The sequence below is a fragment of the Micromonospora sp. DT31 genome (genome assembly GCF_049841795.1).
In the GTDB taxonomy this organism is placed as follows: Bacteria; Actinomycetota; Actinomycetes; order Mycobacteriales; family Micromonosporaceae; genus Micromonospora.
In genome coordinates, this window is record NZ_JBNCKZ010000017.1 from 1 (window position 1) to 98,770 (window position 98,770).

Below are 98,770 nucleotides of genomic sequence, written 5' to 3' on the forward strand. Positions count from 1 at the left end.
GGATCGCCACCCGCGGCTACAGCACCAGCTGAGCCCCACCACGACAAGGCCCGACCCCACACCGGGGGTCGGGCCTTGTCGGTGTGTCGGCGCACCGGCCGCTGCCGGTGACCGGCAGCTCGACCTGGCCACTCGTCGGCCTCCGCGCGGCGATCACCGCCCTACCCGGGTGGCAGGGAAACCTGGAGGTAGGTGGTGCCGCGCAGGTCCAGCCAGGCCCGCCGGGGCGCGCGGACCAGGCGCACCATCACCCCGGAGCAGGCCGGGCACCGCCCGACCAGACCGGGGGCGTGCGGGTAGACGTGCAGGCCGGCCATCAGGCCGGTCATGCCGCAGGTGTCGCAACGCCCGGTGGTGGCGCTGAGATCGACGGCGAGCAGCTCACGCAGCGGCCCGTCGAGCATGTTGCCGTCCAGGTACGACACGTCGGTCATGCGCCCTCCTCGGGTGCTCAGCCGGTCGGCCCGAACCGTTCGGTCCGCACCCGGCGACTCGGGTGGCCCAGCCCCACCAGCAGGTCGGCCACGGTCTCCACGAAGCCGGTGGGGCCGCACACGTAGCAGAGCGGCTGCACCTGCGGCGGCCACCCGTGGCGGCCCAGGTCGGCCAGGCCCAGCCGGTGCGGCTCACCGGGCCACCCCTGCGGCGCGCGCCGGGTGTAGACGTACGCGACATCCAGGCCCCGGTCGTCGCGGGCCCGACGGCGCAGTTCGTCGGCGTAGATCGCGTCGTCCGGGGTGCGCACCGAGTAGACGAGCCGGAACGGCGTCCGGCTGCCCTCGGCCCGGCGCGCCCGGACCATCGCCATCAGCGGCACCACCCCGGAGCCGCCAGCCACCAGGAGCACCGGCGCGGTCTCGTCGGTGCGCCAGACGAACCAGCCGCCGACCGGCCCGCGCACCTCCACCGGGTCACCCTCGGCGTACGTGTCGATCAGGTACGGCGACACCTCACCGTCGGTCACCCGCTGCACGGTCACCTCGATCCGGTCGCCGTCGGCCGGGCCGGCCAGGGAGTACGAGCGGGCGGCCTGGTAGCCGTCGGCGGCGGTCAGCCGCAGGTCGAGGTGCTGCCCGGGCAGGTGCCCCGGCCAGCCGGGGGCGTCGAGCACCAGCGTCTGCGCGGTCTGTGTCTCCACGCGCCGCCGCGCCAGCCGGGCCACCCGCCAGGTAAGCGGCGCGACCCGGCGCCCGGCGGTCGGGGCGGGCACCTCAGTCGCCCTGGTAGCGCTGTTCGCGCCACGGGTCGCCGTAGTCGTGGTAGCCGGCGGTCTCCCAGAAACCCGGCTGGTCGTCGACGAGCAGCCGGATGCCGCGTACCCACTTCGCCGACTTCCACAGGTAGAGATGCGGCACGAGCAGCCGGGCCGGGCCGCCGTGCTCGGCCGGCAGCGGCCTGCCGTCGTACGTGTGCGCCACCCACGCCCGGCCGCCGCGCAGGTCGTCCAGGGGCAGGTTGGTGGTGTAGCCGCCGTAGGAGTGGGCCAGGGCGTACCGGGCGTCGGTGTCGACGGAGTCGAGCAGGGTGTCCAGGGACACGCCCCGCCAGGTGGTGCCGAGTTTGGACCAGCGGGTGACGCAGTGCAGGTCCACCGTCGGCGTGTCCTGCGGCAGGGCCATCAGCTCGTCCCACGACCAGCGGTGTTCGGCGCCGGTCTCGGTGGTGAGCACGAACTCCCAGGTGTCCGGCGGCACCCGTGGGGTCGGGCCGGCGGAGAGCACCGGGAAGTCCTCGGTGCGGTACTGCCCGGGCGGCAGGTCCGGCGCGGACGTACGGGGTCGGCCCTGGAAGCCGGGCGAGACGATTCCCACCCGTCAGTCGTACCACCGTCGCCCGGACCGGGCGGCGGGTTCGCTCCGAGTGGGGCGGGGGCCGCGCGTGACAGCGTCGCTGTCACGCGCGGACCCCGCGCGCACCGGGGGCGTCAGGAGTGACCGCCGCCCTGCGTCTCGTGCACGACGGTGCGGTTGCCGTCACCGCTGTCCCGGGTGGCCCGCAGGCTGGTGAGGGTGACGATCACCAGGACGCCGATGATGACGCCAAGCGACGCCAGCGTGGGGATCTCCGGTACGCCCGGCCAGATGCCGTGCGCCCAGTGCAGGCCGAGCTTCAGGCCGATGAACGCCAGGATGACGGCCAGGCCGTAGCTGAGGTGCACGAGCCGGCTCAGCGCGGCGTGCAGCACGAAGTAGAGCGCCCGCAGGCCCAGCAGCGCGAAGGCGTTGGTGGCGAAGACGAGGTACGGGTCCTCGGTGATGCCGTAGACGGCGGGCACCGAGTCGACCGCGAACACGATGTCGGTGGCCAGGACCGCGACCACGACGAGTGCGAACGGGGTGAGCGCGCGCCGCCCGCCCTGCCGGATCGTCATCCGGGTGCCGTGGTACTCGTCGACCACCGGCATGATCTTGCGGAGCAGGCGTACCGATCGCATCTTGTTGATGTCGACCTCCTGCTGGTGCCCGGAGAGGGCGTCGCGCAGCAGCTTCGCCGCGGTGGCGATGAGGATGAGCGCGAAGATCAGGAAGGCGAAGTCGAGCGTCTGGAGCGCCGCGGCGCCGAGCGCGATGAACACGGCGCGCAGCACGAGGGCGCCGGCGATGCCGTAGAGCAGCACCCGCTGCGCCAGGACGGCGGGCACCGCGAACGCCGCGAGCAGCAGCATGAAGACGAACAGGTTGTCGACCGAGAGGGACTTCTCGACCAGGTAGCCGGTGAGGTATTCGACGCCCTGCTGGGTGCCGTAGCGCCACCACACCCATCCGCCGAACGCCAGCGGCAGCGCGATGTAGAACGCCGACCAGCCCAGCGCCTCGCGCATGGACACCTCGTGCGGCTTGCGGGTGACCAGGAAGTCCAGCACCAGCAGAGCGAGCACACCACCGATCGTCACCGCCCAGAGGGTGGGCGTGCCGACCGACGACAGCTCGGTCGCGGCCAGGAGTGACAGTTCGGGCATGGAACCTCCTCGAACACCGTGTCATGTTCGAGGTCTCCTTCACCCACGTTTCCGTGGGCAACCACCCGGGGCTCGCCTCGGCGGCTGGCCGTACTGACCGGAATGATTCGTTGGGAAGTACTCCCCTCGCCTGGCCAAGGCTAGGCCAACCCCGGCCGGACGCCAACTCGGGGCCCGATGCTTGCCCTGGTCAACCGCTGCGTAGGAACGCCTACCGTAGCGTCGCCGGCCCCCGGCACCTAGGGTGACGCGGGTGACGAACCAGGGACCGCTGACCGGCGTACGGGTGATCGAACTGGCCGGCATCGGCCCAGGGCCCTTCGCCGCGATGATGTTGGCCGATCTCGGCGCGGACGTGGTGCGGGTCGACCGGGCCGGCGGCGGCGGGTTCGGCTCCTTCCCCGGCGACCTGCTCAACCGCAACCGCCGCTCGATCGCGGTGGACCTGAAGCAGGCGGCGGGACGGGACCTGGTGCTGGCGCTGGTCACCGACGCGGACGCCCTGGTGGAGGGCTTCCGGCCGGGCGTGACCGAGCGGCTCGGCCTCGGCCCCGACGACTGCCTCGCGGCGAACCGTCGGCTGGTGTACGGGCGGATGACCGGCTGGGGGCAGGACGGCCCGCTGGCGCAGCGCGCCGGCCACGACATCGACTACCTGGCGTTGACCGGCGCGTTGCACGGGGTGGGCCGGGCCGGCGAGCGGCCGGTACCACCGATGAACCTGCTCGGCGACTTCGGCGGCGGCGCGATGATGCTCGCGCTCGGCGTGGTCTCGGCCCTGTACGCGGTGCGCGCCGGCGCGTCCGGCCAGGTGGTCGACGCGGCGATCGTGGACGGCGTGTCGCTGCTGGCGACCCAGATCCACGCGCTGCGCGGCGTGGGTCTGTGGCAGGACCGGCGCGGGGTGAACCTGCTCGACGGCGGCGCGCCGTTCTACGACACGTACGAGTGCGCCGACGGCCGGTACGTGGCCGTCGGCGCGCTGGAGCCGCAGTTCTACGCCGAACTGGTCCGCCGCACCGGCTTCCGACCCGACCCCGACGGCGCCACGGACCAGGACGACATGGACCGGAACGATCCGGCGAACTGGCCGGCGTTGCGGGCCGCCTGGGCGCGGCTGTTCCGCACCCACACCCGCGACGAGTGGACTGAGCTGCTGGCCGACACGGACGCCTGCGTGGCGCCGGTCCTCGACTGGGCGGAGGCGCCGGAGCACCCGCACCTGCGGGCCCGGGAGGTCTTCGTCGCGCCGGACGGCGTGCGGCAGCCGGCGCCCGCGCCGCGCTTCTCAGCCACGCCGACCGCGGTCCGCCGTCCCCCGCCGGGGCCGGGCGAGCACACCGACGAGGTACTCGCCGAGGCCGGCGTGGACGCCGACCGGATCGCCGCGCTGCGGGACGCCGGCGTGATCGGCTGATCCCGGTCGGGAGCACGGTCGGTGAGTTCAGCGCCGGTGGGTGGCCGACGGTGCGAGGGCCGGCTCCACCATGTCCCGGTAGTCACGCGGCCACTGGACCACCACGTCCTGGAACTCACCGCCCCGGACCGCCTCGCGCAACGTGATGAACACCGCGCGTACGGCGTCGCGGGCGGTGTTCTCGTCGCAGTCCGCCCGGCGGGCGACGCGGGCGACGAACTCGGCCGCGCCGAACCGCTCGGCGGCCTCGTCCCGCGGGTACGGGTTGAGCAGCCCCTGCAACGGTTTCGGCAGCTGCGCGGCGACGTCCAGCACCTCGCCGCCGGTCAGCCGTTCCGCGAACGTCTCCAGCGTGGCCCGGGTGAGCGCGGCGGCCCGGTCCTCGCTGGTACGGGTGAGCCGGGCGACCCGGCCCAGGAAGGTGAGGTAGTGCATCGGTGGTACCCCCTTCGGTGCGCCACCGCGGCTACCCGCCCAGGGCGGGGAGAAACAGCCGTGGGTTCTCCGCGACGGGAGGGCGTGGGCGGCGGCGCGGCGGGTAACCGCGGCCGGGTCAACGACCGACTACCGCCGCGAGGAGGCCGACCCATGGCTGGTTACTCGGATGTCCTGGAGTACCTGTCCGCGCTTGACTATCCAGCCGGCAAGGACGACATCCTCCGCGAGGCGCAACGGGAGGGCGCGCCGCCGGAGGTGTTGCGGGCGTTGCGCGCGTTGCCCCCGGTCGACTACGCCAACGGAGCCGAGGTGGCCCGGTCGGCCGGCATCGACGCGGCCCCGGAGGTGGGCCGGTCGCAGCAGGCGGCGCAGGCCCGGAACAACCGTCCCCGCGTCTCGCAGCACCTGCGCGGCATCTGACCAGCACCGTGAACAGGCGAGCGCCCCGGGTCGCGAACCGCGACCTGGGGCGCCACGCAGCACCTGACCCTGGCGGTTCACGCCCGAACCGGGTCGCGACCGCCAGGTGGTGGATGTTCGCCCGAACCGGGCGGGCATCGCTGCCACGATCATCATACGATGCGGCATCCGCCGAACGGGTGAGAATCCCAGAAGTGTGGCGGGGCGCACGTGCGGCTCAGGTGGCCGCCCCGGCGCGTGGCGCCGGTCGGCAGGCCGTCGACCACCCCGGCGGCGGTGCGGTCAGCCGCGCAGGCCGCCGTCGCGGTCGCGGGCCTTGAGCCGGGTGGTGGGCAGCGCGGGCGCAGGTAGCGGCGGCACCGGGTCGTCGGTGACGGTGCCGAAGCGGCGGCCCGCCATCCAGTCCTCCCGCGCGGCGGCGACCTCCTCGTGGGAGCGGCCGACGAAGTTCCACCACATCACCAGCGGCTCGTCGAACGGGGTGCCGCCGAGCAGCAGCAGCCGGGTGTCCGGCTCGGCGCGCAGGGTCAGCGCGGTCCGACCGGTGCCCAGGTGCAGCAGCGCACCGGGGGCGAACGTGACGCCGTCGCACTCGGCGGCGCCGGAGAGGGCCAGCAGCGCGTACTCGAAGTCGGGGCGCAGCGGCAGCGTGGCCGGCGCCGGCCCGCGGACCTCCAGCTGCGCGCCGAGCAGCGGGGTGTGCGCGCTGGCCGGCGAGCGGTGGCCGGCGAGGTCGCCGACGAGCAGCGTGACGTCCACGTCGCCGTGTCGCCACCGGGGCAGGTCGGCGTGGTGGGCGAAGTCCGGGTCGCCGGCGCGGGCCGGGTCGGGCAGCGCCACCCACAGCTGCACCCCGTGCATCAGCGGCGGGTGGACCAGCGGGGAGCGCTCCGAGTGGGCGATGCCGCGCCCGGCGGTCATCACGTTGAGCTGGCCGGGGCGGATCGGTTGCACGTTGCCGAGACTGTCTCGGTGCAGGATCTCCCCGTCCAGCAGCCAGGTGACCGTCTGCAGGCCGGTGTGCGGGTGCGGCGGGACCTCCATGCCGGGCCGCTGCGCGACGTCGTCTGGGCCGAAGTGGTCGACGAAGCACCACGCGCCGACCATCCGCCGCCGCCGCTGCGGCAGCAGCCGGCGCACCGTCGTGTAGCGGCCGAGGGGGACGTCGTGGCCGGGCAGCAGCACGCTGCCCGGGTCGGCGGGGCCGGCCCCCGGCGGCAGTGTCTGCGCGGGCAGGGATTCGGTGCGGTCCACCGCCCCGACTGTACGCTCACCGCCCGGTGACGCTCACCGCGTTCGCGCCGCCCACCAGGTCCGGGTAGAGCCGGTCGGCCGCCCGGTCCCAGCCCGGCGAGCTGACCACGTCCCCGGCCGCGACCCCGCCGCGCGACACGTCGTACACGCTCAGCGAGCCGGCGCCGGCGGCCACCCGGGCCGGCGGCCCGCCGGGCACGACGACGGTGAGGTCGGCGACCCCCGCCGGTCATCCGCACGACGAGCCCGCCGTCGAGCGCGGGCAACCACAGGTCGGTACGCGCCGAGCCGCCGATCAGGTCGATCCCGGCGAGCCGGGCCGCGCCCAGGTCGAGGCGCTGCTCGTGGACACCGCCGACCAGCCGCAGCCGCCAGGTCACCCGGGAGTTGAGCAGTACCTCCACGGCGACCGGGCCGCCGCGGCCGTTGTCGACGACGCGCAGCCGGACCCGGTTCCCGGGCAGGTCCGGTCGGGGTGTCACGCCCGCGTCGTCCGGCGCGCCGATGCCAGTCCCTCGTGCAGGTCCAGCGTGCCACCCGGCGGACGGGAGTCCGGGGCCGGACCGCGTTCGAGCACGTCGACGGGGTGGCCGTGGCGGTGCAGGACCCGGGCGAAGGTGAGCCCGCCGAACCCTCCCGCGCCGCTCGACCGGGAGCGGATCGTCACCGCCGCCATCGCGCTCGCCGACGCGGGCGGACTGGAGGCGGTGTCGGTGCGCAAGGTCGCCCCCGGCTGAACGTCGGCCCGATGCGGCTGTACGGATTCGTTGCCACCGACCGGCCTGGACTGGGTCCTCGACGCGGTGGCCGCCAAACTCACCCGCCCTCCGGTCGGGCGCGGGCGTCCCGCGCCGTAGTCCAGATGGTGGCGTCCCCGGCGACCGGTGGGCCGACCCCGCAGACCGCTCCTATCCTGGGGCGACGCTTGCCGCAGGGCCCGCGTTCGAGGCGAGAGGAGGTGCCCGTGATGCCGGAGACAGTCGAGTCGGTGTTCGCCGGCGTGGTCGCCCGGAACCCGGGAGAGCCCGAGTTCCATCAGGCGGTCCGCGAGGTGCTGGAGAGCATCGGTCCGGCCCTGGCCCGGCATCCGGAGTACGCCGAGGTGGTCGAGCGGGTCTGCGAACCGGAACGGCAGGTCATCTTCCGGGTGCCGTGGGAGGACGACCGCGGCCGGGTGCGGGTGAACCGGGGCTTCCGGGTGGAGTTCAACAGCGCGCTCGGCCCGTTCAAGGGCGGCCTGCGCTTCCACCCGTCGGTCTACCTGGGCATCGTGAAGTTCCTCGGGTTCGAGCAGATCTTCAAGAACGCGCTGACCGGGCTGGCGATCGGCGGCGGCAAGGGTGGCGCCGACTTCGACCCGAAGGGCCGCTCCGACCGGGAGGTGATGCGGTTCTGCCAGAGCTTCATGACCGAGCTGTACCGGCACATCGGCCCGCAGACCGACGTGCCGGCCGGTGACATCGGGGTGGGCGGCCGGGAGATCGGCTACCTGTTCGGCCAGTACAAGCGCATCACCAACAGGTACGACGCGGGCGTGCTCACCGGCAAGGGCCTGGCCTACGGGGGCGCGCAGGCACGGCGGGAGGCGACCGGGTACGGGGCGGTGTTCTTCGCCGAGGAGATGCTGCGGCAGTCCGGTGACAGCCTGGAGGGCAAGCGGGTGGTGGTGTCCGGCTCCGGCAACGTGGCCATCTACGCCATCGAGAAGGTGCACCAGCTCGGCGGCACGGTGGTCGCGTGCTCGGACTCCGGCGGCTACGTGGTCGACGACAAGGGCATCGACCTGGCGCTGCTGCGCGAGCTGAAGGAGGAGCGGCGGGGCCGCCTGGACGAGTACACGACGCACGCGCGCAACGCGGTGGCGGTCGACGGCCGCAACGTGTGGGAGGTGCCCTGCGACCTGGCGCTGCCCTGCGCCACGCAGAACGAGATCGGCGGCGCGGAGGCCGCCGCGCTGGTGGCCGGCGGCTGCGTCGCGGTGGTGGAGGGGGCGAACATGCCCACCACCCCGGAGGCGGTGCGGATCCTCAGCCGGGCCGGGGTGCGGTTCGCCCCGGGCAAGGCGGCCAACGCCGGCGGGGTCGCGGTCAGCGGCCTGGAGATGCAGCAGAACGCCAGCCGCGACACGTGGACCTTCGACGAGTCGGAGCAGCGACTGCGCGAGATCATGCGGGACGTGCACGACCGCTGCTGGGCGACCGCCGAGGAGTACGGCCTGCCCGGCGACTACGTGGCCGGCGCGAACATCCAGGGGTTCCGCCGGGTGGCCGAGGCGATGCTGGCACACGGCCTGGTGTGACCCGGCCGGGCGGCCGGTGAGCGATTGACAGCCCTCGACGCCCGGCCTAGGTTCAGTGCGCTACCGGTCGGTAGGCACCGGTCCCGCGCGTCGTCCCCGTCCCGGGGCGGCACCGTCCCCCGGGGAGCAGCATGCAGCCCTCATCCACCCTGCGCCGCCGGCTGCTCGCCGCCGGCACCGCGCTCACGCTGGCGCTCGGCCTGGCCGGTGCGGCACCTGCCGCCGCCGCAACCGGTCGCGCCGACGGCAGCGGTCCGCTGCCCGGCTACACCATCGTCAACCCGCCGCTCGCGCCGCTGGTCGTCGGCGGGGCCGCCACCACCGTCCGGCAGGGTGTGCACGCGCACGCCGGCTTCATCATCGAGGTCCCCGCCCGCTGGAACGGCGAACTGGTGATGTGGGCGCACGGCTACCGTGGCCAGGGCACCGAGCTGTCCCCCGAACCGCCCGGCTTCGACCTGCGGCAGCGCCTGCTGACCCAGGGCTACGCGTGGGCGTCGTCCTCCTACGACCGCAACGGCTACGACGTGCGCTCCGGCGTACAGGGCACCCGGGCGCTGGCCGACCTGTTCGCCCGTACCGTCCGGCGACCCCACCGGGTCCTCATCGCGGGCGTCTCCATGGGCGGTCACGTCATCGGCCGTTCCCTGGAGCAGTACCCGGGCTTCTACGCCGGGGCGCTGCCCATGTGCGGCGTGCTCGGCGACCAGGAGCTGTTCGACTTCTTCCTCGACTACAACGTGGTCGCCCAGGCCCTCGCCGGGGTGCGCGCCTACCCGCCGCCGGCCGACTACCTCACCAACGCGGTGCCCCGCATCCAGGTGACCCTCGGCCTGGCCGGCCTGACGCCCACCGGTCCGGACACCACGAACGAGCTCGGCCGGCAACTGCGCGCGGTCACCACGGCACGCTCCGGTGGCCCGCGCCCGGGCGCCGACGCCGCGTTCGCGGTGTGGAAGGACTTCCTGTTCGGCATCGCCGTCAGCGACGGCGACGGCACCTCCCCCGCCCGACGCCCCGGTCAGCTCGCCACGAACGTGTTCACCAGGTACACCCCGAACCAGCCGGTGAACCTGAACGCCACGGTGCAGCGGGTGTTCCCGGAGAACCTGGGACAGCGGCTGGCCCCCGGGCTGACCGAGGTGCCCCGGATCGCCGGCCGACCCACCGCGCCGGTGCTGAGCCTGCACGGCCTCGGCGACCTGTTCGTGCCGCTGCGGATGGAGCAGGCGTACGCCCGGGACGTGGCCGCGCACGGCCGGTCCCGGCTGCTGGTGCAGCGGGCGGTGCGGACCACCCAGCACTGCGAGTTCAGCCCGGCGGAGGCCGGCGCCGCCTGGGACGACCTGGTCCGCTGGGTACGCACCGGCAAGCGCCCGGCCGGCGACGCGGTCACCGACCCCCGGTCGGTGGCATCGCCGGACTTCGGGTGCCGGTTCAGCGACCGGGCCGCCTGGACGGCCGGCAGCGGCACCCGTCGCCTCTACCCGGCCTGCTGACTCAGTCCTCGTCCGGGGCGTACCAACCGCCGCGGTAGACGGTGCCCTCCTGGGCCGGCGGTTCCTCCGGTGTCGTCGCCACGACCCGGCGGGACCGCCGCACCCGGCTCACCACGAACCAGCAGACGCCGGCCACCACCGCCAGGATGACCAGTTTCTGCAGCGTGCCGGCGTACGCCTCGACCACGTGCCACTGCTCGCCCAGCAGATAGCCGGCGAGCACGAACACCGTGTTCCAGATCAGACTGCCCAGGGCGGTGAACAGCAGGAACGTCGGCACCGGCATCCGTTCCACGCCCGCCGGGATGGAGATCAGACTGCGGAAGATCGGGATCATCCGGCCGAAGAACACCGCCTTGACGCCGTGGCGGAGGAACCACGCCTCGGTGCGGTCCACATCGTCCAGCTTGATCAGCGGCAGCCGCGCGGCCAGCGCCCGCATCCGGTCCCGCCCGAGGGCCGCACCGATGTAGTAGAGCGCCAGCGCCCCCACCACCGAACCGAGCGTGGTCCACGCGATCGCGCCGAACAGGCTCATCCGGCCCTGGCTGGCGGTGAAGCCGGCCAGCGGCAGGATCACCTCGCTGGGAATGGGTGGGAACAGGTTCTCCAGGGCCACCGCGAGCCCTGCGCCCGGGCCGCCGAGTCGTTCCACCAGGCCGGTGACCCACCCGACAGGTCCGTCGCCGGCCGGTTCCGCGGCCCGCGCGGCGCTCACCCGGGGGCCGGCGAGCAGCTGTGCGTTTCCGATCATCCCGTTCACGTTACGGGGCGACCGCTCGGACGGCCACGGCTACCCTGTCGGCGTGCGCACACCGCTGCGGGTCGCCGTCGCCCAACCCCTCGTCCGCTCCCACGACGTGGCGGGCAACGCCGAGCGGCACGCCGACGTGGTACGCGCCGCCGGGGCGCGGGTGGTGGTCTTCCCCGAGATGTCCCTGACCGGGTACGAGTTGACGGCCGCACCGCTGGACCCGGCCGATCCGAGGCTCGCGACGCTGCGGGCGGCGTGCGCCGACACCGGGACGCTGGCGTTGGCCGGGGCGCCGGTGGCCGGCCCGCACATCGGGGTGCTCGCGGTCGACGCCGAGGGCGTCCGGGTCGCGTACCGGAAGATGTTCGTCGGTGGCGCGGAGCCCCGGCATGTCCGGCCGGGCCGGGAGCCGGCGGTGCTGGAGGTGGACGGCTGGCGGCTGGGGCTGGCGGTGTGCAGGGACACCGGGGTGCCGGAGCACGCGGCGGCGACCGTGGCCCGGGGCGCGGACGCCTACCTGGCCGGGGTGTTGGAGTCGGCGCGCGACGCGGCGGTGCCGGCGGAGCGTGCCCGCCGCATCGCCGCCGCGCACGGCGTGTGGGTGGCGGTGGCGAGCTTCGCCGGGTCGACCGGCGGCGGGTACGCGGACGCGGCCGGTGGTTCGGGCATCTGGTCGCCGGCCGGGGTGGCGGTGGCGCACGCGGGCACCGGGGTCGGCGAGCTGGCCGGCGCGTCGCTGCGCTGACGCGTCACCGGCGGTCCGGCGATCGGCGGCGGCGTCAGCCGGGAGGCGTTCAGCCCTGGCCGGGGCCGCGCAGCCGGTCGTAGGCGTCGAGCAACTTGCCCAACGCGGCACCGGTGGCCCGGTCGAGCTCGTCGTCGTCGACCGCGTCCTCGATGCGCTCCCGCAGGTCAACCACCCGATCGGCCCGGTCCTTCGCCTTGCCCCGCTCCAGCTCGGCGGCCTTCTTGCGCAGGTCGTCGGCGGTCTTACGGTCGATCAGCCGGGTCGCCTCGGCCCGGTCCACCAGGTCGGCGAACCGGTCGGTGAGCTGGCGCAGGCTGACCGGTTCGGTCTGCGGCGCCGCCGTCGACGCGACGGTCGGCTTCGGTTTCGGGGCGGGCGGCGCGGCACTCGTCCCCGGCGGCGGCGCGGCGGTGGGCGGCGTGCCCGCCCCGCCGTCGAGCAGCAACGCGCCGACCACGGCGAGCAGCAGCACCACCGCGCCCGCGACAAGCACCCCGGTGAGCCGGTTCGACGAGACCGTGGGCCGACCTGTCGGTACGGTCCGGGTCGGCCGCTCGATCAGCGTGGGCGGGTGCCCGACCGGCGGCACGGCACCCGGACGGGCCGCCGCGGGCACGGTGGGCGGGATCGCGGTCGGTGGATCGGTCGGACGGGCCGCGCCGAGGCGGGCGGCGAGATCGGCCGCGGTGGGCCGCCGGGCCGGGTCGACGGCCAGGCAGGCCAGGACCAGGTCGGCGATGTCGGCGGGCAGCCCGGGCACCCGCACCGGCGGCACCGGTGGGCGGTGCCGCCGCACCTCCAGCAGGTCGTCCCAGGTGCGTACCGGCAGCGGGGGTCGGCCGGTGAGACTGCGGTACAGCAGCACGCCGAGCGCGTACACGTCGCCGGCCGGGTTCGCCGGGCCGGGGTCGAGCCGCTCGGGGGCGAAGTAGGCCGGGGTGCCCATCAGCAGTTCCCCGGTCTGCCCGGTCGCGGGATGCGGGCCGGCGGGCGCGGCGATGCCGAAGTCGAGCACCTTCGCGCCGGTCTCGGTGAGCATCACGTTCGCCGGTTTGACGTCCCGGTGCACCACGCCGAGCCGGTGCGCGGCGGCCAACGCGGCGGCGACCTGCCGAGCCATCCGCACCGCGTCCGGCCAGGCCAGCGGCCCGACGGCCAGCCGGTCGGCCAGGGTCTGCCCGGCCACCAGTTCCATCACCAGGTACGGCACCACAGTGCCGTCGGGCAGGTCGGCCTCGCCGTAGTCGTACACCTGGGTCACGTGCGGGTGGGTGAGGCGGGCCGCCGCGCGGGCCTCGCGTTGCAGGACCGCGCGCAGGTTCGGGTCGGCGGCGGGACGGCCGGCGAGGGCCTTCACCGCGACCGGCCGGTGCAGCACCTCGTCGTGGGCGCGCCACACCTCGGACATCCCGCCGTGACCGATCCGCTCGTGCAGGACGTACCGGTCGTGCAGGCGCAGAGCTGGCGTGAACGGCGACATGATGCCCCAGTGTGCCCGCTCGGCCCCGCACCCCGTCAACCCCGGCGGCCGGCGCGACGCCGGTCAGGGCTTGCGGGCGACCCCGCCGTACATGCTGACGTCGACCACCGACGGGCGCGGCTCCGGCTCACCTTCGGCCCGCCACTCGGCCACCGAGCAGACCCCCGGCTCGACCAGGTCCAGCCCGTCGAAGAAGCGCACGAACTCCGCCTGGCTGCGCAGGTTGATCACACCGTGCGGGCCGCCGCCCCGGGCCGCGGCCTTCGCCTCGGCGGCCACCGAGGCCGGCAGGTAGTCGTGGGTGGCGTGCGAGGCGGCCAGGTAGCTGCCGGCGGGCAGCGCGTCCAGCAGCCGGGTGACGATCGCGTACGGGTCCTCGCCGTCGGGCACGAAGTGCAGCACCGCCAGCAGCATCAGCCCCACCGGTCGGGACAGGTCGAGGGTGCGGCGCAGGTCGGGGTGGGCGAGGATCCGCTCCGGGTCGCGCAGGTCCGCGTCGAGGTAGGCGGTCGCGCCCTCGGCGGAGCTGGTGAGCAGCGCCCGGGCGTGGGCCAGCACGATCGGGTCGTTGTCGACGTAGACCACCCGGGTGCTCGGGGCGACGGACTGCGCCACCTCGTGGGTGTTGTCGGCGCTGGGGATGCCGGTGCCGATGTCGAGGAACTGCCGGATGCCCGCCTCGCCGGCCAGGTGGTGGACCGCGCGGCGCAGGAAGCGCCGGTTCTCCAGCGCGCTGATCCGGATGGTCGGGAAGCGGGCGGCCATCGCGTCGCCGGAGTCGCGGTCGGCCTGGAAGTTGTCCTTGCCGCCGAGCCAGTAGTTGTATCGCCGGGCGGGATGCGCCACCGACGTGTCGATCCGGTGCCCGGCGTGGCCCGACTCGGTCGCCGCTTCGAAGTTCTCGCTGGTCAAGACCGCCTCCACGACTCACTCGCCACCACCGGGGCGGACCGTGTCCGTCCACTGTCGCCGGTCATGCTACTGCCCGACGCCACGCCGGTCAGGCCGGGTACAGCTCGTCGCGCAGGCCGGTCAGCATCTGCGCGGTGCGCTCCGGCGGCGCGGCCTCGACGCACAGCCGTTCCATCGCCTCGGCGTAGAAGTCGAGGTCGTCGCGCTTGTCCAGGTAGATCGCGCTCGTCAACTGTTCGATGTAGACGATGTCGGGCAGGTCGGCGTCGCCGAAGCGCAGGATGCTGAACGCGCCGCTGGCCGCGGCGTGCCCACCGGCGGCGAACGGCACGATCTGCAACCGCACGTTCGGCGCGGCGGTCGCCGCGATCAGCGCGTCGATCTGCTCGCGCATCACCGCCGGGCCGCCGATCGGGCGGCGCAGCACCGCCTCGTCGAGCACCGCCCACAACTGCGGCGGCTTGGGGCGGCGCAGCAACTCCTTGCGCTGCATCCGCAGTTCGACGCGCCGGTCCAGCTCCGCCGGGGCCGCACCGCGATGGCCCAGCAGGATCACCTCCCGGGCGTACGCCGCGGTCTGCAGCAGCCCGGGCACGAACTGCACCTCGTACGTGCGGATCAGCGCGGTGGCGGCCTCCAGCCCCAGATAGGACTGGAACCAGCCGGGGAGCACGTCGCCGTAGCGGTGCCACCAGCCCGGACTGTTCGCGTCCCGGGCCAGCTTGAGCAGGGCGGTGCGGTCCTCCGGCGCGGTGACCCCGTAGAGCGTCAGCAGGTCGGCCACGTCGCGTTCCTTGAAGCCGACCCGGCCCAGCTCCATCCGGCTGATCTTGGATTCGGAGGAGCGGATCTCCCAGCCGGCGGTCTCCCGGCTGACCCCGGCGTCTTCCCGCAGGCGCCGCAGCTGTGCTCCGAGCAGCATGCGCAGCACTGTGGGACCGCTGGTCGGACCGCCCTCGACGGGCACCGTCGTCACCTGACCGCCCTCGCATCCCGACTGCCCCGACCGGGTGCCCTCCCGGCCGACGAGTAAGCATGCCATGAACCGACAGTGAGGTGAACTCCTCCGGACGGAGGAGACTCAGTCCCGTGTGCGCGGCGGCGGGATGAGGTGGTCGAAGTCGCCGTCCCGGGCGCCGAGCACGAACGCGGCGATCTCGTCCACCGTGTAGATGAGCGCCGGGCCCTCCGGGTGCCGGGAGTTGCGTACGGCGATGCCGGTGCCGCCGGGCAGCTCGGCCAGTTCCACGCAGTTGCCGCTGGGGTTGCTGCGACGGCTCTTCAGCCAGCGCACGGGGGGCAACTCGGTAACGGGCACGCCGTTCGGGGGCTGCTGCATGAGCGTCCTTCGGGATGAGCCAGCCGAGGCCGCGGGAGGAGCGGTGGGTGGCGACGTCTGTCGACTGAGGAGTCAGATGCACGTGCATTTGCTATTGCATCTGCAATGGACGGAGAGCATGATAACCGAAATGAGGTGTGCCGGTCCGCTCACGTTCGGTGACCCGAGCCCGGCCCCAGGTTGCCGCCGCGAGCGGCTTCGGGACTGCGGTGAGGAGGACGCGTTGCCGGATCCAATGGCCATCGCCTCCGGCATCTCCGCGGTCGGCGCGCTGGCCTCCGCGTTGCAGCTACGCCGTCGGGCGATACGCGCCGAGGCCGAGATCGAGCTGCTCCAAGCCGAGCTGGCCGCCGAGCGGCACGCCGCCAGCCACGACCCGCTGACCGGCCTGCCCAACCGCCGCGCCTTCTTCCGGCTCGCCGCCACCCTGCTCACCGACTCCGCCGGCCAGCCCCTGGTCGCCGTGGTGCTCGACCTCGACGACTTCAAACAGGTCAACGACCGCTACGGGCACGCCGCCGGGGACCAGGTGCTGGTCAGCGTGGCGCAACGACTCGCCACGTTCGCCGGCGACAACCTGGTGGCCCGCCTCGGCGGCGACGAGTTCGCCGGCCTGCTGGCCCCGCCGACGCCGGACCGGCGGTGGATCGAGACCGCCACCCGCCGGCTCTGCGACGCGCTCGCCCCACCGATCCCGCTCGGCGCACGCAGCATCCAGGTCACCGCCTCGGTGGGGCTCGCGCCGGTGCACTGCCCCACCCAGCTCACCGACGCGCTGTGCCGCGCCGACGCCGCCATGTACGAGGCGAAGACCCTCGGGTCCGCCCGGCCGCCACGCCAGCTCCTCGCCGAGTGCTGACCGCCGGCTCCGCCCGGCCGGCCGTCGCGCCCGGACTGCCGGTTCCCGCCCGTCGTACCGTCAGTCGGGCCAGCGGTCGAGCGCCCGCAACGCGTCCCCGGCCAGGCTGACCAGCCCCGTTCCCGACGCGGTCACCGCCAGCCGTAGCCCGCCCGCAACGCCTGCCCGACCCGGTCGAACCGGGGCCGGTCCAGCACCGCCCCCTCGCGCCGGATGGCGTCCTCGCGCATGGTGAGCACCCGGTCCAGGCGCACCCAGCTGGGCCGGTTGTCCCGGTCCCACTCCCCCGGCCCCAGCGCCAGCCAGTGCCGCTGCCCGTCCCGGTCGCTCTGGCTGGACAGCATCAGGCCGAACAGGGTGCGGCTGTGCCGACCCACCACGAGCACCGGGCGGTCCTTGCCCTGACGCGGGTCGTCCTCGTAGGGCACCCACGTCCAGACGATCTCCCCCGGGTCGGCCTGCCCGTCCGGCTCCGGGGCGTACGACAACTCCCGGCGCTGCAACGCGCTGACCTGGCGGCGGCGCGCCACCTGCGCCGGAATCGGCCGGCCGGTGCGGGTGGGCGCGGCAGCGCCCCCGGTGATCCGGCCGAGCCGGGACGCCACATTCCTCAACAGACCTGCCACGGCGGGCAGCCTATCGGTCGGGGTACGCCGACCCCGGAATCGGGTCGCCGGGCCGGTGACGGGGTGGCACCATGCCCCCGTGACAGTGCCCCGCCAGCAGATCCGCGCCACGTTCACCGACACCACCGTCGTCGTCTACCAGGCGTACCCGCCGGAGATCGCCGACGCGGCCCTGCGCGCGGGCCGGTTCGTGCCGCCCTTCAAACGGGAGCGGATGACCTGGATCAAGCCCTCGTTCCGCTGATGATGTACCGCTGCGGCTGGGCGCTCAAGCCGGGCCAGGAACGGGTTCTGGCGGTCGACATCAGCCGGGCCGGCTTCGAGTGGGCCCTACGGCACGCCTGCCTCAGCAGCTACGACCCCCGCCTGCACCCGGACCGGGACGCCTGGCGGCGCAGCCTGCGGGTCAGCCCGGTGCGGGTGCAGTGGGACCCGGAACGCTCGCTGCGGCTGGCCGCGCTGCCGTACCGCTCGCTGCAGGTGGGGCTGACCGGCGAGGCGGTACGCCGGTACGTCGACGAATGGGTGGTCGGGGTCACCGACGTCACCGGGCTGGCCCGGTCGGTGCACGACCGTCTCACCGACGGCGACGAGTCCGGGGCGTCGGCGCTGCTGCCGGCGGAGCGGCCGTACCCGCTGCCGGCCGAGGTCGCCCGCGTCGTCGACGCCGGCTGAGCGGGTCCGGCGCGGTGCTGGCGCGGTGTTAACAGGGGGCCCTTCTCCTACCGGAGGCGTTAATAAGGGGCCCTTCCTTATCCTCGGAGCGTGGAGTTGCCCGACGATCTGCCGCTGTTCGAGCGGAGCGCCGTGCGGCTGGTGGTGCTCGACGCCGCCGACCGCCTGCTGCTGTTCCACACCCGCGACCCGGACCATCCGGACCTGGGCGTGTGGTGGGAGCTGCCCGGCGGCGGGCTCGATCCCGGCGAGACGTACCGGGAGGCGGCGGTGCGGGAACTGCGCGAGGAGACCGGCATCGTCGTCGCGCCGGGCGAGATCGGCGCGCCGACCTGGCGGCGGCGGGCCAGCTTCCGGCACCGGCAGCGCCGCCACCTCCAGGACGAGGTGGTGGTGCGGGTACGCCTGGCCGGGCCGGGGCCGGACGTCGACGAGGCGTCGCGCCTGGACTACGAGGTGGAGGACTACTTCGACTTCCGCTGGTGGCCGCTGGCCGAGGTGCTCGCCGACCGGCCGCGCTGCTATCCGGGTCGGCTGCCCGAGCTGCTGCCGGCGTTCCTGGCCGGGGAGGAGATCGACGAGCCGTTCGAGCTGTGGTCCTGACCGGGGCTGCCGGCGGGCGCGGCAACCGGCAGAGTGGGGCGGGTGAACCCTCTACACGCACCCCTGGCCCGTTACGCCGAGCGGCTGCATCGCGCCGCCGGTGACACCCACCACGTCGCCTCGCCGCTGGGTGCCTGGCTGCTGCTGGCGCTGATCGGCCCGGCCGCCACCGGGGCGGACCGGGCCGCGCTGACCGAGGCGCTCGGACTGGACCCGGACGACGCCGCGGCGGCGGCGGCGGCGCTGCTGGCCACGCCGCACCCGATGGTCGCCGCCGCCACCGCGTTGTGGGAACGGACGCCGTTCCCCGAGCTGGGCCGGTGGCGCGCGGGCCTGCCCGAGCGCACCGAGCGCGGCCCGCTGCCGGACCGGGCGGCGCTTGACGCGTGGGCCCGCGAGCGCACCGCCGGGTTGATCGACGAGTTCCCGGTCGACGTCGGGCCGGAGACGCTGCTCGTGATGGCCAGCGCGTTGGCGACCCGGGTGTCGTGGGCGGACCCGTTCGACGTGGCGCCGGCCACGGCGCTGGGCGCGGACAGCCCGTGGGTCGGCCGGCTGCGGCAGGTGCTGGCCACCCCGTCGTTCGGGCACCGCTGCTGGGTGGCAGGCACCGACCGGGCCGGCGACGTGGCGGTGCACGCCGTGCCCGCCGGCACCGGTGACGACGGCACCGGGATGCTCGTGGTGTCGGTGATCGCCGAGCCGCGAGTGCCGGCCGACGACGTGCTGGCCGCCGCGCGGGAACTGGCCGTCGCGGCCTCGTTCGCGCCGGACGGGCCACCGCCGGGACGCCGGTCGTTGTTCGACCTGCCGCTGGGCGAGACTCCGCTGTGGACGCTGCGCGAGGAGCCGACCCGCACGTTCGCGGCCGACGGGCGGGAGGAACGCGCCACGGCGGTGCTGCCGTGCTGGTCCGCGCAGAGCCGGCACGACCTGACGCCGCCCGGGTTCGGCTTCGACGCGGCGGCCTCGGCGCTGGGCGGGCTGCTCGGGGTGGCCGAACCGCCGTTCGATGCGGTCCAGTCGGCGGTGGCCCGGTTCGGTCGCTACGGCTTCGAGGCGGCCGCGGTGACCGCGTTCGCCATGCTGGCCGGCCTGCCGCCCGCGGGGGTCGCCCGCGTCGCGGAGCTGCGCTTCGGCCACCCGTACGCCGTGGTGGCGGTGACCACCGACCCGGCCGGCGGCCCCTGGCACGCGCTGCCCGTCTACTCCGCCTGGGTGGCCGACCCGCAGGAGCTGCCCGCCGGCGAGGCCGGATAGCTCGTCGACGTCCTACTCACCGGCCTCGACCACCGCCGCACGCTGGCCGGTCCCCGAGATGCCCCGCCCGGGGCCGGTGCCGATCACCGCGCTCACCGAGCCGTCGCCTCGCGCACCGAGCGGGGACGCATGTCGGTCCAGACCTCGTCCACGTGGGCCAGGCACTCCTCGCGGCTGCCGGCGAAGCCGGTGTCGTGCCAGCCGGCGGGTAGCTCCCGGTCGGCCGCCCAGATCGAGTACTGCTCCTCGTCGTTGCGGACGACCAGGAAACGGGTTTCGGCCATGTCAGTTCGCTCCTACGTTTTCGGGGGTGTACGGCTCCGCCATCGCCACGGCGATCCTGCGCGGACCGGTGAACGGTTCCCTGAAGACCTCCTGCCAACGGGTGCCGAAGTCGCCGTGGAAGTTGCGCACCAGCATCCAGCGGCGGCGCGCGAACTCCTCCCGGACGGCCGGGTCGATCAGCTCGTACACCCGGCGGACGTCGGCCAGCGGGGTGGCGCCCCGGGTCTGCGGCGGCGTGACGCAGTAGAAGAACAGCGTCAACGGCCACCGCGCCTGGTAGGAGTTCTCGTTGTGCAGGACGATCTCCTCGTCCGGCGGGTAGTCGGTCGAGGTGTAGACCCGGCCCTTGATGGAGTGCCGGGGCGAGGAGCGCTCGGTGTAGGTGAGCGGTTCCCCGGCCAGGGCCCGTACGGCCTGGTCGAAGCCGTCCACGCCGCCGACGTCGAACCCGCGGAACAGCAGCCCTCCGCTGGCGACCAGGGTGTCCCGCAGTTCGGCGCGCCGGGCCGCGACGAGGTCGGTCAGCGAACGGCCGTCCGGCTCGACGACGACCGGCAACGTCGCGGTTGTCTCACTCATGGTGCGGTGTCTCCTTGTGCCCTGGGGGTGTCAGCCGCGGGGCAGTCGCGGGATGGACGGGATTGTCGCCGGTGCGGCCGGCTGGTCGGCGGGCGCCTCGGCACGCAACTCCTCGATCCGGGCGGCCAGGCCGCCCACCGTCGGGGTCTCGAAGAGGCTGCGCATCGGCAGCCGCACGCCCGTCGCCTTGCGCATGGAGGCGATCAGCTGCACGGCGACAAGCGAGTTGCCGCCGAGGGCGAAGAAGTCGTCGTCCACGCCGACGTCGGTGACGCCGAGGCCGTCGCGCCACACCTGGGCGATCGTCTTCTCCAACTCGGTGCTCGGCGCCGCCGAACCGCCCCCGGTGGCGACCGGGGCGGCCGGGGTGTCGGTCTCCTCGGCGAGGCTGTCGGTGGTCACCCGGCCGGCCCGACGCCGAATGTCGGCGACGGTGCGGGTGGCGATGACCACCTGCGCGCCGAGACCCGCGGCGAGGCTGCGGCGGAACGCCTCCGCCCCGTCGACCGGGCGGATGTCCTCGGTGACCGCCGCCGGGGTGTCCACATCGTCCGCCGGGGCCCCGGCGAGGGTGCCGGTGACCGCGCCCTGGTCGACCCGGCGCAGCACGAAGTCGCCAATCGCGACCAGTTCCCGACCGTCCGGGTCGCGCAGCGACAGGTCGGCGACGACCACCTCGTCGGTGGTGCCCGGCCGGTGCCGCAGGTGGCTGTGGAACACCGCCGGCAGCGTCCCGCGCACCACGATCCGGCCGTACGACAGCGGCAGGTAGGTGCCGGAGCCCTGACCCCGACCGAACGCGGTGGCCACGTCCAGCAACGCCGGGTGCAGGCCCCACGAGGGCAGGTCGGCGAGCGCGGCGGCGGGTGCCTCGACCCGGGCCACCTCCTCCCCGTCGGCGAGGTGGTGCTCGGCCAGCGCCGCCCAGCGCGGACCGAACGTCAGCATGCTGGTGCGGCCCCTGCCGAACGAGGCGTCGTCGTCGACCCGCCGGCCGGTGACCGTCGGCACGGCGGCCGGCGGGGCGGCGTCGGTGGTCCAACCGGCCGCGCCGCGGACGTGGACGCGCGCCTGGCCGGCGGCGAGGCTGGCGACGGCGAAGACCATCCCGTCCTCGGCCGGGGTCAGCTCCACCCGGTACTGGGCCACGGCGCCGTCCGGCACCGAGAACGGCTCCAGGAACACCACGTCGCGCAGTTCCACCGCGGCGTCCGGTCCCGGCGCGGGCAGCGCGGCGGCCACCGCGGCCCGCACCGACTCCAGGTGGGCGGTACCCGGCACCACAGGCACCCCGCCGATCCGGTGCTCGTCGAGCAGCCAGTGGGTGTCGGACGCGACCAGGCCGTGCAGCACCGTGCCGTCCGGGCCGGCGACCATGGTGGTCAGCACCGGGTGGCTGACCGCCGTCGTCACGGTGTCCCGGCCGGCGGCCCGGAAGGCGGCCGGCGCGGCGGTCTCCACCGCCATGCCGACCTCGGCCCAGCCGCCCCAGTTCTGCGACAACACCGGGGCGCGGAACCCGGCGCCGGACCGCGCCACCGCGTCCAGGAAGTTGTTCGCCGCGCAGTAGTCCACCTGACCGAAGCCGCCGATCACCGCGGTGATCGACGAGCAGAGCACGACGAAGTCCAGCGGCAGGTCGCCGAAGACCTGGGCCAGCGCGAGCGTGCCGGCGAGCTTCGGTGCGAGCACCCGTTGCGCCTCGTCCCGCTCCTTCACCTCGGCCATGCCGCCGCCGGGCAGGCCGGCGGCGTGCACGATGCCGTCCAGCCCACCGAACCGGCGTTCCGCCTCGGCACGGACCCGGCGCAGGTCGGCCGGGTCGGTGACGTCGGCGGCGAGCACCAGCACCTCCGCGCCGGCGGCCTCCATCCGGCGGATCGCCGCGATGGCCCGGCCCGCGCGGTCGGCGCCGCCGTGCACCGCCAGGTGCGCGTCCCACTCGTCGCGCGCGGGCAGCCCGGAGCGGGCCAGCAGCACCAGCTTGGCGCGGGCCCGCCGGGCGAAGTCCTCGGCCAGGGTGACCCCGATGCCACCCAGACCACCGGTGATCAGGTATCGGCCCTCCTCCCGCAGCACGCCCGGCTCCTCCTCGGCGGTCACGGTCACCTGCTCGTAGCCGGCCACCCAGCGGCGCTGCCCGCGCAGCGCCACCTCCGTGTGTTCCGCGTCGAGAGGGGTACGCAGCTCGGCCACCAGCGCGGCGACGCCCCGCCCGGCCGGATCGCTGTCGAGCAGCCGCACGGCCAGACCGGGCAGCTCCGCCGGGAGCACCCGGGCCAGGCCGGTCAGGGTGGCGTGCTCGGGCCGGACCAGGTCGTCGCCGCGCACGTCGCCGATGCCGGCGGTGACCAGGTCCAGCCGCATCCCCGCCTCGTCGGCGGTGTGCCCGGCACCGGCGAGCGCCTGCACCAGGTGCAGGGCGCCGAAGAAGCCACGCTCCTGGGCCGCCCAGGCGGCGTCCAGGTCGGTGCCGGCCGGCTCCCCGTCGAGGGCGAACGCGTGCACGATCCGCCGGGGCAGGCCGGCGCCGAGCGCGTCGACGAGCGCCTCGGCGTCGGCGCGTACGCCGGGGCGCACCCGGAAGCCGGTCGGGGTGACCGTGAACGCCGCACCGGCGCGCACCTCGACCGGGTCGTCGCCGGCGGCGCGCAACGCGGCCAGCAGCGCCTCCCCGCGCGGGCCGTCGGCCAGCACCAGGCAGCGGCCCAGCGGCTCGACGGTGCGGGTCGGTGCGGCCTGCCGCCACACCGGCACGGCGAACCACTCGGGCAGCGGGCGCGGGCCGGTCTCGGCGGGCGCCTCGGCGGCCTGCTGCTCCGGGTCCGGGTCGACCCAGTAGCGGCGACGCTCGAACGGGTAGGTGGGCAGCGGCACCCGCCGCGCCCGCGGGTCGGCCGCGAGGCGCACCGGCACCCCGACGCACCAGAGCGTGGCGGCGGTGCCGAGCAGCGCGGCCAGGTCACCGGTCTGCTCCCCCGGCCCGGGCAGGCTGCCCAGCGGGGTGAGCGCCCGCTGCGCCTCACCGGCCTTGGCGACCTGCATCCGGGCCAGGTTGGCCAGCTGCCGGCCGGGGCCGCACTCGACGAGCGCCCAGGTGCCCTCGGCGAGCAGGGTGGCCACGCACGCGCCGAAGCGGACCGGGCGGCGCAGGTGCGCGGCCCAGTACGCCGGGTCGGTGGCCTGCGCCTCGGTGATCCAGGTGCCGGTCACGTTGGACACGAACGGCGCGGTCGGCGGGCGCAGCGTCACCGAGGCCATCAACGCGGTGAACTCGTCCAGGAGCGGGTCCATCATCGGCGAGTGGAAGGCGTGCGAGGTGCGCAGCAGCTTCGACTTGTTCTTGCCGCCCAGGCTCGCGGCGAACTGCTCCACAAGCGCGGTCTCGCCGGCCACCACGCAGGTGCCGGGGCCGTTCACGGTGGCTACCGACAGGCCCTCGGGCAGCCGGTCGGCGACCGCCGACTCGTCGAGTGTCACGGCGAGCATCGAACCGGCCGGCAGAGCGTGCATGAGCCGGCCCCGGGCGGCGACCACCTTCAGCGCGTCGGGGAGGCTGAGCACCCCGGCGAGGGTCGCGGCCACGTACTCGCCGATGGAGTGGCCGATCATCGCCGCGGGCCTGACGCCGGCCGCCCGCCAGGCGACGGCGAGCGCGTACTCGACGGTGAACAGCGCCGGCTGGGTCCACCGGGTCTCGGTGAGCCGCTGCGCCGCCTCCGGGTCGCGGCCGAGGATCAGGTCCCGGATGTCCAGGCCCAGCTCGGGGCGCAGCAGTTCGGCGCACTCGTCCACGGCGGCGGCGTACGCCGGGTCCTGCTCGTACAGTTCGGCACCCATGCCGGCGTACTGGGCGCCCTGACCGCTGAACAGGAACGCCACCCGGGGCGCCGGCCCCTCGGCGACACCCCGGTGTCCCTTGCGCCGCTCCCGCAGCGCGGCGGCGGCGGACTGCGCGTCGGCGGCCACCACGGCGGCGCGGTGGGCGTACGTCTGCCGCCCGACCCGCAGCGTGTGCGCCACGTCGGCCAGCGGCGCGTCCACGCCACCCTCCAGGTGCTCGGCGAGTCGCCGCACGGCGCTGTCCAGCGCGGTGGGGGTCTTCGCCGACACCTGGAGCAGGTGCGCCGGGCGCTCCGGCCGGTCGGGCCGGCGCACGGCCGGCGCCTCCTGGAGCACCACGTGGGCGTTGGTGCCGCCGATGCCGAAGGAGCTGACCCCGGCCCGGCGCGGGCCGCCGTCGGTGTCCCATTTGGTGAGGGTGTTGGTCACGTAGAACGGGGTGTCGGCGAAGTCGATCGCCGGGTTGGGTGCCTCGAAGTTGATCGTCGGCGGGATCAGCCCGTGCTCCATGGCCAGCACCGTCTTGATCACGCTGACGATGCCGGAGGGCTGGCTGAGGTGGCCGATGTTCGACTTCACCGAGCCGATGCCGCACCAGCCCCGCTCGTCGGTGTCCTTGGTGTAGACGGCGGACAGCGCCGCGATCTCGATCGGGTCGCCGAGCGCGGTGCCGGTGCCGTGCGCCTCGACGTAGCTGATGCTGCGCGGGTCGATACCGGCCAGCGCGACGGCCTGGGCCACCGCCTCCGTCTGACCGTCGATGCTGGGGGCGCTGAAGCCCACCTTGCCGGCGCCGTCGTTGTTGATCGCGTTGCCGAGCACCACCGCGCGGATGGTGTCGCCGTCGGCGACGGCGTCGGCGAGTCGCTTGAGCAGCGTCACTCCGACGCCGCTGCCCCAGACGGTGCCGTTGGCGCCGGAGTCGAACGGGCGACACCGCCCGTCCGGGGAGGTGAAGCCGTCCATGCCGAGGTAACCCACGTGCGGCAGTTCGATGTTCACGCCACCGGCCAGAGCCATGTCGCACTCGCCGTTGCGCAGCGCCTCGCAGGCGAGGTGGAACGCGACGAGCGAGGTGGAGCAGGCGGTGTGCACGGTCAGGCTGGGGCCGCGCAGGTCCAGCCGGTAGGAGACGTTCGTGGCCACGTAGTTCGGCGAGTTGCCGGTGGCCAGCGACACAATGTTGTGCGGGTTACCACCGACCCGCTTGTTACGCATCACGTTGCGGTGCAGGTACATGTTGCCGCCGGTGCCCGCGTACACACCGACGGCGCCGTCGTAGCGGCCCGGGTCGTACCCGGCGTCCTGCAGAGCCGCGTAGCAGCTCTCCAGGAACAGCCGGTGCTGCGGGTCGGTGACCTCGGCCTCGCGGGCGGTCATCCCGAACAGGCCGGCGTCGAACTCGTCGTAGCCGTCGATCAGCGGGGCATGGTTCACCCACCCCGGGTCGTCGACCTCCTCCGGGCGGGCGCCCCGGGCCAACTGCTCCTCGCGGGTCAACTCGGTCGTCGACTCCACACCGTCGACCAGGTTGCGCCAGAACTCGTTGACGTCGGCGGCGCCGGGCAACCGGGCGGCGAGTCCGACGATCGCGATCGCTTCGATGCCGTCGTCGTTGACGGGAATGTCGTTCTGCATGGGAATTCCTTCATTCACAGAGGATTGCGGCATCACGGCTGGAGAGGTCGGCGGGGCGGCGGGGTACGGCGGGCCCGGCCCCGCCGGGCGGCGGCACGCATCGCCGCCCGGGCCAGCTCCGGCCGGTCGGCCGCACCGTCGAGGCTGGCGGCGAGTGCCCGCACGGTCGGATGGCGGAACAGGTCGAGCATGGTCACCGACCGGCCGGTGGCCTCGGTGAGCCGGGCGTGCACCGCGGCGAGCGCCATCGAGTGGCCACCGATGTCGAAGAAGTTGTCGGTGACGCCGACCGTGTCCCGGCCGAGCACGTCACGCCAGATACCGGCGATCAGCTCCTCGGTCGCGGTCAGCGCGTCCGGGCCGGTGGGCAGCGGCGCGCGGGCCACCTCGGCGGTGGCCACGGTCATCGCGCCCTGCGCCGCCACCCGCACCGCCGGGCGGGGCAGCTCGGTCGCCACCTCGTCGGTCGGGGTGTCCGGCTCGGCGGCGAGCGCGCCGACCAGGGCGGCCAGGTCGGCCAGGAGCGCCTCGATGCGGTCGCCCTCGAACAGGTCCGGGTTGTACACCACCTCGACGCCGGTGCGGCCGTCTCGTTGCGCCACGTAGACGGTGAGGTCGAACGGCGAGCCGGGTTTCGGCACCGGCACCGGCTCGGCGGTCAGACCGGTCAACGCCAACCGCGGCGGGGCGAAGTTGAGCACGTTGAACAGCACCTGCACCAGCGGGGCGCGGGAGGTGTCCCGGCCCACGCCGAGCGCCTCGACGACGCGTTCCAGCGGCGCGCCCGGATGCGCGGTGACCGCGTGCAGCTCGGCGGCGCACCTGTCGACCTGCTCGGCGAAGCCGGCCCCGCCGGCGCGCACCCGCACCGGCACGGTGTCGATGAAGAAGCCGATCACCTCGTCGAACGCGGCCAGCCGCCGGTCGGCGACGATCGCGCCGAGGACGTGGTCGTCGCCGCCAGTGAGCCGCCGCAGCAGCTCGCCGAACGCGGCGAGCAGCACCGCCGCGACCGTGGTGCCGCGCCGGGCGGCCAGCTCACCTACCGCCCGGTCGGTCGCCTCGTCCAACCGCACCGCGGCCTCCGCCCCGGCGTACGTCTGCACGACCGGGCGGGGACGGTCGCGGGGCAGGTCCAGCACGGTCGGCGCCCCGGCCAGGTGGGTGGTCCACCAGGCCAGGTCGGCCTCGCCCCGGCGTCGGTCCCGGTCGGCACGCCACACCGCGTAGTCGGCGTAGGTGGCCGGCAGCGGTGGGCGGCCCGGGACCGACCGGCCCAGGGCGCGGGCGTACGCGGTGGCCAGCTCGTCGTAGAGCAGCGCCTCGGACCAGCCGTCGAACACCGCGTGGTGCACGGTCACCGCGAGCACGTGCTCCTCGGCGGCGAGCCGGTACACGGTCACCTGCCAGGGTGCCCCGGTGGCCAGGTCGAACGCGTGCCCCGCGCCGGCCGCGAGCATGGTGGCCAGGTCGGTGTCCGGGTCGGCGGCGGTGGTCAGGTCCACCACCGGCACCGCCACGTCGGTGGGTTCCTCGCGCACCGCGTACGGCACGCCGCCCTGCTGCGGGATGCGCCAGCGCAGCACGTCGTGCCGCTCGGCCACGGCACGCAGCGCGACGCCGAGCGCGGCGACGTCGAGCGGCCCGCCCAGCCGGTGCGCGACCGAGATGTTGTAGGGGGCGCTGGACGGGGCGAGCTGGTCCATGAACCACAGCCGCCGCTGCGGCGGGGACACCGTCGGCGGGTTGCCGACGGTCAGCCCGTCGGTGTCGGCGGCGTCGGCGGCGCGGACCCGGTCGACGAGCGCGGCGAACGTGCGGTCGGTGAACAGCACCCGGGTGTCCACCTGCCGGCCCAGCTCGGCGCGGAGCGCGGCGACCAGGCGCATGGCGGCGATGGAGTTGCCGCCGACGGCGAGGAAGTCGCTGCCCGGGGCGGGTGCGGCGCCGAGCAGCCGGGTCCAGATCCGCCGGACCGCCGTCTCCACCGGATCCCCGCTGTCGGGCACGTCGTCGGCCGGCGCGGCGACCGTCGCCAGGTCCCGCAGGGCCGGCCGGTTCACCTTGCCGGTGGTCGGGCTGACCGGGAACGCGGCCAGCCGCACCGTCCGGGTCGGCATCATCGCGGCGGTCAGCCGGGTTGCCGCGTACGCCCGCAGCACGTCGTCGTCGGGCGCGTCGGCGGGGGTGAGGAACGCGACCACCTCGGCGCCGGTCGGGCCGGGCACGACCTCCACGGCAACCCCGTCGACGCCGGGGTGGTCGGCCAGCACCGCCTCGATCTCGCCCGGCTCGATGCGCTGCCCGCGCACCTTGACCTGCCGGTCGGCGCGGCCGAGGAAGACGAGCCGGCCGTCCGGCGCCTGGCGGACCAGGTCGCCGGTGCGGTAGAGCCGTTCGCCTGGCACGTCACCGAACGGGTCCGGCAGGAACCGTTCCGCGGTCAGGCCGGGCCGGTTGAGGTAGCCGTCGGCCAGGCCCGGCCCGCCGATCAGCAGCTCGCCGGTCTGCCCCGGCGGCACCGGACGCAGGTCGGCGTCGACCACGTACGCGCGGTGGTTCGGCAGCGGCAGGCCGATCGGCACCGGGTCGGCTTCGGTGCCCGTGAGATCACTGGTGACCACCACCACCGTGGTCTCGGTCGGGCCGTAGGCGTTGATGAACCGCCGCCCCGGCGCCCACCGGGCCACGATTTCGGTCGGAACGGCCTCCCCGCCGCATATCAGCACCCGCCACGACGGCAGCCGCGCCGGGTCGAGCAGGGCCAGCACGGTGGGGGTGATGTTCCCCCAGTTCACCTCGTGCTCGGCGACGAACCGGGTCAGCCGCACCGGGTCGGCCCGGTCGTCGGCGCCGAGCAACTGCACCGCGCCGCCGACCGTCAGCGGCACGAACAGGTCGACGGTGACCGCGTCGAAGCTGATCGAGGCCATGCCGAGGCTGCGCACCGAGGCGTCGGCGCCGGTCAGCGCGGCCATCCCGGTGACGAACGCGACGATGTTGCGGTGGGTGGTCAGCACGCCCTTGGGGCCGCCGGTGGAGCCGGAGGTGAACAGCACGTGCGCCGGGTCGCCGGGGCGGGCCGGGCAGGGCGCGAGCGGGGCCGGGCCGGGCAGCGCAAGCGTCGCCACGTCCGGCTCGTCACCGAACTCGGCAGCCGCCGCGTCCCCGACCGCCACACGCAGACCCGCATCCCGGACGATCCCGCGCAGCCGGGTACGCGGACCGCCCGGCTCCAGCGGCACGTACGCGGCACCGGCAAGCAGCACGCCGACGACGGCGACCACCAGGTCCGGGGTGCGGGTGCCGCAGACGCCGACCCGGTCGCCCCGGCCGATGCCCCGGTCGCGCAGCGCGGCGGCCACCCCGGCGGCCCGCTCGACGAGTTCCCGGTACGTGAGCCGGGTGTCCCACTGTCGCACCGCCACCGCGTCGGGGCAGCGGGCGGCCTGGTCGACGATCAGGTCGGCCAGGGTGACGTCCGGCCAGGACAGGTCCTCGCCGTGGACGGCGCCGGCGGTCAGGGTGTGGGTCATGTCAGTGCTCCAACATGTCGGCCGGGTCGGTGATCTGGAGGCGGAGTTCGCTGACGTAACCGTGGCCGTGGATGTCGGGCACCCATGCCTCGTCGAGGTCGGGAAGCAGTTCGGAGACCACCACCGGCACGTCGGGGCCGGTGCGCAGCGCGGCGTCGACCATGGCGCACAGCGACTGCGCGTACAGCGGGCCGGTCAGGTCCACATAGCAGGGCTTGACCTCGGTGCCGATCTTCACGAAGACCCGCTCGGGCAGTCCCGTCTCCGCCCGCCAGCGGCGTACCGCCAGGTAGCGGGCGGGTTCACCGGTGAGCCCGCCCAGCCCGCACGCCCCGGCCGTGGTGCGCCAGGTGCGCCGCGCCACCACCAGCCGGTCGATGGTGATCCGGGGTGTGTACGCGGCCGCGTCGAGCAGCTTGAACGCGTCCAGCAGCAGCGAGCCGAGCAGCGTGGCGAAGATCTCCATCAGCGGCCAGCGGGAGCCGTCGGGGAAGACCGCGGTGAACTGGTCGCCGGTCCGCTCGACCACGACCGCGGTGGCCGCGACCAGGCGGTCCACGTCGGCGCCCTGGGCGGTGTCGATGCCGAGCTGCCGGTCCGCCGGACCGGTCAACCCGTACGTGGTGCGGGTGGCCCGCCTGGGGAAGTTGTCGGGCCAGAGCACCCGCAGCCGGGCCGGACCGAGGTCGGCGTCGAGGTGGGCGCGCAGCGTCGCCGGGTCGGGGTGGAACGCGCTGAGCACCGCGCTGTCGAAGGCGGTCCAGGCCGGGTGCAGCTCACCGAGCACGAGCCGGAAGTCGCCCCGCTCGACCGCCTCGGCGGACGCGGCACCGAGCTGGATGTCCGGGTTGTGCAGCCGGGCCGACGGCCAGCCGGGTCGTGCCGCCGGGAACAGCTCCTCGACCCGCCCGGCCAGGTCGACGGCGCGCAGCCGCACCTCCGGCTGCCCGTCGGGCAGGTCGGCGAGGCCGAACAGCCGTGCCCAGCGTTCGGTGAGCGCCGCGCCGGCCCGGCCGATCGGGCCGTCCGGGGCGGCGAGCGTCCCCTGCGCCAGCAGCCAGAGGTCGGCCAGGCGCACCGGCTCGCCACCGGCGGCCAGTTCCTCGTGGAGTTCGCCGAAGAGCTGACCACAGCGTTCGGCGACCTCGCCGGTGAACCAGCGGGCGGTGCGCAGCACCACGGCCAGCGGTTCGGCGAGGGCGTCGGTGACCGCCGAGCCGATCCGGAACCTCAGGTCCCGGGCCGTGTCCTCATAGCAGACGGTGCGCCCGGCGTACATCTGTCCGCCGCGTCGGGTGGCCGGCCGGCCGGTGACGGCGGTGAACTCGGTGTTGAGCGCGGCCAGTGCGGCGCCGAGCCGGTCCGGGTCGCCGGCCGCGGCGGCCACCTCGTCGCGGGCGGCCCGGAGCCGGTCGAACTCGGCCCGGGTGCGGGCCCGGACCGGCTCGTCACCGATCGCGGCGATCCGCTCGGTGAGCACCCGCTCGGCGTCCGGGCTGACCGGCAGGTTCGCGCCCCAGGTGAGCTGTCCGCGCTCCACCCACCGGTCGAGCATCAGGTAGACGTCGGAGGGGGCGTGCACCGCGCCCTCCGCGTGCAGCCGCTCGGCCAGGTCGATGGCCGGGGTACGCCCGTCGGCGGCGGCGAGCAGCCGGGCCTCCACCGGGGTCAGCGAGATCGGCGGGTGCAGCGGCCTGCGCAGTTCCCGCCCGACCACGCTCAGGTGCGGTTGTCGGGCGGGCGCCCACCAGCGGCGGACCGCCAGGTCGTCGGCGAGCCGGTCGACGTACGCGATCAACGCCCACGCTTCGAAGACGACCTCGCGCCGGGACACCAGGTCGGCGCCGGCGACGGTGTGCACGCCGGGGTGGGAGCTGTCGAACGTGCCCCAGCAGACCGGGCCGAAGAAGCCGATGGTCTCGGCCTTGCCGCAGTAGCGCTGCCAGTAGCGCAGCAGGCTCTGCTCGCGCGTGCGCCGGCGGAAGTTGCGCACCAGCGGGTCGGTGCGCAACAGCCCGTCCAGCGCCACCAGCATGCCCGGGTTCTGCCAGGTGACGGCCTCGCGCACCAGCGGGTCGGCGGCGATCTCGTCGGCCGCCGCGGAGGACTCGGCCAACGCCGCCCGCAGCTTGTCGTCGAACAGTTCGGCGGCGGCGTCGCCGGCCAGCAGCGCGTCGGCGACGGCGGCGCAGTCGGGCGCGGCGAACCGGTCCAGCCCGGCGGCCGGGAACCCGGCGGTACGCAGGACGACGTCGCGCCACACCGACCAGCCGGTGTCGCCCAGTGGCAGCAGGTGACTCATCGCAGGCCCTTCCGCCGGGTGTCGGTTATGTGCAGCCGCAGCTCACTGAAGTAGCGCCGGCCGGCGGCGTCGGGGACCCACGCCTGGTCCGGGCCGGGCAGCATCTCGCTGACCGTCAGCGAGACGTCGTCACCGCCGTCGACCCGGGCGGCCCGCACCATCGCGCAGAGCATGGCCGCGAACCCGGGCGAGGCCAGGTCGACGAAACAGGGCTTGGTCTCGGTGCCGAGCTTGACGTAGACCTGCTCGGGCAGGCCGAGGCCGCGACGCCAGTCCCGGACCGCCAGGAACCGGTCCTGCTCGCTGGTGACCAGGGACAGGCCGCTCTCGCCGACCGTGGTCCGCCACGTCTGCCGCGCCACCACCAGCCGGTCGACGGTGATCCGGGGCGTGTACGGCGCGGCGGCGACCAGCTTGAAACCGTCGACGGCGTGCATGCTGAGCGGTTGGGCGAAGACCTCGGTGAGCGGCCAGCGTTGCCCGTCGGAGGCGGTGGCGACCAGCTCGCCGTCCACCTCCTCGACAGTGACGTCGACGGTGGGCAGCACCCGGGCCGGGTCGGCGCCCGGCGCGTCGAGGAAGGCCAGGTGCCGGTCGGTCGGACCGGTCAGCGACTCGGCGGTACGGCTGGTCCGTCGCGGCCAGTCGGCGGGGAACAGCAGCCGGACCCGCCGCCCGCCCAGATCGGCGGCCAACGCCTCGCGCAGCCGCTCCGGCTCCGGGTGCGCCGGGGTGAACACCGCGCAGTCGAACGAGGCCCAGGCGGCGTGCAGCTCACCGAGCACCACTGTGTACTCGCCGCGCCGCAACGCCTCCGCCGAGGCGGCGCAGATCTGCAGGTCGGGGCTGTGGATGGCGGCGTTGGACCAGTCCGGGCCGGCGTCGGGGAAGACCCCGTCGATCCGCTCGGCCAGGTCGGCCGCGCGCACCCGCACGTCGGTGGTGCCGGCGGGCAGCGCGTCGAGGCCGAACAGCCCCGCCCAGCGGGCGGCGAAGTCCGCCGCGACCGCGTCCACCGGGCGCGGTCCGTCGCCCCAGAACAGGCCCTGGGAGAGGAACCACAGGTCGGCCAGCGCGACCGGGGCGTCGGACTCGGCGCGCAGCTCCTCGTAGAGGCCGCGCAGCACGTCCAGGTAGGCGTGGGCCAGCGCGTTGGCCAGCCAGCGGGCGGCCCGCAGCAGCACGTCCAGCGGTGCGGCGAGTTCGGCCAGCAGCGGCGCGCCGAAGACCACGTCGAGGTCCCGGACGCTGTCCTCGTAGCAGAGCGTGCGACCGGCGTACATCTGGCCGGCGCGGCGTGCCGCGGGCATGCCGGTCAGCTCCGTGAACGTGGCGTCGAGGGCGTCCAGGGCGGTCCGCAGCCGGTCCGGGGCACCGGCGGCGGCGGCCACCTCGTCGCGGGCGGCGCGTAGCCGGTCGAAACCGGCGCGGGCGACGGCACGGGCCGGTTCGTCGCCGATCGCGTCGATCCGCTCGGCGAGCACCCGCTCGGCGTCCGGGCTCACCGGCAGCGCCGCGTCCCAGGTGATCAGTTCCCGCTCCACCAGTCGGTCCAGCAGCGCGTAGCCGTCCTCCGGCCGGCGCAGCCCGATGCCGGGGTCGGCGACCAGGTCGACCGCGCACCGCCGGCTGTCGGCGGCGCGCACCAGCGCGGCCTCCACCGGGGTCAGGGTCAGCGGGGGTCGACCGGGGCGCAACACGGTCCGGTCCCGGATCGCCAGGTGCGGACGCAGCGCCGGCGGCCACCACCGGCGCACCGCCAGGTCCGCGCCGAGCCGTTCGGCGTACGCGGCCAGCGCCCAGGACTCGAACCCCACCCAGCGCCGCCGGGTCAGCCCGTCGCCGGGGTTGACCCGGGCAACTTCCGGCTGGTCGGGGTCGATGGTGACCCAGCAACTCGGCCCGAAGAAGCCGACCGTCTCGTTCTTGCCGCAGTAGCGCTGCCAGTACCTCAGTATCGCCCGTTCCCGGTCGCGGCGGCGTACGTTGCGGGCCGCGTCGGCGCCGCCGCGCAGCAACCCGTCCAGGGCCACCAGCGCGCCCCGGTTCTGCCAGGTGATCGCCTCGCGCAGCAGTGGATCGGCGGCCAGCGCGCTGATCCGTTCCGCGCCGACCCGCAGCGCCTCGCCGAGTTCCTTGGCGAGGCGGTCCGCACCGGCGCCGGTGGCCAGCAGTTCGTCGGCCGCCGCCGCGGCCCCGGGGGCGGTGAGCGCGGTCAGGCCGTCGGCCGGGAACCCGGTGGTCCGCAGCACCGCGTCGCGCCACACCGCCCAGTCGGTGTCGCCGAGCGGGACCCGGTGCTCGTTCCCGGCGGTCCCGCGGCCGGCGGCGCGCACCGGGCCGGGACCCGCGGATGGCGTGTCGGCGGGGGCGGTGGGCGCATCGATCAGGTCGGCTCGGATCAGCGCGGCCATCTCGGGGAGGCGGTCGTGCAGGAAGAAGTGCCCGCCGTCCAGCTCGTGCAGGGTGAACCCGGCGGCGGTGTGCTCGGCCCACGCCGCGTGCTGCTCCCGGGTGACCGCCCGGTCGGCACGGCCGGCGAACGCGACGATCGGCACCGGCAGCGGCTCACCCGGCACGTACCGGTAGTCGTCGACCCGGCCGAAGTCGGCCCGCAGCAGCGGCAGCAGCAGTTCCACCAGCTCCGGGTGGTCGAGCATCTCGGCCGGGAGGCCACCGCCCTGGCCGAGGCGGCGCAGCAGCTCGGCGTCGTCGGCGCGGGACAGTCCGTCGAAAATGCCGGGCGTCGCCACGTGCGGGGCGCGGGCGCCGCCGACGTAGAGGCGCAGCGGCAGCGGTCGGCCGGTCTGGCGCAGCTCACGGACCACGTCGAAGGCGAGCCGGCCGCCCATCGAGTGGCCGTAGATCGCGTACGGGCGGTCGGCCCGGGAGACGATCGCCTCGGCGACGTCGGCGACGCTGAACCGCGGGTCCTCGGTGATCCGGTTCTCCCGGCCGGGCAGTTGCACCGGCAGCACCTCCACGCCCGGGCCGAACGCGGCCGGCCAACGGCGGAACGCGCTGGCGCCCGCCCCGGCGTAGGGCAGGCAGAACAACCGCACCGGGGCCTCGGGTCGGCTTCCGGCGGAGACGAACCAGTTCACCGCGAACCTTTCTGCACAGGGTCGATCCAGTGCCGGCGGCGCTGGAACGGGTAGGTGGGCAGCCCGGTGCGCCGGACTGTGCCCTCGGGGTGCAGGGCGGCCCAGTCGACGTCGCCCCCGGCGACCCAGTGGGCCGCCGTGTCACGTAGCGGCCCGCCGTCGCCGGCGATCCGGGCGTCGCCGTCCAGCAGCACGTCCAGCGCGGACAGTGCGGCGGGCAGGTCGGCGGCGACCGCTACGGCCCGGTGGGCGAAGGCCCGCCGGCCGAGCGCCAGGGTGGCGGCCACCTCGGGCAGCGCCGGGGTGGCCCCGGCGAGGTGGGCGCGCAGCCGGGCCAAGGCGGCGCGCAGCGCCGCCGGCGTGCGCGCGGACACCGGCAGCAGCCACGGCCCCGCACCGGACGGGTCGACCGGGTCGACCGGCGGGGGCTGTTCCACCACCACGTGCGCGTTGGTGCCGCCCAGGCCGAACGCGCTCACCCCGGCCACCCGGCGTGCCCCCTCCGGCCAGTCCCGTGGCTTGGTCGGCACGCAGAACGGGCCGGCGGCCAGGTCGATCTCCGGGTGCGGGCGGGTGAAGTGCAGGTTCGGCGGGATCAGCCCGTGCCGCACGGCGAGCACCGTCTTGATCAGACCGGCGATGCCGGCGGCGGCGTCGAGGTGGCCGATGTTCGTCTTCACCGAGCCCAGCGCGGTGGACTCGGCGGGCGCGGCGCCCGCGTACACCTCGTGCAGCGCCGCCACCTCGATGGCGTCGCCGAGCGGGGTGCCGCTGCCGTGGCCCTCGACGAAGCGCACCTCCCCGGGGGCCACCTCGGCGGTGGCCAGCGCGGTGGCCACGGCGGCGGCCTGTCCGGCCGGTCCGGGGACGGCGAAGCCGGCGCGGTCCGGGCCGTCGTTGGTGACCGCCCAACCGGGCAGGATCGCATAGATCCGGTCGCCGTCGGCCTGCGCGTCGGCGAGCCGGCGCAGCGCCACCACGCCCGCCCCGGAGCCGAAGCCGGAACCGGCGGCGGCCTCGTCGAAGGCGCGGCACCGGCCGTCGGGCGAGGCCAGGCCGCCCGGAGTGGCCCGGTGCCGGGGCCAGGTCACCGAGGCTCCGCCGACCAGCGCCAGGTCGCACTGGTAGTCGACGAGGCTCTGCGCGGCCACGCAGACCGCGACCAGCGAGCTGGAGCAGGCGCACTGTACGGCCATGGCCGGGCCGGTCAACCCGAGCCGGTAGGCGACCTGCCCGGGCAGGTGGTCGGTGAACTGCCGCCCGACCAGGCGGGCCTCCCAGTCGTCCGGGTCGACGTCGCCGACCACGGCCGGGTTGTCCATCAGGTGGAACATGAAGTAGCGGTTGGCGGAGGTCGCCGTGTAGACCCCGACCAGCCCCGGGAAGCGGGCCGGGTCGTGGCCGGCGTCCTCCAGCGCCTCCCACGCGGTCTCCAGGAACAGCCGGTGCTGCGGGTCGGTACGCGCGGCCTCGTCGGGGCCGAAGGAGAAGAACTCGGCGTCGAAGTCGGCCACCCCGTCGAGCCGGCCGGTGGCCCGCACGTGCCGGGGGTCGGCGCGCAGCCGCGGCCCGACGCCGAGCGCGGTCAACTCCTCGTCGGTGTGGTCGTGCACCGAGTCGACCCCGGCGCACAGGTTCCACCAGAACGTCGCCACGTCGGGCGCGCCCGGGAACCGGCCGGCGACGCCGACGACGGCGATCTCGTCGCCGGTGTACTCCCGGGCGGCGCTTGTCGGCGCGGCGGGCGCGGGCAGCACCGGGGCGCGGACCGCCTCCGGCGGGGCGTCGAGCAGCGCCGCCTGCGCGGCGACCGTCGGATGGTCGAACAGGCGCAGCATCGGCAGGCGTACGCCGAACCGCTGGGCGATGTCCTGCTGCACCCGGCCCAGCAGCAGCGACTGCCCGCCCACGTCGAAGAAGCTGTCGGTGCGGCCGACCGCGGGGCGGCCCAGCACCGCGCACCAGATGTCGCGCACGGCACGTTCGGTGTCGGTGGCGGGGGCCTCGTCGGCGGGTACCTCGGTCACCGGGTCGGGCAGCGCCCGCTCGTCGACCTTGCCGGTGACGGTGAGCGGGAACTCGTCGACGACGAGCACCGCGCGGGGCACCGCGTAGTCGGGCAGGGCGGCGGCCAGCGCCGCGCGCAGTCCGGCCGGGTCGGGGCGCGGGGCGGCCGGGTCGGGGCGCGGGGCGGCCGGGCGGGCGTAGGCGAGCAACTCGCCGTCGCGGACGATCACGCGTACCCCGGCCACGCCGGGCTGGGCGGCCAGCACCGCCTCGATCTCGGTCAGCTCGACCCGGTGCCCGCGCACCTTGACCTGCCGGTCGAGTCGGCCGAGGCAGACCATCTCCCCGCCGGGCAGCAGCCGGCCGAGGTCGCCGGTGCGGTAGGTGGGCACCCCGTCGGCGTCGGTGCCGAAGCGGTCGCTGTCCTGGTTGAGGTAGCCGGGGGCGAGATGTCGGCTGCGGACCACGATCTCGCCGGTGTCCGGGGCGAGGTCGAGCCGGTAGCCGGGGAACGCGACGCCGATCGGCAGTGGCCCGCGGGCGTCCGGGTCCACCTCGGACAGCGGGAGCGGGTGCCGGGCGGCGAATGTCATCTCGGTGGCGCCGTACCCGTTGACCAGCACGCAGTCGGCGGCGAACCGGTGGCGGCCGCGGGCCGCGTCGGCCCAGGTGGACTGTTCGCCGCCGAGCAGCACGGTCCGGACCGAGGCCAGTCGGCGCGTGCCGAGGGTGTCGAGCAGGAACCGGTAGACGGTGGGCGTGCAGTGCAGCACCGTGGCCCCGTGCCGGTCGAGCTGTTCGACGGCGTGGGCCAGCCCGTGCCGGCGCAGGTCGACCGGGATCACGGCGGCGCCAGTGAGCAGCGCCGGGTACAGGTCGGGGATGGCGGCGTCGAAGCTGAACGAGGCCAACAGGCTGAGCCGGTCGGCCGGGCCGACGGCCAGCGCGGCGATCTGGTTGTCCACGACGTGGGCCAGGTTGCGGTGGGTCTGCCCGACGGCCTTGGGCACGCCTGTGGAGCCGGAGGTGAACAGCACGTAGGCCAGCGCGTCCGCCTCGACCGGGACGGGGCGCAGCGGGGCCGGCGGGATCTCGTCCAACGGCACGAGCGCACGCCCGCCGGCCAGCGCCGACGCCAGGTCGCGGTGCTCCGGGGCGTACGCCACGGCGGTGACCCCGGCGGCGTCGACCATGTGCCGCAGGCGCGCGACCGGGAAGCCCGGGTCCAGCGGCACGTACGCGCACCCGGCGGCGAGCACGCCGAGCAGCGCCGCGACGGTCGGTGCGCCGTGCACGGTGAGCAGCGCGATCCGGTCACCGGGCCGCAGGCCCGCGGCGACGAACACGGCGGTGTGCCCGCCGGCCGCCTCGGCCAACTCGGCGTAGGTGACCTCGTGGGTCTCGCCGAGCAGCGCCGCACGTGCACCATGGACCGCTGAGATCGCGCCGAAGCGATGGATGGGCAGCGTCTCTGTCATGTCAGTGAGCGTGGTGCGCTCCACTGACGACAGGCACGCAGTGATCGACGCATGTGACCATTGATCCCCCCCAGGACTTCACATTGGAAGCAGAGTATGACTCGCGCCGCAGCGTGGAAGGGCTTCGGTGCACCTTGAGCCGAAGGGGGGAGACAGCTTGGAACGTCGGACGGCGGAAACCGTCCGATCATCCCCCTAGCGCGTAGACGATCTACAACGTACACGCGCCGGTAATTTATTTTCCGGTGAAAGTGCCTCCCGGCCGTGGAATCTTCACCGCGACGGCCCCGATGCCGCAGCTCGACCCGGATCGCGGGGAGCCTGCTCAGACATCGTACGGCGGGCGCGGGATCGGGTCCACCATCGCGTCGAACCCTCGGGGCAACTGCGCCAGGAGGTCCTGGAACTCCCCCACCGTCACCGCGTCGCGCAGCGTGGCGAGCACCGCCGGCGTGCCCACCTCGGCGACCGCCGGGTCCACCGCCGCGCGCTCGGCCACCCGGTACAGGAAGTCCACCGCACCGCCTGTCGCGGCGGCACCACCCGGCGTCAGATAACCGCCCACGTCGTCCGGCAACTGCGCGGCAAGGTCGGTCGCCTCGTCCGCGGTGATCCGCTCGGCCAGCGTCTGCAGGACCGCCCGGGAGACCGTCGCGGCCTCGTCCGTGGACAGCTCACCGCGACGCGCCACCGCCTCGACGAACAGGGGGAACCGCATCCCACCCTCCCCTCGTCGCCGAGCACGGCCGGCCCGGTCGCCCGCCCGTCGGCGCCGGTGGGTACCCGCCCCCGAACCCACCAAACGACCGCCGACGACGACTGGGCGCGGCCCATGTTCCACGGCTGCCGGGTCGAGGTCGAGCCGGTGCCGGCCGCCCGATCCGGGACCTCCGGCCCGGCCGGACGGGCCCCTACGCCCCTGCTCACGGCCGCGCTCGGCGGTTAGCGTCGGAGGCGGACACAGGGAGGTCGGCATGCGTACGTGGCAGGTGCAGGACGTGATGACGACCACGGTGGCGTCGGTACGGGAGGACACGGCGTACCGGGAGGTCGTCGACCTGCTGGCGGACCGGCGCGTGACGGCGGCGCCGGTGGTCGACGGCGCCCGGCGGGTCCTCGGGGTGGTCTCCGAGGCGGACCTGATGTACAAGGTGGAGTTGCAGGGGCAGCCCAGTGAGCGGCGCATCCTGCTCGACCGGCGTCGCCGCGAGGCCCGGGCCAAGGCCCGCGCGACGTCCGCCGTAGACCTGATGACCGCGCCCGCGGTCACCATCTCGCCGGACGCCACGCTCGTCGAGGCGGCCCGGGTGATGGACGCGCGGGGTGTGAAGCGGCTGCCCGTGGTCGACGACCTGGGCCGGCTGATCGGCATCGTGACCCGCGGCGACCTGCTCAAGGTGCACCTGCGCCCGGACGCGGGCATCCGGCGCGACGTGGTCGAGGAGGTGCTGTGGCACTGCCTCGGCATCCCGGACGGCGTGGTGGACGTGACGGTGCACCGGGGCGTGGTGACGCTCACCGGGATGGTGGAGCGCCGGTCCACGGTGCAGTTGGCGGTGCGGCTGACCCGGCAGGTCAGCGGCGTGGTGGAGGTGGTCGACGCGCTGGGCTACGCGGTCGACGACGCCCCGCTGGCGGCGCTGCGCTTCGGCGGCGGCACCCCGGCCGGCGTCGCCTGAGCCTCGACGTTGAGGTCCGGCGGCGCCGCCGGACCTCAACGCTCCGCGAGCGCATCCAGCACCAGCGCGGCGGTCCAGCTGAACGCCGGTGAGCCCAGCCCGGCGCCGGTGTCCGGGTGGAAGTACTCGTGGCAGCCGGCCCGGTCGACCAGGTCGAGCAGCGACTCGCGCAGCCCGGCGGCCAGGTCGGCCCGCCGGTGGGTCCGCAGGCCCTGCCACAGCAGCCAGCCGGTGCTCACCCAACTCGGCCCGCGCCAGTAGCGCAGCGGCTCGAAGTCCGGCGCGGTGCGGTCGTACGTGGGCAGCGGCCGGTCCATCCGCGCGGCCAGGCCGAACCGGGGCGAGCACGCCTCGGCCAGCACCCCGGCCACCTGGAGCGGCGGCAGGTCGGGCAGCGCCAGCGGCATCAGCCCGAGTACGGTGCGGGCCGGCACGAGCCGATCGGTGCGCAGGTCACGGGGGCGGAACGTGCCGGTCACCGGGTCCCACAGGCGGGTGACGAGCGCCTCGGTGATCCGGGTGCCCCGGTCGCGGTGCGGCCCGGGGTCGGCGCCGATCACCGTGGCGATCCGGGCCAGCGCGTACTCCGACACCCCCAGCGCGGCGTTGACCAGCGGACATTCCACCAGGAACGGGTGCCGCCCGAGCAGTCCGTCATCCCGGTAGCGGCCGGCCCGGTAGCCGTCGACCAGGGTGACGTAGCGGGCGTAGTCCAGGTCGGTGGGTCGCTGCGCGGCGTCGGCGTGCGCGGTGTCGTGCCGGCGGTACGCGCGCATGACCGCCTCGTCGGCGGACACCGCGGCCAGCGGGGCGTCCCAGGCGGGGCTGTTGTCCAGCCCGGACTCCCACGGGTGCACGATCGCGGCGAGCCCGCCCCCGCCGGCGTCGCGCCGCCCGGTCAGGTAGCGCTGCTGGGCGACCAGCCGGGGGTAGAGCCGGCGCAGCGCGGCCACGGACGCCTCGGAGGGGGCGCGGCGGTGCACCAGCCAGGCGGCCGGGGCGTGCACCGGCGGCTGGACGATGCCGGAGGTGGCGGCGGCCGGGGCACCGTCGGCGCGGGCCGAGTCCCAGAAGTCCGGCCCGGGGAAGTATGTGCCGACGCGGGAGGCCGGGTTGAACACGATGTGCGGGACGCGCCCGTCCACCCACTGCGCGGCGAACAGGGTGCGCAGCTCCCGCCAGGCCCGGTCCGGGCGGACGTGGGCCAACCCGATCGCGGTGAACGCCGAGTCCCAGCTCCACTGGTGCGGGTAGAGCGTGCGGGAGGGAACGGTGTGACCGTGTTCCCAGTTGGCGTCGAGCGTGGTCACGGCCAACTGGCGCAGTCGGCCGTCGCGTTCCGCGCCGGCGCGCACCTCGGTGGTCAGGCTCATGCGGCGGCCCGCCGCGGTCCGGCGTGGCCGAGCACGGCGGCGGCCTGGCGCAGCGCCTGCACCGGCTCGCCGCGCAGGCGGCACTCCACGGCCAGCCAGCCGGGATAGGCGACGTCGTCCAGGGCGGCCAGCAGCGCGGTCCAGTCCAGGTGCCCGGCGCCGGGCTGGTGCCGGTTGGAGTCGCTGACCTGAACGTGCCCGAGGTACGGCGCGGCGGCGCGCAGCGCGGCGAGCGGATCGTCCTCCTCGATGTTCATGTGGTAGGTGTCGGCGAGCACCCGCACCGCGGGCGACCCGACCGCGCGGCACAGCTCGACGGCCTGGTCGAGCCGGTTGACCATGTGGTCCTCGTACCTGTTGAGCGGTTCGAGGAACAGGGTGACCCCTTCGGCGCGGGCGTGCTCGCCCAGCTCGCCCAGGGCGTCGACGAGCACCGCCCGGTCGTCCTCGGGCGAGCGGGGCGGCTCGAACGGCGGCAGCCGGCGGGAGAACATGCCCCAGGCGGCCGGGGTGGCCGCGCCGACCCCGCCCAACTCGGCGATCACCGAGAGCTGGGAGCGCAGGTTGCGGACCGCGTCGCGGGAGCGGTCCGGGTCGAAGTCGCCGATGAAGTGGTCCATCTCCACGCAGACGGTGGGGGTGGGCACCCCGTCCGCGTGGGCCCGGCGCAGCTCCGGCAGGCGGCGGGCCAGGGCGAGGTCGCCGCGCCCGCGTAGTTCGATGCCCTGGTAGCCGAGGGACACGGCGAGGGCGTACTTCTCGGTCAGGTCGGCGCCGGGGAGCAGCTGCTCCTGGCAGGCCAGTGGAATGGTCATTCAGAACCTCAGCACCACTTGGAGGATGTCACCGTCACCGCGGTCGAGCAACGTCAGGGCGTCGGCCACCGCGCCCGCGTCGACGACGTGGCTCACCAGCGGCAGCGGATCGACGCTGCCCTCGGCCACCAGGTCCATGAACGTGTGTACGATCCGGGTTCCGGGCCACCGGCCGGCCGTGCCGGGTACCGGTTCGGGGCCCGAGACCTGGGCGGCCACCAGCTGAATCCGGTTGTGGTGGAACTCCTCGCCGAGTTCCAGCCCTTGCGCGTACCCCTGGTAGAAGCCGGCGGCGACGACGCGGCCGGCGTGTGCGGTGGCGCGGATCGCCTCGTGCAGCGCCGGGTAGAAGCCGGACAGCTCCAGGCAGACGTCGGCGCCCCGGCCGCCGGTGGCGGTCCGCAGCGCGGCGGCGGGCGAGTCGGCGGCGTCGACGACCCGGCGGGCGCCGAGGCGGGCGGCGTGGGCGAGTCGCCCGGGGACCGGGTCGACGGCGACCACCCGGGCGCCGGACAGCACCGCGAGCCGGGTGCCGAGCAGCCCGATGACGCCCTGGCCGAAGACGCCGACCCAGTCGCCCAGGTGCACGTCGCCGGCGAGCACCGCGGTCAGCGCGATGGCGCCGGGGCGGGCGAAGACGGCGGCGAGCGGGTCGACGCCGGGGGCGAGCGGGTGGGCGGCGTGGGCGGGGAGCACCGCCTCGGTGCGGTGGCCCCAGATGCCCCAGACGAGTTGGCCGGGCCGCCGGTCGGCGACGTCCGGCGCGACCTCGACGATCTCCCCCACCTCCTCGTAGCCGAAGCCCACCACCGGATACGCGGGCACGGCGTCGCGGGTGATGAACATCCGGGCGGTGTCGTTCCACTCCTTGCGCAGGCGTGGGTTGCTGCCCCGGTAGAGGGTCAGTTCGGTGCCCGCGGAGATGCCCGAGTAGTGGGTGCGGACGCGAACCTGGCCGGGGCCGAGCGGCTCCGGGGGGCAGGGCTCCAGGCGGATGTGCCGGGGCCCGGCGAGAGAGACAACCCAGTTGTCCATGGCGTCGCTCCGAAGAAAGTGCCGGCCTTGAGCCTAACCCAAAAAATGGGCATATGTGATTAGATTGATGAATCGATGGGTATTAGCGACAGGCCGTGCGCTTTTTTCGAGAAGGAGTGCCACCGATGCCATCACCTTCACCACGGCTGCTCGCCGTCAGCCTGATCCTCGCACTGACCGGATCCGGAATGGCCGCATGCAGCGAAGACGACCAGAAATCCGACAACACCCAGATCACCGTCTGGAGCCTGGAGGACGTGGCGGACCGGGTCAACGCCACCAAGGCGATCGTCGCCGACTACACCGCGAAGACAGGTGTCAAGGTCAACCTGGTCACCGTCAACGAGGACCAGTTCCCGTCCCTGATCGCCTCCAGCGCCGCCGCCGGCGACCTGCCCGACGTGGTCGGCTCGGTCTCGCTGGCCGGGGTACGCACCCTGTCCGGCAACGAGCTTGTCGACACCGACGCCAACGGCGCGGTCCTCGACGCGCTCGGCCGGGACACCTTCTCCCCCCGCGCGCTGGAGCTGACCGGCGACGACGGCAAGCAACTCGCCGTGCCCAGCGACGGCTGGGGGCAACTGCTCGTCTACCGCAAGGACCTGTTCGCCGCCGCCGGGCTGGCGGTTCCCGACACCTACGAGAAGATCACCGCCGCGGCGGCGAAGCTGAACACCCGGGGCGTCGCCGGCATCACCGCGGCCACCGCCCCCGGCGACGTGTTCACCCAGCAGACTTTCGAACACCTCGCGCTGGCCAACAACTGCCAGCTCACCGACGACTCCGGCAAGGTCACCCTGGACTCACCGGAGTGTGTCGAGGCGTTCCGCTTCTACGGCGACCTGATGCGCCAGCACTCCGTCAAGGGTGCCCAGGACGTGGACACCACCCGGGCCACCTACTTCGCCGGCAAGGCGGCCATGGTGATCTGGTCCCCGTTCATCCTCGACGAGCTGGCCGGGCTGCGCGCCGACGCCCGCCCCACCTGCCCGCAGTGCCAGTCCGACCCGACGTGGCTGGCGCGCAACAGCGGTTTCGTCACCGCGATCAAGGGCCCCAACGGCACCGAACCGGCCCAGTACGGTGAGGTCAGCTCCTGGTCGGTGCTCGACGGGGCAGCCGACCCGGCGAAGTCCTTCGTCCAGTACATGCTCTCCGACGGCTACCCGCGCTGGTTCGGCATGTCCCCGGAGGGCCGGTTCCCGGTGCGCACCGGCACGCCGGAGGACAAGCAGAAGTTCCGCACCGCCTGGAACACCAGCCCGGCCGGCGTCGACACCAAGAAGCCGCTGTCGGCGATCTACGGCGAGGACGTGCTCACCACGCTGCGCGAGAGCCCGGACACTTTCCAGCGCTGGGGGTTGACCCAGGGCCAGGGCAAGCTGGTCGGCGCGATCCTCGGCGAGTTGCCCGTACCCAAGGCGCTGGCCGACGTGGTCGCCGGCAAGTCCGACGGGCGTGGCGCCGCCGAACGGGCCAAGAAGGACGTCGAGGCCATCGCCAAGGGCGTCAATTGACCACCACCGCGCCGGAGGCCGGCCGCTCCCCCACCGGGGAGCGGCCCCGCCCACCCGGCCGCCGACCACTGACCCTGCGCCGCCGCGAGTCCCGCGCCGGGCTCGCGCTCGTCGCGCCGACGCTGCTCGTCGTGCTCGCGGTGATCGGCATACCCATCGTCTGGACCATCCTGCTGGCCTTCCAGCGGGTACGACTGGCCACTCTGCGCAAGAGCGGCCTGTTCGGCGAGCTCACCCTGGACAACATCGACCGGGTGCTGCACACGCCCGGTTTCGCCGACACGCTCTGGATCACGGTGCTCTACAGCATCGGCGGCACCGCCGGGTCGATCCTGGTGGGTCTGGTGGCGGCGCTCGCCGTCCGGGGCCCGTTCCGGGGCCGCACCCTGGTACGCGCGTCGATGCTGCTGCCGTACGTGGCCCCGGTGGTCGCCATGACGTTCGTGTGGCAGGTGATGCTCGACCCGCAGCTCGGCATCGTCAACGACTGGGGCAGGCGGTTCCTCGGCTGGGACCAGCCGGTGCCGTTCCTGTCCCAGGAGTCCACCGCGCTGTGGACCGTGATCGCGTTCGAGGCGTGGCGCTACTTCCCGTTCGCGTTCCTGTTCCTGCTGGCCCGGCTCCAGGCGGTGCCGGGCGAGTTGGAGGAGGCCGCCCTGGTCGACGGGGCCACCCCCACCCAACGCTTCCGGCACATCCTGCTGCCGCAGCTGATGCCGGTGATCGCGTTGATCGGCGTGCTGCGGTTCATCATGACGTTCAACAAGTTCGACGACGTCTACCTGCTCACCGGCGGCTCCGCCGGCACCGAGGTGGTGAGCGTCCGGGTCTACCAGTTCCTCACCGCCCGCACCGACGTCGGCGCGGCCGCCGCCCAGGCGGTCGTGCTGGCCGTGGTGCTGCTCGTCTTCGTGGCCATCTACCTGCGCTTCTTCGGCGCGCGACGGGAGGCGTGATGGATCGGGACCGGGTCGAGACGGTGAGCCTGCGGTGGCTGCGCCGGCTGGTGGTCGCCGGCTTCCTGCTGGTCACCCTGCTGCCGTTCTGGTACATGCTGGTGCTGTCGGTGCGCCCGATCGAACGCCTGCTGCTGGAGCCGGGGTCGCTCTGGGTGCCGTTCGGCGAGTTGACCGTCGCCACGTACGCCGAGGTGTTGAGGTCCACCTCCGACGGCGGTCAGGGTTTCCTCACGTTCATCCGCAACAGCGGGTTGGTGGCGCTGGCGGCCACCGCACTGACCCTGGTGATCGCCATTCCCGGCGCGTACGCGGTCTCCCGCCTGCGGTTCTTCGGTCGCCGGCAGGTCAGCGCGCTGTTCCTGGCGGTCTACCTGTTCCCGTCGATCGTCATCGCGATCCCGCTGTTCGTGGTGTTCACCCGGGCCGGGCTGCGGGGGTCGCTGTTCGGGCTGGTGCTGGTCTACATCTCGCAGACACTGCCGGTGTCGGTCTACATGCTGAAGAACTACTTCGAGACGATCCCGATCAGTCTGGAGGAGTCGGCGGCGATCGACGGGGCCAGTCGGCTCGGCATCATCCGCCGGGTCAGCCTGCCGCTGGCCGCTCCGTCGGTGATGGCGGTCGCCCTGTACGACTTCATGATCGCCTGGAACGAGTACCTGTTCGCGCTGCTGTTCATGGTCGACCGGCCGGACCGGTGGACCGTGTCGCTGGGGCTGTCGCTGCTCGCCGACGGCGTCGAGGTGCCCAAGACCGTGCTGATGGCCGGCTCGGTCATCCTCACGCTGCCGATCGTGGTGCTCTTCTTCGCCGGGGAGCGGCTGCTCACCGAGGGGCTGACCAGCGGCGCCGAGAAGGGCTGAGCCGCATCGGGCCAGGAACGTGCCGGGACGCGCCGGCACGTTCCTGGCACTCGCCTGACCACACCCGGCAAGATCAGTTACGGTGGCCCCATGGCCAAGCCGACCCGCTGGGTGACCGACACCAAACCCGGCCACTCGCAGTGGTACGTGGACCGGTTCCGCCAACTCGCCGCCGAGGGCGCCGACCTGGCCGGTGAGGCCCGGCTGCTGGACGCGCTCGTCCCGCCCGGCGCCCGGGTCCTGGACGCCGGCTGCGGCACCGGCCGGGTCGCCGCCGCGCTCGCCGCGCGCGGGCACACCGCGGTCGGGGTGGACGCCGACCCGACGCTGGTCGAGGCGGCTCGCGCCGACCATCCCGGCCCGCGCTTCCTGGTCGCCGACCTGGCCGAGCTGGACCTGCCCGCGCAGGGCGAGGCGGAGCCGTTCGACGCCGCGGTGCTCGCCGGGAACGTGATGGTCTTCGTCGCCCCGGGCACCGAACGCGCCGTGCTCGGCCGCGTCGCGGCGCACGTCCGGCCGGACGGCCTGGTCGTGGTCGGCTTCGGCACCGACCGGGGCTATCCGGTGGCCGACCTGGACGCCGACGCGGTGGCCGCCGGGCTGCGCCCCGAACACCGCTTCGCCACCTGGGACCTGCGCCCCTGGCGCGACGACGCCGAGTTCGCGGTGACCGTGTTCCGCCGGCCCGCCGACTGAGGCCGGCCGGCACTCCTACTCAGGCCGGGCCGGCCACCGTGCGGCGCACTCCCGCTCAGGCCGGTGCGGCGCACTCCCGCTCAGGCCGGTGCGGCGCACTCCCGCTCAGGCCGGTGCGGCGCACTCCCGCTCAGGCCGGCGCGGCCACCGTGCGGGCGGATTCCGGGTCCAGCGGGCTGCCCGCCGGCAGCAGGTCGACCAGGCCGGCCGGCAGGCGCACCGGGCGCACCCCGGTGTAGCCGAGCATCCCCGGCACGTCCGCGCCGGTCAGCGCGTACCGCCGGCCCAGGTCGGTGACCACGCACACCGCGCCGCCGGTGGCACCCGGCGCGGCGACCGCCTCCACCAGCGCGCCGCGCCCCGGTTCCACCACCACCTGGTCGGCGAGCCCGCCGCGTGCGCCGGGGGCGGACCCGGTACCCGCCTCGGGCACGGTGGCGCCGAGGTGCAGTTCGCGTACGCCGGCGTCGTCACCGGCCCGGGCGCAGAGCGTGCCGCCCTCGGCGGCGGCCAGCGAGGGCGGCGCGGCTGGCGGCGCGGTCGGTCCGCCGGGCACCAGGTCGGGCTGTTTCGGCACCGCCGCGAACCGGCCGAGGGTGATCGGTTTCGGCTCGCCCTGGCCGGTGCGGGCCAACAGCAGCGCCGCCTGCAACTCGGTGATCCCGGCCAGCCCGGCCCGCTGCGCCACCGCGTACTGCCGCCCGCCCCCGGAGTTGCGCACCAGGTAGACGTCGCCCACCGCGGCGTCGGTGACCTGCTCGGAGGGCGTACCCAGGGCCCCCACCGGCGGCGGGGCCAGGTCGGCACCGGCCGGCAGCGTGTTGAGCAGCGCCGCGGCGACCGGTACGGCCCGCTCGCGGGTGGCGGCCAGCGCGGCGAGCACCCGGTCGGTGTCGCGCAGCGGGTAGCGGCGGTCGTGCCAGAGCAGGTGCAGCCCGCCGTCCGGGTGCCGCACCAGCAGGCCCTGGTCGCCCAGCGGCCGGCCGCCGGTGGCGTCGCGGCCGATCAGCAGCGCCGAGCGGGCCGCACCCGCTCCCGCCTCGCCGCGCCCCGCCTCGCCGCCGGCCACCGAGCAGAGCGTCCAGCCGCCCCGGACCAGCCGGTTCGACGCGGGCAGCGAGTCCGGGGCGTCGGCGATACCCAGCGGCAGGCCGCGCGGCACCCCGTCGATCGCCCGGCGGGTGACGAGCACCGTCTTCGGCTGCTCCGCCCCGATGATCAGCAGGGCCGAGGCGTAGTTGAGCACCGGGTGCAGCTTCTCGTCGCGATAGACGAACCGCGCACCCGACTCCTTCTCCACGATGACCGCGCCGGTCTCGCGCCAGGAGTCGCCGCCGCCGGTGAACAGGCCGTAGAGGGCCACGCCGCCGAGCGCGATCGCGGCGACCAGGACGCTGGCCAGCCCGGCGCCGGCCAGCCGGCGGAACGGCGACTGGGGCGGGTCGGTCTCCCGCATCACCAGCGCGGCGACCGCCCGCTGGACGGTGAACTGGTACGAGTGCAGCTGGTCCTGCCGCGACGCCATCGGGTCCCTTCCGCCGGGTTCGTCGGCGCACAGGATAAGCGCTCCGTCGATCCCACGGGGACCCTCCGTATCCCCCGCTCCGCCCCGCCCTGCCGATCTTGCACTCCCCGCCCCGGCATAACAGGCATTCGGCGCGAAATGTCGACGGAAACTGCAAGATCGGCGAGGCGAGGCGAGGGCGGGTGGGAGAAGTGGCAGGTCGGTACCCCCGGGGGTATGGTGGGCGCGGGAGGTGGGACGTGAATCTACGACCCGAGATGACAGCCGACGCGCTGACCCGGCTCAAGCGGGCCCGGGGGCAGCTCAACGCCGTGATCGAGATGATGGAGAACGGCGAGGACTGCCGGGCGGCACTGACCCAGCTCGCCGCGGTCTCCAAGGCCATCGACCGGGCCGGCTTCAAGATCATCGCCTCCGGCATGCGCCACTGTGACGCCGCTCGGCAGGCGGGCCAGGAGCCGGAGATGACCGAGGAGGAGCTGGAGAAGCTCTTCCTCGCCCTGGCCTGACCGGGGCGACCAGCCCCGACCGACCCGACCAGCCCCGACCGGCCGATCGCCACCGCGCCGCCGTGTCAGCACGGCGGGAGCGGGTAACCCACGCCCGGAGAAGAACCCGGGCACGAGTCTATCGCCTGCATACCCCCGGGGGTATGCAGCACCGAGGGGAGAACAACACGTGACCGTCGAGGTGTCCGTCATCGCCACGTCCTCGCTCGGCGACCGCAGCTACCTGGCCACCGACGGCCGGGTGGCGATCGTGGTCGACCCGCAGCGCGACATCGACCGCGTCCTCTACCTGGCCGGCGCCAAGGGCGTCCGGATCACCCATGTGGTGGAGACGCACATCCACAACGACTACGTCTCCGGCGGTCTCGAACTGGCCCGTGTCACAGGTGCCGCCTATCTGGTCGCCGCCGCCGACACCGTCGGTTTCGAGCGGACCCCGGTGACCGACGGCGACACCGTGCCGGTCGCCGACGAGCTGCGGCTGCGCGTGGTCGGCACCCCGGGCCACACGTTCCACCACCTGTCGTACGTGCTGGACGAGGCCGGCCCCGACGGCTGGACTCCGGTCGGCGTGTTCACCGGCGGGTCGCTGCTGTTCGGCACCACCGGCCGCACCGACCTGCTGGGCCAGCAGCACGCCCACGAACTGGCCGAGCACCAGTACGCCTCGGCGCGCAAGCTCGCCGACCTGCTCCCCGACGGCGCGCAGGTGTGGCCGACGCACGGCTTCGGCAGCTTCTGCTCGGCCAGCCAGGCCGACGCCCCCGAGTCGACGATCGGCCGGGAGAAGGAGGCCAACCCGGTGCTGCGGCTGGCCGCCGACCGGTTCGTCACCGAGACGCTCGCCGGACTGGACGCGTACCCGGCGTACTACGCGCACATGGGCGTGGCCAACGCCGCCGGACCGGCCCCGGTCGACCTGACCCCGGCGACCCGCGCCGACGCCGCGCAGTTGCGCCAGCGGATCACCGCCGGCGAGTGGGTGGTCGACCTGCGGCACCGCAAGGCGTACGCGGCCTCGCACCTGGCCGGCACCGTCAGCCTCGGCCTGGACGGGCCGATGTCGACCTGGCTCGGCTGGCTGATCGACTGGGGTGTGCCGGTCACCTTCCTGGCCGAGACGCCGGAGCAGGTCGCCGACGCGCAGCGGGAGCTGGTCCGCATCGGCATCGACCGGCCCGCCGCCCAGGCCACCGGCGTACCGGAGCAGTGGGCCACCGACGCGTCGGAGCTGCGGGAGCTGGCCATGGCCGACTTCCCGGCGCTGGCCGCCGCGTGGGCCGGGAACATCCCGGCCGGGCTGCCCGCCCCGCAGGTCGTCCTCGACGTGCGGCTGACCAACGAGTGGACGGCCGGGCACATCGAGGGCGCGGTGCACGTGCCGCTGCCCGACCTGCCCGGACGTCTCGCCGACGTGCCCGCCGGCACGGTCTGGGTGCACTGCGGTTCCGGCTACCGGGCCGCCGCCGCCGCGTCCCTGCTGGCCAACGCCGGCCGCGACGTGGTGCTGATCGACGACATGTTCGGCCGGGCCGAGGCGGCCGGCGTCCGCCTGACCTCCGCCCACTGACCTCCCGTTCCCGCCCGGCCGGCGCGACCCCGCGCCGGCCGGTGTTCCACCGTGGGAAAACCACGGCACACCGTCCACGAAGGAGATCCGCAGCATGACCACCACCATCCCCTCGACAGTCGACGCGGCCACCCTGCGCGAGCTGATCGCCGCCGGCCGCACACCCCGTCTGCTTGACGTTCGCACCCCCGGCGAGTTCGAGGCCGCGCACATCCCCGGCGCCTACAACGTCCCGCTGGACCTGCTCCGGGAGCACCGCGAGGAGCTGCGCGGCCACCTCGACGAGGACGTGGTGCTGATCTGCCGTTCGGGCGCGCGCGCCAGCCAGGCCGAGCACGCCCTGGCCACGGTCGGCCTGCCCAACCTGAAGGTCCTCGACGGCGGCATGCTGGCCTGGCAGGCCACAAACGCCCCGGTCAGCCAGGGCCGGTCGCGCTGGGACCTGGAGCGTCAGGTACGCCTCGTCGCCGGCACGATCGTGCTGGTCAGCATCCTCGCGTCGGTGTTCGTGCCGGGCCTGAAGTGGGTGGCCGCCTTCATCGGCGCCGGCCTCACGTTCGCCGCGCTCACCGACACCTGCGCGATGGGCATGCTGCTGAGCAAGCTGCCGTACAACCGGGGCGCGAGCTGTGACCTGGACAGCGTCGTCGACCAGTTGCGGAGCGGACGGTCGTCGTGACCACCCTGCTGCTGACGCTTGCCGGCGCGGTGCTGATCGGGGTGAGCCTCGGTCTGCTGGGCGGTGGCGGCTCGATCCTCGCCGTGCCGCTGCTGGTCTACGTCGCCGACCTGCCCGCGAAGGAGGCCATCGCGACCTCGCTGCTGGTCGTCGGCGTGACAAGCGCCGTCGGCGTCCTGCCGCACGCCCGCGCGCACCGGGTCCGTTGGCGCACCGGGCTGGTCTTCGGCGTGGCGGGCATGGCCGGCGCGTACGCGGGCGGCCGGCTGGCCGCGTACGTCCCGGCGGGTGTGCTGCTCGTCGGGTTCGCCGTGATGATGCTGGCCACCGCCACCGCGATGATCCTCGGCCGGCGTGCCCAGGCCGCAGGTGCGGCGCCACGCAAGCTGTCGATGCCGCGGGTGGTCGGCGACGGGGTCGTCGTCGGGTTGGTGACCGGCCTGGTCGGCGCCGGGGGCGGCTTCCTGGTCGTGCCCGCACTGGCCCTGCTGGGCGGGTTGCCGATGCCGGTCGCGGTCGGCACGTCGCTCGTGGTCATCGCGATGAAGTCGTTCGCCGGCCTGGCCGGCTACCTGTCGGGTGTGTCGATCAACTGGGGCCTGGCTGTCGCGGTGACCGCCGCCGCCATCGTGGGCAGCCTGCTCGGTGGCCGGCTAGTCGGCAGCGTCCCGCCCGACGTGTTACGCCGGGTGTTCGGCTGGTTCGTGGTGGTGATGGGTGTGTTCGTGCTGACCCGGCAACTGCCCACACCGTGGGGACCTGTCGTGGGAGCGCTTGCGGCAGCCGGTACGGTCACCGGGGTGGTGTGGGGCCGTCGAAGGAGGGTGCACAGTGGACAGCAGCGCCTGGGATCGCCGCTACACCGACACGCCCGGACTGGTGTGGAGCGCTGAGCCCAACCGGTTCGTGGTCGAGGCGGTCACCGACCTGACTCCGGGCGCGGCGCTCGACGTCGCCGCCGGCGAGGGGCGCAACGCCGTCTGGTTGGCCGGTCAGGGCTGGCGGGTCAACGCGGTGGACTTCTCGACAGTCGCCGTGGACCGGGGGCGGGAGTTGGCCGCCGCCCGCGGCGTGACGGTCGACTGGCGGGTCGCCGACGTGACCACGTACCGGCCGGTGCCGAACAGCTACGACCTGGTGCTGATCAGCTACCTGCACCTGCCCGCCGCCGATTTCGCGGCGGTGCTCGCGGCGGCCCGGTCGGCGCTGCGCCCGGGTGGCACGCTGGTGGTGGTCGGCCACGACCTGGCGAACCTGCGCGGGGGCACCGGCGGCCCGCAGGACCCGAGCCTGCTGCTCACCCCGGAGACGGTGGTGGACGGCCTGGCCGGGTTGCGGGTGCGACGCGCCGAGACGGCCCGCCGCCCGGTGTCGACCCCCGACGGCGGCACGGTCGACGCGCTGGACACCGTCGTGGTGGCCAACCGGCCCGCCGACTGAGCCTCCGGCGACCCCGTGGGCGGGGCACGCACCCGCCCGGCCGTTTCGCCGGGGGCGGGTCGGGGCCGGCCGGTAGCATCCGGTGACGGATCGGCGGAGAGGACACCGGTGGGTACGCGTTTCGAGGAACTGGCCTGGCGGGAGACGCCGATCGGCGCGATCAGCCTGCGTCGCCGCCGGGATCCGGCGCTGGACGCCGAGGTGTACGAGGTGAAACTCGACGACGAGTACCTCATGTCCAGCGCCTTCCCGGTGGCGGAGATCGAACTGGCCCGGCTCGGGCTGGCCCCCCTGGCCGGCGACGCGCTCGACGTGGTGGTCGGCGGGCTGGGCCTGGGCTACACCGCGCGTACCGTGCTGGAGGACGCCCGGGTGGGGTCTCTGCTGGTGGTCGAGGCGATCGAGGACGTGATCGACTGGCACCGCCGGGGCCTGCTGCCGTTCGCCGCCGGTCTGGCCGGCGACCCGCGTACCCGGTTTGTGCGGGCGGACTTCTTCGCCGCGGTCGCCGACGGCGGCTTCGACCCGGACGAGCCGGGGCGGCGCTTCCACGCGGTGCTGCTGGACGTGGACCACTCCCCCCGGCACGTGCTGCACCCCGGTCACGCCCCGTTCTACACGGTCGACGGGTTGCGGCGGCTCGCCGCGATGCTGCACCCCGAGGGGGTGTTCGCGCTCTGGTCGAACGACCCGCCGGACACGGAGTTCCAGCGCACGCTGACCGAGGTGTTCCCGACCTCGGTGGCGCACGTCGTCCGGTTTCCCAACCCGTTGCAGGGCCGGGAGGCGGCGAACACCGTCTACGTCGCCCGGCGGTGACCTCCCGCGCCGGGGCATGGCCGCGCCGGTACCGGGAATGCGCCTGGTCACCCTACGACGGGAGGTCGTGAGATGCGTACGGTGCTCTGGGTGGTCGGCGTGGCCGCCGTGGTGCTCGTCCTGCTCGGGCTGGTGCTGGAGGCGGTCCGCTGGCTTGTCATCATCGGCGTGATCGCGCTGGCCGTGGTGATCGTGGTGGGGATCGTGCAGGGCCGGCGGACGATGCAACGGCACTCGGCGGGCCGCCGCTGAGCGGCTTCCGGTGTGACCGACACGGCAACCTACGAAAGCGTAGGTTACCGGCGGGTCACGTTAGGCTGGGGCGGCAACCCCGTGACGAGGAGAACCGCGATGGACGCCACCGACCAGCGGCCCTGGGTCCGCAGCTACGCTCCTGGGGTGCCGGCCGATGTCGCGGCCCCGGACGGGTCCCTCGTCGACCTGCTCACCGACGCCGCCCGCCGGTTCGGGCCCCGGGTCGCGCTCGACTTCTACGGCGCCACCACCACGTTCACCGAGCTGGCCGACCAGGTGGCCCGGGCCGCCGAGGCGCTGCGCCGGCTCGGCGTCGGCCCCGGCGACCGGGTTGCCCTCGTGCTGCCCAACTGCCCGCAGCACGTGGTGGCCTTCTACGCCGTGCTGCGCCTCGGCGCGGTGGTCGTCGAACACAACCCGCTCTACACCACCGCCGAGATGCACCGGCAGCTCAGCGACCACGGCGCCGAGGTGGCGATCGTGTGGGACAAGGCCGCGCCGCTGGTGGCGGGCGGCGGCGCCGTGCGTACCGTGGTCGCGGTCGACCTGACCTCGGCGCTGCCCCGGCTCAAGCGGTGGGCGCTGCGGCTGCCGCTGCCGAAGGTCCGCGCCACCCGGGCCGCGATGACCGCGCCCGCACCCGACGCGCTGGCCTGGTCGGAGCTGGTCGCCGCCGCCGGGCCGCTGCCCGCCACGCATCCCGCGCCCGGCGTCGACGACGTGGCGCTGTTGCAGTACACCGGCGGCACCACGGGCGAACCCAAGGGTGCGGTGCTGACCCACCGCAACCTGCGGGCCAACGCCGCGCAGGGCCGCGCCTGGGTGCCCGGCCTGCGCGACGGCGCGGAGACCGTGTACGCGGTGCTGCCGCTGTTCCACGCGTACGGGCTGACGCTCTGCCTCACGTTCGCCGTCAGCATCGGGGCGACCCTGGTGCTGTTCCCCCGCTTCGACCCCGACCAGGTGCTCGACGCGGTCCGCCGCCGCCCGCCGACGTTCCTGCCCGCGGTGCCGCCGGTCTACTCGCGACTGGCTACCGACGCCCGCGAACGCTCCGTCGACCTGACCAGCATCCGGTACGCCATTTCCGGCGCGATGTCGCTGCCACCGGCCACCGTGGAACTGTGGGAACAGGTCACCGGCGGCCTGCTGGTCGAGGGGTACGGGATGACCGAGACGTCCCCGATCACGGTGGGCAACCCGGTCGCGCCGACCCGCCGCCCCGGCACCGTCGGCGTGCCGTTCCCCTCCACCGACGTACGCATCGTCGACCCGGAGGACCCGAGCCGCGACCGCGCCCCGGGCGAGGCCGGCGAGCTGCTGGTACGCGGGCCGCAGGTGTTCTCCGGCTACTGGCACCGGCCGGAGGAGACGGCGCAGGTGCTGCTGCCCGGTGGTTGGATGCGCACCGGCGACGTCGTCACCATGGACGACGACGGTTTCATCACCGTGGTCGACCGGATCAAGGAACTGATCATCACCGGCGGCTTCAACGTCTACCCGTCGGAGGTGGAGGACGCGCTGCGCCGGGTGCCCGGCGTACGCGAGGCCGCCGCCGTGGGCCTGCCCGGCGCCCACGGTGAGGAGGTGGTCGCGGCGGTGGTGCTCGACCCGGCCGTGGCCGGCACACCCGAGCAGATCCGCACCGCCTGCCGCACCCACCTGGCCGGCTACAAGGTCCCCCGCCGGATCGTGACCGTGGACGACCTGCCCCGCTCCCAGATCGGCAAGATCCTGCGCCGCGAGGTGCGCGACCGGCTCCTGGCCGGCCGCTGACCCGTCGCCCTCAGGCGACCGGGTAGCCCATGCTCGCCACGTCGGCACGGACCTCGTCGAGGGACGCCTGCGGGTTCACGGCCCGCACCAGCGCCTCGGTGAGCGGCAGGTGGGCGACCACGGCCGCGACCGCGTCCCGGTCGACTGCGCTCTCGTGGTAGTCGCCGGCGAACTCCACGAAGCCGTCCACGATGTCGTCGCAGAGGATCTCCAACATCGGCGACCCGTCCGGCCCGGTGTGGTCGTACGGCCCGCACAACGGCGGGAAGGCGATGTCCGCGCCGGCGTGCCAGCGGTCGTCGCCGGCGAGCCGCCACAGAACGGCGGTGGCGAGGAACTGTCCCTCGTCGCAGAAGGCGGGCTCGTCCACCAGCCGGCGGAACTCCGCCGGCAGGCCGTCGAGCAGGCCCGGCCACAGCTCAACGTCGTCGTCGGCGTACGGCGACATGGACGACTCGTGGTCGAAGACCCGGATGAGGGCACCCTCGGGGGTGAACACGACCGCCCACTCGTCCCCGCTGCCGTTGCTCATCAACGCCGCCTCGTCCGGCCCCCAAGCCGCGTCGTAGGTGTAGTAGGGGTGGCCGCCGTCGATGAGACGTTCCAGGACGGCCAGCGCCCGGCACCGCTGCCGGAGCAGGTCGATGTCCGGCAGCTTCACGGCGATGTCGTACGCGGTCACCGCGCGACCGTACTGCACCGCACCGACACCACCGGCCGGTCTCCCGTTTACGGGCGCGGCGGCCCGGGTAGACGGCCGTCTATGGTGGATTCACGGGGCAAGTCCGTCGGCCGTTACCTCATGCGACTCGTCGGTGGGGTGGCCGTCATCGTCGGCCTGCTGGGGGCCGTCTCCAGCCTGGCTGACGGCAACCTGGTCGGGATCGTGCTCAGCGCCGTGTTCATCGGCGGCGGCGTGTTCCTGCTCAAGCGCTCCGGCGGCAGTCCACGGACGGAATCCGCGCCGCACGCCGCTCCCTGACGCGCCGCGTCGCGCCGGAACGTGTCGGTGCTGCCGCCTACGCTGGGTCGATGGTCGACAGGCGTCAGGTGTTGAACTTCCGCGTCCGTGCCCAGCAACTCGACCGGGCCGCGGGCACGCTGGCCGACACCACCGTGCTCGACATCGGCGTGCAGGACACCGGTCCTGACGGCAGCCGGTGGGCACTCGAGGCGCGCGGTGTCGATTCAGCCTCGCTGTCCGCCGAAGGGCTCGTCCTGCTGTGGACGGTGCGGGGCGCCCCGCACCTCTACCGCCGCGCTGATGTCGGCCCGGTGGTCGCCGCGGTCGCACCGTTCTCCGACGCCGACGCGGCCAAACGCGTCTACGACGCGGCCAGGCCGTTGAAGGCGGCCGGGATCGGCGTCGTCGCCGCGCTCGACGAGGTGGCGACACAGATGCGGGCGATCGTCACCGAGCCGACCGTGAAGGGTGAACTCTCGGGTCGCCTCGCCGAGGTCATGCCCGAGCCCTACCTACGCTTCTGCCGTCCGTGCGGCGTCGTCCACCTCTACGAGATGCCGTTCCGGCTGGCCGCCGTGCGGGCCGGACTGGAGCTGCGGCTGGACACCTCGCCGCCGGTCCTGGAACGCATCCCCGACTTCGCGCCCGGCGAACCGGGTGACCGGTTCGACCTCATCCGCGCCTACCTGCGGCTGTTCGGCCCGGCCACCCCCAAGCACGTGGCCGACTACCTCGACGCCCCGGTCAAGGAGGTGAAGGCCCGCTGGCCGCAGGACGTGGTGGAGGTGCCCGTCGACGGTGAGACGCGCTGGCTGCTGGCCGCCGACGAGGCGGCGCTGGCGGCGGCCGGCAGTGCCGCGACCCGCCTGCTCGGCCCGTACGACCTGTTCCTCCAGGCCAAGGACCGGCCGACGCTGGTGCCGGACGCGGCACGGGCCAAGGAACTGTGGCCGGTGCTGGGCCGCCCCGGTGCGGTCCTGACCGACGGTGAGCTGGTCGGCACCTGGCGGCCCCGCAAGTCCGGCCGGACGTTCACGGTGGCCGTCCAACCGTGGGTCAAGCTGTCCGAGGGCACCCGACGAGCCGTGGCCGAGCAGGCCGAACGCCTCGCGGCCTACCGCGCGGTGACGCTCACCGGCGTCGACGTGGCCGACTGACCGCTAACCGGTCAGGCCGACCGCCGCCCACGCCGAGGCGGTCAACTCCAGCGGTCCCTCCGCGGGAAACATCGACGCGCACCTGTCGCGCAGCGCCGCGCGCCCGGCCGCGTCGAGCCCCTTGACGTACTCCCCGGCCGGGGCGACCCCGAACGTGTACGGCTCCCACCACTCCTCGAAGCTCGCGAAGCTCGCCCGAACGGTGAGCACCGTCGACCGGACGTCGCGCAGCCCGGCGGTGGCGAACAGCTCGGCCAGCTGGCCCTCGCCCACACCGGCGAGACCTGACTCGTCGCGTGCCCGCGGGTCCAGCGCCCGCACCGCACGCCAGAACACGGTGAGCGGCCCCCGCTCGCCGGCGTGGTCCCACACGCAGGCGGCCACCACTCCCCCGGGGCGGGTGACCCGGGCCATCTCCCGCAGGCCGGCCACCGGGTCGGTCATGAAGTGGACCACCAGTTGGGCAAGCGTGACGTCGAAGCCGTCGTCGGGAAACGGCAGCTGCTCCGCCGACGCCCGGAGCACCTCGACGTGCGGCAGCCGTTCCCGGGCCGCCGCGACGAACGGCGCCGACGGGTCGACACCCGCCACCGCGTCGGGCCCCAGCCGCGCGACCAGCTCCGCCGTCAACGCGCCGGGACCGCAGCCGACGTCCAGGGCGCGCAGCCCCGGGGTGACACCGGCGGCGTCGGCGAAGCGCACCGCCAGCTCATCGGCGTACCGGCCCATGAACCGGCCGTACATGTCCGCGGCGACATCGAAGCTCACCGGCCCACCCTAGCCGCGCCCTGGCATGATCACGCTCATGATTGTCTGGCTCAACGGCGCCTTCGGTGTCGGCAAGACGACCACGGCGCGACTGCTCACGGACGCGCTGCCCGACGCGCGGCTGTTCGACCCCGAGTTCCTCGGTTCGATGCTGACCGCGTTCGTCACCCCGCCCACCGGCGACTTCCAGGACCTGCCACTGTGGCGTCACCTCGTGGTCGAGACGGTGACCGGCCTGGACCGGCACCACCCGGGGACGTGGATCATCCCGATGAGCCTGCTCGACCCGGCGTACCGCGGGGAGATCCTCGGCGGCCTCCGCGCCCTCGGCGTCGACGTCTGCGAGGTCGTGCTCACGCTTCCCGAGGACCGGTTGCGGGCCCGCATCGACGCCGACCTGCTCGAGGTCGGCGCCCGCGGCTGGCGGCACGACCACGTCACTCGCGCGGTCACGGCGTTCGCGTCCCTGACCGACGCCCATCCCGTCGACGCCTCCCCCGCGCCGGAGCAGGTGGTGGAGGCGATCACGGCCCACCTCGCCCGATGACCGGGGCCCGGCGACCGGCGCGTGGCACGATGCTCGGCATGTCCGAACGCGCGTTGGTGTTCGGGGCGGCAGCGGACGCCTACGAGCGGTTCCGCCCCGGCTACCCCGAGGAGCTTGCCGACCTGGTGCTGGCGTACGCGGACCGACCGGTCCGGACCGCGCTGGAGATCGGCGCCGGCACCGGCAAGGCGACCCGCCTGTTCGCCCGGCGCGGGATCGCCGTCACCGCCACCGACCCGGACCCGGCGATGCTCGCGCACGTCCCGGCGGACGTGCGGAGGGTGCGGGCCGCGTTCGAGGACCTGCCCGCCGGCGAGCGCTACGACCTGGTGTACGCGGCGGCGTCGCTGCACTGGACACGCCCGCAGGGACGGTACGAGCGGCTCGCCGCGCTCCTGACGCCGGGCGGAGTGTTCGCCTCGTTCGGCGGTCCGACGCGGCTGGCCGATCCGGCTGTGGTCGAGGCGGTGGACGCGGCCCGGGCGGCGTACCTCGTCAGCGACGAGATCCCGTCGCCGGACGGGACGTCACCGCAGGAGGAGATGCAGTGGCCGGGCACGGAGCTGCGCCGGGCCGAGTGGTTCACCGACGTCCGCCAGTCGGTGATCGAGCGGCGGATCACGATGGGCGCCGACGACTACGTCGGTCTGCTGTCGACCGTCTCGGCCTATCTCGAACTGCCGCCGCCCCGGCGGGACCTGGTGTTCCGGCGCATCCGGGACGTGCTGCCCCCCACGGTCGAGGTCACCGCCGACATCACCGTCCACCTGGCGCGGCGCCTGCCACGCTCCTGATCAGCGCGGCGGTGAGTGACATCGACACCGGTCCTAACCCGGCCGCCCCTGAAGCTGCTGGAGACCGATGACACGAAGCAGATCGAGCTTCTGCTCGTCCTCGGAGTCCGGTGCGGCCGTCATCATGACGATCGTCTGGTCGCCGGGGCCGCCCGTGAAACTGTCGCAGTCCACGACGATGTCCCCCACCAGCTCCGTGTGCAGGGTTTTGCGGCTGGTACGCAGTTCTCCGACCGTCCCGGCCTGCCAGCGGCGGGCGAAGTCGGGGGACGCCTTGAGCAGACGATCGACCAACTGCGGGATATCCGGATCGTCCGGGTAGCGGCCGGCGGCGGTACGTAGGTGACCGACGAGGTCTCGCGCGTACGCCTCATCGTCCTCGGGGGTGTGCGTCACCGGGATGGAACCGGCGAAGTACATTCAGGTGACATTGCGCTCCAGCCGGGTCTGGCTCGACGGGTCGCCGAACAGGGCTGCCCAGAGCGGATTCCACAGCACCAGTTCACCGATCGCGGTGTGCACGGCCACCGCCACCGGTGCGTTGCGGAACCGGTCCACCATCCGCTGCGCGCTCGGAGTCACCTGCCGGGGCACCATCCCGGCCGGCGGAACGGCCGCACCCACGACCCGGAACAGGTGGTCGCGTTCCAGGTCGGTCAAGCGCTCGACGGAATGGACGAGTTCATCGCCGAGGCGGTCATGCTGAACGGCGAACCGGGAACCCGGGACGATGTCCTCGCCGACATGCGGTCCATCCTCGACGCCGTTGCGGACATGCACTGGGAGGTTCGGGAACTGCTGTTCGACCGCGACCGCATCGCCGCGCGCGTGGTCAACACCGGCACCCCGGTGAAGGAGTGGCTCGGCGTCGCTCCGACCGGCAGGTCGTTCGAGATCGTCGAGTACGCGATCTACCAGGTCAGCAACGGCCGATTCGTGCAGATGACGAACCTGCACGACTCAGCCGACGTGCGCCGGCAGCTGACCGCCTGACGAAGGATGGGCGGCGAGGGTGTGTCGACGTCCGCGTGCGGGCCGGTGGGGTGATCGAGGTGGTCAGTTGGTGAGCCGGCCGCTCGGTCCAGGCCCTAGAGGTCCTGGACCGGGCGGCCGAAGGTGACGGCCTCCCGGACGAGCCCGGGCGCGCGCTGCGCGAGTGGCGGATCAGGCCGCGCGCCCAGCGCGTCGTTGACGGTGGAGAAGGCCAGCCGGAACGCGACGAGCGTGGTCGCCTCGAAGATCTCCTGGTCGCTCAGGCCGGCGTCGCGCAGCCGGCGCGCGTCGCCCTCGGTGGTGGCGTTCGGGTCGCGGACAACCTGCCGGGCCCAGCCGGCCAGCGCCGTCTCCCGTTCGGACAGCCCCGGGTCCACGCCGCGCAGCACCCGGGCGGCGGTCGCCTCGTCGCTCAGCTCGGCCAGCCGGGAACCCCACGCCAGCGCGCAGTAGGAGTCCTCGCGGGCGGCGGCGGTGGCGGCGACCAGCACGGCCACCTCCCGGGACGACAGCGTGGAACCGGCCAGCAGGTCGGCACGCGTGTTCTGGAACGACGCCAACACGTCGGGGCGCCAGCACCAGACCCGGGTGAGGTTGTTGACGTAGCCGTCGGAGGCGAGGTCGTCCCGGTACGCGGCGGCGACCGCCGGGGTGGACGGCGGTTCGGGAAGGAAGGCGGCGGTCATGCCGGCAGTGTGCGCCACCCGGACGGGTCCCCACAGGCTGATCAACGACAGTACGATCCGCGCATCCGGCGGCGGGGGGAGAAACATGATCGAGGCGGTCTTCTTCGACGTGGGCGGGACGGTTCTCGACGAGTCACGCGAGTTCGCGACCTGGGCGGACTGGCTCGGCGTGCCCCGGCACACGTTCTCGGCGGTCTTCGGCGCGGTGATCGCCCGGGGTCAGGACTACCAGGAGGTGTTCCGGGCCTTCCGGCCCGACTTCGACCTCACCGCCGAACTCGCGCGCCGGGTCGCGGCCGGCGATCCGGAGTCCTTCGGCGAGGCGGACCTCTACCCCGACGCGCGGGCCTGCCTGGCCGCCCTGCGGGCGCAGGGGCTGCGCGTCGGCCTGGCCGGCAACCAGCCGGAGCACGCCGAGGCGACGCTGCGCGCGTTGGGCCTGTCGGTTGACGTGATCGGGACGTCGGCGGGCTGGGGGGTGGCCAAGCCGTCGCCGGAGTTCTTCGCGCGGGTCGTCCGCGAGGCCGGCGTCGCCCCGGGCTCGATCCTCTATGTCGGCGACCGGCCGGACAACGACGCCCGCCCGGCCATGGCCGCCGGCATGGCGGCGTGCCTGATCCGGCGTGGACCCTGGGGCCACATCCTGGACATGCCCGCCGTGGCACGGCGGTGCCTGTTCCGCATCGACTCGCTCGACGAGCTGCCCGGCCTGGTCGCCGCGCACAACGCGACCGCCGGGTAGGACCGCCCTGACCGGTGGCGGCCTGGGCGGTCCCGAACCGGCAGGCGGCTAACCGAACCGGTCGGCCAGAGCCGTCAGCCTGGTGACGTACGCCGGCCAATCCTGCCCGTCGGGCAGGTTGCTGTTCTCCCGGCGCAGGCCGACCGCGTTGTCGTGCTGCTCGCGGAGGATGTCGGCGTGACCGGCGTGCCGGCTCACGTCGCTGATCACGTGCACGATGATCCGGCCCAGCGTCACGGTCCGGTCGCCCGGCCACCACGGCACCCGCCCCGGCGCGTCCAGCGGCAGCGCCTCGATCGTCTCGTCGGCGAACGCGCCGACCCGCCGATACAGGTCGATCAGACCGTCCTTGGTCTCGTCCTCCCGCGCGTACCAGTCGGCCTGCGGGTCGACCTCGTACGCCTCCAGGGGCAGCAGTTCCGCCGGGGTGGGGAACTCCCGCCCGAAGGTGGGCCCGAAGTAGCCGGCCTCGACGTTCAGGCAGTGCTTGACGATGCCCAGCAGGTTGGTGCCGGTGCCGGTGCGGGGCATCCGCACCTCGCGTTCGCCGAGCCCGTCGAGCTTCCAGAGGAGATCCTCGCGGGCCGTCCGGAGGTATTCGTGCAGCGCAGCCTTCACGTCGTTAGCCATGGTCGACAGTCTCGCGCAGTCGGCGGGCCGGCGGGTGCCCGCCGCTCAGGCTTGTCGGCCTCACCCCGCCACGGCGAGCAGGAACGCCTGGTCGTCACGTTCCCCGCCGGTCGGCCGGCGCACCAGCCGGCACACCTCCCGTAGGCCGGCGGCGTCGACCCGGGCGCAGACGTCGTCGGCGGTGTAGCGGTGACGCGTCAGTGCGATCTCGTGACCGAACCGGCGGTACGCCGGGGCTACGTCCCAGGTGCCGTGCCCGGCCTGCCAGCCGACGAGCAGATGGCCGCCCGGGCGCAGGACCCGGGCCGCCTCGGCGAAGATGCGCGGCTGGCCGGCGGGCGGCGTATGGATGATCGAATACCACAGCATCACCCCGGCGAACCGGCCGTCGGGGAAGGGCAGCTCGGCCAACGAGCCGACCGTGAACACCAGGTCCGGGTGATCACGTACCGCCATGGCCACCATGCCCGGCGACAGGTCGACACCCGCCACCGCGCAGCCACGGTCGGCCAGGTACCGGCTCATCCGGCCGGCGCCGCATCCGGCGTCGAGGACCGGCCCGCCGGCGCCAGCGGTAACCACGGTGGCGAAGGCGTCGACCATCGCGAGGTCCAGCGACGCCTCGCATCGGGTGTCGGGCAGGTGGGCGGCGTAGTCCGCCGCCACGGTGTCGTAGGCCCGCCGCACGCCGCGAAGGTCGTGCCGGGCCGAGGGAGACGAGGTCACCGGCGGGAGTATGTCAGCCGGGCTACACCGATCCGCCGGTGTTCCGGATCATCTGCCGGAGCACCTTCAGCGCCGTGACGTAGTCCGCGTCGTCGACGCCTTCGTGGATCCGGGCCCGGATCGCGGGCACGTGCTGCTTGAGGCTGCTCCGGGCGCCCTCCCCCGCCTCGGTGATCCGCAGTCTGCCGCTCTCGTCACGGGCGAGCCACCCGCGCTCCAGCAGGACGTCCGCCTCGGCGTCGAGATCGTCCTCGGCACGCAGATACGAGGCCATAGCCTGCCGCAGCTCGGGCACGGTCCGCCCGCCACCGCCGGGCAGGAGGTCGTTCGGGGACAGGTTACGCAGAAGCCACAACTGGGGCTGGGTGAAGCCGTGCGCCGCCTGCTGGGCTCGGGTGAAGGCGATGAGCGACTCGTACGCGACGCCCGTCCAGTAGGCGGCCGGCTGGCCCGCGAGCTCGGCGTCGGACAGTTGCTGCGTCGTCATGGCGATCCACCTCCGGTGGTGAACAGGTGAGCACGACTTTACGACCTCAACCTCGCTTCAGCTCAAGTCGCGAGGGGCGTCGCGAACCTCTCGGCCTCGGCATGATGGGGCGCATGCGGGTAGCGATGGCCACCGACGCGGGACACCCCGGCCGGGCCAATGAGGATTTCGCCGGTGCCGTTCCGTGCGGCATGGTCCTGGTCGACGGCGCGGGTGGCATCGCCGGCGTGGACAAGGTCTGCCACCACGGCGTGGCGTGGTATGCCACCCGGCTCGGCGGCGCCCTCCTCGGCGCGCTGGCCGAGGAGCACAGCCTGCGCGACGTGCTGGCCGGGGGCATCGCGCGGATCACCGACGAGCACCGCGACACCTGCGACGTCACCCACCCGATCAGCCCGTTCGCGGCGGTGGCGATGCTCCGGTTCTCCGACGGCCTGGTCGAGCACCTGGTCCTCGGGGACGCGGTCGCGGTCCTCGGCCGGACGACGGGTGAGCCTGTCGTCGCCCACGACCCGCGCGAGGTGGTGATCGCCCGGTCCTTCGAGGAGCGGCTGAGGGACGTGCCCGAGGGCGGCGAGGAGCACCGGCGGCTGCTGACGGAGCTGCGGGGCCACCGGAACAGCCCGGGCGGTTTCTGGGTCGCCAAGGACGACCCGCGGGTGGTGGCCGAGGCGGTCACCGGTGAGTGCCCGGCCGGCGAGGTGACCGCGGCGGCGCTGCTCAGCAACGGCGCGAGCCGCCTCGTGGACACGTTCGGGCGCACCGACTGGGCGGGGCTGCTGCGCCTGCTGGAGACCGGCGGACCGGCCGAGGTGATCCGCCGGGTCCGGGAGATCGAGTCGCGCGAGGGCGTCGTCACCGACGACGCGACGATCGTCTGCCGGCTCTGACCGCCGGGACAACCCGGGTGCGCGGAGGGCGGTCCTCCTGTTGACTGCGCCGATGGACCGTCAACGGCTGAGCAGCATCGCGCACACGCACCATCCGATCGCGGCCCCGATCTCCGGCGTCAACCTCAACCGGCTGCTGCGCCGGGCCGGCCGCCGACCGGCGGCCCGCATCCTCGATCTGGGCTGCGGCGAGGCCGCGTGGGCGTTGCAGGCCCTCGCGCACTACCCGGACGGGCACGCCGACGGTGTGGACCTCAGCCCGTACGCGCTCGAACGCGCCGCGGACGCCGCCGCCGAACGCGGCCTCGCCGACCGGCTCACCCTGCACGAGCGCGACGCCCGCGCGTACGCGCCGGACGGCGACTACGACCTGGTGCTGTGTGTCGGGTCGACGCACGCGCTCGGCGGGTTCGGCGAGACGCTGAGACTGGCCGGCCGGCACGTCAACGCCGACGGCATCCTGATGGTCGGTGAGGGGTTCTGGCAGGTGCCGCCGACACCGCGGGCGCTCGCGGCGCTGGGCGCGAAACCGGACGACCACGCCGACCTCCCCGGCCTGGTCGAGGCCGCCGAGCAGGCCGGCTGGACCCCGGTGTACGCGCACGTCAGCGACACCGCCGAGTGGGACGACTACGAGTGGTCGTGGACCGGCTCGCTCACCGAGTGGGCGCTGGACAACCCCGGTCACCCGGATGCCGCCGACGCGCTCACCGCCGCCCGGGAGCACCGCGACCAGTGGCTGCGCGGGTACCGCAACATGCTGGGCTTCGTGACGTTCGTGCTGCGCCGAGCCTGACATACCGGACAGCGGCGCGAGTCGCACCCGAGCGCGGTCGGCCGGGGCACTATCGTGCGGACGTGCAGATCCGTTTCACCGTGCCGGCCGACCCCACCTACCCGGGCCGGGTGGCCGCCGCGCTCGCCGCCGTCCGGCTGCGTCGGTTCGGTCACATCGGCGCGGTCCTCGCCGCGGTCGGGGTGGTCGGTTTCCTCGCCTCGCAGGCGTCGGACCGGGGTGACCGGTTCACACCGCTGTACACCGCGTTGATCGCGGCCGGCGCACTGTCCATGCTGTACGCGCCATGGGTGCGGTGGCGCGCCCGGCGCCGCTCCGGCGGCTACGCCGTCGAGGGCGCCTACGACATCGACGAGAAGAACATTCTGATGCGCAGCGGTGCGGAGTCCGGCGGCATCGCCTGGGACGGCGTCACGCGGGTCACCGAGACCCCGGATTTCTGGATCGTGCACGTCGGACGGATGCCGGCCACCGTGATCCCCCGGTGGCTGGTGTCCGCCGAGGACGCCGGGACGCTGCGCGCCTTCATGACCGAACGCGGACTACTCGACACCCCTTGACCATATATTGATTGACTGTATATGTTGCCTCGGTGAATGAGATGCGTGAGGCAACCTTCCTGATCCTGACCGCGCTGGCCGACGAGCCGCGCCACGGCTACGGGATCATCCAGGAGATCGCCGGCATGTCCGGCGGTCGCGTCAACCTGCTGCCCGGCACGCTCTACGCCGCCCTGGACCGCCTCGTCGCGCAGGGCCTCGTCGAACTCAGTCACGAAGAGGTGGTCGACGGCCGGCTGCGCCGCTACTACCGGCTGCGCGCCGACGGCCAGGCCGAACTGGCGCGCCAGACCGAACGGCTGCGGCAACTCGCGTCCGCCGCCGAGTCCCGGCTGCGCGCCCTGAAGCCCCGCCCCGCCTGACCCCCACCGTCGCGGCCTCATAGGGAGACACCCATGCACCGCTGGCTGCTGCTGGCCTACCCCCGTGACTACCGCCGGGCACGAGGAGCCGAGATCCTGGAGACGGTACGGGACGTCGGCGCGGCCCACCGGCGTACCCGAGTGGCCGCGAATCTCGTACGCCATGGTCTGCGCGCCCGACTGGGACGGCCGGCGAGCCGTTCCGTGGTGGCCTGGGCGGCGGTCTTCGCGATGGCCTGTGGCTTGTTCGCCGCGTCGTTCGGCACCTGGCTCGCCTGGCTCGGCTCCCGCCCGCTCGACCACCGGGACCTCGCCGCCGTGGTCGGGCAGCTCTACCCGGACCGGCAAATCAGCCACCTCGACCAGGACAACCCGCCCGCCGTGTTCCTCATCTACGGCCACCCGCTCGACAAGGATTTCCTGTCCGAGCTGCTGCTCGGCGACGGCGCCGAGTACGCGCTGGCCGAGCTGACCGCGTCGTTCGACCAGGCGCCGGCCGCCGGGCTCACCGAGCTGCGGCAGCGCCTGGACAAAGCCGGGTGGGAGCGGAGCGCGCCCGTCTACACCAACGCCTACGATTGCGTCGCCGACAGCCCGGGGTGCGACCCGGCGTCCATCCCCTCCGACATCACCGTGTACGCCGAACGCGACGACCACATCCTCACCGTGGAGCTCAACGCCGATGGCTCGATGGGCCTCACCCTCAGCCGCGCCACCCCCGGCACCGCGTATCCCGCCGGTCTGCTCGCCTTCGCACTGGGCACCGTCGGCGGCTGGATGGTGTTCGGCTGGGCCAGCCGCCGCACCGAGGGACGGCGCCCGGTGGTGCAGGCTCCGGTGAAGTTCCTGTACGGCGTCGCGATGCTGTTCTGGACCGCGCCGATCCTGCTGGGCGTGCCGTTGATGCTCACGCACCACCTGAACGAGCCGCATCCGCGCTGGCACGTGCCGTGGGAGTGGCTCGGCCAGCCCACCCTGTCGCTGCCGTTCCTGCTCGGCACGGTCCTGCTGCTGCTCGCGCTGGGCCTCGCGGCGCTGCCGCACCGGCGCCCGGCGGGCCCTACCCTCGCCGGGGCGTCGGAACCGGCGGTCTAGCAGCGCGCCGGCTCAGCTCGCCGGGCATCGCGCGCCGGGGGCGGGCAACGTCAGGTCGACGAGGTACCTGTCCACCACCGCGGTCGTGCAGTCGTTGCGCTGGTAGGTGCCGTGGCCCCAGCCCTCGTAGGTGACGCCCGTGCCGGCCAAGCTGCCGGGCGACATTCACCGCCCAGGCGTGGCCGGTACGGGGATCGTGCCGGGCGTTGAGCAGCAGCAGCGGTGTGCGGGTGTGCACCGTCAGCTCGTGCGGCGGGTTGCGGACCGGTGACGGCCAGCCCAGGCAGACCTGCGCGGCCACCAGGCCGGCGCCGTACCGGACGGACGGGGCGACGGCTCTGGCCTCCCGGACCAGACCGGCGTACTCGGCGTAGTCGCGCACGACAGCCGGACCGTCGGCGCAGAACGCCGCGGCGGCCACCGGGAGGTTGACCGCAGGTGGTGGCGTACCGGCGTCCATGTCCCGCACGATCACGGCCAGTTGCGGCCAGCGTGGGCCGGCGAGCAGGCCGAGTGCCACAGCGGTGACGTCGAAGGCGGTACGGGGGGCGTACTCCCCTCGACCTGATGGTCGACGACCAGGACGCGGCGGGTGCGGCGGTCCTCGCGCTCGGCGCGCGGCGGTTGCCGGGCGACCACGTGTACGCCGATCCCGCCGGTCACCCGTTCTGCCTGATCAGGCGCCCCGCCTGGGCGTCGCGCCGGGCCGCTGGCTGGTGCAGTTCGACGTGGACCTCCCGGCGGAGGCACGCCACGTCGAGTTGGTGCTGTCGCCACTCTGCCGGAACACCGCCTGCCTCGGGGAAGTCGAGGCTCCGCGCTTCACGAGGACTCCGGGTAGGAGATGAACTCCAGGAGGCTTCCGTCCGGGTCGCGGAAGTAGACGCTGGTCCCGGCGTCACCGGCGCCGAATCGTCGAACCGGTCCCGTTTCCACCTCCACGTCGTGCCGCCGCAGGTGCGCCACCGCATCCTCGATCGGCCCGGCCCAGACGAAGCAGATGTCGCTGTTGCCCGGCCGGACGGGAAGGCGGGCGACGTTGTCGCCCAGGTCGTCGCCCGGCCCGTGCACGTTCAACTGGTGCGGACCGATCCGGAACGCGACGCGGTCGCCGTCGACGCCGATCACGTCGGCGCCGACGACGTCGCGATAGAAGTCGGTGGCGGCCTGCCAGTCCGACACGGCGATGACGACGTGGTCAAGTCCAGTCACGGGCACCATGCGTCCACCATAATGACGAAACGGCTTTTCCTCGACCGGGTCTGCGGCGAGCGCGGTGGGCGTGACCGCGACCCGGCGTCACACCCACCGACCGTCACCGCGCCTGTCAGCGGCCCGCCGCGCGGAGCATCGCGTCCGTCTCCGGGTCGGGCATGATTTCCCGGACCTCCTGGGCGCAGCGACACGAGACGGCGATCTTGGCAGCCCACTTCAGCGCCTCCTCGCGCGAGGCCACGTCGAGGATCACGAACCCGCCGATGACCTCCTTGGTCTCCGGGTACGGCCCGTCGGTGACCACCCCGTCCGTGCCCACGATGCTCGCCTGCTGGCGTTCGAGCCCGGTACCGAACACGAACACCCCGGCGTTCACCGCCTCCTGGATGACCGCATGCGCGACCTTGCCCACCTCGGGCATCTCCTCGGCGGGGATGTGGTCCATCGCGCCGTCGTCGAACGAGATCAGGTACCGCGGCATGCCATGACTCCCTTGTTCCGGCGACCCTGTCCGGCCGCCCCTCACCAGCACTACGAACGGCCCGACCCGAATCCGACGTTATGGACCCGAATTCAATGCTCCTCGACGACGACGAAGATGAAGCATCACCGACAGGCGGAAACCCGCATCGGCCGTGCCGACGGTTCCCGGGCCTCGGTCGTCGAACCTCGGCCCGGTCCCCTCGTCAGTCTCAGTCCATGGCGATGTAGAGCCGCTGGCCGGCGGGCCGGTAGCCCACGCGCTCGTAGACCCGCCACGAGTCCTCGCCACCGGCCTCCAGCCAGGCGACCTCGGTGCCGGCGACGAACAGCCGCCGGCTCACCTCGGCGGTGATCGCGGACGCCAGCCCTCGGCGACGGTACGGCGGGCGCACGGCGATGCCGGCGACCTCGCTGACCGCGCCGACGGGCACGGCCGCACCGCCGCCGCCCGCGCAGGTGCCGTCATCGCTGACCGCCATGACGGCCACACCTCCGGCGTCCTGCTGGTGCCGCAGCCGAGCCACGTCGGCCTCGGAGGCAGCCGAATCCTCACCGAACGCCTCGTTCTGCGCGCTGATCAGCGCGGCGCGCTGGGAATCGGCACCGGGTTCGCACAGGTGCAGGTGCTCCGGTACGGGTGGCGACGCCAGCGTGCCCGGCACACAGATCAGGTACGTGTGCCGGGCTTCCACGGTGAAGCCGGCGGTGGCCAGGAGCGCCTCCAGGTCGGCGGCGCAACTGGTGACGTACTCCAGGCGGGGTTTGCGGTCCGCGGCGCGGAACGCCGCGACCAGGGCGGTGACGTCGGCCGCGGTGACGACGGTGCCGGGACGCGGCGTCGCGTAGTTGATGTGCGGGCTGGTCGTCGTCGGGTCGAGCCCGATCACGAAGGGCCCCACCTCGACGGGCGCGGGCCGGCGGGACAGGTTGACGACGACGGACTGTTGGATGCGGACATCCATGCTCAACGTGAACCTCGATGCATGAGAAAGCTGCGATGGGCGGAGGAAACGTCGGGCCGCTCCACCGTGCCGCAGGCACGCGACGATCGTCCGTCGCGCGGTCGACACTCAGGCGGCCGCTCGGCCTACCCGGATCACAGGCGTCATTCCTTCATGCAGAGTGCCCACGCGGTTCGCGTGTGCTTCCGTCATCTTGGCGGAGCCGATGTGCACCTGTCAACGGCACACCGGACAGCGCAGGTGAAGCACCCGGTCGCCCGAAATCACCACGTCCGGGTACGGCGTCCATGCGTACCTCGTCGACCAGGCCCGGGTCAGATGGTGAATCCGCCGTCGACGTTGACCGTCGCCCCGGTCACGTAACGCCCGTCCGGTCCGGCGAGGAAGGCCACCGCGGCGGCCACGTCCGCCGGCTGCGCGTAGTGGCCGAGGGCGGTGAACCCGTTGATCGTGTCGGCGTCAGGGCCGTCGGCCGGGTTCAGTTCGGTGTCGGTCGCCCCGGGATTCACCAGATTAACGGTGATCGCCCTGCCGCCGAGTTCGCGCCCCAGCGCCTTGGTCAGGCCGATCAGGGCAGTCTTGCTCATCGCGTACAGCGAAAAGCCCGGGAAGACCGCGCGCTCGGCCACGTTGCTGCCGATGTTGACGATGCGCCCGCCGGCCGGCATGTGGGGCACCGCGGCCTGCGTGGCGACGAACGGTGCCCGGACGTTGACCGCGATGGTCTGTTCGAACTCGTCGAGACTCAACTGCTCCAGCGGGCCGAGCAGGAACGTGCCCGCGTTGTTGACCAGGATGTCCAACCTGCCCAGTTCGCCGACGGTCCGGTTCACCGCCGCGATCACCGCCGCCGGGTCGGCGCTGTCGGCCCGCACGGCGATCGCCCGCCGACCCGCGGCCATGATCTGGTCCACCACGTCGTCGGCGCGTCGCCGATTCTGCTGAAACGTCAGAGCCACATCGGCGCCGTCCCGCGCCAGGCGCAGGGCCACCGCGGCGCCGATGCCACGGCCACCGCCGGTGACGAGAGCGACCTTGCCATCGAGTGCGTTGTTCATGGTGGAGAGCCTTGTCGAAAACGGGCCAGCCGTCCGGCGGGGATCGGACGCCGCGTTCGCGCGTCGCGAACTCGGCCCCGCACAGCGCCTCCGGCTGCCCGCGAAGGAGCCGTCTGACGGACGCTCAGGCGCTCCCTCGCGAGGCACTACCGGCCGTGGCATCATCCGCGCCGCGCGACTGCGCCCCCGTACAACCGGACACGGTGGTCGACGTCGCGGTCCGGCTCGCCGTACCCGAAACCCGCCCCCGGGCCGTACGCGACGTGCGCCAGCCACTCCTCGTAGTACCAGCTCGGGCTGCACGCGCACCCGGTGAACCGGAAGTTGGCCCGATGGCGGCCCACCTGCCCCGCAACGAGCGTGAACAGCCGTGCGGACACCGACGGGCGCGGATACGCCGCCGACCCGGGCAACCGGTCCACGACGACCGACGCCCGGTCGTACCCGAGCCACAGCCCGACCTCACGGGCCAGGGCGACGCCTCCGGCGCGTACCCCTTCTCGGCCTTGGTAGCCGACCGCCTGGTCGGCGAGCACGTCGTGGACGACCACCTCGGCCTCCGGCAGCGGCCCGGGCAGCGGTCTCGCCCGGACGAGGCCGCGGCGGGCGTTCGCGGCGGGCGCACCGCGGGCGGCTGCGGTCCACCGGACGCGGACCCGCTGAATGAGGATCACCGGTCAGGTGTACCCGGAACGTCAGCAATCAGCGCGGTATTAAAGGTCTCCCGGTTGGCCTCGACGTAGGCGCCCTCGCGCTCGGTCGGGCCGTGACGAGATGCAGCACGCCCAGGCCATGTGGGCCACGTCCTCCAGCGGGTCGCCGGGTGCCGCGAAGTCGAAGTCGATGACCGGGATGTCAGAGGCGACTCATTGCCCAGTTCATGGCGAGGTAGAGCCGCTGACCGGCGGGCCGGTAGCCCACGCGCTCGTAGACCCGCCACGAGTCCTCGCCACCGGCCTCCAGCCAGGCAACCTCCGCACCGACGACGACCGCTTGTTGGATGCGGGCATCGGCTCGCTTGTGATTCGAGATCGCGGCCGTCATCCTCGTCAGGTGGAATGGACGGACGACCTGAACGTGCGGCTCGCTCGGGGAACATCGGTACGCGCCCTCGTCCGCTATCTCCGTGCGGCCAACGAGGAGGGGTCGCGCCGTCGCGATGTCCTCGCCGTCCTGACCGAGCGGTTCGCGCTGTCCTTCGACGACGCGCGGCTCGCGATGGACCGTGTCGGCGGCGGAGTGGTTCGTGCCGCGTCCGGCAACCCCGCGAACGAGCCGGACCCCGTCAAGGACCCGCTGGCGTGGACCTCGTACCGGCTCGAACTCGGCCTGAGCGTCGAGGACCGGGATCCCGGGCCGTCGCCCGAGCAACGGGCGGCCGCGCAGGCCCTCCTGGAACGGGCCAGGCGTGGTGAGCCCACGCGTGGCACCGAGGACGTCACCGTGGCGCTCGAGGTCGCGCGGCTGGCAGTCGCGTCGCAGGAGAGGGATCGGATCCGCTTCCACCTCCTCCTCGAAGCAGCGACGGCACTGTCGGTCGCAGCCGAGGCGTGCATCGCTCGACTCGGACAGCAGCCCTGTGCCGCGGAGGGTTCCCAGGAGTGGGTCGACGGTGTCGCGCTCGCCGCGGCCGCCCGTGAGGTCACCGCGACCTTCGCCGCCCAGCCCGATCCGGAGCTTGAGGAGCGCGGCCTCGACCTGGTGGGGCGCATCGTCACCCGCCTGCTGGGCCAATGTCATGCCTTCGTCGGCCGGGCGATGATCGAGTCGGCCCGCTGCGCCCTGCGCAACGGCGGTCCCGACCGGGCCGCCGCCCGCGCCGAGGCGGTGGTGGCCGACTTCGAGGTGCTGCTCGATCGATTCGAGGTCGACGTTCCCTTCGACGAGGACGTCATCGCCGTGGAGTATCTGCGGGCCGCCATCGACCTCCTCATCGAGGTGCGCGGCCGTTCCGCCGAGCTCGATGCCCTTCGCGACCGGACCGAGCGGGTGCTTGCCGGCTCGTCAGTCGACTGAGGTGAGGAGCGAGAGTGTCGGTCCCGGCCGCTAGCCTGCCGGCGTGATGAAGGTCGATGTGGAGAAGGCCGCGCTGTGTGAGTTCCTGGAATATCAGCGGGTCAGTGTCCGGGCCATCCTGGCGGATCTGGACCTGACGTCGCTGCGTACGCCTGTCCTGCCCTCCGGGTGGTCGCCGCTCGGGCTGGTGGAGCACCTCGGGCATGCGGAACGCCACTGGTTCCAGGAGGTCTTTCGTGGCTCCGCCGAGCCGTTGCCCTGGCCGGACGAGAACACCCCACTCCGCACGACTCGATCGCCGTCCCAGGTCTTCGGCTTCTATCGCGACCAGTGCGACATCTCCGACGCGATCATCGCCGCGGCCCCGTTGTCGGCGACGCCGGCCGGCCGGCATCCGGACGAGACGCTGGCGTCGCAGACCACCGACCTGCGGCGGATCGTTCTGCACGTCATCGAGGAGACCGCCCGGCACGCCGGCCACCTGGACGCCGTGCGAGAGCTGATCGACGGGCGCACCGGGCTCGGGCCGCGCTGATCCGAACGGAGAAGTGCTCGCCGTGCAGACCGGTCAACGGCGCACCCGGTAGCGCAGGTGCAGCACCCGATCGCCCTGGAGCACCACGTCCGGATCCTCCAGCAGGTGCTGCGCGTCGACCGACCCGAAGTAGCGCTTGCCGGACCCGAACACCACGGGTACGACGTCCATGCGTACCTCGTCGACCAGGCCCGCGGCGAGCACCTGGCCTCCGACCTCGCCGGCGGCGACCTCGACGATGCGGTCCCCCGCGAGTTCCTGCGCCCTGGCCACGGCTGCCTCAACGCCGTCGACGAAGTGAAACGGCGCCTCGGCGTCCCAACCCTCGGGTGCCGGCCGGTGCGTCACGACGACCACGTGGTCGACCCCGCTCGGCGGTGTCCCGTCCCAGCCGTCGGTCAGGTCGAAGACGTGCCGCCCGACGACCGTCACGCCGATCCGGTCCCAGTACGGCCGGATGTAGTCGGCGGACGTCTGCGACACCGTCAACGCGCCGCTGTCGTCCAACGGGACGTCACCGCTTGTCAACCAGTCGAACAGCGGGCCGGGCTGGTCGTTCTCGTCCGCGACGAAGCCGTCCACCGACACCGAGCTGTACAGGACCACAGTGCCCACGCGGGCTCTCCTCTGCCTTGGGTGCCCCCACGCTAGCGGGTCGTGAGCCGCCGTTCTTGTAGGAAATCAATCGGCAGACCCCACGGCTTGACGTGTACGCCGACGGACCGGGTCGGGCGTGGGTAGCCGAACTCGAACGCGCGGGTGGGCGTGGTGATCACGCAGCCGTCGGCGTACCCGGTGGTCTCGATGTCGGCGCCGCCGCGGACCCGCAACGGCGCCCCGAGGTTGACGATGAGCAGCGCCGCCGGCATCGGCGGCAGCGTCAGCCGGGGGTACGGGGGCGTGCCCGCCAGGTAGTAGAGGTCGTCGATCAGCCCGTCCAGCGGCGGTCGCGGCACTCTGGAGACGTACTCCACGCTGACAGCATCGCGGACGCCCCGCCGTCATCGCCGACGCCCCGCCAGGGACGGTTCACGAAAGGCCGGCGAAGATGATCGCCAGCGTGCGGGCTTGCAGCCGCTGGTCCCAGCCGCCGTGCAGGGCGCCCTGGCACACAGCGGCAAGCAACGCCATCACCTCGGGGAGCCGTACCGAGTCGGCGACCGCTCCGGCCGCCTGCGCCTGTTCGAGCAGCCCGCCCACCGCCTCTTCCAACTGACTCAGCGCATCCGGAAGCTGAATGTCCACGCCGGAGCCGGCGAGCAGGTCGACAGCTGTCTTCTTCGCCGCGGCATGCGCCACCGTGTGCGTGAAGAACGAGAAGAGGTCGCGCTTTCCGGCCTCCTCGACGAGCTGCGCGAGCAGCCGCTTCATGATCGCCGCGAGCAGGTCGTCCTTCGTGGGGAAGTGACGAAAGACCGTGCCGATGGCCACGCCTGCCCTCCGGGCCACCTCCTCGGTGGAGGCCCGGGCGCCGAACTCGGCGAAGACCACTTCGGCAGCGTCCAGGATGCGTGCCCGGTTGCGCTGCGCGTCGGCACGCAGCGGCGGCCCCTCTACCAAAATGAGCCTCCACTCATTATTCTCGGTCGTGCAAGTCGAGTCACGACTCATTATCCAGGGGACAGAGACATGACACCACGCGAGATCTTCGACACCATGCGCGCCCGCTGGCTCGCGAACATGCCCACCTACGAGGCGGACTCGCTCGCCGACGACGTGGTGATCGAGACACCGTTCGCCGCACCCGGCCACCCCACACGAACCGAGGGGAAGCAACGGGTCCTCGAGTACACGCAGGCGGGCCGGGCGGCTTTCCCGGTCCGGTTCGACGACTGCCGCAACGTGGTCGTGCACGAGACCGCCGACCCCGAGGTGATCGTGGTCGAATACGAACTGGTCGGCACCCACACGGCGACCGGGGCAACCGCCTCGGCGCCGTTCATCGGGGTGCTGCGCACCCGGGACGGCAAAATGGCCCACTGGCGCGAGTACCAGCACACCCTCGCCATCGCCCAGGCCGTCGGGCAAGCATAGAGCTGCCACCCAGGTCTACCGCCTCCCGATCGAATGGCGAGTCGGCAAGGATGGCTTGCGATGCCGACACGCTCACGCCCGCGTTCAGTAGACGTCCTCACCTGTTGGAAGGACGCGGGTCGGGAGGCGCGGCGGACCACGGGGCGCGGCTACCCGACGAGCTTCAGCGCAGTGATCACGGCCGGCTCGGTGTCGTCGATGATCGAGTGGAAGCTCGCCCACCAGGATCAGTTCACTGATCTGCCGCCGTAGAGGGCTACGAAGACGCGGTCACGCAGGATCTCGTACTGCCGGCGGCAGCGCCGAGGCGGGCCCGGCGGGCGTTGCTGAACCTGACCGCCGACAACGACTTCCGGTGGCTGGAACTGGTCAGCCGTCAGGTCCACCTCACGGCCGTCGGCCAGTCGATTCCAGTAGTGGTAGCCGACCTGGGCGCCGCCGGCGAAGACCTCGCCGAGGATCAACTCCCCGCCGAGCAGGTCCTGAATGATCAAGGCAGTCACCCCGCACTGACCACGGGCTGCGTTGCCGGCGTGCCAATCCTGCACATCGTGCGGGTCGCAGGTGTCCGCTCCCCAGCCGGCGCGCAGTACCGGACGCAGCATCTCCAGGTCGATCGCGAGAGGGACTGATCGGTGGTCGCGCTCTTCAGACGTCACCCAGGAAGGGTCGGCCCTCGACCGGGTCGAGAGTCAAGAAGTACCCGCCTCGCGTCCTGACCGGCCGGGGGTCGGTCAGCGGGCCGACTTTCCACCCCCGGAAGGGCCTACATGCCGATGGTTCCGTCGATCCGCTCACGGAGCAGGTCTGCGTGGCCGTTGTGGCGGGCGTACTCCTCGATGAGGTGGATGAGGACCCAACGGAGCGATACGCGGCCGCGCCAGCTGTCGTGGCCTTCGATGTCGAGGCCGGCGGCGGCGGTGACGAAGACGTCGGCGAACGTGACCTCGTCGTGCCACGCCTGCCAGGCCGCGCGGACGAGCGCCGGGTCGGGCGCCGCGTCGTCGAAGTCGGCGTCGGGCCTGGCCCGGGACGAGAACCGTGGGGGCGCGTCGTGACCTGCCAGGACCTGGCGGAACCAGCGACGCTCCACGTCGGCGAGGTGCCGGATCAGGCCCAGCAGCGACAGCGTCGATGGCGGCACGGACCGCCGGGCCAGGGCCTCCCCGACGTCCGAGCATTTCACCGTCAGGGTGGCGCGTTGGGCTCGCAGCATGTCGTGCAGCAGTTGCCGTTCGTCGCCGGTGGCGGATGCCGTGAACCGGCGATCGTCGACGGCGGGAAACAGCCCGCCCCTCCTGCGCGTGACGTCCGGCTCGGCGACCGGTGCGTCGGTGCGGCCGTGGAGGGGGAAGCGGCCGTTCTCGATGTGGTGGCGGGCGCGCGATCGGGCGGCGGCGGCCGGGGTCGAGCCGGTGGCGTGGGCGGTGCGCAGGATCTCGGCGAGGGTGTCGGCGATGCCGTGGACCCGGGCGGCGGCCTGCGCGGAGCTTTCCCGATGCAGCTCGACGGCGGTGGCGTGGATGATGCCGCCGGCGCTGACGATGATGTCCGGTGCCCAGAGGATCCCGTACCGGTGCAGCAGGTCGGCGGTGGCCGGCGTGTCGAGTTGGTTGTTGGCCGGGCCGGCGATCGCGGCGCAGCGCAGCGTCGGCACCGTGTGCGGGGCGAGCAGACCGCCGAGGGCGGCGGGGACGAGCACGTCCACGTCGGCGGTCAAACAGTCCTGCGGGCTGGTCCAGGTGGCACCCGCGGTGACGGCGAGGGTACGCCTGCCCTCGTCGACGTCGCTGGCCACCAGCGTCGCGCCGGCGTCGGCGAGCATGCGCAGCACGTGGCCGCCGACGCGGCCCAGGCCGAGCACCGCGAAGCTGCGCGCGGACAGGTCGGCTGACCCGAACCGCTCGGTGCACAGGGCGTGCAGCGCGGCGAGCACGCCGACGGCGGTGTGTCCGGAGGAGTCACCGCTGCCACCGACGTGCACCGGTCGGCAGAACGCGTGTGGGGTGCGCTCGGCGATCGTGACCATGTCGTCCGGTCCGGTGCCCACGTCCGGCCCGGTGGCATAGGTGCCGTCCAGGCCGGCGATCGCGTCGCCCACGTCGTGCAGCACCGCCCGGCGGGCGGCCGCGTCGAGCGTCCTGCCCGGGGGTAGGGCCACGACGGTCTTGCCGCCGCCGTTGGGCAGCCCGGCCAGCGCGCACTTGTCCGACATCGCGGCCGACAGCCGCAGCGCGTCGGTGAGCCCGTCACGCCAGTGCGGATAGTGCGCGATCCGGCAGCCACCGATGGCCTGACCGAGCGCCGTGGAGTGCACCGCGACGACGATCGGCACGCCGGACCGTACGCCCTTCCTGACGACGACGTGTTCGTGCACGGACTCGGTGTCGAGGTGGGTCGCGACCATGACGGCTCCTGTCGTGTGCTCGCCGGAACGGGATCGACAGTAGGCAGCTGGTCCGCACCGACCGGCTCCCACCGAACATCGTTCGGAGTGGATGGCAAAATTCCGGCCGTGAACGAACTTGATACGGCGATCATCGAGCACCTGCAGACACATGCGCGGCAGACCAACCGCGAATTGGCGCGCGCGGTCGGTGTCGCGCCGTCCACCTGCCTGGAGCGCGTAAGGGCACTGCGCGAACGCGGCGTGATCACCGGCTATCACGCCGAGATCAGCCTGGCCGCCCTCAACCGCGGCGTACAGGCGTTGCTGCACGTGCAGGTCCGGCCGCTGAGCCGCGCCGTCATCGACGGCTTCAAGAAATATGCGATGGAGCTGCCCGAGGTGCTGTCGGTGTACGTCGTGGCCGGCGGCGACGACTTCCTCGTCCACGTCGCCGTGCCCAGCGTCGACAGCCTGCACGTCTTCCTCATGGACAAGTTCAGCGGGCGCCGCGAGATCGTCGGGTTCCGCAGCTCCGTCATCTACCAGCACGCCCGGAAGCAGGTCATCGCACCGCTTGACCCGTAAACGGCCTCTGGTTCGGTGGTGTGCGCCCGCGCATCCGGGTCACGGAATGTTGTCGACCCGGATGCCGATCGACAAGCGTTCTCCGGGACGTCCGACAGTGCGTCCTCACTGTAAGTAAGTTAGCAGTGATGCTCGGCGACCGGTATCGGGCATATGACCGGCTGTGCAGGCCGGCGGGGATGGCTAAATTCGCCCGATGCCCATCAATGTGATCAGTGCGGCGTCCGCAGGTACCTGGACGCTTGGCGACCTGACCGTCAACCGGCTCGGCTTCGGCGCGATGCGCCTGACCGGCAACGGCGGCGCACCGAGCGACCGGGAGCGGGTCGTCGGTGTGCTGCGCCGGGCGGTCGAACTCGGCGTCAACCACATCGACACGGCGGCGTTCTACTTCTCGCCGCTGCGTTCGGCCAACGAGATCATCAACACGGCGTTGTCGCCGTACGCCGACGACCTGGTCATCACCACGAAGGTCGGGCCGGGCCGCGACGCCTCCGGGCAGTGGCTGCCGCTGGCCCGGCCCGACCAACTGCGTGGACAGGTCGAGGAGAACCTGCGCCAGCTCGGCCGCGACCACATGGACGTCGTCAACCTGCGCCAGCACGGGCTGGAGTCGGTCGCGGAGCACTTCGGCGCGCTGGCCGAACTGCGGGACGCCGGTCTCATCCGGCATCTCGGCCTGTCGAACATCCGTCCGCAGCACCTCGCGCAGGCGCAGGCGATCGCCCCCGTGGTCTGCGTGCAGAACCCGTACGGCGTCGACACCCGACGTATGCACGACCAGTTCGTGCGCGCCTGCGGGGAGCAGGGCGTCGCCTTCGTACCGTTCTTCGCGGTCGCCGGGGACGGACGTGAGGCCGGCGGCGTGGCCACCAACGAGGCGGTGCAGGCCGTCGCCCGTGCCCACGGTGCGACGCCGGCGCAGGTGCGGATCGCGTGGACCCTCAGTCGCGGGCCGCACACGTTGGCCATCCCCGGCACGGGCAACCCCGACCATCTGGTCGAGAACCTGGCCGCGGGGGTGTTGCGCCTGTCCCCCGAGGAACTGGCCAGCCTCGACTAGCCCTGCCGGACGGGCTGCGCCCTACCACCAGTCCACCGCCCTCGACGGAAGGCATCTCCTTGCAGGCAGCGGCATCGTCTCTCTCCACCCCTCCGCCGCCCCGATCGTGGCCGGTGGCCCGGGGGCTCCTCCCCGAGCGCGGCCCGCGGCGCGTGCTGGCGGTCGCGACCTTCGTCAACATGGTCGGCATCGGCGTCTTCATGACCAGCGCCGTGCTGTTCTTCACCCGCTCCGTCGGGCTCCCCCTCGGGCAGGTCGCCCTGGGCATGGGCGCCGCCGCCCTCGTCGGGATGCTCGCCGGCATCCCGACGGGGCATCTCGCCGACCGACGGGGCCCGCGCGAGATCTACCTGCTGACCCTGGTCGTCCGCGCCGCCACCACGGCCGCGCTGGCCTTCGTCCACACGTTCTGGCCGTTCGTCGTCCTGGTCTGCGTGAACCAGCTCGCCCAATCAGCCGGCGGGGCCTCCCGCGGCCCGCTGGTGCGCGGCTTCGGCGGTACGAACCTGTCCCAGTACCGGGCCTATCTCCGGTCGGTCGCCAACCTGGCCGGGTGTTGCGGCGCCCTCGCCGCCGGCGCCGCGGTGCAACTGGACACCCGCGCCGCCTACCTGGCCCTGATCGCCGGCAACGCCGTCAGTTTCGTGGCGTGCGCCGCCATCATCACCCGGCTGCCCGCCCTGCCGCCCGTCGCGGCACCACAGGCGACCGGACGATGGGTCGCTCTGAAGGACAGGCCCTACATGGCGGTCACCGCGCTCGACGCCGTGATGGGAATCCAGGGCCAGGTGCTGGTCTTCGCGCTGCCGGTGTGGATCATCTCGCGTACCGACGCGCCGCGTTGGTTCGTCGGGCTGGCCGTGCTGGTCAACACCGCTCTCGTGGCGGCGCTACAGGTCAGGGCGAGCCGGGGGGTCGACACGGGTCCAGCGGCGGGCCGGGCATCCGCCGCGCCGGGTTGGCCTTTCTGCTGGGGATGGCCCTGATCGCCGCCACGTCGACGATGCCCGGATGGCTCGCGGTGACGGTGATGACGGTGGGCGTCGCCGCGCACACCGTGGGCGAGCTGTGGCACACGGCGGGTTCGCTGGAGTTGCAGTTCCGACTCGCACCCCCGCACGCGCAGGGGCAGTACACGGGAGTCGCCGGGCTCGGCACCGGCCTGGCCAACGTGGCCGCCCCGTCCGTCCTGGGCCTGCTCTGTATCGCCTGGGGCGCCCCCGGTTGGCTGCTGATGGGTGCCATCTTCGTCGCGGTGGGTCTGGCCGCCCCGGCGGTCGTGCGGTGGGGCGAGCGAACCCGTCCCGTCCCGGCGGAGGCCACCTGAGTCGTGTGTCGCACGCCGGCCGAAGGCCGCGTCACAGGCAGGAGCATGGCACCTGGCCGAGCGGTGCCACCCCACTGCCGTGCCGCGGACCGGGCCACGCGAAACCCGGAACACGTCCGCGTCATCGCGGCTGTGGCCCACGTACCGCGCGAAGGCGTGCGATCACGTCCTCGACGCGCTCCTGGAACAGTTCGTCGGCCCAGACCAGGTCATCCGCGGAGCCGCCCACGCCGGACCGGTCGTCGCGGTCGAGAAGTTCCGCCAGGACGGGGATCATCTCGACCGCTCGCAGCTCCAGGACGGTCGTGAGGGCGGGCCGGCCGTCGTAGTCGGCGATTGCGCGGCTGAGCGGTTCGGTCAGCTCCGCCGTCGGAATCCCGAGACGGGCGAGGGCCCCGGCGGCGGACACTCTGCTCCAACGGTCGCCGAGCCGATCGCGCAGCCGTGGTTGCAGGTGGGCGACCGTGGCCGGGGACGCGCACGCGAGGTCGGCGATGAGGTCGGCGGCGTGACGCGCGGGCGTGTCCGCGGCCACGAGCACCGCTTCCACCGTCGGCAGCACGCCTTCCGGCCCGGCCACGGCCGCCACCACGCGTGCCGCCAGGACCTGCCGTTCCCGCTGCGGGTACACCCGTTCGGCCGTACCGGTCAGGTGTGCGGCCGCGACCGGCAGCAGCGGCCTCAAGGCGGCACCGAGCTCGCCGAGGCCCGGCGGAACCCGCCATGGCACCCGCGCGTGTCCGCCCAGGACGGCGCGTAGGGCGTCGAGGACCACGTCGGTGTCGCCGGTCAGCCGCCGGACCGCCAGGGCCGCCGGCAGGTCGCCCGTCTCCACGGCCCGGGCACGCCAGTGCGGGACGGCGGCGTGGTCGTCGTACCCCAGCATGAGGAGCGCGGCGGCGACGTGCGGACCGGCGTGCGGCAGGGCGGCAAGCAGGTCCGGCACGAGGACGTCGGCATCCGTACCCCACTGCCCGACCACCCCGGCCAGCACCTCGGCGCAGAGTGGATCACCCAGCCGTCCCCGGACCGCGGCCAGGACCTCTGGCGTGCAGCGGACCACGCCGGGCCTCGACCTGAACCGGTGACCCCGGGCTGCCGCCACACAGACCGGCTCCACCCAGCGCGGATCACCGAGCCGCTGCAACGTCTCGACCGACCGGTACTCGACGGTGAATCCCCGCTCACCCGCGGTGTCGGGGAAACGGCCCGCGGCATCGGCCACCACATCCGCGAACCGCCCCGCTGCCGCACCCGCCTGACGCAACACGTCCGTGACGCCGCCGCGTACGTCAGCGTCAGGGTCGTCGAGCAACGGTGCCACCAGTGGCACGAACACCGGCGGCGCCGAGCGTCGGGCCTGGCAGCACACGCCGATGGCCCAGAGCCCGGACACACGGGTCCTCGGATTACCGGACCGGAGCATGTGCTCGACGACCGCGACCGCCACCGGGGTGGACGGCACGGTCACGATCTCCTCCGACCACTCCGCTCCCCCGGCCCAGGCCCAGGTGACAGCCGCGTCGTCGTCGATCGCGGCCACCAGGGCGGGAATCGTGCCCGCCGGCCAGTCGCGGCCCGAGCGGAGCAACGCCACCGCGGCGGCCACTCTGACCGGCGGGTCACCGTGTCGGGCAGCGTCACCCAGCACTGCTTCCGCGCCCGCCGAATCCACCTCGCCCAACGCGAGCGCCAGCGACGCCCGCGCCGTCGGATCGTCCTCCACCGCCCACCGTCGCCACAACGGTTCGGCGGCCACACCCGCCTTCGCGGTGGCGTAGGCCGCGGCCTCACGGACGCGAGCATCGGCGTCGTCGAGCAGGGCCACCAGACGCTCCCGTTGGGCGGTGACCGCCGCCCGCACCCGGGCGAAGTCGACGCCGTACGCGTGCCGGGGGTCGGCCAACATCCCCAGCATCCAGGCGAACTCGTCACGGCGGTGCACGGCCCGCACGGCCAGCTCGGCGAGGAACGGCACCGCGGGCACCGTCGCCGGGTAGACCGTGCCCTGGTGGAAGATGCTGCCGTGCAGGTCGGACAACGCCTCCGAGGCCGCGTCGCTGTCCTCGGAGCCGGCTCGCCGGAGCAGTCCCGGAGTGTCGTGGGCGTTGCCGTACGCGTGTGACAGCTCGCCCCAGGCAACCGCGTCAAGACCATCGAACACGCCGTGCAGCCTACGCATGACGATCGATTCCGCGCCCGTCGGCCGGCGGTCGCGGACACAGCCGCGCGGCATGCGGTGTTCACGCAGCCCAGCGGCCCGATCCGCGGGACGCCTAGGATGGTCCCGATGACCAATCCTGAAACACGACGCGACACCCCCACCGACGGAGCCCGGGTCGAAGAGGCACTGCGGCTGCTCTCCGGCGCGCCCGTCGAACTCGATGTCGCCGTCAAGCGACTCAGCCGGGGCAGCGGTGTCTACGCCTGGTGGGCTGCCCCCTCGGTCCTCCCCGACCTTCCCGGCCCGCCGAACGAGAACGTCCCGTCCCTGCGGCTGCTGTATGTGGGACGAGCGACCAGCCTGCGAGGGCGGATCCTGCGCAACCACCTGCGGCGTTCGGGCAGCTCGACCCTGCGCCGCACCCTGGCCGGTCTTCTCGTTGCCGAGGGTTACCGGACGACCTGGACCGACCGGGTCGTCCTGGTCGCCGAGGACGAGGCCCGACTGACCGCGTGGATGCACGCGAATCTACGCCTGACCTGGGCGGAGGACCCGGAGCCGGAAACCATCGAGGCCGACCTCGTCCGGCGTCTGCACCCACCGCTCAACGTCCACGGCGTCGACCCCGAGCACGTCCAGCCGGCCGTGGTCGCCGCCAAGAACTCGTACGACGCCAGCAGCGGCCCGGTCGAGCCCTAGAACCTCACGCCGCCAGGTCGGCTTCCAGGTCACGGCGGGTGAGGGCGGAGCGGAGCCGCAGCCCTTCGGCCGCCAGATTCTCCCGACCGCCCTGTTCACGGTCGATGGCACAGACCACCGTCTCCACCTCGGCGCCCATGGACCGCAGCGGTCCGCACGAGGCCAGCAGCGCTCCTCCCGTGGTCACGACGTCCTCGACGAGGACGACCCGCCGACCGTCCACCGGACCGCCCTCGGCGACCTTGGCGGTGCCGTAGTCCTTCGCGTGCTTGCGCACGAAGACCGTGGGCAGACCGGTCAGCTGGGACATCACCGTGGCGAGGGGGATGCCGCCCATCTCCATCCCCGCCAACACGTCACACTCCGGGAGCAGGGCCACCATCGCCTCGGCGACCTCGCGCAACAACTCCGGCCTGCCCTCGAACAGGTACTTGTCGAAGTACTCGTCGCTGACCTGCCCGGACCGGAGACGGAACTGTCCGGTGAGATGGCAGGCATCGTAGACGCGGCGCGCGAGGGGTGTTGGCACCCGCTCAGTCTCGCATCCGCCACCTCGCCGACCCGGTCCGCGAACCTGGGTTGGGCCGCCTCCGTAGAGGGCTACGAAGACGCGATGGCGCAGGATCTCGTACTGCCGGCGGCATCGTCGGGGTGGGCCCGGCGGGCGCTGCTGGACCTGACCGCCGACAACGACCTCCGATGGCCGGAACTGGTCGGCCGTCAGGTCGACCTCGCTGCCGTCGGCCAGTCGGTTCCAGTAGTGGTAGCCGACCTTGGCGTCTCCGGCGAAGACCTCGCCGAGGACCAGCTCTCCGCCGAGCAGGTCCTGAACGATCAGCGCGGTCACCCCGCACTGACCACGGGCCGCGTTGCCGGCGTGCCAGTCCCGCACATCGTGCGGGTCGCAGGTGTCCGCTCCCCAGCCGCCGCGCAGCACCGGCCGCAGCATCTCCAGGTCGATCGCGAGAGGGACTGATTGTTGGTCGCGCTCTTCAGACGTCACCCCGGAAGGGTCTGCCCTCGACCGGGTCGAGAGTCAAGAAGGCGCAGATATGAGCGCCTACCCGAGGAGCGCCGCCGCCGTGGCCAGGGTCAGCATCGACAGCGTCGTGGTCACCACCACCGCCCGGTTCGCCACCGCCTCGCCGACGCCGTACTCCTGGCCGTAGATGAACGTGTTCTGCGCTGTCGGCAGGCCCGCGCACACCACCACGGCGAGCAACTGCGGCGCGGACAGGTGCAGGGCCAGCCCGGCCACGTACGCGATGATCGGCTGCGCGACGAGCTTCAGCGCGGTGATCACGGCCAACTCGGCCGGCCCGGCCAGCTCTGCCGGCGGAGCCGGCCCGCCCGGCTCCGCCGGCGACGGCGCCGTGCGGTGCAGCGACGCGCCGAGCGCGACCAGGGCGGCCGGAACCGCAGCGCCCGCCAGCAGGGTGAGCGACGCGGCTGCCGCCGACGGCAGGCGCAGGCCGGCAGCGGAGCACGCGACACCGAGCAGCGACGCCAGGATCACCGGATTGCGCACGGGCAGGGAGGCGATCCGGCGGACCCGTACCCGCCCGGCCGGGTCGCTGCGCCGGTCCAGAACGACAACGATCACAGGCGCCACCACCAGCACCTGCAGCAGCACCACGGCGGCCAGAAACGACACGTCCCCGAGAACCTGGGTCGCGATCGGGATGCCCAGGTTCGCCGAGTTCACGTACCCGGCGGCCGTGCCCCAGATCGGCCGTTCGTCGGGCTCGCGACCGAACAGCCGGCTCGCGCCGAGCCACCCGAACCCGACAACCGCGACAGTGCTCACCCCGAAGGCGAGCAGCGAGCCGCCGGCGAACCCGGACAGTGGCATCCGGGCCAGGGCCAGGAACAGGGCGGACGGCATCGCGAGCTGGAACACGAACCGGCCGAGCACCGCCGCCGCCTCGCCCAGCAGGCCCCAGCGACAGGCCGCGTAGCCGACCGCGGTGAGGATCCAGATCGGTACGAACGCCGACACCAGACTCATCGGGGCGGCACCGGCGGGCGTCCCGGGGGCGGCCGGCGTTGTCCACGTGGACGTCGACCGGGAAGCCGCGCGTTCCGCCTCGTACCCCCGTCCAGACCGAGCAACATCCCGCTCATCCGCAGCTTCACGGGGTCATCCCGCACGCGCGCATCGAGCGGGCAGGCCCAACCCCAGGGCGATGGTGTCGCGCCGTCGTCGCCGCGCTCCAGGAGATCGTCAACGCGACGACGGTTCCCGCGTCGGAGTAGCCCCTTCATCGGCGGGTTGTCAGAACCAGCTCTCCTGCATGTCCAGCGTGGTCCGGTCCAGCCCTTCCAGCAGGTCGAACTGCGCCGCCACCTTCGGCAGCTCCCACCTGTAGAAGTACCGCGCCGCCTGCCGCTTCCCGGCCAGGAACTCCCCCTCGGTCCCCTCCGGCGACCCCAGCGCCTCCACCGCCAACACCTGCTCCAGCCACATCCAGGCGATCACCACGTGCCCGACGGCCTCCAGGTAGACCGTGGCGTTGGCCAGCGCCAACTCCGGGTCGCCCGACGCCCACAGCCGGCGCGTCACCACCGCGATGCGGTCCGCCGCCGCGCCGAGCTGCCCGGCGAGCTCCGAGGCGGAGCCCTCGGCCTTCCACGCCCGGCTGACCGTGCTGCGGATGGTTTCCAGCAGCAGTTGCAGCGCGGCCCCGTCGCGCATGGTGACCTTGCGGCCGAGCAGGTCGAGTGCCTGGATACCGTGGGTGCCCTCGTGGATGGCGTTGAGCCTGTTGTCCCGCCAGTGCTGCTCGACGTCGTAGTCGCGGGTGTAGCCGTAGCCGCCATGCACCTGGATGGCCAGGTCGTTGGCGGCCAGGCACCACTGCGCCGGCCAGCTCTTGGTGATCGGGGTGAGCAGGTCCAGCAGCAGGTGCGCCCGCTCGCGGTCGGCCTCGGCGGGGGCGGTCTTCTGCTCGTCGAGCAGCCGTCCGCAGTAGAGCACCAGGGCGAGCGCGCCCTCCACGTAGCTCTTCTGGGCCAGCAGCATCCGGCGTACGTCGGGGTGGCCGACGATCGGCACCTGCGGCGTGGTGGGGTCCTTGTCGGCGACCGGCCGTCCCTGGGGGCGCTGCCGGGCGTACGCGACGGACTTCAGGTACGCGGTGTAACCGAGCGCGGTGGCACCGGCCCCGATGCCGATGCGCGCCTCGTTCATCATGTGGAACATCACCGTGAGCCCCTGGTGCGGCTGCCCCACGAGATAGCCGACCGCCCCGGCCCGCCCGTACGGCCGGTGCAGGCCCTCGCCGAAGTTGAGCAGCGTGTTCGTGGCCCCCCGGTAGCCGAGCTTGTGGTTGAGCCCGACAAGCACCACGTCGTTGCGCGGGCCGGGCGTGCCGTCGTCGTCGAGCAGCACCTTGGGCACGATGAACAGCGACAGGCCCTTCACGCCGGGCGGCGCGCCGGGGATGCGGGCGAGGACCAGGTGGACGATGTTCTCAGTCAGCTCGTGGTCCCCGGCTGAGATCCACATCTTGGTGCCGACGATCCGGTAGGTGCCGTCGTCCTGCGGCTCGGCCCGCGTGGTGAGGTCGGTCAGTGAGCTGCCCGCCTGCGGCTCGGAAAGGCACATGGTGCCGAAGAACCGCCCCTCGACCATCGGGCGGACCCAGGTGTCCACCTGCGCGGCGCTGCCGTGGGCGAGCAGCAGATTGGCGTTGCCGAGGGTGAGCATCGGGTATGCCGACGTGCCCACGTTGGCGGCCTGGAACCAGGCGAAGGCGGCGGCGGCCACGGCGTGCGGAAGTTGCATCCCGCCGACCGACTCGTCCATGGTGGCGGCGAGCAGCCCGGTGCCGGCGAACGCCTCCAGGGCGGCCTTCACCTGCGGAATGGTGCGCACGTGCTGGCCGTCGAACGTGGGCTCACCGGTGTCGGCGGCCCGGTTGTGCGGGGCGAACCGTTCGGCGGCGACCCGGGCGGCGAGGTCCAGGACCGCGTCGAAGGTCTCCCGGGAGTGCTCGGCGTAGCGGGGCCGCTCGGTCAGCCGGGTCACGTCCAGCCAGTCGTGCAGCAGGAACGCGAGATCGCGGCGGGACAGCAGCAGATCGGATGAGGACAACGTGGACTCCTTCCGGTCAGCCGCGGCGCAACCCGGCGACGGCCTCCCGCAGGTCATCCTGACTGATCGGTGCCGGCGGCGCACCCTCCGTCGCCTCACGCAACGCCTTGGCGAGTTGCAGCCGGCGCAGCGCCTCGCGCAGATCCGCGCCGGTGAGCCCGGCCGTGTCGGCGGCCAGGGCGGCCGGGTCGACGTCGTCGGCGAACATCCGGAAACCGGGCCGCTCGTGCCTGTCGACCAGCTCCCGGATCATCTTGGCGAGGATCTCCGCGCGCCCGGCCTCGTCCGGCGCGGGGATGGCGATTTTCAGGTCGAAGCGGCCGGAGCGGATCAGGGACGCGTCGACACGCTGCGGGAAGTTGGTGGTGGCCACCACGATCACGTCGGGGTTCGCCTCGAACAGCGTGTTCATCTCCTGCTTGAAGATGCCCGCGACGGCGTTGACCGCCTGGCTGGCCGCGTCGCCGCCGGCCCCGGCGTAGCTGATGATCGAGTCGAACTCGTCGAAGAGCATCACGGTGGGCCGGCGGTAGCGGCGCGCGTCCCGGAAGATCCGCTTGACGTTGCGTTCCGAGCCGCCGAGGAACTTGTCCAGGATCTCCGGGGTACGGATCTCCACGAAGTCCGCGCCGATCTCGTTGGCCAGGGCCCGGGCCAGCATGGTCTTGCCGGTGCCCGGCGGCCCGTACATCAGGATGCCCTGCGGGCGGCGCGCGCCCCAGCGGGCCATCGCCTGCGGATGCCGGAACGACACCGCCACCTCGCGGAACCGGGCGACCACGTCGGACAGGCCGCCGACCTGATCGAGGGTCACCGTCTCGCTGCGCGGTCCGGGCACCGCGACCGGTCGCCGTCCCACCAGGTAGGTCCGGCCGCGCAACACGGTCGGCTCGACGCTGTCGCCGGCCAGTTCGCGGACGGCCTGGAACAGCACGCCCAGCACCGCCCGCAGGTGCGCCGGGCCCACCTCCGCGCTGGGCACGTCCACGCGGATGCGTACCGTGCCGTCGCGTTGGTCGACGTGGGCCCGCACGCCCGCCTCGCCGGCGGCGCGCAACACGGTCCGGCCGGCGGGGTCGCCGGGTGGTGCGACAAGCGCGACACCCGCCGGCCGCGGCCACAGTCGCCGGCTGGCCTGCACCGCCACCCGGCCCGCGGCGGCGGCCGGGCCGTCGCCGCCCCGGGCGACCAGCCGTTCGGCGAGCAGCAGGCCGACCGGCCCGGCCAGCCCCAGGGCGAGCAGGCCGGCCGGTGCGGCCTCCACCCGCAGGTACGCCTCGAAGCGGTGCACCGGCGGCCCGTCGGCGGTGTCGGCGCGCACGGTGCAGCGGACCTCCCGGACCGGGGCCGGGAAATCGCCGCCGGTCAGCAGGTCCACCGGCCCGTCCGTGGCGGCGGCGAGCAGCCCGGCCGGGTCGGTGATGTGCACCTCGGCGCCGAACAGCGGCAGCGTCTCCTCGTCCGGCCGAACCTCGTATGCGGTCATCGGCCCTCTTCCGTCGCGGTGGCGTCCGACTTCGAGTCTGGCACCGGCCCGGCCCGGCGGCCACCGCTCAGCGCGGCCGGGCGAGCGGACCGTCGACCAGCTCACGGGGCAGCCCGTGGGTGTCGTGCAGCCAGTGGTAGTCGTGCTCGGTCAGCGGGCCGCGCGCCCGGACCCGGTCGACGAGCGGCCTGCCGCGTCGCAGCAGCCCCCGGAAACGGCGCTCCTCGTCCACGAGCGTCGCGTGCGGCGCGCCGGGGTCGAGCGGCGAAGAGTCCGGTGCGCCGGGGCGGGCCGGCTGGCCGAACCGGCGCAGGGTGTCCGAGAGGACCTGCGGCGGCAGCTCGGCCAGGCCGCGTGCCGGATCGTCGCGCCACAGGACGGTCAGCGCGCGGCGCACCAGCCGGCGCAGCACGTACCCGCGACCGGTGTTGCCGGGGCGTACCCCGTCGCCGAGCACGACCGTCGCGGCGCGCAGGTGGTCCGCGACGATCCGCAGGTCCGGCGAGCGCACGCCCCACCGGTCGCCGGCCGCCTCCACCCACGGGCGCAGGCCGTCGCCGGTGAACACGGACGGGTCGCCGCGCAGCACCATCTCCAACCGTTCCAGGCCCATGCCGGTGTCGATGCTGGAGTGCGGCAGCGGCGTGAGCCGGCCGTCGGGGTGCCGGTGGTGGCGCATCTGCACGTGGTTCCACACCTCCACCCAACGTCCGTCGCCGCTCGGCGTGCCGGTCGGCGGGTCGTCGCCGGTCCACACGAAGATCTCCGAGTCCGGCCCGCAGGGACCGGTCGGGCCGTTGGACCACCAGTTGTCCTCGCCCAGCGTCTCCACCGGCACGCCCAGTCCGGTCCAGGTGTCCCGCGCGACCTCGTCCGGCCCGATCCGCCCGTCGTCGCTGCCGCCGAACACGGTGGCGTGCAGCCTTCCCGCCGGGATGCCGAACCCGTCGGTGAGCAGGTCGAATCCCCAGCGCAGGCTGGTCGCGATGTCGTAGTCGCCGAGCGACCACGACCCGAGCATCCGGAACACGGTCAGGTGCGTGGCGTCGCCGACCTCGTCCAGGTCGGTGGTGCGCAGGCACCGCTGCGCGTTGGCCAGCCGCCGGCCGCCCGGGTGCGGACGGCCCAGCAGGTACGGGGTCAGTGGATGCATGCCGGAGGTGGTGAACAGCACCGGGTCGCCGGGCGGCGGTACCAGCGGGTGCTCCGGCGCGTCGCGGTGGCCGTGCCGGCGGTAGTGGTCGAGGAACGTGCGGACGATCTCGTCGCTTGTCATGGCGGGCGCCTTCCGGGTACGGGTGACCGGACGGCCCGCCGCGCGAACGGTGGCGTGCACACGACGACGCCGGCGGACCGTCTCCGGTCGCCGGCGTGGGGTGGGGCAGGTCAGGCGGCGGCAACCGGCGAGCGGGAAGCTCGCGCGGCTGCGGCGGTGCTGGTTCGCCTGCTCTGCATACCGCTGACGGTAGCGCGACCCGCGCGGTCGTGCCCAGCGGTTTTCCCGGCCCGGCGCCCGGCCTGGCGCGCACACGGCGAGGTCCCGGCCGGTGGATGTCCACCGGCCGGGACCGAAGAGGTCAGCGGGTCAGGCCGTGCCGGAGGCGGCCAGCGCGGCCGGGGCGACCGGCTGCCGGCGGCTCTCGCGGTTGGGCAGGGACAGGCGGATGACCTTCCACCAGGCGGAGGCGACCTGCTTGGGCAGCGGTCCGGTGGTGTAGTGCAGGCCGTACCTGTCGAACAGCGCCCGCACCTGCGGGGCGACTTCCTGGTAGCGGTTGCTCGGCAGGTCCGGGAAGAGGTGGTGCTCGATCTGGAACGACAGGTTGCCGGTCATGATGTGCAGCAGCCGGGGGCCGCTGATGTTGGCCGAGCCGAGCATCTGCCGCAGGTACCACTCGCCGCGCGTCTCGCCCTCGATGGACTCCTTCTCGAAGGTCTCCACCCCGTTCGGGAAGTGCCCGCACATGATCACCGAGTGGCTCCACACGTTGCGCAGCAGGTTCGCGGTGAACGTGGCGGCGAGTGTGGACAGGAACGAGGGGCCGGAGAGCAGCGGGTGCACCACGTAGTCCTTGAGCACCTGACGGCGGATCTTACGTCCGACCGCCCTGGCCTTGGCCCGGAACTTCGGGTCCTTGAGCCTGCGCTGCTTGAGGTGGTCGCCCAGCTCCATGTCGTACGCGGCGATGCCGTACTCGAAGAACGCGGCGTTGAGCAGGTTCCACACCGGCTGGCCCAGATGCATCGGGTGCCACGGCTGGTCCTCGTCGACGCGCATGATGCCGTAGCCGAGGTCGTTGTCCTTGCCGACCACATTGGTGTAGCGGTGGTGCAGTTCGTTGTGCGACTGCTTCCACTGCTCGGCCGGGGAGACGTGGTCCCACTCCCAGGTGGTGGAGTGGATCTTCGGGTCGCGCATCCAGTCCCACTGGCCGTGCAGGACGTTGTGCCCGATCTCCATGTTCTCCAGGATCTTGGCGACCGTGAGGCCGGCCGTGCCGACGATCCAGGCCGGCGGGAACAGCGACAACAGCAGCACCGCCCGGCTGCTGATCTCCAGTGTCCGCTGGGTCTTGACCACCTTGCGGATGTAGCGGGCGTCCCGCTCCCCGCGGTCGGCGAGGACCCGGTCCCGGATCGCGTCCAGCTCCTTGCCGATGATCTCGATGTCCTCGGCGCTCAGGTGGGCGATCGGGTTGTCGGCCTTCTTCTGGATGACGGTCACGTGGTGGCTCCTCAGATATCGATGTCGCAGGTGCCTGCGGCGGCCGAGACGCACGTCTGCACGAGCACCCCGTCACCCGGCACGGCCGTGGTCACGTCGCCGTTGCGCAGGTCGCGAACCGCGCCCTGCCGCAGCGGTACGACGCAGCCGAAGCAGATACCCATCCGGCACCCGGACGGCATCAGCACTCCGGCGTTCTCCCCCGCGTCGAGCAGGGTGGTGGCGCCGTCGGACTCGACGGTCACCCCCGCCCCGGTGTAGGTCACCGTGCCGCCCTCGCCCGGCGTGATGACCGTCGGGCGGAACCGCTCGGTGTGCAGCCGCTCGGTGAGCCCGTGGGAGGTCCAGTACCCCTCGACGGCGTCGAGCATGCCGATCGGCCCGCAGGCCCACGCCTCGCGGTCGAGGTGGTCGGGCACCAGGTCGGCCAGTTCCGCCACGTCCAGCAGGCCGGCGGTGGCGGTGTGCCGCTCGACCAGCCGTACCGTGCCGCGCTCGGCGAGCGCGCGCAGTTCCGCGCCGAAGATGACGTCGTCGCGGGTGGGCGCCGAGTGCACGAGCACCACGTCGGCCCGGTCGGCCAGACCGGAGCGCAGCATCCCCATCACCGGGGTGATGCCGCTGCCGGCGGTGAGGAACAGGACCCGCTCCGGCGGGGCGGTGGGCAGCACGAAGTCGCCCTGGGCCTGGTCTAGGTGGACGAGCGTGCCGGGTCGGATGCGGCGTACGAGATGGTTGCTGACCTTGCCGTCGGGGATCGCCTTCACCGTGACGGTGATCCGGCCGTCCACGGCGCCGGGCGCCGAGGTGACCGAGTAGGCGCGCCACTGGCGCACCCCGTCTACGTCCACGCCGAGGCGGACGTACTGCCCCGGCAGGTGCCCCTGCCAGCCCCGACCCGGCTGGATCACCAGGGTCGCCGCGTCCCGGGTCTCCGGGCGGACGGCGACGAGCCGACCCCGCAGCGGGGCGCCCGCACGCAGTGGCGCGACCAGGTCGAGGTAGTCGTCCGGCAGCAACGGGGTGGTGACCGTTCCGGCCAGCCGCAGCAGCCTGTCCCGGAAGGAGCCCTTCTGGGAGCGGCGGGGGGCAGTTGTGGTCATATAACCAGAGTGACCGCCCGATCGCATAAACTCTTGACCTGCAAAGGTGAAACAGTCGCGGGTTTTTGTTCGGAGGGAACAATATGTCGCTGGAGGCCGGGGCCGGACACCGTGCCGCCCACCTCAACCTCGACGTCGGCATGGCGGCGACGCTGCGCGGCCAGCTGCCGGTGGTCGCCGAGCGCACGGTCTCCGCGATCACCGCCGAGGTCCCGGACTACTCCGGCGCGCTCACCGGCGCGATGCGGGCAAAGATCGAGAACGCGGTACGCATCGCGCTCGACACGTTCCTCCAGCTCATCGAGGGTACCCAGGCGTTCGACCCCAGCACTCCCCTGACCCCCGCGCTGGAGGCCGCGTACGCGCTGGGCAGCGGCGAGGCCCGCTCGGGGCGCAGCATGGACGCGCTGCTGGCCGCGTACCGGGTGGGCGCCCGGGTGGCCTGGCGTGAGGTGTCCACCACGACGGTGCGCGGCGGGCTCGCCGCCGCGACGGTCGCCGAGTTCGCCGAACTGATGTTCGCCTACATCGACGAGCTCTCCGCGGCCAGCGTCGCCGGGCACTCCGACGAGCTGGCCAGCGCCGGCCGGGTCCGCCGCCGCAGCCTGGAACGACTCACCCAGCAGTTGCTCGCCGGTGAGCCGGAGGAGTCGCTGCGACGCAGCGCCGAACGTGCCGACTGGCCGCCGCCGCAGACGCTCACCGTGGTGCTGTTGTCCCGCCGGCACCTGCGCGCGGTGCTGGCCATGCTCAGCCCGCACACGCTGGAGAGCGGCGAGGACCTGCCCGGGCTGAACCCGGTCGAGGAGCTGGCCGTGCTGCTGGTCCCGGACGCGCACGGCGGCCGGCGCCGCCAACTGACCCGGCTGCTGCACGGGCACCGGGCGGTCCTCGGACCGGCCCGTCCCTGGCACCGGGTCGCCGCCTCCTACCAGCGCGCCGCCCGGGCTCTCGCCCTGGGCGTCGGCCAGCCGGACGCCGGGCCCGTCGACACCGAACGGCACCTGTCGACGCTGCTGCTCAGCATGGACCCGGAGGCCCTGGCCGACCTGCGCGCCCAGGCCCTCGCGCCGCTGGCCGCGCTGCCGCCGGCGACCGCCCACCGGCTGGCTGAGACGCTGCGGTCGTGGCTGCTGCACCAGGGACGCCGCGACGACGTGGCGGCGGACCTGTTCGTGCACCCGCAGACCGTGCGCTACCGGATGGGCAAGCTCCGGGAGCTGTTCGGCGACCGCCTGCACGACCCGGCCACCGTCCTGGACCTCACCATCGCCCTCGCCGTACCCCCGGAGCCGGAGGCGACGACCGGCTGACGTGCCGCCACGACCGGCCCGGTCACCGGGGACCGGGCCCTCCGGCCCTGGTCACCGCAGCCGACGGCGGGCAGGGTCGACAGGGGACGACCAGCGAGGAGGCGCCACCATGAACCGGTCATCGACGCCCGTCGAGCAGAACCCGGCGGTACGGGTGCTGGAGGCGGCGGCCCACCAGTCCCTGCACGCCCCCTCGGTGTTCAACACCCAGCCCTGGCGCTGGCGGGTCACCGCCGACGCGCTGGAACTACGCGCCGACCCGGACCGGCAGCTCACCCACACCGACCCAGACGGCCGGCTGCTCATGCTCAGCTGCGGCACCGCCCTGCACCACGCGCGCGTGTCGCTGACCGCGGTCGGCTGGGCGGCCACCGTCGAACGGTTGCCCGACCCGGCCGACCCGACGCTGCTGGCGCGGCTGCACGCCACCGGCCCGACGGACCTCGACGTGCCGGCGGGACGACTCGTCGACGCGATCCCGCGCCGCCGCACCGACCGCCGCGCGTACGGGGACCGGCCGGTGCCGGAGGCGGTACTCGCCCGGCTCGGCGACGCCGTGGAGGCCGAGGGCGCCCACCTGCACGTGGTCCGGCCGGATCAGATGCCGATGCTCGCCGTCTCGACGGGACGGGCCGCCGACGCCGAGCTGGCCGATCCGGCGTACCGCGAGGAACTGCACAGGTGGACGAACCGTCCGGCGGCCGGCGGCGACGGCGTGCCCGCGACGAACGCCGTGCGGCCCGCACCACGGCGGGTGCCGCTGCGCGACCACACCCCCGGCGGGGCGGCTGGACTCAGCGCCGGCCCGGACTTCGACCGGGGCGCGGCGTACCTGATCCTGTTCGGTGACCACGACGAGCCGGCGGCCTGGCTGCGCGGCGGCGAGGCGCTGTCGGCGCTGCTGCTCACCGCCACCGCCGAAGGGCTGGCCAGCGCGCCGCTGAGCGACGCCGTCGAGCTGGCCTGGCCGCGCCGGATGATGCGTGACCTGCTCGCCGGCCTCGGCGAGGCGTACCTGGTGGTGCGGGTCGGCTGGGGCCCGAAGGCCGAACTGCCGCCCACGCCGCGCCGCGCGGCGGCCGACGTCATCGAGGTGGCGGCCCCGGCGCGGTGACCCGCCGTCGTGCGGCCCACGCGGTCGTGGGGAGTGAGCGCCGTCGAGCAGTGAACCCACCGTCCCGGCCGGGCGGGCGGGTTCGGCCGGTCTCAGACCGGTGGGATGCCGGAGCGGCCGATGGCCGACATGTCGTCGCCGATCTCCGTGGTGCCCCCGGCGGTCGGCGTGCCCCCGGCCTCGGTACGGTCCTCGACGCAGGCGTCGCCCAGCCCGTGCATCAGCTCGCCCACCGCGGCCAGCGCCGAGCCCTTGTCCGGGTAGGGCCGCCCGGTGGCGAGCATCCGCCCGTCGTCGCCGACGACGGTGAACCCCACCGTGCCGCCGGACCGGCTCTCGATGACGAACTTCACCATGCTCCTCCCCCGGCGGGCCGCGCTCAGCGCACGCCGTGCGATTGCAGCCACAGCTCCAGCAGGCCTAGTTGCCACAGCTTGTTGCTGCCGGCGGCCGCCTGCGCCCGGTCCGGCTCGGTGAGCAGCTCGTCGACGTAGGCGCGGCGGAACAAACCGCGCCGGCGTGCCTCGGGCGCACTGAGCGCCTCCACGACCAGCTCCCGCACCGGCCCGTCGACGTTACGCAGCGCCGGCACCGGAAAGTAGCCCTTCGGCCGGTCGATCACCTCGGCCGGCAGCACCTCCCGGGCCACCTCCTTGAGCACGCCCTTGCCGCCCTGCGCCAGCTTGTGCTCGGGTGGGCACGACGCGGCCAGGGTCACCAGGTCCTGGTCCAGGAACGGGGTGCGCACCTCCAACCCCCACGCCATGCTCATGCTGTCCACCCGCTTCACCGGGTCGTCGGGCAGCATCAGGTGCGTGTCCAGGCGCAGCACCGCGTCCACCGCGCTCTGCGCGCCCGGCGCGGCCAGCTCCGCGGCGACCAGCTCGCCGCTGGCGTCCCGCTCGCAGGCGTACGCCGGGTCGAGCACCCGGTTCAGCCCGGCGTGGTCCCGGTCGAAGAACGCGGCGGTGAACTCGGCCGCCGCGTTTCCGCGTGTGGCCCCGGCGAGCCGGTGGTGGTAGCCGTAGCCGGCGAACACCTCGTCGGCGCCCTGCCCGGACTGCGCCACCTTGACGTGCCGGGCCACCTGCTCGGAGAGCAGGTGGAAGGCCACCACGTCGTGGCTGCCCATCGGTTCGGTCATGGCCGCTACGGTGGCGCGTACGGCCGGTCCGAGGTCGTCGTCGGCGAGCCGGATGCGGTGGTGCTGGGTGTCGAAGGCGCGGGCGACCAGGTCGGAGTAGTGGAACTCGTCGCCGGTCTCGTCGCCCCGGCTGTCGAAGCCGATGCTGAACGTCCGGAGATGGCGCTGTCCGGCGTCGTGGAGCAGCGCCACGATCATGCTGGAGTCCAGGCCGCCGGAGAGCAGCACGCCGACCGGCACGTCGGCGACCAGCCGCCGGCGGACCGCGGTTCGCAGCGCGTCCCCGATCGCGGCCCGCCAGTCGTGGGCGTCCATGTCGGCGTGGGCCGGGTCGCGCCGGTACTCGGGCCGCCAGTAGACGTGCTCGCGGCTGCGCCCGTCGGCCTCCACCACCCGGACGGTGGCCGGGGGCAACTTACGGACGCCGCGCAGGATGGTGCGCGGCGCCGGGACGATCGAGTGCCAGGACAGGTAGTGGTGCAACGCGATCCGGTCGATGCCGGTGTCCACGTCGCCGCCGGCCAGCAGCGCCGGCAGCGTGGAGGCGAACCGCAGCCGGCCCGGCGACTCGGCGAGGTAGAGCGGCTTGATGCCCAGCCGGTCGCGGGCCAGGACCAGCCGGCGCCGCCGCCGGTCCACCAGCACGACCGCGAACATGCCGACCAGGTGGTCGACGAAGCGTTCACCCCACTGCGCGTACGCGACCAGGACCACCTCGGTGTCGCTCGTCGAGTGGAAGGTGTGCCCGGCCGCGCGGAGTTCCTCGCGCAGTTCGGGATAGTTGTAGACGCACCCGTTGAACACGAGCGCGAGCCCGAGGTCGTCGCGGACCATCGGTTGGCCGCCCGCCTCGGACAGGTCGATGACCGTCAGCCGCCGGTGCCCGAACGTCACCCAGTCGTCGCTCCACCCGCCCTCGCCGTCGGGCCCGCGCGAACGCATGGCAGCGGTCATGCGGATCACCGCGTCGGCGTCGGGGGTGGCGCCGTCGAACCTGGCCTCACCGCAGATCCCGCACATCCCCGCGACTACCCGAGCTGTGACGCAGGAAACGCGGGATGGGCGGATGCCGAGCCGGGATCCGAGCGCCGTCGTACGGTGGCGGTACGGGCCACGTCGCCGGGGCGGTCCGGCCACGGCACGTGGCCATGATCTACGACGCCTGCCAGGAGGACGTGTGTTCGCCAATTCCGAGGAACTCCTGCGATACCTCGCCAACGAGGACGTCAAGTTCGTCG

The 98,770-nt window shown here is 73.6% G+C and carries 95 protein-coding genes and 6 pseudogenes; 44 read left to right on the top strand and 57 right to left on the bottom strand.

The annotated features are described in order from the left end of the window. Positions 1-161 precede the first annotated feature (161 nt). From ACLQ2X_RS22935 to ACLQ2X_RS22950, 4 genes are all read right to left on the bottom strand, one after another. Entirely contained in the window at positions 162-434 is a 273-nt protein-coding gene (locus ACLQ2X_RS22935) for a DUF6510 family protein (RefSeq protein ID WP_425683147.1), read from the bottom strand. Positions 435-451: 17 nt separating this feature from the next. Beyond that, the gene (locus ACLQ2X_RS22940) at positions 452-1,210 is read right to left on the bottom strand and encodes a ferredoxin reductase (RefSeq protein WP_425683148.1); all 759 of its coding nucleotides are present in this window, start codon (positions 1,208-1,210) and stop codon (positions 452-454) included. Between the two features lies 1 nt (position 1,211). Further along, entirely contained in the window at positions 1,212-1,811 is a 600-nt protein-coding gene (locus tag ACLQ2X_RS22945) for a sulfite oxidase-like oxidoreductase (RefSeq protein ID WP_425683149.1), read from the bottom strand. A gap of 113 nt (positions 1,812-1,924) precedes the next feature. Continuing rightward, positions 1,925-2,959 carry a TerC family protein gene (locus tag ACLQ2X_RS22950; RefSeq protein WP_425683150.1) on the bottom strand — a complete coding sequence of 345 codons (1,035 nt, stop codon included), beginning with the start codon at positions 2,957-2,959 and terminating at the stop codon, positions 1,925-1,927. A gap of 244 nt (positions 2,960-3,203) precedes the next feature. On the opposite strand from ACLQ2X_RS22950, the gene ACLQ2X_RS22955 reads away from it, so the two are divergent. Beyond that, complete coding sequence (locus tag ACLQ2X_RS22955; RefSeq protein WP_425683151.1) at positions 3,204-4,376, top strand: CaiB/BaiF CoA transferase family protein; 1,173 nt, start codon at positions 3,204-3,206, stop codon at positions 4,374-4,376. 27 nt (positions 4,377-4,403) lie between these two features. On the opposite strand, the gene ACLQ2X_RS22960 is transcribed toward ACLQ2X_RS22955, so the two are convergent. Next, on the bottom strand, positions 4,404-4,811 hold the full coding sequence (locus ACLQ2X_RS22960; RefSeq protein WP_425683152.1) for a DUF2267 domain-containing protein: 408 nt from the start codon (positions 4,809-4,811) through the stop codon (positions 4,404-4,406). A gap of 153 nt (positions 4,812-4,964) precedes the next feature. Here ACLQ2X_RS22960 and ACLQ2X_RS22965 point away from each other — a divergent pair, with 153 nt between their 5' ends. Continuing rightward, the gene (locus ACLQ2X_RS22965) at positions 4,965-5,234 is read left to right on the top strand and encodes a DUF2795 domain-containing protein (protein ID WP_425683153.1); all 270 of its coding nucleotides are present in this window, start codon (positions 4,965-4,967) and stop codon (positions 5,232-5,234) included. 282 nt (positions 5,235-5,516) lie between these two features. Here the strand turns inward: ACLQ2X_RS22965 and ACLQ2X_RS22970 are convergent, their stop codons facing one another. Together ACLQ2X_RS22970 and ACLQ2X_RS22975 are read right to left on the bottom strand one after the other, a co-directional pair. Beyond that, entirely contained in the window at positions 5,517-6,488 is a 972-nt protein-coding gene (locus ACLQ2X_RS22970) for a pirin family protein (RefSeq protein WP_425683154.1), read from the bottom strand. Positions 6,489-6,504: 16 nt separating this feature from the next. Then, a complete protein-coding gene (locus ACLQ2X_RS22975) occupies positions 6,505-6,687 on the bottom strand; it encodes a hypothetical protein (RefSeq protein WP_425683155.1) in 183 nt (60 codons plus the stop codon). 768 nt (positions 6,688-7,455) lie between these two features. Between ACLQ2X_RS22975 and gdhA the strand changes: the two genes are divergently transcribed. Then, positions 7,456-8,787 carry an NADP-specific glutamate dehydrogenase gene (gene gdhA, locus ACLQ2X_RS22980; RefSeq protein ID WP_425683156.1) on the top strand — a complete coding sequence of 444 codons (1,332 nt, stop codon included), beginning with the start codon at positions 7,456-7,458 and terminating at the stop codon, positions 8,785-8,787. A 131-nt stretch (positions 8,788-8,918) separates the two neighbouring features. After that, positions 8,919-10,286, top strand: coding sequence for an alpha/beta hydrolase family protein (locus ACLQ2X_RS22985; RefSeq protein ID WP_425683157.1), 1,368 nt, complete (start codon positions 8,919-8,921; stop codon positions 10,284-10,286). A gap of 1 nt (position 10,287) precedes the next feature. On the opposite strand, the gene ACLQ2X_RS22990 is transcribed toward ACLQ2X_RS22985, so the two are convergent. After that, positions 10,288-11,040 carry a DedA family protein gene (locus ACLQ2X_RS22990; RefSeq protein ID WP_425683158.1) on the bottom strand — a complete coding sequence of 251 codons (753 nt, stop codon included), beginning with the start codon at positions 11,038-11,040 and terminating at the stop codon, positions 10,288-10,290. A gap of 52 nt (positions 11,041-11,092) precedes the next feature. Between ACLQ2X_RS22990 and ACLQ2X_RS22995 the strand changes: the two genes are divergently transcribed. Beyond that, positions 11,093-11,785, top strand: coding sequence for a carbon-nitrogen hydrolase family protein (locus ACLQ2X_RS22995; protein WP_425683159.1), 693 nt, complete (start codon positions 11,093-11,095; stop codon positions 11,783-11,785). Positions 11,786-11,834: 49 nt separating this feature from the next. Here ACLQ2X_RS22995 and ACLQ2X_RS23000 read toward each other — a convergent pair whose 3' ends face one another. From ACLQ2X_RS23000 to ACLQ2X_RS23015, 4 genes are all read right to left on the bottom strand, one after another. Continuing rightward, positions 11,835-13,268 (bottom strand): serine/threonine-protein kinase, encoded by a 1,434-nt coding sequence (locus ACLQ2X_RS23000; RefSeq protein ID WP_425683160.1) that lies wholly within the window; start codon positions 13,266-13,268, stop codon positions 11,835-11,837. A gap of 63 nt (positions 13,269-13,331) precedes the next feature. Next, positions 13,332-14,180: an SAM-dependent methyltransferase gene (locus tag ACLQ2X_RS23005; RefSeq protein WP_425683161.1), complete on the bottom strand. Its 849-nt coding sequence runs from the start codon at positions 14,178-14,180 to the stop codon at positions 13,332-13,334. An 88-nt stretch (positions 14,181-14,268) separates the two neighbouring features. Next, positions 14,269-15,156, bottom strand: coding sequence for a helix-turn-helix domain-containing protein (locus tag ACLQ2X_RS23010; RefSeq protein ID WP_425683162.1), 888 nt, complete (start codon positions 15,154-15,156; stop codon positions 14,269-14,271). 105 nt (positions 15,157-15,261) lie between these two features. Next, positions 15,262-15,519, bottom strand: coding sequence for a DUF397 domain-containing protein (locus ACLQ2X_RS23015; RefSeq protein ID WP_425683163.1), 258 nt, complete (start codon positions 15,517-15,519; stop codon positions 15,262-15,264). A gap of 223 nt (positions 15,520-15,742) precedes the next feature. Here ACLQ2X_RS23015 and ACLQ2X_RS23020 point away from each other — a divergent pair, with 223 nt between their 5' ends. Next, a complete protein-coding gene (locus ACLQ2X_RS23020) occupies positions 15,743-16,378 on the top strand; it encodes a GGDEF domain-containing protein (protein WP_425683164.1) in 636 nt (211 codons plus the stop codon). Between the two features lie 131 nt (positions 16,379-16,509). Here ACLQ2X_RS23020 and ACLQ2X_RS23025 read toward each other — a convergent pair whose 3' ends face one another. Then, positions 16,510-17,004 carry a type II toxin-antitoxin system PemK/MazF family toxin gene (locus ACLQ2X_RS23025; protein WP_425683165.1) on the bottom strand — a complete coding sequence of 165 codons (495 nt, stop codon included), beginning with the start codon at positions 17,002-17,004 and terminating at the stop codon, positions 16,510-16,512. A 79-nt stretch (positions 17,005-17,083) separates the two neighbouring features. Here ACLQ2X_RS23025 and ACLQ2X_RS23030 point away from each other — a divergent pair. The 3 genes and pseudogenes from ACLQ2X_RS23030 to ACLQ2X_RS23040 all read left to right on the top strand — a co-directional run bounded on the left by ACLQ2X_RS23030 (position 17,084) and on the right by ACLQ2X_RS23040 (position 19,542). Beyond that, positions 17,084-17,679, top strand: a pseudogene (locus ACLQ2X_RS23030) (DUF4291 domain-containing protein). A 90-nt stretch (positions 17,680-17,769) separates the two neighbouring features. Further along, positions 17,770-18,282: an NUDIX hydrolase gene (locus ACLQ2X_RS23035; protein WP_425683166.1), complete on the top strand. Its 513-nt coding sequence runs from the start codon at positions 17,770-17,772 to the stop codon at positions 18,280-18,282. 42 nt (positions 18,283-18,324) lie between these two features. Continuing rightward, a complete protein-coding gene (locus tag ACLQ2X_RS23040; RefSeq protein ID WP_425683167.1) occupies positions 18,325-19,542 on the top strand; it encodes a hypothetical protein in 1,218 nt (405 codons plus the stop codon). Between the two features lie 92 nt (positions 19,543-19,634). On the opposite strand, the gene ACLQ2X_RS23045 is transcribed toward ACLQ2X_RS23040, so the two are convergent. From ACLQ2X_RS23045 to ACLQ2X_RS23080, 8 genes and pseudogenes are all read right to left on the bottom strand, one after another. Further along, positions 19,635-19,826, bottom strand: a complete 192-nt coding sequence (locus ACLQ2X_RS23045) for an MbtH family protein (protein ID WP_425683168.1) — start codon at positions 19,824-19,826, stop codon at positions 19,635-19,637. 82 nt (positions 19,827-19,908) lie between these two features. After that, a pseudogene (locus ACLQ2X_RS23050) lies at positions 19,909-20,406 on the bottom strand (TauD/TfdA family dioxygenase); the annotation flags it as partial. 30 nt (positions 20,407-20,436) lie between these two features. After that, positions 20,437-25,887 carry an SDR family NAD(P)-dependent oxidoreductase gene (locus ACLQ2X_RS23055; RefSeq protein ID WP_425683169.1) on the bottom strand — a complete coding sequence of 1,817 codons (5,451 nt, stop codon included), beginning with the start codon at positions 25,885-25,887 and terminating at the stop codon, positions 20,437-20,439. A gap of 32 nt (positions 25,888-25,919) precedes the next feature. After that, positions 25,920-29,423, bottom strand: coding sequence for an amino acid adenylation domain-containing protein (locus ACLQ2X_RS23060; RefSeq protein ID WP_425683170.1), 3,504 nt, complete (start codon positions 29,421-29,423; stop codon positions 25,920-25,922). 1 nt (position 29,424) lies between these two features. Beyond that, complete coding sequence (locus ACLQ2X_RS23065) at positions 29,425-31,725, bottom strand: lantibiotic dehydratase (protein WP_425683171.1); 2,301 nt, start codon at positions 31,723-31,725, stop codon at positions 29,425-29,427. Next, positions 31,722-34,829, bottom strand: a complete 3,108-nt coding sequence (locus ACLQ2X_RS23070) for a thioesterase domain-containing protein (RefSeq protein WP_425683172.1) — start codon at positions 34,827-34,829, stop codon at positions 31,722-31,724. Before ACLQ2X_RS23070 ends, ACLQ2X_RS23065 begins: the two co-directional genes overlap by 4 nt. Next, complete coding sequence (locus ACLQ2X_RS23075) at positions 34,826-38,314, bottom strand: beta-ketoacyl synthase N-terminal-like domain-containing protein (protein ID WP_425683173.1); 3,489 nt, start codon at positions 38,312-38,314, stop codon at positions 34,826-34,828. The genes ACLQ2X_RS23070 and ACLQ2X_RS23075 overlap by 4 nt, the downstream gene beginning before the upstream one ends. Positions 38,315-38,639: 325 nt before the next feature. Beyond that, complete coding sequence (locus ACLQ2X_RS23080) at positions 38,640-39,032, bottom strand: DUF2267 domain-containing protein (protein ID WP_425683174.1); 393 nt, start codon at positions 39,030-39,032, stop codon at positions 38,640-38,642. Between the two features lie 256 nt (positions 39,033-39,288). Here ACLQ2X_RS23080 and ACLQ2X_RS23085 point away from each other — a divergent pair, with 256 nt between their 5' ends. Then, entirely contained in the window at positions 39,289-39,993 is a 705-nt protein-coding gene (locus ACLQ2X_RS23085; protein ID WP_425683175.1) for a CBS domain-containing protein, read from the top strand. A gap of 35 nt (positions 39,994-40,028) precedes the next feature. Here the strand turns inward: ACLQ2X_RS23085 and ACLQ2X_RS23090 are convergent, their stop codons facing one another. From ACLQ2X_RS23090 to ACLQ2X_RS23100, 3 genes are read right to left on the bottom strand one after another with little or no spacing between them, the layout of a single operon-like run. Beyond that, positions 40,029-41,366, bottom strand: coding sequence for an MGH1-like glycoside hydrolase domain-containing protein (locus tag ACLQ2X_RS23090; protein ID WP_425683176.1), 1,338 nt, complete (start codon positions 41,364-41,366; stop codon positions 40,029-40,031). Beyond that, on the bottom strand, positions 41,363-42,181 hold the full coding sequence (locus ACLQ2X_RS23095) for a sugar phosphate isomerase/epimerase family protein (protein WP_425683177.1): 819 nt from the start codon (positions 42,179-42,181) through the stop codon (positions 41,363-41,365). The genes ACLQ2X_RS23090 and ACLQ2X_RS23095 overlap by 4 nt, the downstream gene beginning before the upstream one ends. After that, positions 42,182-43,216 carry a zinc-dependent alcohol dehydrogenase gene (locus ACLQ2X_RS23100; RefSeq protein WP_425683178.1) on the bottom strand — a complete coding sequence of 345 codons (1,035 nt, stop codon included), beginning with the start codon at positions 43,214-43,216 and terminating at the stop codon, positions 42,182-42,184. Between the two features lie 125 nt (positions 43,217-43,341). On the opposite strand from ACLQ2X_RS23100, the gene ACLQ2X_RS23105 reads away from it, so the two are divergent. From ACLQ2X_RS23105 to ACLQ2X_RS23120, 4 genes are all read left to right on the top strand, one after another. Beyond that, entirely contained in the window at positions 43,342-44,733 is a 1,392-nt protein-coding gene (locus ACLQ2X_RS23105; RefSeq protein WP_425683179.1) for an ABC transporter substrate-binding protein, read from the top strand. After that, a complete protein-coding gene (locus ACLQ2X_RS23110) occupies positions 44,730-45,689 on the top strand; it encodes a carbohydrate ABC transporter permease (RefSeq protein WP_425683180.1) in 960 nt (319 codons plus the stop codon). Before ACLQ2X_RS23105 ends, ACLQ2X_RS23110 begins: the two co-directional genes overlap by 4 nt. Further along, a complete protein-coding gene (locus tag ACLQ2X_RS23115) occupies positions 45,689-46,555 on the top strand; it encodes a carbohydrate ABC transporter permease (RefSeq protein ID WP_425683181.1) in 867 nt (288 codons plus the stop codon). The genes ACLQ2X_RS23110 and ACLQ2X_RS23115 overlap by 1 nt, the downstream gene beginning before the upstream one ends. A 90-nt stretch (positions 46,556-46,645) precedes the next feature. Then, positions 46,646-47,251: a class I SAM-dependent methyltransferase gene (locus ACLQ2X_RS23120; RefSeq protein WP_425683182.1), complete on the top strand. Its 606-nt coding sequence runs from the start codon at positions 46,646-46,648 to the stop codon at positions 47,249-47,251. 130 nt (positions 47,252-47,381) lie between these two features. On the opposite strand, the gene eccB is transcribed toward ACLQ2X_RS23120, so the two are convergent. Continuing rightward, positions 47,382-48,776 carry a type VII secretion protein EccB gene (gene eccB, locus ACLQ2X_RS23125; protein WP_425683183.1) on the bottom strand — a complete coding sequence of 465 codons (1,395 nt, stop codon included), beginning with the start codon at positions 48,774-48,776 and terminating at the stop codon, positions 47,382-47,384. A 239-nt stretch (positions 48,777-49,015) separates the two neighbouring features. Here eccB and ACLQ2X_RS23130 point away from each other — a divergent pair, with 239 nt between their 5' ends. The 8 genes from ACLQ2X_RS23130 to ACLQ2X_RS23165 all read left to right on the top strand — a co-directional run bounded on the left by ACLQ2X_RS23130 (position 49,016) and on the right by ACLQ2X_RS23165 (position 55,824). Beyond that, complete coding sequence (locus ACLQ2X_RS23130; protein ID WP_425683184.1) at positions 49,016-49,285, top strand: metal-sensitive transcriptional regulator; 270 nt, start codon at positions 49,016-49,018, stop codon at positions 49,283-49,285. Positions 49,286-49,454: 169 nt separating this feature from the next. Next, positions 49,455-50,855, top strand: coding sequence for a rhodanese-like domain-containing protein (locus tag ACLQ2X_RS23135; protein WP_425683185.1), 1,401 nt, complete (start codon positions 49,455-49,457; stop codon positions 50,853-50,855). Positions 50,856-50,949: 94 nt separating this feature from the next. Beyond that, a complete protein-coding gene (locus ACLQ2X_RS23140) occupies positions 50,950-51,534 on the top strand; it encodes a rhodanese-like domain-containing protein (protein ID WP_425683186.1) in 585 nt (194 codons plus the stop codon). Continuing rightward, positions 51,531-52,427 (top strand): sulfite exporter TauE/SafE family protein, encoded by an 897-nt coding sequence (locus tag ACLQ2X_RS23145; RefSeq protein ID WP_425683187.1) that lies wholly within the window; start codon positions 51,531-51,533, stop codon positions 52,425-52,427. The genes ACLQ2X_RS23140 and ACLQ2X_RS23145 overlap by 4 nt, the downstream gene beginning before the upstream one ends. After that, entirely contained in the window at positions 52,366-52,974 is a 609-nt protein-coding gene (locus ACLQ2X_RS23150) for a class I SAM-dependent methyltransferase (protein ID WP_425683188.1), read from the top strand. The genes ACLQ2X_RS23145 and ACLQ2X_RS23150 overlap by 62 nt, the downstream gene beginning before the upstream one ends. A 108-nt stretch (positions 52,975-53,082) precedes the next feature. Next, positions 53,083-53,793 (top strand): spermidine synthase, encoded by a 711-nt coding sequence (locus ACLQ2X_RS23155; RefSeq protein WP_425683189.1) that lies wholly within the window; start codon positions 53,083-53,085, stop codon positions 53,791-53,793. Between the two features lie 72 nt (positions 53,794-53,865). Next, complete coding sequence (locus tag ACLQ2X_RS23160; protein WP_425683190.1) at positions 53,866-54,045, top strand: hypothetical protein; 180 nt, start codon at positions 53,866-53,868, stop codon at positions 54,043-54,045. 81 nt (positions 54,046-54,126) lie between these two features. Then, complete coding sequence (locus ACLQ2X_RS23165) at positions 54,127-55,824, top strand: long-chain-fatty-acid--CoA ligase (protein ID WP_425683191.1); 1,698 nt, start codon at positions 54,127-54,129, stop codon at positions 55,822-55,824. 10 nt (positions 55,825-55,834) lie between these two features. Here the strand turns inward: ACLQ2X_RS23165 and ACLQ2X_RS23170 are convergent, their stop codons facing one another. After that, positions 55,835-56,506 carry a hypothetical protein gene (locus ACLQ2X_RS23170; protein WP_425683192.1) on the bottom strand — a complete coding sequence of 224 codons (672 nt, stop codon included), beginning with the start codon at positions 56,504-56,506 and terminating at the stop codon, positions 55,835-55,837. Between the two features lie 81 nt (positions 56,507-56,587). On the opposite strand from ACLQ2X_RS23170, the gene ACLQ2X_RS23175 reads away from it, so the two are divergent. Together ACLQ2X_RS23175 and ACLQ2X_RS23180 are read left to right on the top strand one after the other, a co-directional pair. Further along, positions 56,588-56,806 carry a hypothetical protein gene (locus ACLQ2X_RS23175; RefSeq protein WP_425683193.1) on the top strand — a complete coding sequence of 73 codons (219 nt, stop codon included), beginning with the start codon at positions 56,588-56,590 and terminating at the stop codon, positions 56,804-56,806. Between the two features lie 50 nt (positions 56,807-56,856). Beyond that, positions 56,857-57,945 carry a winged helix DNA-binding domain-containing protein gene (locus ACLQ2X_RS23180; protein WP_425683194.1) on the top strand — a complete coding sequence of 363 codons (1,089 nt, stop codon included), beginning with the start codon at positions 56,857-56,859 and terminating at the stop codon, positions 57,943-57,945. A 3-nt stretch (positions 57,946-57,948) separates the two neighbouring features. Here ACLQ2X_RS23180 and ACLQ2X_RS23185 read toward each other — a convergent pair whose 3' ends face one another. After that, a complete protein-coding gene (locus tag ACLQ2X_RS23185) occupies positions 57,949-58,713 on the bottom strand; it encodes a class I SAM-dependent methyltransferase (protein WP_425683195.1) in 765 nt (254 codons plus the stop codon). 37 nt (positions 58,714-58,750) lie between these two features. Between ACLQ2X_RS23185 and ACLQ2X_RS23190 the strand changes: the two genes are divergently transcribed. Next, positions 58,751-59,260 (top strand): AAA family ATPase, encoded by a 510-nt coding sequence (locus ACLQ2X_RS23190; protein ID WP_425683196.1) that lies wholly within the window; start codon positions 58,751-58,753, stop codon positions 59,258-59,260. A 38-nt stretch (positions 59,261-59,298) separates the two neighbouring features. Beyond that, complete coding sequence (locus ACLQ2X_RS23195) at positions 59,299-60,054, top strand: class I SAM-dependent methyltransferase (RefSeq protein ID WP_425683197.1); 756 nt, start codon at positions 59,299-59,301, stop codon at positions 60,052-60,054. A 33-nt stretch (positions 60,055-60,087) separates the two neighbouring features. On the opposite strand, the gene ACLQ2X_RS23200 is transcribed toward ACLQ2X_RS23195, so the two are convergent. Together ACLQ2X_RS23200 and ACLQ2X_RS23205 are read right to left on the bottom strand one after the other, a co-directional pair. Further along, entirely contained in the window at positions 60,088-60,474 is a 387-nt protein-coding gene (locus tag ACLQ2X_RS23200) for a hypothetical protein (protein WP_425683198.1), read from the bottom strand. Further along, positions 60,475-60,714, bottom strand: a complete 240-nt coding sequence (locus ACLQ2X_RS23205) for a hypothetical protein (protein ID WP_425683199.1) — start codon at positions 60,712-60,714, stop codon at positions 60,475-60,477. Positions 60,715-60,726: 12 nt separating this feature from the next. On the opposite strand from ACLQ2X_RS23205, the gene ACLQ2X_RS23210 reads away from it, so the two are divergent. Then, positions 60,727-61,047, top strand: coding sequence for an ester cyclase (locus ACLQ2X_RS23210; protein WP_425683200.1), 321 nt, complete (start codon positions 60,727-60,729; stop codon positions 61,045-61,047). A gap of 95 nt (positions 61,048-61,142) precedes the next feature. Here ACLQ2X_RS23210 and ACLQ2X_RS23215 read toward each other — a convergent pair whose 3' ends face one another. After that, positions 61,143-61,733 (bottom strand): carboxymuconolactone decarboxylase family protein, encoded by a 591-nt coding sequence (locus ACLQ2X_RS23215; RefSeq protein WP_425683201.1) that lies wholly within the window; start codon positions 61,731-61,733, stop codon positions 61,143-61,145. Between the two features lie 85 nt (positions 61,734-61,818). Between ACLQ2X_RS23215 and ACLQ2X_RS23220 the strand changes: the two genes are divergently transcribed. After that, entirely contained in the window at positions 61,819-62,475 is a 657-nt protein-coding gene (locus tag ACLQ2X_RS23220) for an HAD family hydrolase (protein ID WP_425683202.1), read from the top strand. A 48-nt stretch (positions 62,476-62,523) separates the two neighbouring features. Here the strand turns inward: ACLQ2X_RS23220 and ACLQ2X_RS23225 are convergent, their stop codons facing one another. Genes ACLQ2X_RS23225 through ACLQ2X_RS23235 form a run of 3 tightly spaced genes read right to left on the bottom strand, consistent with a single transcriptional unit; the run spans position 62,524 to position 64,318 of the window. Further along, positions 62,524-63,105, bottom strand: coding sequence for a DinB family protein (locus tag ACLQ2X_RS23225; protein WP_425683203.1), 582 nt, complete (start codon positions 63,103-63,105; stop codon positions 62,524-62,526). Positions 63,106-63,165: 60 nt separating this feature from the next. Continuing rightward, positions 63,166-63,831 carry a class I SAM-dependent methyltransferase gene (locus ACLQ2X_RS23230; protein ID WP_425683204.1) on the bottom strand — a complete coding sequence of 222 codons (666 nt, stop codon included), beginning with the start codon at positions 63,829-63,831 and terminating at the stop codon, positions 63,166-63,168. A 22-nt stretch (positions 63,832-63,853) separates the two neighbouring features. Then, positions 63,854-64,318 (bottom strand): MarR family transcriptional regulator, encoded by a 465-nt coding sequence (locus ACLQ2X_RS23235; RefSeq protein WP_425683205.1) that lies wholly within the window; start codon positions 64,316-64,318, stop codon positions 63,854-63,856. 113 nt (positions 64,319-64,431) lie between these two features. Between ACLQ2X_RS23235 and ACLQ2X_RS23240 the strand changes: the two genes are divergently transcribed. The 5 genes from ACLQ2X_RS23240 (at position 64,432) to ACLQ2X_RS23260 (ending at position 68,021) form a co-directional block, all read left to right on the top strand. Then, positions 64,432-65,208 carry a hypothetical protein gene (locus ACLQ2X_RS23240; RefSeq protein ID WP_425683206.1) on the top strand — a complete coding sequence of 259 codons (777 nt, stop codon included), beginning with the start codon at positions 64,432-64,434 and terminating at the stop codon, positions 65,206-65,208. A 52-nt stretch (positions 65,209-65,260) separates the two neighbouring features. Beyond that, on the top strand, positions 65,261-66,004 hold the full coding sequence (locus ACLQ2X_RS23245) for an SAM-dependent methyltransferase (protein ID WP_425683207.1): 744 nt from the start codon (positions 65,261-65,263) through the stop codon (positions 66,002-66,004). Positions 66,005-66,066: 62 nt separating this feature from the next. After that, a complete protein-coding gene (locus ACLQ2X_RS23250) occupies positions 66,067-66,564 on the top strand; it encodes a YcxB family protein (RefSeq protein WP_425683208.1) in 498 nt (165 codons plus the stop codon). A 41-nt stretch (positions 66,565-66,605) separates the two neighbouring features. Further along, positions 66,606-66,926, top strand: coding sequence for a PadR family transcriptional regulator (locus ACLQ2X_RS23255; protein ID WP_425683209.1), 321 nt, complete (start codon positions 66,606-66,608; stop codon positions 66,924-66,926). 33 nt (positions 66,927-66,959) lie between these two features. Beyond that, a complete protein-coding gene (locus ACLQ2X_RS23260; protein WP_425683210.1) occupies positions 66,960-68,021 on the top strand; it encodes a hypothetical protein in 1,062 nt (353 codons plus the stop codon). A 12-nt stretch (positions 68,022-68,033) separates the two neighbouring features. On the opposite strand, the pseudogene ACLQ2X_RS23265 reads toward ACLQ2X_RS23260, so the two are convergent. Then, positions 68,034-68,583 (bottom strand): annotated as a pseudogene (locus ACLQ2X_RS23265) (alpha/beta hydrolase); the annotation flags it as partial. On the opposite strand from ACLQ2X_RS23265, the pseudogene ACLQ2X_RS23270 reads away from it, so the two are divergent. Further along, positions 68,580-68,696, top strand: a pseudogene (locus tag ACLQ2X_RS23270) (VOC family protein); the annotation flags it as partial. The pseudogenes ACLQ2X_RS23265 and ACLQ2X_RS23270 overlap by 4 nt on opposite strands. A gap of 147 nt (positions 68,697-68,843) precedes the next feature. Here ACLQ2X_RS23270 and ACLQ2X_RS23275 read toward each other — a convergent pair. From ACLQ2X_RS23275 to ACLQ2X_RS23300, 6 genes are all read right to left on the bottom strand, one after another. After that, the gene (locus ACLQ2X_RS23275; RefSeq protein WP_425683211.1) at positions 68,844-69,242 is read right to left on the bottom strand and encodes a VOC family protein; all 399 of its coding nucleotides are present in this window, start codon (positions 69,240-69,242) and stop codon (positions 68,844-68,846) included. 106 nt (positions 69,243-69,348) lie between these two features. After that, positions 69,349-69,717 carry a YciI family protein gene (locus tag ACLQ2X_RS23280; RefSeq protein WP_425683212.1) on the bottom strand — a complete coding sequence of 123 codons (369 nt, stop codon included), beginning with the start codon at positions 69,715-69,717 and terminating at the stop codon, positions 69,349-69,351. A 211-nt stretch (positions 69,718-69,928) separates the two neighbouring features. Beyond that, on the bottom strand, positions 69,929-70,681 hold the full coding sequence (locus ACLQ2X_RS23285) for a GNAT family N-acetyltransferase (protein ID WP_425683213.1): 753 nt from the start codon (positions 70,679-70,681) through the stop codon (positions 69,929-69,931). Between the two features lie 314 nt (positions 70,682-70,995). Beyond that, on the bottom strand, positions 70,996-71,739 hold the full coding sequence (locus ACLQ2X_RS23290) for an SDR family NAD(P)-dependent oxidoreductase (protein ID WP_425683214.1): 744 nt from the start codon (positions 71,737-71,739) through the stop codon (positions 70,996-70,998). Between the two features lie 161 nt (positions 71,740-71,900). Then, positions 71,901-72,413 (bottom strand): hypothetical protein, encoded by a 513-nt coding sequence (locus ACLQ2X_RS23295; RefSeq protein ID WP_425683215.1) that lies wholly within the window; start codon positions 72,411-72,413, stop codon positions 71,901-71,903. Positions 72,414-72,452: 39 nt separating this feature from the next. Further along, positions 72,453-72,533 (bottom strand): hypothetical protein, encoded by an 81-nt coding sequence (locus ACLQ2X_RS23300; RefSeq protein WP_425683237.1) that lies wholly within the window; start codon positions 72,531-72,533, stop codon positions 72,453-72,455. Between ACLQ2X_RS23300 and ACLQ2X_RS23305 the strand changes: the two genes are divergently transcribed. Both ACLQ2X_RS23305 and ACLQ2X_RS23310 read left to right on the top strand, forming a co-directional pair. After that, complete coding sequence (locus tag ACLQ2X_RS23305) at positions 72,514-73,755, top strand: hypothetical protein (RefSeq protein WP_425683241.1); 1,242 nt, start codon at positions 72,514-72,516, stop codon at positions 73,753-73,755. The genes ACLQ2X_RS23300 and ACLQ2X_RS23305 overlap by 20 nt on opposite strands. 46 nt (positions 73,756-73,801) lie before the next feature. Further along, positions 73,802-74,290 carry a DinB family protein gene (locus ACLQ2X_RS23310; protein WP_425683238.1) on the top strand — a complete coding sequence of 163 codons (489 nt, stop codon included), beginning with the start codon at positions 73,802-73,804 and terminating at the stop codon, positions 74,288-74,290. A 33-nt stretch (positions 74,291-74,323) separates the two neighbouring features. Here the strand turns inward: ACLQ2X_RS23310 and ACLQ2X_RS23315 are convergent, their stop codons facing one another. From ACLQ2X_RS23315 to ACLQ2X_RS23325, 3 genes are read right to left on the bottom strand one after another with little or no spacing between them, the layout of a single operon-like run. Further along, the gene (locus tag ACLQ2X_RS23315) at positions 74,324-74,905 is read right to left on the bottom strand and encodes a dihydrofolate reductase family protein (RefSeq protein WP_425683216.1); all 582 of its coding nucleotides are present in this window, start codon (positions 74,903-74,905) and stop codon (positions 74,324-74,326) included. 32 nt (positions 74,906-74,937) lie between these two features. Continuing rightward, positions 74,938-75,264: a hypothetical protein gene (locus ACLQ2X_RS23320; RefSeq protein ID WP_425683217.1), complete on the bottom strand. Its 327-nt coding sequence runs from the start codon at positions 75,262-75,264 to the stop codon at positions 74,938-74,940. Positions 75,265-75,319: 55 nt separating this feature from the next. Continuing rightward, positions 75,320-75,901 carry a TetR family transcriptional regulator gene (locus tag ACLQ2X_RS23325; protein ID WP_425683218.1) on the bottom strand — a complete coding sequence of 194 codons (582 nt, stop codon included), beginning with the start codon at positions 75,899-75,901 and terminating at the stop codon, positions 75,320-75,322. Between the two features lie 18 nt (positions 75,902-75,919). Between ACLQ2X_RS23325 and ACLQ2X_RS23330 the strand changes: the two genes are divergently transcribed. Continuing rightward, a complete protein-coding gene (locus ACLQ2X_RS23330) occupies positions 75,920-76,324 on the top strand; it encodes a nuclear transport factor 2 family protein (RefSeq protein ID WP_425683219.1) in 405 nt (134 codons plus the stop codon). Positions 76,325-76,551: 227 nt separating this feature from the next. Here the strand turns inward: ACLQ2X_RS23330 and ACLQ2X_RS23335 are convergent, their stop codons facing one another. The 3 genes and pseudogenes from ACLQ2X_RS23335 to ACLQ2X_RS23345 all read right to left on the bottom strand — a co-directional run. Continuing rightward, positions 76,552-76,983 carry a YunG family protein gene (locus ACLQ2X_RS23335; RefSeq protein WP_425683220.1) on the bottom strand — a complete coding sequence of 144 codons (432 nt, stop codon included), beginning with the start codon at positions 76,981-76,983 and terminating at the stop codon, positions 76,552-76,554. A gap of 107 nt (positions 76,984-77,090) precedes the next feature. After that, complete coding sequence (locus ACLQ2X_RS23340) at positions 77,091-77,612, bottom strand: DinB family protein (protein ID WP_425683239.1); 522 nt, start codon at positions 77,610-77,612, stop codon at positions 77,091-77,093. Positions 77,613-77,747: 135 nt separating this feature from the next. Continuing rightward, positions 77,748-78,884: pseudogene (locus ACLQ2X_RS23345) on the bottom strand (Glu/Leu/Phe/Val dehydrogenase dimerization domain-containing protein); the annotation flags it as partial. Between ACLQ2X_RS23345 and ACLQ2X_RS23350 the strand changes: the two are divergent. The 4 genes from ACLQ2X_RS23350 (at position 78,819) to ACLQ2X_RS23365 (ending at position 81,688) form a co-directional block, all read left to right on the top strand. Then, the gene (locus ACLQ2X_RS23350) at positions 78,819-79,298 is read left to right on the top strand and encodes an Lrp/AsnC family transcriptional regulator (RefSeq protein WP_425683221.1); all 480 of its coding nucleotides are present in this window, start codon (positions 78,819-78,821) and stop codon (positions 79,296-79,298) included. The pseudogene ACLQ2X_RS23345 and the gene ACLQ2X_RS23350 overlap by 66 nt on opposite strands. 196 nt (positions 79,299-79,494) lie before the next feature. Continuing rightward, entirely contained in the window at positions 79,495-80,361 is an 867-nt protein-coding gene (locus ACLQ2X_RS23355; protein ID WP_425683222.1) for an oxidoreductase, read from the top strand. Between the two features lie 113 nt (positions 80,362-80,474). Beyond that, entirely contained in the window at positions 80,475-81,347 is an 873-nt protein-coding gene (locus tag ACLQ2X_RS23360) for an MFS transporter (RefSeq protein ID WP_425683223.1), read from the top strand. Continuing rightward, on the top strand, positions 81,338-81,688 hold the full coding sequence (locus tag ACLQ2X_RS23365) for a hypothetical protein (protein ID WP_425683224.1): 351 nt from the start codon (positions 81,338-81,340) through the stop codon (positions 81,686-81,688). The genes ACLQ2X_RS23360 and ACLQ2X_RS23365 overlap by 10 nt, the downstream gene beginning before the upstream one ends. 121 nt (positions 81,689-81,809) lie before the next feature. Here ACLQ2X_RS23365 and ACLQ2X_RS23370 read toward each other — a convergent pair whose 3' ends face one another. Next, complete coding sequence (locus ACLQ2X_RS23370) at positions 81,810-83,852, bottom strand: HEAT repeat domain-containing protein (protein ID WP_425683225.1); 2,043 nt, start codon at positions 83,850-83,852, stop codon at positions 81,810-81,812. A gap of 126 nt (positions 83,853-83,978) precedes the next feature. Between ACLQ2X_RS23370 and ACLQ2X_RS23375 the strand changes: the two genes are divergently transcribed. Next, a complete protein-coding gene (locus tag ACLQ2X_RS23375; RefSeq protein ID WP_425683226.1) occupies positions 83,979-84,551 on the top strand; it encodes a GIY-YIG nuclease family protein in 573 nt (190 codons plus the stop codon). Between the two features lie 4 nt (positions 84,552-84,555). On the opposite strand, the gene pyrE is transcribed toward ACLQ2X_RS23375, so the two are convergent. From pyrE to ACLQ2X_RS23415, 8 genes and pseudogenes are all read right to left on the bottom strand, one after another. Continuing rightward, entirely contained in the window at positions 84,556-85,080 is a 525-nt protein-coding gene (pyrE, locus tag ACLQ2X_RS23380; RefSeq protein ID WP_425683240.1) for an orotate phosphoribosyltransferase, read from the bottom strand. Between the two features lie 84 nt (positions 85,081-85,164). Then, a pseudogene (locus tag ACLQ2X_RS23385) lies at positions 85,165-85,500 on the bottom strand (YunG family protein); the annotation flags it as partial. Positions 85,501-85,611: 111 nt separating this feature from the next. Continuing rightward, positions 85,612-86,559 (bottom strand): AEC family transporter, encoded by a 948-nt coding sequence (locus tag ACLQ2X_RS23390; RefSeq protein WP_425683227.1) that lies wholly within the window; start codon positions 86,557-86,559, stop codon positions 85,612-85,614. Between the two features lie 267 nt (positions 86,560-86,826). Then, positions 86,827-88,647 carry an acyl-CoA dehydrogenase gene (locus tag ACLQ2X_RS23395; protein WP_425683228.1) on the bottom strand — a complete coding sequence of 607 codons (1,821 nt, stop codon included), beginning with the start codon at positions 88,645-88,647 and terminating at the stop codon, positions 86,827-86,829. 16 nt (positions 88,648-88,663) lie between these two features. Then, a complete protein-coding gene (locus tag ACLQ2X_RS23400) occupies positions 88,664-90,133 on the bottom strand; it encodes an ATP-binding protein (RefSeq protein WP_425683229.1) in 1,470 nt (489 codons plus the stop codon). A gap of 67 nt (positions 90,134-90,200) precedes the next feature. Then, positions 90,201-91,409 carry an alanine--tRNA ligase-related protein gene (locus ACLQ2X_RS23405; protein ID WP_425683230.1) on the bottom strand — a complete coding sequence of 403 codons (1,209 nt, stop codon included), beginning with the start codon at positions 91,407-91,409 and terminating at the stop codon, positions 90,201-90,203. A gap of 309 nt (positions 91,410-91,718) precedes the next feature. After that, positions 91,719-92,858: a fatty acid desaturase family protein gene (locus ACLQ2X_RS23410; protein ID WP_425683231.1), complete on the bottom strand. Its 1,140-nt coding sequence runs from the start codon at positions 92,856-92,858 to the stop codon at positions 91,719-91,721. Between the two features lie 11 nt (positions 92,859-92,869). Continuing rightward, positions 92,870-93,961, bottom strand: a complete 1,092-nt coding sequence (locus ACLQ2X_RS23415; protein ID WP_425683232.1) for a ferredoxin reductase — start codon at positions 93,959-93,961, stop codon at positions 92,870-92,872. Between the two features lie 83 nt (positions 93,962-94,044). On the opposite strand from ACLQ2X_RS23415, the gene ACLQ2X_RS23420 reads away from it, so the two are divergent. Together ACLQ2X_RS23420 and ACLQ2X_RS23425 are read left to right on the top strand one after the other, a co-directional pair. Beyond that, entirely contained in the window at positions 94,045-95,274 is a 1,230-nt protein-coding gene (locus tag ACLQ2X_RS23420) for a PucR family transcriptional regulator (protein ID WP_425683233.1), read from the top strand. A gap of 109 nt (positions 95,275-95,383) precedes the next feature. Beyond that, entirely contained in the window at positions 95,384-96,388 is a 1,005-nt protein-coding gene (locus ACLQ2X_RS23425; protein WP_425683234.1) for an Acg family FMN-binding oxidoreductase, read from the top strand. A 92-nt stretch (positions 96,389-96,480) separates the two neighbouring features. On the opposite strand, the gene ACLQ2X_RS23430 is transcribed toward ACLQ2X_RS23425, so the two are convergent. Next, positions 96,481-96,744 carry a hypothetical protein gene (locus ACLQ2X_RS23430; protein WP_425683235.1) on the bottom strand — a complete coding sequence of 88 codons (264 nt, stop codon included), beginning with the start codon at positions 96,742-96,744 and terminating at the stop codon, positions 96,481-96,483. Positions 96,745-96,767: 23 nt separating this feature from the next. Beyond that, positions 96,768-98,552: an N-acetylglutaminylglutamine amidotransferase gene (locus ACLQ2X_RS23435; RefSeq protein WP_425683236.1), complete on the bottom strand. Its 1,785-nt coding sequence runs from the start codon at positions 98,550-98,552 to the stop codon at positions 96,768-96,770. Positions 98,553-98,770: the final 218 nt, after the last annotated feature.

Bases quoted from the DNA above. Each gene is read 5' to 3' on its own strand.
- ACLQ2X_RS22935 (WP_425683147.1), bottom strand. From the start codon at position 434: ATGACCGACGTGTCGTACCTGGACGGCAACATGCTCGACGGGCCGCTG.
- ACLQ2X_RS22950 (WP_425683150.1), bottom strand. From the start codon at position 2,959: ATGCCCGAACTGTCACTCCTGGCCGCGACCGAGCTGTCGTCGGTCGGC.
- ACLQ2X_RS22960 (WP_425683152.1), bottom strand. From the start codon at position 4,811: ATGCACTACCTCACCTTCCTGGGCCGGGTCGCCCGGCTCACCCGTACC.
- ACLQ2X_RS22965 (WP_425683153.1), top strand. From the start codon at position 4,965: ATGGCTGGTTACTCGGATGTCCTGGAGTACCTGTCCGCGCTTGACTAT.
- gdhA (WP_425683156.1), top strand. From the start codon at position 7,456: ATGCCGGAGACAGTCGAGTCGGTGTTCGCCGGCGTGGTCGCCCGGAAC.
- ACLQ2X_RS22985 (WP_425683157.1), top strand. From the start codon at position 8,919: ATGCAGCCCTCATCCACCCTGCGCCGCCGGCTGCTCGCCGCCGGCACC.
- ACLQ2X_RS22990 (WP_425683158.1), bottom strand. From the start codon at position 11,040: ATGATCGGAAACGCACAGCTGCTCGCCGGCCCCCGGGTGAGCGCCGCG.
- ACLQ2X_RS23000 (WP_425683160.1), bottom strand. From the start codon at position 13,268: ATGTCGCCGTTCACGCCAGCTCTGCGCCTGCACGACCGGTACGTCCTG.
- ACLQ2X_RS23015 (WP_425683163.1), bottom strand. From the start codon at position 15,519: ATGCAGCAGCCCCCGAACGGCGTGCCCGTTACCGAGTTGCCCCCCGTG.
- ACLQ2X_RS23045 (WP_425683168.1), bottom strand. From the start codon at position 19,826: ATGGCCGAAACCCGTTTCCTGGTCGTCCGCAACGACGAGGAGCAGTAC.
- ACLQ2X_RS23055 (WP_425683169.1), bottom strand. From the start codon at position 25,887: ATGCAGAACGACATTCCCGTCAACGACGACGGCATCGAAGCGATCGCG.
- ACLQ2X_RS23060 (WP_425683170.1), bottom strand. From the start codon at position 29,423: ATGACCCACACCCTGACCGCCGGCGCCGTCCACGGCGAGGACCTGTCC.
- ACLQ2X_RS23065 (WP_425683171.1), bottom strand. From the start codon at position 31,725: ATGAGTCACCTGCTGCCACTGGGCGACACCGGCTGGTCGGTGTGGCGC.
- ACLQ2X_RS23075 (WP_425683173.1), bottom strand. From the start codon at position 38,314: ATGACAGAGACGCTGCCCATCCATCGCTTCGGCGCGATCTCAGCGGTC.
- ACLQ2X_RS23080 (WP_425683174.1), bottom strand. From the start codon at position 39,032: ATGCGGTTCCCCCTGTTCGTCGAGGCGGTGGCGCGTCGCGGTGAGCTG.
- ACLQ2X_RS23085 (WP_425683175.1), top strand. From the start codon at position 39,289: ATGCGTACGTGGCAGGTGCAGGACGTGATGACGACCACGGTGGCGTCG.
- ACLQ2X_RS23090 (WP_425683176.1), bottom strand. From the start codon at position 41,366: ATGAGCCTGACCACCGAGGTGCGCGCCGGCGCGGAACGCGACGGCCGA.
- ACLQ2X_RS23095 (WP_425683177.1), bottom strand. From the start codon at position 42,181: ATGACCATTCCACTGGCCTGCCAGGAGCAGCTGCTCCCCGGCGCCGAC.
- ACLQ2X_RS23100 (WP_425683178.1), bottom strand. From the start codon at position 43,216: ATGGACAACTGGGTTGTCTCTCTCGCCGGGCCCCGGCACATCCGCCTG.
- ACLQ2X_RS23105 (WP_425683179.1), top strand. From the start codon at position 43,342: ATGCCATCACCTTCACCACGGCTGCTCGCCGTCAGCCTGATCCTCGCA.
- ACLQ2X_RS23115 (WP_425683181.1), top strand. From the start codon at position 45,689: ATGGATCGGGACCGGGTCGAGACGGTGAGCCTGCGGTGGCTGCGCCGG.
- ACLQ2X_RS23120 (WP_425683182.1), top strand. From the start codon at position 46,646: ATGGCCAAGCCGACCCGCTGGGTGACCGACACCAAACCCGGCCACTCG.
- eccB (WP_425683183.1), bottom strand. From the start codon at position 48,776: ATGGCGTCGCGGCAGGACCAGCTGCACTCGTACCAGTTCACCGTCCAG.
- ACLQ2X_RS23140 (WP_425683186.1), top strand. From the start codon at position 50,950: ATGACCACCACCATCCCCTCGACAGTCGACGCGGCCACCCTGCGCGAG.
- ACLQ2X_RS23160 (WP_425683190.1), top strand. From the start codon at position 53,866: ATGCGTACGGTGCTCTGGGTGGTCGGCGTGGCCGCCGTGGTGCTCGTC.
- ACLQ2X_RS23175 (WP_425683193.1), top strand. From the start codon at position 56,588: ATGGTGGATTCACGGGGCAAGTCCGTCGGCCGTTACCTCATGCGACTC.
- ACLQ2X_RS23180 (WP_425683194.1), top strand. From the start codon at position 56,857: ATGGTCGACAGGCGTCAGGTGTTGAACTTCCGCGTCCGTGCCCAGCAA.
- ACLQ2X_RS23190 (WP_425683196.1), top strand. From the start codon at position 58,751: ATGATTGTCTGGCTCAACGGCGCCTTCGGTGTCGGCAAGACGACCACG.
- ACLQ2X_RS23195 (WP_425683197.1), top strand. From the start codon at position 59,299: ATGTCCGAACGCGCGTTGGTGTTCGGGGCGGCAGCGGACGCCTACGAG.
- ACLQ2X_RS23200 (WP_425683198.1), bottom strand. From the start codon at position 60,474: ATGTACTTCGCCGGTTCCATCCCGGTGACGCACACCCCCGAGGACGAT.
- ACLQ2X_RS23210 (WP_425683200.1), top strand. From the start codon at position 60,727: ATGGACGAGTTCATCGCCGAGGCGGTCATGCTGAACGGCGAACCGGGA.
- ACLQ2X_RS23215 (WP_425683201.1), bottom strand. From the start codon at position 61,733: ATGACCGCCGCCTTCCTTCCCGAACCGCCGTCCACCCCGGCGGTCGCC.
- ACLQ2X_RS23220 (WP_425683202.1), top strand. From the start codon at position 61,819: ATGATCGAGGCGGTCTTCTTCGACGTGGGCGGGACGGTTCTCGACGAG.
- ACLQ2X_RS23225 (WP_425683203.1), bottom strand. From the start codon at position 63,105: ATGGCTAACGACGTGAAGGCTGCGCTGCACGAATACCTCCGGACGGCC.
- ACLQ2X_RS23235 (WP_425683205.1), bottom strand. From the start codon at position 64,318: ATGACGACGCAGCAACTGTCCGACGCCGAGCTCGCGGGCCAGCCGGCC.
- ACLQ2X_RS23240 (WP_425683206.1), top strand. From the start codon at position 64,432: ATGCGGGTAGCGATGGCCACCGACGCGGGACACCCCGGCCGGGCCAAT.
- ACLQ2X_RS23245 (WP_425683207.1), top strand. From the start codon at position 65,261: ATGGACCGTCAACGGCTGAGCAGCATCGCGCACACGCACCATCCGATC.
- ACLQ2X_RS23255 (WP_425683209.1), top strand. From the start codon at position 66,606: ATGCGTGAGGCAACCTTCCTGATCCTGACCGCGCTGGCCGACGAGCCG.
- ACLQ2X_RS23260 (WP_425683210.1), top strand. From the start codon at position 66,960: ATGCACCGCTGGCTGCTGCTGGCCTACCCCCGTGACTACCGCCGGGCA.
- ACLQ2X_RS23275 (WP_425683211.1), bottom strand. From the start codon at position 69,242: ATGGTGCCCGTGACTGGACTTGACCACGTCGTCATCGCCGTGTCGGAC.
- ACLQ2X_RS23280 (WP_425683212.1), bottom strand. From the start codon at position 69,717: ATGCCGCGGTACCTGATCTCGTTCGACGACGGCGCGATGGACCACATC.
- ACLQ2X_RS23285 (WP_425683213.1), bottom strand. From the start codon at position 70,681: ATGGATGTCCGCATCCAACAGTCCGTCGTCGTCAACCTGTCCCGCCGG.
- ACLQ2X_RS23290 (WP_425683214.1), bottom strand. From the start codon at position 71,739: ATGAACAACGCACTCGATGGCAAGGTCGCTCTCGTCACCGGCGGTGGC.
- ACLQ2X_RS23305 (WP_425683241.1), top strand. From the start codon at position 72,514: ATGCAGCACGCCCAGGCCATGTGGGCCACGTCCTCCAGCGGGTCGCCG.
- ACLQ2X_RS23300 (WP_425683237.1), bottom strand. From the start codon at position 72,533: ATGGCCTGGGCGTGCTGCATCTCGTCACGGCCCGACCGAGCGCGAGGG.
- ACLQ2X_RS23310 (WP_425683238.1), top strand. From the start codon at position 73,802: ATGAAGGTCGATGTGGAGAAGGCCGCGCTGTGTGAGTTCCTGGAATAT.
- ACLQ2X_RS23325 (WP_425683218.1), bottom strand. From the start codon at position 75,901: ATGAGTCGTGACTCGACTTGCACGACCGAGAATAATGAGTGGAGGCTC.
- ACLQ2X_RS23330 (WP_425683219.1), top strand. From the start codon at position 75,920: ATGACACCACGCGAGATCTTCGACACCATGCGCGCCCGCTGGCTCGCG.
- ACLQ2X_RS23355 (WP_425683222.1), top strand. From the start codon at position 79,495: ATGCCCATCAATGTGATCAGTGCGGCGTCCGCAGGTACCTGGACGCTT.
- ACLQ2X_RS23365 (WP_425683224.1), top strand. From the start codon at position 81,338: ATGGCCCTGATCGCCGCCACGTCGACGATGCCCGGATGGCTCGCGGTG.
- ACLQ2X_RS23375 (WP_425683226.1), top strand. From the start codon at position 83,979: ATGACCAATCCTGAAACACGACGCGACACCCCCACCGACGGAGCCCGG.
- ACLQ2X_RS23390 (WP_425683227.1), bottom strand. From the start codon at position 86,559: ATGAGTCTGGTGTCGGCGTTCGTACCGATCTGGATCCTCACCGCGGTC.
- ACLQ2X_RS23400 (WP_425683229.1), bottom strand. From the start codon at position 90,133: ATGACCGCATACGAGGTTCGGCCGGACGAGGAGACGCTGCCGCTGTTC.
- ACLQ2X_RS23405 (WP_425683230.1), bottom strand. From the start codon at position 91,409: ATGACAAGCGACGAGATCGTCCGCACGTTCCTCGACCACTACCGCCGG.
- ACLQ2X_RS23415 (WP_425683232.1), bottom strand. From the start codon at position 93,961: ATGACCACAACTGCCCCCCGCCGCTCCCAGAAGGGCTCCTTCCGGGAC.
- ACLQ2X_RS23420 (WP_425683233.1), top strand. From the start codon at position 94,045: ATGTCGCTGGAGGCCGGGGCCGGACACCGTGCCGCCCACCTCAACCTC.
- ACLQ2X_RS23425 (WP_425683234.1), top strand. From the start codon at position 95,384: ATGAACCGGTCATCGACGCCCGTCGAGCAGAACCCGGCGGTACGGGTG.
- ACLQ2X_RS23430 (WP_425683235.1), bottom strand. From the start codon at position 96,744: ATGGTGAAGTTCGTCATCGAGAGCCGGTCCGGCGGCACGGTGGGGTTC.
- ACLQ2X_RS23435 (WP_425683236.1), bottom strand. From the start codon at position 98,552: ATGTGCGGGATCTGCGGTGAGGCCAGGTTCGACGGCGCCACCCCCGAC.